108 protein-coding genes, 2 tRNA genes and 2 pseudogenes (2 of these 112 running past the window's edge) are annotated in these 113,297 nt (G+C 58.4%); 42 read left to right on the forward strand and 70 right to left on the reverse strand.

The window, feature by feature from the left end; genetic code table 11:
- On the reverse strand, nt 1-837 hold the 5' portion of the coding sequence (phoR, locus tag ACTJK5_RS11110; RefSeq protein ID WP_440612431.1) for a phosphate regulon sensor histidine kinase PhoR. It extends 405 nt beyond the left edge of the window; the window shows 837 of its 1,242 coding nt (coding positions 1-837); its start codon is at nt 835-837; the stop codon falls past the left edge of the window.
- 243 nt (nt 838-1,080) lie between these two features.
- Here phoR and ppk2 point away from each other — a divergent pair, with 243 nt between their 5' ends.
- Entirely contained in the window at nt 1,081-1,962 is an 882-nt protein-coding gene (gene ppk2 / locus ACTJK5_RS11115; RefSeq protein ID WP_312806448.1) for a polyphosphate kinase 2, read from the forward strand.
- Nucleotides 1,963-2,065: 103 nt separating this feature from the next.
- Here the strand turns inward: ppk2 and ACTJK5_RS11120 are convergent, their stop codons facing one another.
- Nucleotides 2,066-3,280 carry a hypothetical protein gene (locus ACTJK5_RS11120; protein ID WP_440612432.1) on the reverse strand — a complete coding sequence of 405 codons (1,215 nt, stop codon included), beginning with the start codon at nt 3,278-3,280 and terminating at the stop codon, nt 2,066-2,068.
- Between the two features lie 308 nt (nt 3,281-3,588).
- Here ACTJK5_RS11120 and ACTJK5_RS11125 point away from each other — a divergent pair, with 308 nt between their 5' ends.
- From ACTJK5_RS11125 to ACTJK5_RS11135, 3 genes are all read left to right on the forward strand, one after another.
- The gene (locus ACTJK5_RS11125) at nt 3,589-4,548 is read left to right on the forward strand and encodes an NAD(P)H-dependent flavin oxidoreductase (protein ID WP_440612433.1); all 960 of its coding nucleotides are present in this window, start codon (nt 3,589-3,591) and stop codon (nt 4,546-4,548) included.
- Between the two features lie 123 nt (nt 4,549-4,671).
- Nucleotides 4,672-4,747, forward strand: a tRNA-Thr gene (locus ACTJK5_RS11130).
- A 148-nt stretch (nt 4,748-4,895) separates the two neighbouring features.
- On the forward strand, nt 4,896-5,897 hold the full coding sequence (locus ACTJK5_RS11135; RefSeq protein ID WP_440612434.1) for a hypothetical protein: 1,002 nt from the start codon (nt 4,896-4,898) through the stop codon (nt 5,895-5,897).
- Nucleotides 5,898-6,010: 113 nt separating this feature from the next.
- Here the strand turns inward: ACTJK5_RS11135 and ACTJK5_RS11140 are convergent, their stop codons facing one another.
- On the reverse strand, nt 6,011-6,490 hold the full coding sequence (locus ACTJK5_RS11140; RefSeq protein WP_440612435.1) for a hypothetical protein: 480 nt from the start codon (nt 6,488-6,490) through the stop codon (nt 6,011-6,013).
- A complete protein-coding gene (locus ACTJK5_RS11145) occupies nt 6,490-7,401 on the reverse strand; it encodes a hypothetical protein (protein WP_440612436.1) in 912 nt (303 codons plus the stop codon). Before ACTJK5_RS11145 ends, ACTJK5_RS11140 begins: the two co-directional genes overlap by 1 nt.
- 472 nt (nt 7,402-7,873) lie before the next feature.
- Here ACTJK5_RS11145 and ACTJK5_RS11150 point away from each other — a divergent pair, with 472 nt between their 5' ends.
- Entirely contained in the window at nt 7,874-8,182 is a 309-nt protein-coding gene (locus ACTJK5_RS11150) for a hypothetical protein (protein ID WP_440612437.1), read from the forward strand.
- Nucleotides 8,183-8,275: 93 nt separating this feature from the next.
- Here ACTJK5_RS11150 and ACTJK5_RS11155 read toward each other — a convergent pair whose 3' ends face one another.
- Nucleotides 8,276-8,458, reverse strand: coding sequence for a hypothetical protein (locus ACTJK5_RS11155; RefSeq protein WP_440612438.1), 183 nt, complete (start codon nt 8,456-8,458; stop codon nt 8,276-8,278).
- A 275-nt stretch (nt 8,459-8,733) separates the two neighbouring features.
- On the opposite strand from ACTJK5_RS11155, the gene ACTJK5_RS11160 reads away from it, so the two are divergent.
- Entirely contained in the window at nt 8,734-8,892 is a 159-nt protein-coding gene (locus ACTJK5_RS11160) for a YqaE/Pmp3 family membrane protein (protein ID WP_082447281.1), read from the forward strand.
- A gap of 50 nt (nt 8,893-8,942) precedes the next feature.
- Here ACTJK5_RS11160 and ACTJK5_RS11165 read toward each other — a convergent pair whose 3' ends face one another.
- Genes ACTJK5_RS11165 through ACTJK5_RS11175 form a run of 3 tightly spaced genes read right to left on the reverse strand, consistent with a single transcriptional unit; the run spans nt 8,943 to nt 10,598 of the window.
- Nucleotides 8,943-9,341 (reverse strand): DUF2177 family protein, encoded by a 399-nt coding sequence (locus tag ACTJK5_RS11165; RefSeq protein WP_062427052.1) that lies wholly within the window; start codon nt 9,339-9,341, stop codon nt 8,943-8,945.
- Between the two features lie 28 nt (nt 9,342-9,369).
- Nucleotides 9,370-10,032, reverse strand: a complete 663-nt coding sequence (locus ACTJK5_RS11170; RefSeq protein WP_440612439.1) for a ChrR family anti-sigma-E factor — start codon at nt 10,030-10,032, stop codon at nt 9,370-9,372.
- A complete protein-coding gene (locus tag ACTJK5_RS11175) occupies nt 10,029-10,598 on the reverse strand; it encodes a sigma-70 family RNA polymerase sigma factor (protein ID WP_062427054.1) in 570 nt (189 codons plus the stop codon). Before ACTJK5_RS11175 ends, ACTJK5_RS11170 begins: the two co-directional genes overlap by 4 nt.
- A 224-nt stretch (nt 10,599-10,822) precedes the next feature.
- On the opposite strand from ACTJK5_RS11175, the gene ACTJK5_RS11180 reads away from it, so the two are divergent.
- The 4 genes from ACTJK5_RS11180 to ACTJK5_RS11195 all read left to right on the forward strand — a co-directional run bounded on the left by ACTJK5_RS11180 (nt 10,823) and on the right by ACTJK5_RS11195 (nt 14,773).
- A complete protein-coding gene (locus ACTJK5_RS11180) occupies nt 10,823-12,196 on the forward strand; it encodes an NAD(P)/FAD-dependent oxidoreductase (protein WP_440612602.1) in 1,374 nt (457 codons plus the stop codon).
- Nucleotides 12,196-13,005 carry a DUF1365 domain-containing protein gene (locus ACTJK5_RS11185; protein WP_335322927.1) on the forward strand — a complete coding sequence of 270 codons (810 nt, stop codon included), beginning with the start codon at nt 12,196-12,198 and terminating at the stop codon, nt 13,003-13,005. The genes ACTJK5_RS11180 and ACTJK5_RS11185 overlap by 1 nt, the downstream gene beginning before the upstream one ends.
- Nucleotides 13,006-13,095: 90 nt before the next feature.
- On the forward strand, nt 13,096-14,223 hold the full coding sequence (locus ACTJK5_RS11190) for a class I SAM-dependent methyltransferase (RefSeq protein WP_440612440.1): 1,128 nt from the start codon (nt 13,096-13,098) through the stop codon (nt 14,221-14,223).
- Between the two features lie 304 nt (nt 14,224-14,527).
- A complete protein-coding gene (locus ACTJK5_RS11195) occupies nt 14,528-14,773 on the forward strand; it encodes a DUF982 domain-containing protein (RefSeq protein ID WP_335322929.1) in 246 nt (81 codons plus the stop codon).
- A gap of 223 nt (nt 14,774-14,996) precedes the next feature.
- Here the strand turns inward: ACTJK5_RS11195 and ACTJK5_RS11200 are convergent, their stop codons facing one another.
- The 4 genes from ACTJK5_RS11200 to ACTJK5_RS11215 form a co-directional block, all read right to left on the reverse strand.
- Complete coding sequence (locus ACTJK5_RS11200) at nt 14,997-15,389, reverse strand: PRC-barrel domain-containing protein (RefSeq protein WP_062445660.1); 393 nt, start codon at nt 15,387-15,389, stop codon at nt 14,997-14,999.
- Nucleotides 15,390-15,494: 105 nt separating this feature from the next.
- The gene (locus ACTJK5_RS11205; protein ID WP_440612441.1) at nt 15,495-17,186 is read right to left on the reverse strand and encodes an ABC transporter permease; all 1,692 of its coding nucleotides are present in this window, start codon (nt 17,184-17,186) and stop codon (nt 15,495-15,497) included.
- 118 nt (nt 17,187-17,304) lie between these two features.
- A complete protein-coding gene (locus tag ACTJK5_RS11210) occupies nt 17,305-18,330 on the reverse strand; it encodes a Fe(3+) ABC transporter substrate-binding protein (RefSeq protein WP_113259868.1) in 1,026 nt (341 codons plus the stop codon).
- Nucleotides 18,331-18,473: 143 nt separating this feature from the next.
- Complete coding sequence (locus ACTJK5_RS11215) at nt 18,474-19,532, reverse strand: ABC transporter ATP-binding protein (RefSeq protein ID WP_440612442.1); 1,059 nt, start codon at nt 19,530-19,532, stop codon at nt 18,474-18,476.
- Nucleotides 19,533-19,794: 262 nt separating this feature from the next.
- Here ACTJK5_RS11215 and ACTJK5_RS11220 point away from each other — a divergent pair, with 262 nt between their 5' ends.
- Together ACTJK5_RS11220 and pgi are read left to right on the forward strand one after the other, a co-directional pair.
- Nucleotides 19,795-21,507 carry a long-chain fatty acid--CoA ligase gene (locus ACTJK5_RS11220; RefSeq protein WP_440612443.1) on the forward strand — a complete coding sequence of 571 codons (1,713 nt, stop codon included), beginning with the start codon at nt 19,795-19,797 and terminating at the stop codon, nt 21,505-21,507.
- 98 nt (nt 21,508-21,605) lie between these two features.
- The gene (gene pgi / locus ACTJK5_RS11225) at nt 21,606-23,234 is read left to right on the forward strand and encodes a glucose-6-phosphate isomerase (protein WP_440612444.1); all 1,629 of its coding nucleotides are present in this window, start codon (nt 21,606-21,608) and stop codon (nt 23,232-23,234) included.
- A 73-nt stretch (nt 23,235-23,307) separates the two neighbouring features.
- Here pgi and ACTJK5_RS11230 read toward each other — a convergent pair whose 3' ends face one another.
- Complete coding sequence (locus tag ACTJK5_RS11230) at nt 23,308-24,693, reverse strand: MFS transporter (RefSeq protein ID WP_113225638.1); 1,386 nt, start codon at nt 24,691-24,693, stop codon at nt 23,308-23,310.
- A 170-nt stretch (nt 24,694-24,863) separates the two neighbouring features.
- On the reverse strand, nt 24,864-25,811 hold the full coding sequence (locus ACTJK5_RS11235) for a dihydrodipicolinate synthase family protein (protein ID WP_194286755.1): 948 nt from the start codon (nt 25,809-25,811) through the stop codon (nt 24,864-24,866).
- Between the two features lie 164 nt (nt 25,812-25,975).
- On the opposite strand from ACTJK5_RS11235, the gene ACTJK5_RS11240 reads away from it, so the two are divergent.
- Nucleotides 25,976-27,019, forward strand: coding sequence for a LacI family DNA-binding transcriptional regulator (locus tag ACTJK5_RS11240; protein WP_440612445.1), 1,044 nt, complete (start codon nt 25,976-25,978; stop codon nt 27,017-27,019).
- A gap of 133 nt (nt 27,020-27,152) precedes the next feature.
- Here the strand turns inward: ACTJK5_RS11240 and ACTJK5_RS11245 are convergent, their stop codons facing one another.
- Nucleotides 27,153-28,355: an MFS transporter gene (locus tag ACTJK5_RS11245; RefSeq protein ID WP_113178680.1), complete on the reverse strand. Its 1,203-nt coding sequence runs from the start codon at nt 28,353-28,355 to the stop codon at nt 27,153-27,155.
- Between the two features lie 77 nt (nt 28,356-28,432).
- Between ACTJK5_RS11245 and ACTJK5_RS11250 the strand changes: the two are divergent.
- Nucleotides 28,433-29,402, forward strand: a pseudogene (locus tag ACTJK5_RS11250) (cupin domain-containing protein).
- 66 nt (nt 29,403-29,468) lie between these two features.
- On the opposite strand, the gene ACTJK5_RS11255 reads toward ACTJK5_RS11250, so the two are convergent.
- Both ACTJK5_RS11255 and ACTJK5_RS11260 read right to left on the reverse strand, forming a co-directional pair.
- Nucleotides 29,469-30,824 (reverse strand): dicarboxylate/amino acid:cation symporter, encoded by a 1,356-nt coding sequence (locus ACTJK5_RS11255; RefSeq protein ID WP_062427067.1) that lies wholly within the window; start codon nt 30,822-30,824, stop codon nt 29,469-29,471.
- 115 nt (nt 30,825-30,939) lie between these two features.
- Nucleotides 30,940-31,926, reverse strand: a complete 987-nt coding sequence (locus ACTJK5_RS11260) for a nucleoside recognition domain-containing protein (RefSeq protein ID WP_440612446.1) — start codon at nt 31,924-31,926, stop codon at nt 30,940-30,942.
- A gap of 116 nt (nt 31,927-32,042) precedes the next feature.
- Between ACTJK5_RS11260 and ACTJK5_RS11265 the strand changes: the two genes are divergently transcribed.
- Nucleotides 32,043-32,495, forward strand: a complete 453-nt coding sequence (locus ACTJK5_RS11265; RefSeq protein ID WP_440612447.1) for an Lrp/AsnC family transcriptional regulator — start codon at nt 32,043-32,045, stop codon at nt 32,493-32,495.
- Nucleotides 32,496-32,519: 24 nt separating this feature from the next.
- On the opposite strand, the gene ACTJK5_RS11270 is transcribed toward ACTJK5_RS11265, so the two are convergent.
- From ACTJK5_RS11270 to ACTJK5_RS11320, 11 genes are all read right to left on the reverse strand, one after another.
- On the reverse strand, nt 32,520-32,936 hold the full coding sequence (locus ACTJK5_RS11270) for a GNAT family N-acetyltransferase (RefSeq protein ID WP_440612448.1): 417 nt from the start codon (nt 32,934-32,936) through the stop codon (nt 32,520-32,522).
- Nucleotides 32,937-33,002: 66 nt separating this feature from the next.
- A complete protein-coding gene (locus ACTJK5_RS11275) occupies nt 33,003-33,929 on the reverse strand; it encodes a carbohydrate kinase family protein (protein WP_440612449.1) in 927 nt (308 codons plus the stop codon).
- 85 nt (nt 33,930-34,014) lie between these two features.
- Nucleotides 34,015-34,713 carry an orotate phosphoribosyltransferase gene (locus tag ACTJK5_RS11280; protein WP_440612450.1) on the reverse strand — a complete coding sequence of 233 codons (699 nt, stop codon included), beginning with the start codon at nt 34,711-34,713 and terminating at the stop codon, nt 34,015-34,017.
- Between the two features lie 65 nt (nt 34,714-34,778).
- Nucleotides 34,779-35,819 (reverse strand): dihydroorotase, encoded by a 1,041-nt coding sequence (gene pyrC, locus ACTJK5_RS11285; protein WP_440612451.1) that lies wholly within the window; start codon nt 35,817-35,819, stop codon nt 34,779-34,781.
- Nucleotides 35,820-35,954: 135 nt separating this feature from the next.
- Entirely contained in the window at nt 35,955-37,007 is a 1,053-nt protein-coding gene (locus ACTJK5_RS11290; protein WP_062445696.1) for a 4-hydroxyproline epimerase, read from the reverse strand.
- Between the two features lie 67 nt (nt 37,008-37,074).
- On the reverse strand, nt 37,075-38,406 hold the full coding sequence (locus ACTJK5_RS11295) for an alpha/beta hydrolase (protein ID WP_062599230.1): 1,332 nt from the start codon (nt 38,404-38,406) through the stop codon (nt 37,075-37,077).
- 256 nt (nt 38,407-38,662) lie between these two features.
- Nucleotides 38,663-39,442: a class I SAM-dependent methyltransferase gene (locus ACTJK5_RS11300; RefSeq protein WP_112955557.1), complete on the reverse strand. Its 780-nt coding sequence runs from the start codon at nt 39,440-39,442 to the stop codon at nt 38,663-38,665.
- Between the two features lie 41 nt (nt 39,443-39,483).
- Nucleotides 39,484-41,025, reverse strand: coding sequence for a hypothetical protein (locus ACTJK5_RS11305; RefSeq protein ID WP_440612452.1), 1,542 nt, complete (start codon nt 41,023-41,025; stop codon nt 39,484-39,486).
- A 493-nt stretch (nt 41,026-41,518) separates the two neighbouring features.
- A tRNA-Arg gene (locus tag ACTJK5_RS11310) sits at nt 41,519-41,595 on the reverse strand.
- A gap of 217 nt (nt 41,596-41,812) precedes the next feature.
- The gene (locus ACTJK5_RS11315) at nt 41,813-43,234 is read right to left on the reverse strand and encodes a sensor histidine kinase (RefSeq protein ID WP_130977357.1); all 1,422 of its coding nucleotides are present in this window, start codon (nt 43,232-43,234) and stop codon (nt 41,813-41,815) included.
- A 273-nt stretch (nt 43,235-43,507) separates the two neighbouring features.
- Complete coding sequence (locus ACTJK5_RS11320) at nt 43,508-45,517, reverse strand: methyl-accepting chemotaxis protein (RefSeq protein ID WP_440612453.1); 2,010 nt, start codon at nt 45,515-45,517, stop codon at nt 43,508-43,510.
- 365 nt (nt 45,518-45,882) lie between these two features.
- Here ACTJK5_RS11320 and rpmH point away from each other — a divergent pair, with 365 nt between their 5' ends.
- From rpmH to yihA, 4 genes are read left to right on the forward strand one after another with little or no spacing between them, the layout of a single operon-like run.
- On the forward strand, nt 45,883-46,020 hold the full coding sequence (gene rpmH, locus ACTJK5_RS11325) for a 50S ribosomal protein L34 (RefSeq protein ID WP_010972613.1): 138 nt from the start codon (nt 45,883-45,885) through the stop codon (nt 46,018-46,020).
- A gap of 31 nt (nt 46,021-46,051) precedes the next feature.
- The gene (gene rnpA, locus ACTJK5_RS11330; RefSeq protein WP_113226073.1) at nt 46,052-46,435 is read left to right on the forward strand and encodes a ribonuclease P protein component; all 384 of its coding nucleotides are present in this window, start codon (nt 46,052-46,054) and stop codon (nt 46,433-46,435) included.
- Complete coding sequence (yidC, locus tag ACTJK5_RS11335) at nt 46,435-48,249, forward strand: membrane protein insertase YidC (RefSeq protein ID WP_112519996.1); 1,815 nt, start codon at nt 46,435-46,437, stop codon at nt 48,247-48,249. Before rnpA ends, yidC begins: the two co-directional genes overlap by 1 nt.
- Entirely contained in the window at nt 48,246-48,893 is a 648-nt protein-coding gene (gene yihA, locus ACTJK5_RS11340; protein WP_062427081.1) for a ribosome biogenesis GTP-binding protein YihA/YsxC, read from the forward strand. The genes yidC and yihA overlap by 4 nt, the downstream gene beginning before the upstream one ends.
- A 19-nt stretch (nt 48,894-48,912) precedes the next feature.
- Here the strand turns inward: yihA and ACTJK5_RS11345 are convergent, their stop codons facing one another.
- Entirely contained in the window at nt 48,913-49,290 is a 378-nt protein-coding gene (locus ACTJK5_RS11345; protein WP_113178703.1) for a hypothetical protein, read from the reverse strand.
- A 240-nt stretch (nt 49,291-49,530) separates the two neighbouring features.
- Here ACTJK5_RS11345 and argB point away from each other — a divergent pair, with 240 nt between their 5' ends.
- A complete protein-coding gene (argB, locus tag ACTJK5_RS11350; RefSeq protein WP_062427083.1) occupies nt 49,531-50,415 on the forward strand; it encodes an acetylglutamate kinase in 885 nt (294 codons plus the stop codon).
- Nucleotides 50,416-50,436: 21 nt separating this feature from the next.
- Here argB and ACTJK5_RS11355 read toward each other — a convergent pair whose 3' ends face one another.
- Entirely contained in the window at nt 50,437-51,354 is a 918-nt protein-coding gene (locus ACTJK5_RS11355) for a DMT family transporter (RefSeq protein WP_062427301.1), read from the reverse strand.
- 103 nt (nt 51,355-51,457) lie between these two features.
- Between ACTJK5_RS11355 and ACTJK5_RS11360 the strand changes: the two genes are divergently transcribed.
- A complete protein-coding gene (locus ACTJK5_RS11360; RefSeq protein WP_440612454.1) occupies nt 51,458-52,177 on the forward strand; it encodes a pyrimidine 5'-nucleotidase in 720 nt (239 codons plus the stop codon).
- A 109-nt stretch (nt 52,178-52,286) separates the two neighbouring features.
- Nucleotides 52,287-52,880, forward strand: coding sequence for an EF-hand domain-containing protein (locus tag ACTJK5_RS11365; RefSeq protein WP_112955547.1), 594 nt, complete (start codon nt 52,287-52,289; stop codon nt 52,878-52,880).
- A 193-nt stretch (nt 52,881-53,073) separates the two neighbouring features.
- Here ACTJK5_RS11365 and ACTJK5_RS11370 read toward each other — a convergent pair whose 3' ends face one another.
- Nucleotides 53,074-53,331 carry a DUF1150 family protein gene (locus ACTJK5_RS11370; RefSeq protein ID WP_062445714.1) on the reverse strand — a complete coding sequence of 86 codons (258 nt, stop codon included), beginning with the start codon at nt 53,329-53,331 and terminating at the stop codon, nt 53,074-53,076.
- Nucleotides 53,332-53,498: 167 nt separating this feature from the next.
- The gene (locus ACTJK5_RS11375; protein WP_062427087.1) at nt 53,499-53,924 is read right to left on the reverse strand and encodes an Hsp20 family protein; all 426 of its coding nucleotides are present in this window, start codon (nt 53,922-53,924) and stop codon (nt 53,499-53,501) included.
- A gap of 311 nt (nt 53,925-54,235) precedes the next feature.
- Here ACTJK5_RS11375 and ACTJK5_RS11380 point away from each other — a divergent pair, with 311 nt between their 5' ends.
- On the forward strand, nt 54,236-55,180 hold the full coding sequence (locus ACTJK5_RS11380) for a nucleoside hydrolase (protein WP_062427303.1): 945 nt from the start codon (nt 54,236-54,238) through the stop codon (nt 55,178-55,180).
- Nucleotides 55,181-55,269: 89 nt separating this feature from the next.
- Here the strand turns inward: ACTJK5_RS11380 and ACTJK5_RS11385 are convergent, their stop codons facing one another.
- A complete protein-coding gene (locus ACTJK5_RS11385; protein WP_440612455.1) occupies nt 55,270-56,130 on the reverse strand; it encodes an LOG family protein in 861 nt (286 codons plus the stop codon).
- Nucleotides 56,131-56,276: 146 nt separating this feature from the next.
- Between ACTJK5_RS11385 and dapD the strand changes: the two genes are divergently transcribed.
- From dapD to ACTJK5_RS11400, 3 genes are all read left to right on the forward strand, one after another.
- Nucleotides 56,277-57,131 (forward strand): 2,3,4,5-tetrahydropyridine-2,6-dicarboxylate N-succinyltransferase, encoded by an 855-nt coding sequence (gene dapD / locus ACTJK5_RS11390; RefSeq protein WP_440612456.1) that lies wholly within the window; start codon nt 56,277-56,279, stop codon nt 57,129-57,131.
- A 151-nt stretch (nt 57,132-57,282) separates the two neighbouring features.
- A complete protein-coding gene (gene dapE, locus ACTJK5_RS11395) occupies nt 57,283-58,479 on the forward strand; it encodes a succinyl-diaminopimelate desuccinylase (RefSeq protein ID WP_440612457.1) in 1,197 nt (398 codons plus the stop codon).
- Complete coding sequence (locus ACTJK5_RS11400) at nt 58,463-59,059, forward strand: hypothetical protein (protein ID WP_440612458.1); 597 nt, start codon at nt 58,463-58,465, stop codon at nt 59,057-59,059. Before dapE ends, ACTJK5_RS11400 begins: the two co-directional genes overlap by 17 nt.
- Before the next feature lie 17 nt (nt 59,060-59,076).
- Here ACTJK5_RS11400 and truA read toward each other — a convergent pair whose 3' ends face one another.
- Genes truA through def form a run of 3 tightly spaced genes read right to left on the reverse strand, consistent with a single transcriptional unit; the run spans nt 59,077 to nt 61,377 of the window.
- Nucleotides 59,077-59,877, reverse strand: a complete 801-nt coding sequence (truA, locus tag ACTJK5_RS11405; protein ID WP_440612459.1) for a tRNA pseudouridine(38-40) synthase TruA — start codon at nt 59,875-59,877, stop codon at nt 59,077-59,079.
- Between the two features lie 3 nt (nt 59,878-59,880).
- The gene (fmt, locus tag ACTJK5_RS11410) at nt 59,881-60,813 is read right to left on the reverse strand and encodes a methionyl-tRNA formyltransferase (protein WP_440612460.1); all 933 of its coding nucleotides are present in this window, start codon (nt 60,811-60,813) and stop codon (nt 59,881-59,883) included.
- A 51-nt stretch (nt 60,814-60,864) separates the two neighbouring features.
- Nucleotides 60,865-61,377 carry a peptide deformylase gene (gene def, locus ACTJK5_RS11415; protein WP_440612461.1) on the reverse strand — a complete coding sequence of 171 codons (513 nt, stop codon included), beginning with the start codon at nt 61,375-61,377 and terminating at the stop codon, nt 60,865-60,867.
- Nucleotides 61,378-61,517: 140 nt separating this feature from the next.
- Here def and ACTJK5_RS11420 point away from each other — a divergent pair, with 140 nt between their 5' ends.
- Together ACTJK5_RS11420 and ACTJK5_RS11425 are read left to right on the forward strand one after the other, a co-directional pair.
- Nucleotides 61,518-62,714, forward strand: coding sequence for a DNA recombination protein RmuC (locus ACTJK5_RS11420; RefSeq protein ID WP_440612462.1), 1,197 nt, complete (start codon nt 61,518-61,520; stop codon nt 62,712-62,714).
- A 220-nt stretch (nt 62,715-62,934) separates the two neighbouring features.
- Nucleotides 62,935-63,834, forward strand: coding sequence for a ribokinase (locus ACTJK5_RS11425; RefSeq protein ID WP_440612463.1), 900 nt, complete (start codon nt 62,935-62,937; stop codon nt 63,832-63,834).
- 32 nt (nt 63,835-63,866) lie between these two features.
- Here ACTJK5_RS11425 and ACTJK5_RS11430 read toward each other — a convergent pair whose 3' ends face one another.
- Complete coding sequence (locus ACTJK5_RS11430) at nt 63,867-64,454, reverse strand: NUDIX domain-containing protein (protein WP_440612464.1); 588 nt, start codon at nt 64,452-64,454, stop codon at nt 63,867-63,869.
- Nucleotides 64,455-64,553: 99 nt separating this feature from the next.
- Between ACTJK5_RS11430 and ACTJK5_RS11435 the strand changes: the two genes are divergently transcribed.
- A complete protein-coding gene (locus ACTJK5_RS11435) occupies nt 64,554-65,309 on the forward strand; it encodes a DeoR/GlpR family DNA-binding transcription regulator (RefSeq protein ID WP_335322951.1) in 756 nt (251 codons plus the stop codon).
- A gap of 2 nt (nt 65,310-65,311) precedes the next feature.
- Here the strand turns inward: ACTJK5_RS11435 and trmB are convergent, their stop codons facing one another.
- From trmB to sppA, 26 genes and pseudogenes are all read right to left on the reverse strand, one after another.
- Nucleotides 65,312-66,010 carry a tRNA (guanosine(46)-N7)-methyltransferase TrmB gene (gene trmB, locus ACTJK5_RS11440; protein ID WP_335322952.1) on the reverse strand — a complete coding sequence of 233 codons (699 nt, stop codon included), beginning with the start codon at nt 66,008-66,010 and terminating at the stop codon, nt 65,312-65,314.
- 149 nt (nt 66,011-66,159) lie between these two features.
- Nucleotides 66,160-67,425 carry a methionine adenosyltransferase gene (gene metK, locus ACTJK5_RS11445; RefSeq protein ID WP_062427099.1) on the reverse strand — a complete coding sequence of 422 codons (1,266 nt, stop codon included), beginning with the start codon at nt 67,423-67,425 and terminating at the stop codon, nt 66,160-66,162.
- A 173-nt stretch (nt 67,426-67,598) separates the two neighbouring features.
- The gene (locus tag ACTJK5_RS11450) at nt 67,599-68,018 is read right to left on the reverse strand and encodes a helix-turn-helix domain-containing protein (protein ID WP_062427100.1); all 420 of its coding nucleotides are present in this window, start codon (nt 68,016-68,018) and stop codon (nt 67,599-67,601) included.
- A gap of 140 nt (nt 68,019-68,158) precedes the next feature.
- Nucleotides 68,159-69,751: an apolipoprotein N-acyltransferase gene (gene lnt, locus ACTJK5_RS11455; RefSeq protein WP_113259837.1), complete on the reverse strand. Its 1,593-nt coding sequence runs from the start codon at nt 69,749-69,751 to the stop codon at nt 68,159-68,161.
- A gap of 289 nt (nt 69,752-70,040) precedes the next feature.
- Nucleotides 70,041-71,177, reverse strand: a complete 1,137-nt coding sequence (locus ACTJK5_RS11460) for a hemolysin family protein (RefSeq protein ID WP_440612465.1) — start codon at nt 71,175-71,177, stop codon at nt 70,041-70,043.
- Between the two features lie 17 nt (nt 71,178-71,194).
- The gene (gene ybeY, locus ACTJK5_RS11465; protein WP_062442992.1) at nt 71,195-71,701 is read right to left on the reverse strand and encodes an rRNA maturation RNase YbeY; all 507 of its coding nucleotides are present in this window, start codon (nt 71,699-71,701) and stop codon (nt 71,195-71,197) included.
- Nucleotides 71,702-71,711: 10 nt separating this feature from the next.
- Nucleotides 71,712-72,770, reverse strand: a complete 1,059-nt coding sequence (locus tag ACTJK5_RS11470) for a PhoH family protein (protein ID WP_153312130.1) — start codon at nt 72,768-72,770, stop codon at nt 71,712-71,714.
- Between the two features lie 47 nt (nt 72,771-72,817).
- Nucleotides 72,818-74,215, reverse strand: coding sequence for a tRNA (N6-isopentenyl adenosine(37)-C2)-methylthiotransferase MiaB (gene miaB / locus ACTJK5_RS11475; protein WP_440612466.1), 1,398 nt, complete (start codon nt 74,213-74,215; stop codon nt 72,818-72,820).
- 57 nt (nt 74,216-74,272) lie between these two features.
- Nucleotides 74,273-75,073 carry a lysophospholipid acyltransferase family protein gene (locus ACTJK5_RS11480; protein ID WP_440612467.1) on the reverse strand — a complete coding sequence of 267 codons (801 nt, stop codon included), beginning with the start codon at nt 75,071-75,073 and terminating at the stop codon, nt 74,273-74,275.
- A gap of 34 nt (nt 75,074-75,107) precedes the next feature.
- The gene (locus ACTJK5_RS11485) at nt 75,108-75,536 is read right to left on the reverse strand and encodes a Fur family transcriptional regulator (protein ID WP_062443002.1); all 429 of its coding nucleotides are present in this window, start codon (nt 75,534-75,536) and stop codon (nt 75,108-75,110) included.
- Nucleotides 75,537-75,604: 68 nt separating this feature from the next.
- Nucleotides 75,605-76,099 (reverse strand): GNAT family N-acetyltransferase, encoded by a 495-nt coding sequence (locus ACTJK5_RS11490; protein WP_440612468.1) that lies wholly within the window; start codon nt 76,097-76,099, stop codon nt 75,605-75,607.
- Between the two features lie 89 nt (nt 76,100-76,188).
- Nucleotides 76,189-76,857: a tRNA (adenosine(37)-N6)-threonylcarbamoyltransferase complex dimerization subunit type 1 TsaB gene (tsaB, locus tag ACTJK5_RS11495; RefSeq protein ID WP_440612469.1), complete on the reverse strand. Its 669-nt coding sequence runs from the start codon at nt 76,855-76,857 to the stop codon at nt 76,189-76,191.
- A gap of 136 nt (nt 76,858-76,993) precedes the next feature.
- Nucleotides 76,994-77,557, reverse strand: a complete 564-nt coding sequence (locus ACTJK5_RS11500; RefSeq protein WP_440612470.1) for a NifU family protein — start codon at nt 77,555-77,557, stop codon at nt 76,994-76,996.
- 200 nt (nt 77,558-77,757) lie between these two features.
- Entirely contained in the window at nt 77,758-78,249 is a 492-nt protein-coding gene (locus ACTJK5_RS11505; RefSeq protein ID WP_062427110.1) for a universal stress protein, read from the reverse strand.
- Between the two features lie 172 nt (nt 78,250-78,421).
- A complete protein-coding gene (gene trpS / locus ACTJK5_RS11510) occupies nt 78,422-79,486 on the reverse strand; it encodes a tryptophan--tRNA ligase (RefSeq protein ID WP_062427111.1) in 1,065 nt (354 codons plus the stop codon).
- A gap of 81 nt (nt 79,487-79,567) precedes the next feature.
- Complete coding sequence (locus ACTJK5_RS11515; RefSeq protein ID WP_440612471.1) at nt 79,568-79,987, reverse strand: VOC family protein; 420 nt, start codon at nt 79,985-79,987, stop codon at nt 79,568-79,570.
- On the reverse strand, nt 79,984-81,576 hold the full coding sequence (gene murJ, locus ACTJK5_RS11520) for a murein biosynthesis integral membrane protein MurJ (protein ID WP_062443016.1): 1,593 nt from the start codon (nt 81,574-81,576) through the stop codon (nt 79,984-79,986). The genes ACTJK5_RS11515 and murJ overlap by 4 nt, the downstream gene beginning before the upstream one ends.
- A gap of 7 nt (nt 81,577-81,583) precedes the next feature.
- Nucleotides 81,584-84,412, reverse strand: coding sequence for a [protein-PII] uridylyltransferase (locus ACTJK5_RS11525; RefSeq protein ID WP_062427307.1), 2,829 nt, complete (start codon nt 84,410-84,412; stop codon nt 81,584-81,586).
- An 85-nt stretch (nt 84,413-84,497) separates the two neighbouring features.
- Nucleotides 84,498-87,149: a DNA mismatch repair protein MutS gene (mutS, locus tag ACTJK5_RS11530; RefSeq protein ID WP_440612603.1), complete on the reverse strand. Its 2,652-nt coding sequence runs from the start codon at nt 87,147-87,149 to the stop codon at nt 84,498-84,500.
- 181 nt (nt 87,150-87,330) lie between these two features.
- A pseudogene (locus ACTJK5_RS11535) lies at nt 87,331-88,128 on the reverse strand (GNAT family N-acetyltransferase); the annotation flags it as partial.
- A 214-nt stretch (nt 88,129-88,342) separates the two neighbouring features.
- The gene (lspA, locus tag ACTJK5_RS11540) at nt 88,343-88,837 is read right to left on the reverse strand and encodes a signal peptidase II (protein WP_062427114.1); all 495 of its coding nucleotides are present in this window, start codon (nt 88,835-88,837) and stop codon (nt 88,343-88,345) included.
- Nucleotides 88,837-89,694, reverse strand: a complete 858-nt coding sequence (locus ACTJK5_RS11545) for a TrmH family RNA methyltransferase (protein WP_062599199.1) — start codon at nt 89,692-89,694, stop codon at nt 88,837-88,839. Before ACTJK5_RS11545 ends, lspA begins: the two co-directional genes overlap by 1 nt.
- Entirely contained in the window at nt 89,691-90,824 is a 1,134-nt protein-coding gene (locus ACTJK5_RS11550; RefSeq protein WP_440612472.1) for a class I SAM-dependent methyltransferase, read from the reverse strand. The genes ACTJK5_RS11545 and ACTJK5_RS11550 overlap by 4 nt, the downstream gene beginning before the upstream one ends.
- Nucleotides 90,825-91,016: 192 nt before the next feature.
- On the reverse strand, nt 91,017-91,358 hold the full coding sequence (locus ACTJK5_RS11555; RefSeq protein ID WP_062443025.1) for a LapA family protein: 342 nt from the start codon (nt 91,356-91,358) through the stop codon (nt 91,017-91,019).
- A gap of 84 nt (nt 91,359-91,442) precedes the next feature.
- Nucleotides 91,443-91,748, reverse strand: a complete 306-nt coding sequence (locus tag ACTJK5_RS11560; protein WP_062427118.1) for an integration host factor subunit beta — start codon at nt 91,746-91,748, stop codon at nt 91,443-91,445.
- Between the two features lie 26 nt (nt 91,749-91,774).
- Nucleotides 91,775-92,731, reverse strand: coding sequence for a signal peptide peptidase SppA (gene sppA / locus ACTJK5_RS11565; protein ID WP_112358686.1), 957 nt, complete (start codon nt 92,729-92,731; stop codon nt 91,775-91,777).
- A 245-nt stretch (nt 92,732-92,976) separates the two neighbouring features.
- Here sppA and lptC point away from each other — a divergent pair, with 245 nt between their 5' ends.
- From lptC to ptsN, 6 genes are all read left to right on the forward strand, one after another.
- Nucleotides 92,977-93,642 (forward strand): LPS export ABC transporter periplasmic protein LptC, encoded by a 666-nt coding sequence (gene lptC, locus ACTJK5_RS11570; protein WP_062599197.1) that lies wholly within the window; start codon nt 92,977-92,979, stop codon nt 93,640-93,642.
- A gap of 12 nt (nt 93,643-93,654) precedes the next feature.
- On the forward strand, nt 93,655-94,227 hold the full coding sequence (locus ACTJK5_RS11575; protein ID WP_062599196.1) for an LptA/OstA family protein: 573 nt from the start codon (nt 93,655-93,657) through the stop codon (nt 94,225-94,227).
- A 16-nt stretch (nt 94,228-94,243) separates the two neighbouring features.
- Complete coding sequence (lptB, locus tag ACTJK5_RS11580) at nt 94,244-95,050, forward strand: LPS export ABC transporter ATP-binding protein (protein ID WP_062443030.1); 807 nt, start codon at nt 94,244-94,246, stop codon at nt 95,048-95,050.
- A gap of 211 nt (nt 95,051-95,261) precedes the next feature.
- Nucleotides 95,262-96,803, forward strand: coding sequence for an RNA polymerase factor sigma-54 (rpoN, locus tag ACTJK5_RS11585; protein ID WP_440612473.1), 1,542 nt, complete (start codon nt 95,262-95,264; stop codon nt 96,801-96,803).
- 224 nt (nt 96,804-97,027) lie between these two features.
- The gene (gene hpf / locus ACTJK5_RS11590) at nt 97,028-97,603 is read left to right on the forward strand and encodes a ribosome hibernation-promoting factor, HPF/YfiA family (RefSeq protein WP_062427124.1); all 576 of its coding nucleotides are present in this window, start codon (nt 97,028-97,030) and stop codon (nt 97,601-97,603) included.
- Nucleotides 97,604-97,671: 68 nt separating this feature from the next.
- On the forward strand, nt 97,672-98,133 hold the full coding sequence (gene ptsN, locus ACTJK5_RS11595) for a PTS IIA-like nitrogen regulatory protein PtsN (protein ID WP_062427309.1): 462 nt from the start codon (nt 97,672-97,674) through the stop codon (nt 98,131-98,133).
- Between the two features lie 211 nt (nt 98,134-98,344).
- Here the strand turns inward: ptsN and grpE are convergent, their stop codons facing one another.
- Nucleotides 98,345-98,977, reverse strand: coding sequence for a nucleotide exchange factor GrpE (gene grpE, locus ACTJK5_RS11600; protein WP_062599194.1), 633 nt, complete (start codon nt 98,975-98,977; stop codon nt 98,345-98,347).
- 166 nt (nt 98,978-99,143) lie between these two features.
- The gene (gene hrcA / locus ACTJK5_RS11605) at nt 99,144-100,235 is read right to left on the reverse strand and encodes a heat-inducible transcriptional repressor HrcA (RefSeq protein ID WP_062443036.1); all 1,092 of its coding nucleotides are present in this window, start codon (nt 100,233-100,235) and stop codon (nt 99,144-99,146) included.
- 166 nt (nt 100,236-100,401) lie between these two features.
- On the opposite strand from hrcA, the gene rph reads away from it, so the two are divergent.
- Genes rph through hemW form a run of 3 tightly spaced genes read left to right on the forward strand, consistent with a single transcriptional unit; the run spans nt 100,402 to nt 102,999 of the window.
- On the forward strand, nt 100,402-101,118 hold the full coding sequence (gene rph / locus ACTJK5_RS11610) for a ribonuclease PH (protein ID WP_112520010.1): 717 nt from the start codon (nt 100,402-100,404) through the stop codon (nt 101,116-101,118).
- A gap of 13 nt (nt 101,119-101,131) precedes the next feature.
- A complete protein-coding gene (gene rdgB / locus ACTJK5_RS11615; RefSeq protein ID WP_440612474.1) occupies nt 101,132-101,776 on the forward strand; it encodes an RdgB/HAM1 family non-canonical purine NTP pyrophosphatase in 645 nt (214 codons plus the stop codon).
- A gap of 8 nt (nt 101,777-101,784) precedes the next feature.
- Entirely contained in the window at nt 101,785-102,999 is a 1,215-nt protein-coding gene (gene hemW / locus ACTJK5_RS11620; RefSeq protein ID WP_440612604.1) for a radical SAM family heme chaperone HemW, read from the forward strand.
- Between the two features lie 45 nt (nt 103,000-103,044).
- Here hemW and ubiB read toward each other — a convergent pair whose 3' ends face one another.
- Nucleotides 103,045-104,619, reverse strand: coding sequence for a 2-polyprenylphenol 6-hydroxylase (gene ubiB / locus ACTJK5_RS11625; RefSeq protein ID WP_440612475.1), 1,575 nt, complete (start codon nt 104,617-104,619; stop codon nt 103,045-103,047).
- Between the two features lie 35 nt (nt 104,620-104,654).
- The gene (gene ubiE, locus ACTJK5_RS11630) at nt 104,655-105,431 is read right to left on the reverse strand and encodes a bifunctional demethylmenaquinone methyltransferase/2-methoxy-6-polyprenyl-1,4-benzoquinol methylase UbiE (protein WP_062427130.1); all 777 of its coding nucleotides are present in this window, start codon (nt 105,429-105,431) and stop codon (nt 104,655-104,657) included.
- Nucleotides 105,432-105,632: 201 nt separating this feature from the next.
- Here ubiE and mutM point away from each other — a divergent pair, with 201 nt between their 5' ends.
- The 4 genes from mutM (at nt 105,633) to dnaA (ending at nt 110,167) form a co-directional block, all read left to right on the forward strand.
- Nucleotides 105,633-106,547 carry a bifunctional DNA-formamidopyrimidine glycosylase/DNA-(apurinic or apyrimidinic site) lyase gene (gene mutM / locus ACTJK5_RS11635; protein ID WP_440612476.1) on the forward strand — a complete coding sequence of 305 codons (915 nt, stop codon included), beginning with the start codon at nt 105,633-105,635 and terminating at the stop codon, nt 106,545-106,547.
- A 17-nt stretch (nt 106,548-106,564) separates the two neighbouring features.
- The gene (locus ACTJK5_RS11640) at nt 106,565-107,338 is read left to right on the forward strand and encodes an enoyl-CoA hydratase (RefSeq protein ID WP_440612477.1); all 774 of its coding nucleotides are present in this window, start codon (nt 106,565-106,567) and stop codon (nt 107,336-107,338) included.
- A gap of 221 nt (nt 107,339-107,559) precedes the next feature.
- Nucleotides 107,560-107,826 (forward strand): 30S ribosomal protein S20, encoded by a 267-nt coding sequence (gene rpsT / locus ACTJK5_RS11645; RefSeq protein WP_062427133.1) that lies wholly within the window; start codon nt 107,560-107,562, stop codon nt 107,824-107,826.
- Nucleotides 107,827-108,598: 772 nt separating this feature from the next.
- Nucleotides 108,599-110,167: a chromosomal replication initiator protein DnaA gene (gene dnaA, locus ACTJK5_RS11650; RefSeq protein ID WP_113226881.1), complete on the forward strand. Its 1,569-nt coding sequence runs from the start codon at nt 108,599-108,601 to the stop codon at nt 110,165-110,167.
- A gap of 283 nt (nt 110,168-110,450) precedes the next feature.
- Here dnaA and upp read toward each other — a convergent pair whose 3' ends face one another.
- From upp to ACTJK5_RS11665, 3 genes are all read right to left on the reverse strand, one after another.
- Entirely contained in the window at nt 110,451-111,080 is a 630-nt protein-coding gene (gene upp, locus ACTJK5_RS11655) for a uracil phosphoribosyltransferase (RefSeq protein ID WP_062427135.1), read from the reverse strand.
- 103 nt (nt 111,081-111,183) lie between these two features.
- Nucleotides 111,184-112,176, reverse strand: coding sequence for an adenosine deaminase (locus ACTJK5_RS11660; protein WP_440612478.1), 993 nt, complete (start codon nt 112,174-112,176; stop codon nt 111,184-111,186).
- Nucleotides 112,173-113,297 carry the 3' portion of a phosphopentomutase gene (locus ACTJK5_RS11665; protein WP_440612479.1) on the reverse strand. Its footprint extends 96 nt past the window's final position, so only the last 1,125 of its 1,221 coding nucleotides appear in the window; the start codon falls outside the window, past its right edge; it ends in the stop codon at nt 112,173-112,175. Before ACTJK5_RS11665 ends, ACTJK5_RS11660 begins: the two co-directional genes overlap by 4 nt.

The raw sequence follows: 113,297 nt of genomic DNA on the forward strand, positions 1-113,297 counted from the left end.
TGAATCCCGCACATGGCCAAGAAGCGGCACGAGATCGACTGTCTGATCCGGCGCGATATTGGCGCGAAGCTCAAGCCTCGACAGCGACATCAGGTCATCGACCAGGCGGCTCATGCGGGTTGCCTGATCAAGCATGATGCCGAGAAAGCGCTCTTGCGCCTTCGGGTCGTTGCGTGCCGGTCCCTGCATGGTTTCGATGAAGCCGCGCAGGGAAGCGAGCGGCGTTCTCAGCTCGTGGCTGGCGTTGGCGACGAAATCGCTGCGCATACGGTCGATCCGACGCAGATCGGAGATGTCTCTAAAGGAGAGGATATAGAAGGGCGCACCCGACGTCCGTGGCATGTCTGCAGGCGCGATGCGGACAATGAACACGCGTTCGGATGGCAATCGCTCGGAATGCTCCACCTGGTTCGGCTGACCGGTGGCGATGGTTTCGCGAATAACGTCGAGCAGGCCCGGCGAGCGCAGCCTTCCGGAAATATGCGAACCAACCGGGAGAGTACCGAAGGCGCGTTCGGCGGCTGCGTTTTCGAAGAGCACGCCGGCGTCTTGGTCAAGGATGAAAACGGGCGTATCGAGAGCGGCAATGCCGGCTCGCACGCCTGCGATCAACCCTTGATCAACCGCGCCCTGAGGCTGCGCTTCCACCTTGGGTTTCTTCTCGTCCTTTTTGATGACGTTGGATGGCGCAACGAAGAGGATGGCAAGGACGGCGGCAAGCCACAATGCAACGACGACGTAAGGTGAACGCCATTCGACAAGCGCCAAGGCTGCCAGCATCGTGACGACGAAAAGCGCAAGCCAGTTTCTCCGCATGCGGCGCATCTGTTTAAACAACGCACCCTCCCCGTCCATCGCTGCCATTGCCATCGCGAATCTTGTCCATTCGTCTCGCTCCCGATCCGACCGTCATAATCGCCTTTCATGACAGAGATTCTTCGCCCTGTCCTTTTACAAGCCTTAGCCGGCAAAATTTATGTGGATGGGGCTTCGATGCCGGAATCTCTTTGCTCTTGAATTCGTTGAGTGTCAGGCTGACCTTAAGAACACAAAATGCCAAAGGCTGAAAAGGGAGTGAGCATGAGCGAAACCGTCAAGGACAGATCCGTGACATTGACGATCGATGGCAAGGAGCGGGTCTTCAATATCGACGCTTCGGTGCTGCCCGACTGGGTCGAGGACAAGAAGCTGACATCCGGGGATTTTCCCTATGACAAGAAGCTCGGCCGGGAAGAATACGAGGCGGAGATTGAAGCGCTCCAGATCGAACTGGTGAAGGTGCAGTTCTGGCAGCAGGCCACGGGCCAACGCATCATGGCGCTGTTCGAGGGCCGCGACGCTGCCGGAAAGGGCGGCTCTATTGCCGCCGTTCGCGAATATCTCAACCCGCGCTATGCACGCGTGGTGGCGCTGACGAAGCCGACAGAAACCGAACGCGGCCAATGGTATTTCCAGCGCTACATCGCCCATTTCCCGACAGCGGGAGAGTTCGTGCTGTTCGACCGCTCATGGTATAACCGCGCCGGTGTCGAACCGGTCATGGGCTTCTGCACGCCGGAAGAGCACAAACGCTTCCTGAAAGAAGTACCGCGTTTGGAAAAAATGCTGGTGCATGAGGGCGTGAACCTTTTCAAGTTCTATCTGGATATCGGACGCGAGACCCAGCTCGAGCGCTTCCATGACCGGCGCCACAGCCCGCTGAAATCCTGGAAGCTTTCCGACATGGATATCGCCGCCCTGACCAAGTGGGACGACTATACCGCAGCGCGCGACGAGATGCTGGACAAGACCCACATAGACGACGCGCCGTGGACGGTGATCCGCGCCAATGACAAGCGCAGGCTGAGGCTCAACCTGATCCGCCATATTCTCACGTCGCTCAATTATGACGGCAAGGATGAGAAGGCGATCGGCAAGATCGATGAGAAGATCTTAGGAAGCGGACCGAAGTTTTTAAAATAGCTTGAGCGACGATCTTGATCGCTCCGGCTTCAGGCCGAGGTGATTAGCACATCCAAGGAGAGGAGGCAGACCCACAGCGGCCTGCCTCTTTTCATTTCTGGTTTCACTGACCAGGCAGGATACGAACCGAATAGAGGTTGATCGGGCGGGCGGTGCCATCGATATCGCTGTTGATGAAGATACGGCCAGGCGCATTCGGCGCCATGGTTCGATCGAAACTCACATTGATCAGCATATCCGCCCGCTCCTGCGTGGCAGTGAAACGGTGGCGCGAGCAATCGCCAAGCGTGCCAAAGTCGCAGGATACCGACACCTGACTCTGACCATTGCTACCAGATTGCAGTGTGATGGAAATCGTCGAGGACTTGCCCGCCATCTCGCGCAGCACTTCGGCCGGAACGGTGATGGCGATGTTACCTGCGGCATCCGCCGTCTGCGATGTGACGCGAACGGCCTTTCCGCCGCCGGTTGCCACGTTTTCCACCTTGGAGAGCGAACCGGGCTGGAGCCCCGCATTTCCGCGATCCGCGTTGAAAACCTCCTGCCAGGCGTCGGAGAAACCGCGGCCGGCGGCAAGCGTCGGTTCCTGGGGGCTCTGCTGACCGTCGAAATCTTCCGATTCCACCGAAGGCGGCGGGTTTGGCACGCTGGTGTCCCGCTGGGCCGGGCTCAGCAGCAAGCCGGAACTGTAGACCCACCAGCCACCAAGGCCGATGAAGGTTAAAAGCGTAAACCAGATGAAAAGGCGTGTGATGATGCCCTTCTTGCGACGGCCCTTGGCCGCACGCTCCGGCTTGAAGGCAAGCGAAGAGGCCTCGAAGGACGGACCGGCCGCAGAGGTCATGCGGCCCAAGTCCTCGTCGGAGCGCTCGGCGCGAAAATCGCTCATCTCCGGCGGCTCAGATGCGGGCTCGCTGCGCGGCTCAGCGCGCACCGGCGCCTCGACAGGCATTGCGGCACCCTCATCCTCGTCTTCATGCCGCCGCGCGGGCGCAACGGACGGTGCCGCGACAGCGGAAGCAGACTGCGCGACGGCAGGAGGCTCGACAACAGGCGGCGCGGCACGTTGCGTTTCCCGACGCACATGATCCTCGACCACATCCAGCAGGCGGTTGCGCTCTTCCGTCTCGATGGCGTGAATGAGATTTTCCAGACGCTGACGTTGCTGCGCCACGACAGTCTGGTCATCTATGCCCTGCTTACGCAGACCGGCCTCCAAGGCCTGGCGCGACGATTGGTAGATGCGCGCGCGCACTTCGGCATTCGACCGATCCGATTTTTCCAGGGCATTTCTGATTGCCGTTTCCAGTCCGCTCACTCTCGGTCCTTCTTCCTCGCCATACGCGAAAGATCAACGCTTCGGCACCACGTTTACGATTCGGTAACGACTCGCGTCCCCAACCGCAAGCCACCTCACCCGCAAAGCGGAGATTGGCTTGGGGAAAACGTCGCCACTATGGCAGTCGGGCCATAAGGTTACCGGCAAGCGCCCATCACAATCCTCACCGCACGTCCTCAACGCCTTACTGTCTGCCTGCGCTTTTCGCTTTTCAACGGTGCTCACCTCGGCTAAATCTTACGTGCGCGTAAACGTAAATCGCCAAGTATCATTCCGTGGGAGGAACTATGCTACCGTCCATTCTCAAGGACAATCTCCGACTGCCGGTGATTGCCTCACCACTTTTCATCATTTCTCATCCGGAATTGACGCTGGCACAATGCAAAGCAGGCGTCGTGGGGGCATTTCCCGCTTTGAACGCCCGCCCGGAGAGCCAGTTGGATGAGTGGCTGGCGATGATGACGGAAGAGCTTGCTGCGCACAATTCCGCCAACCCGGACCGGCCGGCCGCGCCTTTTGCGGTGAACCAGATCGTGCATATGTCCAACAAACGGCTGGAACATGATCTTGGGCTTTGCGTGAAATACAAGGTGCCGATCGTGATCTCGTCCTTGGGAGCTGTCCCGGAGGTCAACGCCGCGATCCACTCCTATGGCGGGATCGTGCTGCATGACGTGATCAACAACCGCCACGCCAACTCGGCGATCCGAAAGGGTGCGGATGGCCTGATTGCAGTTGCCACTGGTGCCGGTGGCCATGCGGGTACCCTGTCCCCCTTCGCGCTTGTTCAGGAAATCCGCGAATGGTTCGATGGCCCTCTGCTTCTGGCTGGCGCCATCGCCAATGGCGGCTCCATTCTGGCGGCCCAGGCCATGGGGGCGGATATGGCCTATATCGGCTCGCCCTTTATCGCCACCCGCGAAGCGCGCGCAACGGAAGCCTACAAGCAGGCGATCGTCGAGGCGCATGCCAATGACATCGTCTATTCCAACTACTTCACCGGCGTGCATGGCAACTATCTGAAAGCTTCGATCGTCGCGTCTGGTCTCGATCCCGACAATCTGCCCGTCGCCGATCCCTCGAAAATGGATTTCGCCGCCGCCTCCACAGGCGCCAAAGCCTGGAAGGACATCTGGGGCGCGGGGCAAGGTGTGGGTGCGGTGAAAGCCATCGAACCCGTCTCCGCACTCGTCGACCGGCTCGCGCAGGAGTACGCTGCGGCGAAGCAGCGCGTCTGCGCGTCATAGGCGAACAAGCTCGTCGCCAGCGGGAAATTTTCAACAAGCTGACATTCAGCGCTTGAAATCCTGCCCCAATGGCTGTATCAGCCCGCCATACGCCGCGCCGAGAGATCTTCGGCGTTTGCGCAGGCCGCTTTAGCTCAGTCGGTAGAGCACGTCATTCGTAATGACGGGGTCACGTGTTCGAGTCACGTAAGCGGCACCATTTTTCCCTAGTATAATCAGTCTTTTACCTTGCATTCGCACCCGATGTCTTTGCTGCGATACTCGCCTAAGACTGCACGTGCGACCATATTGCTACCAGAAGAATGTTTGTTTAATTCCCAATGTAGGTCTGCAATTGGAACGCGCCTATGCCCGACTCTCAAGCACGTGATACAGACAAGGCCAATTGGCCTAAGTTAACAGAGAAGGACTGGTACGTTTTCGCCATTTGCCTCGCAATCGGCGCGATCATCGCCGCGTTCTTTGCTGCGTGGTGGGTCTTTGGGGGAACTTCAGTCCTTGAAATGAAGCAACGCATCGACGTTGTCACACCATTCGGCGCGATTTACTTAGCCCTAATGACTTTCTGTACCGTAGCATGGCGCGGCATGGTAACGTCTCGCCAAGCGGACCAGCAGAAGCGCCAAAACGATGCAAATGATGAGGCCAATTATTCTAAGTTGCTGCAAGAGGCCGCAAAACTGATCGCGGAAAAGGAAAAAATTCCTCAAGTTGTAGCTGGCATCTCAACGCTAGAAATTCTCTTAACCGAACCGCAGAAGAGATTTGCAGTTGAAGCGATGGATCTTCTAGCCGATCTCCTTATTGATACCTACGAAAAGCCCGGCTTCGATAATGTAAATCGCGCTACGTTACGAGCGCTCGTTACTGGTGAAGAAAAAGGTGCCCGATCCAGGACATCGGCTAAGTTTCAAAAGCCTGTCAGTTCAAGTTCTTTTGACAAGCATTGGCCTCGAATCGCGGGGATCAGACCACTGCATCTCGTCGGAGGGGCGCTTTGGCCGACGATCTACGACTCTATGGAAGACAGCTTGGGTCGTCTTGAAAAAGTGCGCCTACACGAGTGCCGTATCACCAAGTCCCAATCATTCCGCGAATGTGTTTTCTCGGACTGCCGGATCGAAGTCATTGACGATTTTGACCTTAGTCGGAATACATTCAAGGATTGCGATTTTAGCGACTGCGCCATAAAGGTGTATGGCATTCTAGATGCCCACTCAATCAAGGAAGGGCGGAATTATTACAAGCCGGATAACCCGCCACGCGACCATCTCGGCAATGTCGTGACCGATGTATTCATCTCGTACGAGGAGTACCAAAAATTAACTGAAGACGACATTCCGTTTTGAGGAAAGCAACAATTTGCCATCAAGGTAAGTCAGAAACTTCTCATATCATAATAGCCCAAAGGCAACATAACGCCAAGCCGGACGTGGATCCGGCAGTACATATGAGACATGTCTCAGTCACCTGAATTACTACCCCGTGCCCGGCGCGCCTTGATCTCTTCTTTCATTCTCTCCTTTTGCAGCGCCATTAGACTGTACGGGAGAGGTATCGATAGAAGTACTCCGAAGGTCGAAAAAAAAGTCATCAAGGCGAATACACTCTCTACATTTTCGGCCTTGGCATCCTTCAACACCATCCCGACCACAAGCAGAAGCAACGACATGATGTAGACGAAAAAGAGGTGCGAGAAATTCGCTATCCTATTTTGCATGTCTTCGGCGTGAACGTATGCGACCCTCCAGTTCCCCGGCAGAAGCATAGAGGGATCGCCCACAATTGAAATCACGGCAACAAGAACACCTGCTAGAATCGCAAAGACATCGATCAGAGCGCTCATGGCATCGTCGCTATTCTTTAGGTATCCTCCCCAAAAATAGGCGACCGCCACAGAAGCCGTAAAGGCTATGATGATATAGATGCCCCGCGCTCCCATTATTCTTCCATCACCCCGTTTCGTCCCCAGTCTGCCAGACAATCACGCAGAGCAGAAAAAGCGCTTGCGTTTTCAAGTGAAATTTCGTCACCGTCGACATTGACCTCACGCTTTATCACAAGCTTGTCTCGCGTAATGATATTACCATCCTGAGTGACAATTTTGAACTCGTCCGGCCCGTCGGTGATCTGTAGAGCAAGAGTGCTTAAAACCTGGGGGACTAGTTGGCTCGCACTTCTCCCATCAAATCCGAGATGAAGGGTTGCTTCAATATCTGCGGCGGCCTCGACCTCCTGTGGCGATCTTCCTCTGCCAAATATTCCCCTTGCAGCCCTGAACAGCGTCCGACCGAAGCCGGAATCATGGGCTGTGCCGGTCTCGTCTGCCAGTTCTTGGGCTGCCACCAAGAAGGAAGACACGCCCAAGTCGACGGATTTCACACCTACTCGCAGAAGGCGTTCCAATTCCCTCCTGTTTGACCTAGGAAGGTAAACAAACTGCGCGTCTGCCCCCTCGATTCCCTTCGAAGCAAGAAACTGCGCTAAAAGTCTGGTTATCTGCCCATCATTCGTCTGGCCGTTGGCAACATAGGCAAGATGGTTTCCCTCCATGACCATGTGAACGCCAGTCTTTAAGAACTCTGTTCCCGGAGGTGCGCCGGTTCTACCCACTCGCGCGCCGCCATTCTCTACGGTTCCCGTTTCGCCACCTTCTGCGAAGAGCGTGAAATACAGTCCTGTACTTCCCTGTTGTAAATCACGTGCGGTTACTTGCGCCGAAACATCACCGTTGTAGCGAAACTTGGTATCACTAACAGCCGGGGCATTAAGAAGCGCTCTCCTTATTAGTTGTTCGACTGACCGCCCCTCGGTTGGCCACATAGCGCGACGATAGTGTGAAACTTTTTGCATAATCCACCCAATATTTGACCCTTAATAAAAAGGATCATCGATAGATTAGATTTGCAACGCTATCCGCACCCCAACCGAAAATTTAATTAGATTATTCACAGACAATCAGGGTTTGCATTCTAACAACCCGATCCCCGGCCCGCTCTCATCGCTGTGAATGTGCAAGGTACTTCGAAGCACCGGACGACATATCGCGGCCAGCCGCTTTACGCGGGAGCCTGATAACCACTGTAGATGCGGACAAGGGCTTTAATTTTGGATGCGAGCGCGTATAGGCGTCGGTTGTTAAATTAACGCCGGCATATTCCTGTTGATCGAGGCAGTTGCAATGACTGAGGCACGAAAGAGCGCTTGAACCTCTCCACCGCATCCCTTTCAACACAATCTCACGTTTTCGCGATGTGGATTTTCTGCCTCTCGTGCTTCTTCATCGCCTCGCCTATCTTAGTCTCTCAACACAAGAGGAGATTGAATGATCGACGAATTTGGCCCTTACGCACAAATGGCGACGCTTGGGGAGCAGATGGCCAATCGGTATCAGATGGATGAGAACCTGGAGTTGGAGCCTCACCTCTCCCATTACATGGAAGAGGTTGAGGTCAACATCGCAGCCGACAGCTTCAACCATGTGGGGTTCATGAACAAAATTCTCGGGCGATTGAAATCCGCACCGGCAGCAGACGACGAGCTGCGGCGCCATGAATTTCTACAGGCAGTCACCGTGGCGCTGCAGGAGCGTATTGATCACGCCTCTCGCGACGTTGCGCTCAGCGGAATTTGATCTTCGTCGATGCAGACCCATGGCCACAAGGAGGCTTTGCGTCCAGTCACGCTCTCACGCGAGCCAAGCGGTCAGATTGGTTTCTGACCGAGCTTAATTGGTCTGTTGATGTGGTGCTGTGTGGGGAATCAGAGACCCATCCTGGCCCTGTGGAGCGATACCCTGCGGGGCAATGTGGACGTTGCCGCGAAAAAGGGCGATGCTGAGGACAAGACCGATCAGGACGCAGAGGAGAGCGACGAAGATCAGTCCGGCTTTGTCTATCGGCTTTTTCATGGATCCTACCATAGGCGCTAATGTGGATATGGTGAGGCGATGAACACCCTTTCTTACCGTCAGACATATTTGGTTATCAAACCGTAAAGAAACAACATCATAGCCGTTTTATTGCAAAACTATTTTAGGGCGTGACCCTGTGGAAGTGCACTGTGGCGGCAAGCGCGTCCGTAACGAATGGACGGACTGTATGCGCTCGGTGGAAACTGGCGTTGAACCAATTGGTGTCAAATCACGTTACTGGCCAGATAACAATGGACATGGGATTTTAGATCGTGGACGTCATTCGCATTTTGCTCGCCATCATCCTGCCGCCCGTCGGCGTTTTCCTGCAGGTAGGTCTCGGCCTTCAGTTCTGGCTGAACATCCTGCTCACGCTGTGCGGCTATCTACCCGGCATCATCCATGCGATCTGGGTCATCCTGCGTAAGTGATCAATATCCACTTGCGGTAGGCGGCGCTGGCGCTGTTCATATAGACGAACTCACGCGAAAGCCTGCGTTGCCCAAGCTCCCGCTGCGGCAGCGAGGCCGGTGAGCAGTGTTCCCCAGATGATATCCACTACACATAGACGCCATGTCCAACCCTTGAGGGTGGACAGGTTCGTCATGTCATAGGTGCCATAGGCCAGGAAGCCGAAGATGGCACCGGAGAGTAGCGCTTCACCGATCGAGCCACCTGTGAAGGACGGCGCGACGGCGAAGTAGACGATGCCTGCGATGTAGAAGAGATAGAAGACGCCTGCTGCTACAAAATTGGGCTTGGGCAGCATCAGCTGCCCGATTTCCCGCTTATAAAAACCGACGGCGAGCTTTGAGAGCCAGACGAAATCCAGCCCGAAGAAGACGATGGCCGTTGCGACATAGGCGATGATCAGTTGCATACGGCGAGCTTCCTTTTATGAGCGGGTGTCAAATTCCCAAAACCGGCTGAACCAGCCTGACGATCCAGCTTTTGAACTTCAGCGGCGCATCGGTGACGGCGAGGCAAATACAATCCTCACCCTCGCCGGCTATCGGCTGGTGGGTAAGATCCTCATCCGCCTCTTCGAAATCGCCGCGATGGAAAACGTCGTCGCCATCGCGAAAGCATCCGGCGAGAACGACGGTCAACTCACGCCCGCCATGGGTGTGTTCGGGAACAGGCTTTCCAGCCGGGATCCTCAGCAAGCGGACCTGGGCTTCACCATCACGCGTGGGAATGGGGAAATGATAGGCGCCAGGGCCAAGCGGCTTCCACTTCAACCTGTCGATATCTCCACCGGCGTAGGAGCGCAAAGGCTCTGGCAAGACCGACGCCTTGGTCGCGGCTGACGCTGTTGCAGAAGGTCGCTTTGCAGGCGCTTCAGCGCGCAGGCGGGCCTTCATGGCGCTCCATTGACCTTCGGAAATTCCCTGGGCAGGCTCCACGTCACGCAAGAGCGCACCCGCGGTCATTTCCATGGCGCGCAACCGCTTGCGGCATTCGGGACACAGCGCAAGATGAGTAGCGACCGCCATACTCCAGCTTTCCGCCAGACTGCCCGACGCATAATCCAGAAGCAATTCATCGCTGATGTGGTGCCGAACACTCATGTGCGCGACTCCAGTGCTGTTCTCAGTTTGGCAAAGGCAAGCCGGATGCGCGACTTGACGGTTCCGATCGGCAGGCCAAGCTGTTGGGCAATGACGCTATGCGACATTTCCTCGAAGAAGGAACGCTTCAGAAGATCACGCTGCTCCTGCGGCAGGTCGGCCAGCGCCCGATGCAGACGCTCTGCATCCTGCAACTCTTCCATCTGGGTATCGGCCGCCGGCGCATCATCGGCGACGAAGGCCGGATCGTTCAAATCGAATTCGGGGCGGCGATCGCGGCGGTGCGCATCTATTCTGAGATTACGGGCAATTCTGAATATCCAGGCGGAGACGTTGCCTCTCGCCGGATCGAAGAGGGCGGCCTTGTTCCAGACCGTCATCATTGTTTCCTGCATCAGTTCCTCGGCGGCCTGCGCGTCACGCACCTGCCGTAACATATAGATCCGCACGCGTGGCCCGAAATACCGGAATACGGCTTCGAAGGCCTCCACACTGCGTTCCGATGCAATCGCTCTCAGCAGTCCGGGAAGCTCGTCCTCGATATTGTTCTGGACCGTTTCACCCATGCGAATAGGCTTTACCTCGCTCCCACGCGTTTTCTGAGCAACAGGCCTCTTCCTATTGTTGCTCATATAGTGGCACGGCGCCGACGCTATGGAAACATTTATCGTCATGATGGCGACTACGGCACGTCTATTTCAGTGGATCACTCAAGGTAAGGCTGAAGACAAAATTTAACGTTTCGGAAATCCATTGCGCATCGGCATGCGTAACGTTCGACATGAAGAAGATGGACCTGGAAGTCATGAATATATCGTCGCGGGCAAGAGACGGACGGGCACAGCGTAAGGTTGCCGTTATCGGTTCCGGTATCTCTGGCCTCTCGGCTGCGTGGCTCCTGGACAAGTCCTGCGACGTCACGCTCTATGAGAGCAACCATCGACCTGGCGGCCATGCCAATACGGTCGATGTCGAACCTGCGGGCAAGGCTCCCATTGCCGTCGATACGGGATTTATCGTCTATAACGAGAAGAACTACCCCAATCTTGTGGCTCTGTTTGCGCATCTCGGCGTGCAGACAGCTGCCTCCGACATGTCCTTTGCAGCATCGCTTGGCGGCGGGGCGCTTGAATATTCAGGCTCCGACCTTGCAGGGCTGATTGGCCAGAAGTCCAATCTCTTTCGCCCGCGCTTCTGGAAAATGGTGCGTGATATCATGCGCTTCTACAAGGTCGCGCCGGATCTTCTGAAAGACGAGAGCCTGCGCGGCGTCAGTCTCGGCGCCTATCTAGATCGAAACAACTATTCAGCGGGCTTCATCGACGATCATCTGCTGCCGATGGGGGCTGCGATCTGGTCGATGACCGCCAACGACATGCGCGATTATCCGCTGCACGCCTTCATTCGCTTTTTCGTCAATCATGGCCTCGTCCAGCTTTCCGGCCGCCCGCAATGGCGGACGGTCAAAGGCGGAAGCCGGGAATATGTGTCGCGCGTGCTTGCCGAGTTTCGCGGAACGGTGCGCCTTTCAAGCCCGGTTGCCGCCATCCGTCGCACGCCCGAAGGCGTGACCGTCCTCGACCGCGCAGGCGATGTCTCGGTTTTCGATGATGTGGTGATCGCCACGCATGCGGATGATGCCTTGTCGCTTCTCGCCGACGCTGACGATCATGAGCATGCCCTCCTTGGCGCGTTCGAATATACAAACAACACGGCCGTGCTTCACAGCGATGAGCGCCTGATGCCGAAGCGCAAGGCGGTCTGGTCCAGCTGGAACTATCTCAGCGAGCCGGGATCGCGCGGAACGGAGGCGCTTTGCGTCACCTATTGGATGAACAAGCTCCAGCCTATCGATCCTGCAACGCCGCTCTTCGTCACGCTCAACCCCTCCCGCGCCGTCGATCCGGCCAAGGTGATCCAGAGCTTCGATTACACCCATCCGCTTTTCGATACCAAGGCGATGGCAGCACAGAAGAGCCTGTGGTCGCTGCAGGGCCGCCGCAACACCTGGTTCTGCGGCGCGCATTTCGGCAGCGGCTTCCATGAGGATGGCATTCAGTCCGGCCTTGCGGTCGCAGAAGCGTTGGGCGGTGTCAAACGACCTTGGACGGTCGAAAACGAATCCGGTCGCATCTTCATGTCGCCCGTCGAGGAGCGCGTCTGATGACGTTGCGCTCCGCGATCTACGCTGGCAACGTTGTGCATGCGCGCCATCGTCCGCGCCCGCACAAGCTGCGTTACCGCGTTTTTTCGCTTCTTCTCGACCTGGACGAATTGCCGCTGGTCGATCAGACGACGCGGCTCTTTGCCCATAATCGCTTTTCGATTTTCAGCTTTCACGACAAGGACCACGGCATCGGTGAAGAACGCGCGCTGAAGGACTGGTGCCGGACGAGGCTTGGCGAGGCTGATATCGATGTGCCGCTTGAAGAGCTGCGTGTCGAAATGCTCTGCTACCCGCGCATCTTCGGCTATGTGTTTAATCCGCTGACGGTCTATTTCTGCCGTGACCGGCGTGAGAACGACCGGCTGGTCGCCATTCTCTATGAGGTCTGCAACACCTTCCACGAGCGCCACACCTATATCATTCCCACTCCGCAAGGCGCTGACGGCACCGTCCGGCATGGCTGCGACAAGGAAATGTATGTGTCGCCCTTCGTGCCGATGGAGTGCACCTACGATTTCCGCATCGATCCGCCACAGGAGATGGTGCGTGTTGCCATCAACGAGCGCGATGCCGAGGGCGAGTTGCTGTTCGCCTCCTTTACTGGCAAGCGCCGTCCTTTGACGGATGGCGCGCTTGCCAGATGTTTTCTGTCCCATCCGCTGATGACGCTCAAGATCATGGGCGCCATCCACTGGGAAGCCCTTCTCCTCTGGGCCAAGGGCAATCCACTTTATCGTCACAAGGCCGCTGAGCGCCGCATTGCGAGCTCCGTCCCCGCCAAAACGCCGCAATCATGGGAGGCATGAAAAATGAGCCACGCTGAACAGGAAACGCGCCCGTTTCTCCCTCACACCGCTCCACTATGGCAAAGGATGATCTGCCGGAGACTGAGCGGTTTGACGCATGGACGTCTGACGCTCGTTTTTCCCGGCGGGCAGGAATATGTGTTGCAAGGCAAGGAGTCCGGACCGCATGGGGTCATTTGCCTGAACCGAGGTCGGTTGGTTCGTCGCCTGGTGACTGGTGGCGATATGGGTTTTGCACGGGCCTACATGGATGGTGACTGGGACAGCCCGGATATTTCCTCACTGCTGGAACTCGCTGTTGCCAACGAAAAAAGCTGGCTGTCGCTTTCGCAGCCGTCACGTCTGACGGCAACCATCGACTACCTGCGCCATCGTCTGCGCCGCAACTCCAAGTCTGGAAGCCGCCGCAACATCGCGTTCCACTACGATCTTGGCAATCGCTTCTACGGCGCATGGCTCGATGAGACCATGACCTATTCTTCCGCGCTCTTTACACAACCCGGCCAGACGCTGGCTGAAGCGCAGAACGCCAAATACGACCGCATCGTTGAAGAACTGAAGATCGGACCCGACGACCACGTGCTGGAGATCGGCTGCGGTTGGGGCGGCTTTGCCGAATATGCCATTGCAAAGACAGGCTGCCGTGTCACCGGGCTGACGCTGTCTCAAGAGCAGGCTGCCTATGCGCGTAACCGGCTTGCCAAGGCAGGCTTGTCAGAGCGCAGCGACATCCGGCTGGAGGATTACCGCGATTGCCAAGGCACCTACTCCAAGATCGTCTCCATCGAGATGTTCGAAGCCGTCGGCGAGGAGAACTGGCCGGTGTACTTCAAGCGGGTGCGGGAACTGCTGGCGCCTGGTGGCAAGGCCGTCGTGCAGGTCATCACCATCGACGAGCCATTCTTCGACCAGTACCGCCGCAACGCCGATTTCATCCAGACCTATATCTTCCCCGGTGGTATGCTCCCCTCCATCACCGCATTCCGCCAGGCGGCAGCACGCGAAGGCGTTTCAGTCACCGATGAGCTGCGCTTCGGCCAGGACTACGACCGGACGCTGATGCTTTGGGATCGTGCCTTCATCGCCAATTGGGAACGAATCCAGCCAATGGGCTTTGACGAGCGCTTCCGTCGCATGTGGCAATATTATCTTCATTATTGCGCGGCGGGCTTCAGAGGCGGCCGGATCGACGTCGTTCAGTTCACGCTGGAGACGTAAAACAACGCACGCGATTTGCTCGCCCACAACCGAAAATACGCCTTCCTCGGGAACTTGCGGCCTCTCTTCACGTTATGGTGACAGATTTGAAGCGCCGGCACAGCCGGCTCCCAGCGGAGGCAACCCATGAATCAGATCATCTATATCGTCGGCCTGGTCGTTATCGTTCTTGCGATCCTGTCTTTCTTCGGCTTTCGTTGATGCTAAGCTCCCGGTTGTAAAATCGGGCGCATCGGAATACTCTCCCTAACGGGAACCGAGCCAATGCATGACGCGTTAGCTTGGGTTGTTAGGGAGGTGTTCAATGAAGCAGACCATATGGACAGAGCCTGTCGAAGTCATCTTTGACAAGAATAGCCGGAACGTGATCTCCGGCCCCCTCGATGCGCTGACGCTACTTACCGAAAACTGGCCGCACGCACGTGGGCTGAATTTTGTCCGAGCACGTAGCGCATGCCGCGCAGCACTGGACGGACGTAAGACGCCTGAAGAAGCACGCCGCTGCTTTGAAGACGCAGTGTCTGAAGCAACCACACGAAGGCCGCACTGAGCGGCCTTTATGCTGTCGGAGATCCCGTCATCCTCCTTCTGCCGTCCCCGGGCGCCGCCCGAGGACAATGTGTATCACGGCTAAGACTCAGGGCTCAAGGACGTCCTTTTCTGGAAATAGGGACTTCGGTGATCCTACCGGAACCCTTCGACAGCACTGCCTCTTTACGCTTAGCCCGCACAGAAAAACGGCCCCTTTCGGAGCCGTTTAACGTGTGATGTTCTTACATCCAATATGGCGGAACGCCGTAGTAATCGTAGACCTTGCGGTCCTCGCGTCCATACCAGCTGTCGTCTTCGCGTTCGGCGAAGCGCGGCGCATTTTCAATCTGTTCCTTGGTCAGATCGACACGGTAGCCATCAAGCTCTTCATCATAGTGGAGCTTTTCCCAAGGCAGCGGATAGTACTCGTCGCCGATGCCGAGGAAGCCACCGAAGCTCAAGACGGCGTAAGCAACGCGGCCGCCGCGCTTTTCGAGAATGATGCGTTCGATCGAGCCGATCTTCTTGCCGTCGGCGCCATAGACGTTCGTACCTTCAACCTTATCGCTGGCGATGAAGCTTGGGGTATCCTTGACATATGGGTCCTGACCGGCACGGGGTTCATGGTGAAGCATGATAAATCTCCTCTCGAGTGCGTTATGACAAATTAACCCAACCGTGGAAAAATCGTTCCCACAGCGCATCGGGTCGCCCAATCGCATTTGCGTGAGTTGGTGATGTCAGATCACGCCTGAGGCCGTGTTCGGCTTGCCGACGCGGGCCAGCAGGATCACCGGGAGAATACCGATCAGCACGATGGCGAGGGCAGCTATCGAAGCTTCCTCATAGGTCCCCCTCGCCGCCTCGCCATAAAGCTGCGTCGAGAAAGTCTCGAAGTTCAAAGGTCGTAGAAGCAGCGTTGCCGGTAGCTCCTTGACGCAATCGACGAAGACCAGCAGGCCGGCTGCGGCAATCGCAGCCTTGGATAGCGGCAGATGCACATGGCGGAAGGTTGCGCCGGGCGCACGCCCCAAGGTGCGCGATGCGTGATCGAAGGAGAGAGGAATGCGGCTCAAGCCGGCGTCGATCCCGCCTGCGGCGATCGTCAGGAACCGCGCTGTATAGGCAAAGATCAAGGCAGCCCCGCTGCCGATCAGCAGAAGCCCGGTGGAGATGCCGAACCAGCTCTGCATGGTTTGATCGACAAACCTGTCAAAGCCGCCAAGAGCGATCAGCACGCCGATGGCGATCACGGTTCCGGGTGCCGCGTAGCCGACCGTTGCCAGCCGGAAAGACCATAGGGACGCCCTGCCCGGCACGATGCGCATGGCATAAGCGACCACGAGTCCGAGAAACAATGTGACAAGGGTGGCAAGTCCGGCAAAGACGATCGTGTTCACGGCCTCGGACTGGAAGCGCGTGGAGACACCGCTGAACTGATAGCGCGTCCATGCCTGCCTGATGAGATAGAGTGCGGGTCCGGCAAAGCCGATCAGGATCGGCAGGCTGCCGAGCGCAAAAGCAAGCCAACCCCAGGCGCCTTCGATCCGCAGCGGTTCGAGCGTCCTGCTTTTCTGGGCGGAGAGCGCGTAGCGCTGCCTGCGCCGCGCCCAGCGCTCCAACGCCACAAGGCCCACGACCAGCACCAGCATGCAAAGGGCAATCTGCGCTGCTCCCGGCAGATCCGACTTCGTCACCCAGGTGGTATAGATCGACACCGTCAGGGTGCGAACGCCAAGAAATTCCGATGCGCCGATATCGTTCAGCGCTTCCATCAAGGTCAGGCTGATGCCCACAGCGATTGCCGGACGCGCCAAGGGGACGGCCACCCGCAGGAAGAGCGATCTGCGAGACGTACCCAAAAGCCGCGCAGCCTCGAGCAGATTGCCGGCCTGGGTCAGGAACATGGCTCGCACGGGAATATAGACATACGGATAGAGTACGAAGCCGAGCAGCAGGATGCATCCCGTCATGGATCGGATATCGGGAAGGCGAAACTCGCGCGGGCTGGAATAGCCAAGCAGCCAGCGCACTGCCCCCTGGACGGGGCCTAGCGGGTGGAGAATATCGAGATAGGCGTAAGCCATGATGTAGGTGGGCATGGCGAGCGGCAGGAGCAGCGCCCATTCGAGAACGCCGCGCCCTGGAAAATCATGCGCTGCCACGAGCCAGGCCGACGCCGTACCCAGAATACCTGCAAGAATCCCGACGCCGAGAAGCAAAATCAGCGTATCCGGCAAGGCAGTCGCCAGCACCGTATCGCGAAGATGTGCCCACAGCCCCGTCGAGCCCTGCATGGCTTCCGTCACCAATGCCGCCACTGGCAGAAGGGCAAGCCCTGCAATCATCGCCGATGCTACCAGCCACCAGACATTCGCATGGAGTCTTGGCCTGGCCTTCATCGTCGTGGGACTGGCGCTGTCTGAAACCATGCGGGTACTCAAGCCTTATCGTGCATGAAATATCGATATACTGAAAAAGGTGAAGGCGCCCGCGTGATACGGGCGCCTTGTCATGCATATGCCGGATCGCTGATCCGAGGTCGAAGCCTTAGTTGTCGAAGCCGACCTTGTCAGCCAGTTCGCTCGCCTGCTTGCGGTGGGAGACGATTTCCGTCAACGGCTTCGGATCGATCTTCAGCGTGCCGAAGGATGCAACGACCTCATTCAGTGCTGCGCCTGGCTTCACCGGATATTCGAAGTTGGCTTCAGCGTAGATCTTCTGCGCTTCGTCGGAGACGAGGTATTCGAGAAGCTTCACGGCATCGGCCTTGTTCGGCGCGTTCTTGGCAACTGCCGCACCGGAGATGTTCACCTGGGTGCCACCGTCCTTGAAGGTCGGGAGAATGACCTTGATCGCTTCGCCCCACTTGACCTGCTCTTCGCCGCCCTTACCGGAGCGCATCAGGCCGACATAGTAGGAGTTTGCCAGACCGATATCGCAAATGCCGCCGAGGATGTCCTTGGCAACGTCACGGTCGCCACCGCCGGCCTTGCGGGCGAGGTTGTCCTTGACGCCTTTCAGCCAGGCTTCGGTCTTTTCAGCGCCGTAATGGGCGATATAATCGGCAAAGAGTGCGGTGTTGTAGGGGTGCTGGCCCGAGCGAATGCAAACCTTGCCCTTCCACTTCGGATCGGCCAGATCTTCATAGTTGAAGGCCGTCAGGTCGAGATCCTTGGCAGCATAAAGAACGCGGGCACGCATGGAGAGCGCGAACCAGTTGCCCTTTGCGTCCCGCAGTTCTGCTGGAACGGACTCGGTCAGAACCTTGGACTCGACCGGCTGGGTAACACCCTTTTCGACGAGGTCGACGAGATTGCCGGCATCCACCGTCATGAGAATATCAGCTGGGGAGCTCGCGCCTTCGCTCAGCACGCGCTCGGCAAGACCATCCTTCATGAAGACGGTGTTGACCTTGACGCCGCTTTCCTTGCTGAAGGCGTCCAGCAATGGCTGAACGAGAGCCGGTTCACGCGTGGTGTAGATGTTGACTTCCGCAGCATTGGCCGCGCCTGCAAAAACCGCTCCGGTGACGCCTGCTAGAAGTGCAATATTTTTGGTATTGAAAAAACCCATCTCTCTCCCCTTCGGACTTGAATGATGTCGAAGGCACTGACCATACATGATAATGTAAATCAAGTTTAATCTGGTAGGCGATCAGCCGAAATGTTCACTTTGAGTTGAAAATGATCGGAATTTTCGAAGCGATTTTTTGGATTTCAATCCTGGGTAAATATCAGCACATGCTGAGGGTCGACTGCAAAACGAACGTCCGTAGCATCGATTGGTGTGCGCTTCATGCTGCGCACGCGCAGATCCCGCTGCAAACCCGGAACGCTGATCGACAGTTGCTCGATCTCGCCCATGAACATCCGGCCCGACACCTGTCCTAAGAGAAGATTGGCGTGAGGCGTGCTGTCGCCCTGCACCTCGATCTCAGCGGGACGGATATAGACCAGAGCAGGCGCCCCTTCCTTCAAGTCGCCGCCATGGGAGAACCGGCCGATGGGCGTTTCCACATGTCCGTTTCTGACCGTCCCTTCCACCTTGTTGAAGGCACAGAAGAAATCGGCTGCATAGCGGCTGACGGGGCGGTCGTGCAGGTCATAGCCTGTTCCCGACTGGACGATATGGCCGGACTGCATGAGAACGACGCGGTCGCCAGCTGAAAGCGCTTCTTCCGGATCGTGCGTCACCATGATCGCGGTCGTCTGAAGCGCGCGCAGCAGGCCTATCGTTTCTTCCCGCACGCTGTCACGCAGGCCGCGATCAAGGTTGGAGAATGGCTCATCCATCAGCAGAATTTCCGGCTTCGGGGCCAAGGCGCGGGCAAGCGCCACGCGCTGCTGCTCGCCGCCGGAAAGCGTGTGCGGATATCGTTTGGCAAGGTCCGACAGGCGAACATGCTCCAGCATCTCTGCGGTGCGCGCGCGCGCCTCTCTTCGTGGCATTCCCTTCAGCCCGAAGGCAACATTCTGCTCGACGGTCAGATGGGGAAACAGCGCATAATCCTGAAAGACGAAGCCGATGCGGCGCTTTTCCGGTTCGACGAACCGAGAAGGGCCAGCAATCTCGATGCCATTCATACGCACGCTGCCCGCGTCCGGCGTCTCGACACCGGCAATGATGCGCAGCAGCGTGGACTTGCCGCAGCCTGAGCGGCCGACCAGGCAAATGATCTCACCCTTCGATACTGAAAGATCGATATCTTTCAAAACGGGCAAGCCGGCAAAGACCTTGCCGATTCCATTCAGTTGTAGCGCTGCAACCTCTGTCATCAAAAACATCCATTATCGACGTCAGTTTGTTGATTGCGCAATTCAGGATTAAAGTCAAAACGCAAATTTCCGAGAGCACGCGGCTGGTGACGCGGAAGAGTTGACGTTTACGTTAGAGTTAATTACGCTGAAGTGAGTGGATGACTTCGGGAGCATCATCTACCCTCGTGGCCGAGGACGGCAGACAATCTGATGGATGAGGACCCTTCAGATGGATAAGGATGCCGAGGACGGTTGCGAGGAGCAGCGTGGGAGGAAAGCAATGAGCGATACAAGTGCGATTCGTCAGGAGCCTCGTGCCGTGCAGCGGCCATGGCTTGCATCTTATCCGCAAGGCATACCGGTGGAATTGCCCGATCTCGGCTACACATCGCTTGCCGAACTCCTGGAACGAAGCTGCAAGCAGTTTGCCGATCGCAAGGCTTTTTCCAGCATGGGAAAGTCCATCACCTACCGCGAGCTTGAAGAACAGACGCGCGCCATTGGCGGCTGGCTGCAGAGCATCGATCTGCAGAAGGGTGACCGCGTCGCGGTGATGATGCCAAATATTCTGCAGAACCCGGTTGCAACCTACGCGATCCTGCGCGCCGGTCTGACGGTCGTGAATGTCAATCCTCTCTACACCCCGCGTGAACTCGAACACCAACTGAAGGATTCCGGTGCGAAAGCGCTGTTCGTTCTGGAAAACTTCGCCCATGTGGTGCAACAGGCGCTGCCAAAAACCGATGTGAAGCATGTGATCGTCGCGACCATGGGCGATCTCCTGGGCTTCAAGGGTCACATCGTCAATCTCGTGGTGCGCAAGGTCAAGAAGCTCGTTCCTCCTTATGCGCTTCCGCAGGCGATCAGCTACAAGAGCGTGCTGAAACAGGCGCGCAACACGACGCTGAAACCCGTCAATCTGACCCGCAACGATGTCGCTTTTCTGCAATATACCGGCGGTACGACCGGCATTTCCAAGGGCGCGGTTCTTACCCATGCCAATCTTCTGGCCAACAAGGCGCAGATCGCGCTGTGGATGGAGCCGGTCTTTGCCCGAAAGAACCGGCCCGAGGTACTGAATTTCGTTTGCGCTCTGCCGCTCTATCATATCTTCGCGCTGACGGTGAATTCGCTGATGGGCATCGCGCTTGGCGGGCACAACCTGCTGATTGCCAATCCGCGCGATATTCCCGGCTTCGTCAAGGAATTGTCGGGCTACAAAGCGCATGTCTTCCCAGGGATCAACACGCTGTTCAACGCGCTGATGAACAATGAGGATTTCCGCAAGCTCGACTTTTCCTCACTGGTGCTGGTGCTGGGCGGCGGCATGGCCGTGCAGCGCCCGGTGGCCGAACGCTGGTTCTCGATCACTGGTACAGCGATCAGCGAAGGCTACGGCCTTTCGGAGACCTCGCCGGTCGCCACGGTGAACTGCCTCGATCAAAACGGTTTTAGCGGCACGATTGGTCTTCCCGTTCCGTCCACCGATATCGATATTCGCGACGATGACGGCAACAGCCTGCCGATTGGTGACGTGGGTGAAATCTGCATTCGCGGTCCGCAGGTGATGGCGGGTTACTGGCAGCGTCCGGACGAAACCGCCAAGGTGATGACACCGGACGGTTTCTTCCGCTCAGGCGACATGGGCGTGATGGATGAACGCGGCTTCACCAAGATCGTCGATCGCAAGAAGGACATGATCCTCGTCTCCGGCTTCAACGTCTATCCGAATGAGATCGAAGAAGTGGCGGCGGCCCATCCGGGTGTGCAGGAATGTGCCGCTGTCGGCGTGCCGGACGAGCATTCTGGCGAAGCGGTGAAGCTCTATGTGGTCAAGAAAGACCAGTCTTTGACTGCGGCGGAATTGAAAGCCTTCTGCGCCGAGGGCCTGACCAACTACAAGCGACCCAAGCATATCGAGTTCATCGCCGAAATGCCGAAGACCAATGTCGGCAAGATCCTGCGCCGTGAACTGAGAAAGCTGGCTAACTGATTGGCGTCGTTTGGAATAATTCAGCCGAACACGCCTTGATTTGGCCCGATGAAAGAGAATAGTTTCCTCATCCTTCCACGGAGCATGAGGAGCTTTCCATGCAGGCCATCGTCGAGACCCTGAAATCCACAGCCACCAGCACCAATGCGACGGACATTCGAGCCGCGTTTGCCGCAGATGGTCAGCGCTTCGAACGGTTCAGCGCGCGCTTCGACAACCTTTTGATGGATTACTCCAAATGCGCCGTGAATGACGACATTCTGGCGCTGCTCGAAAAGCTCGCAGCCGAAGGCGGCGTGGCGCAAAAGCGCGAAGAGATGTTCTCCGGCAAGGAGATCAATTTCACCGAAGGCCGCGCTGTTCTCCATACCGCTCTTCGCAACCGTTCGAACACGCCCGTACTCGTCGACGGCAAGGACGTGATGCCGGATGTGAACGGCGTTCTTTCCGCCATGGGCAAGTTTGCCGATGCGATCCGCTCCGGCTCGCTCGAGGGCGCGACCGGCAAGAAGATCACCGACGTCATCAATATTGGCATTGGTGGCTCGGATCTTGGCCCGGTCATGGCGACGCTTGCTCTTGCGCCTTTCCATGACGGTCCCCGCTCGCATTTCGTCTCCAATATCGATGGCGCTCACATTGCCGACACGCTGAAGCTGATCAACCCGGAAACGTCGCTCTTCATCGTCGCCTCCAAGACCTTCACCACCATCGAAACGATGACGAACGCGGCGACTGCCCGCAAGTTCATCGCCGATGCGCTGGGTGAAGAGGCCGTCAAGCATCACTTCTGCGCGGTGTCCACCGCACTCGACAAGGTCGCCGCCTTCGGGATCGACAGCGACCGCATTTTCGGTTTCTGGGACTGGGTCGGCGGACGTTACTCCATCTGGTCTGCCATCGGCCTGCCGCTGATGATCGCTATCGGTCCGGAAAAGTTCGGCGAGTTCCTCGACGGCGCGCATGCGATGGACAAGCATTTCCGCGAGGCGCCGTTCCGCCAGAACCTGCCGATGCTGCTTGGCCTGATCGGCTTTTATCATCGCAACGTGTTGAACTACCCGACGCGCGCCATCCTGCCTTATGACCAGCGGCTGTCGCGCTTCCCGGCCTATCTGCAGCAGCTCGACATGGAATCAAATGGCAAGGGTGTGACCATCGATGGCACACCGGTAGACGGCCAATCCGGCCCGGTGGTCTGGGGCGAACCCGGCACCAATGGCCAGCACGCCTTCTACCAGCTGATCCACCAGGGCACGAGCATCATTCCCGCCGAGTTCATGATCGCCGCCAATGGGTTCGAGAAGGAACTGCGCCATCAGCATCAGCTGCTGATCGCCAATTGCCTTGCCCAATCCGAAGCCCTGATGAAGGGCCGTACGCTGGCGGAAGCCAAGGCACAGCTGACATCCAAGGGCATGGACGACAAGAAGGCCGATTTCATCGCGCCGCACCGCGTCTTCACGGGCAATCGCCCGTCGATCACCTTCGTTTACGACAAGCTGACACCCTTCGCACTCGGACGCCTGATTGCGCTCTACGAGCACCGCGTCTTCGTCGAAGGCGTGCTCTTCCGCATCAACTCCTTCGACCAGTGGGGCGTGGAGCTCGGCAAGGAACTGGCAACCGGCCTGCTGCCAGTGGTGGAAGGCAAGGAAAGTGCGGCTGGTCACGACAGCTCGACCCAAGGCTTGGTCAAGGCGCTGGCGGGGCTGGCGTCCGCTTAAAGAACCTGATCGCTCACGAAAAAGCCGGGACGCCGATCCCGGCTTTTTTGCGTCGTCAGGCTGAGGAACCGTTTTACGGCGACAGTTCCTCAAGAACCTTGCCCTTGGTTTCCACCGCAAACAGCATCGTCACGATGGCACCGATAATCAGGATGACGGCGAAGGTGGCGAACACATATTGGATACCAAAGGATGACATGACGAAGCCGACAAGCATCGGGCCAGCGGAAGAGCCGAGACGCAGCCAAGCGCTACCCGTGCCGGTACCGATTGCACGCATACGGGTCGGGTAGATTTCCGCCGAATAGAGGTAGAGCGAGAAAGTGACCGTCTGCACGATGGCGTAAGCAAGTCCGGCCAGGATCAGCACCTGCACTGGCGAGGTCGCGCCAAGCCATGCGAGAATGACGAGCGGTATCGGAGCAAGAAGCAAGGCGCCAGCATACCAGCGTTTCCGGCCGACCTTATCGATCAGCAGGGCGCATATGACAGCTGCGACGACGCCAGCAGCAGAGGTCATAAAGCCATAGAGGATGCTGGTTTCGAGAGGCAGGTTGAAGGTCTGGCGATAGAGCGTCGGCAGCCAGGTGATTGTTCCATTTGCCACCATGTAGGCGCAGAACCACATCGCCCAGATCGAGAGCGTCCGCTTCAGATAGATGCCCTGGAACAGTTCCTTCCAGTCGGATTCGCGTCTCACAGGCGTTGCCACGATGCGCGGCTCTGGAAGCTCTTTGCCGGATGCGCGTGCACTTTCCTCCATGCAAGAGACGATAGCGTCGGCCTCATCATAGCGGCCATTCGCGGCAAGCCAGCGGGGCGATTCCTTCAAGAACCAACGCAGCGGGATCATCAGGATGGCAGGAACCAGACCGACGACGAACATGGCTTTCCAACCATAGACCGGCACCATGAAGTAACCGATCAGACCGGCGCCCACGAGGCCGAGCAGAAACATCACTTCGTAGAGCAGAAAGAAACGGCCACGTCCTTTCGAGCCAATCAACTCGTTGATGTAGGCGCTGGCAACCGGCACTTCGCCGCCGGTTCCAATCCCCTGCACGAAGCGGAAGGCCATCATCATTCCGGCACCAGCGGCAAAGAGGCAGGCCACGTCCATGCTGACAAAGAGAAGGATGGTGAAGAGCAGCACTTTCAGGCGCCCGACCTTTTCAGCAAGCCAGCCAAACAAGATCGCGCCGATCAGCTGACCGAGATATCCCATCGACAGGATCATGCCCGTCTGGGCAGGGGTAAGCCCCCATTCGCGCACGAGAACGGGCATTGCATAGGCGATTGCGATAACCGTGTAGCCGTCGAAAAACGTTGCCGCTCCGACGATGTTGCGCGCCCAGAAGACTTCTCTGGTAATCGGAAGACGTTCCAACCTGGCGCTGATATCGGCCTGCGGATCCGCAAGGGCCTTCGTGTTGCCCTTTACGGGCTGCATGATGTTCATGAGTTCCTCCTCACCCTCGCCGCTCTCTCCCGACGGCGACCTTGTTTCTGCTCTTCTGCTTCTTTCTAAGACGTTGCTGTCAGACATCAATTAGGGGAGCCGAATCGGCTGGACTGCCGATCCGGCTCCAAGTGTTTGCCGTCCCAACCAATGCCGAGACGGCGTGACGATCATTCGGCAGCAAGAAGCTGCTCGACGCGACCAATACCAGCGGCTTCAAAAGCGGCGAAAATCTCCTGCTCGGCCTTCTCACCAAGGTTCTTCAGCGGCTCGCGGATCGTCGCGTGATCCAGAATGCCGCGATGCACGAGACCGAGCTTCAAGGCGACTGTACCTTCCATATGAGAACCGCGATGGTAGACGGCGCGCGTTACCGGTAGCAGCCGCTCGAAAATCTGGCGGGCCTTCGGATAATCCTGTGCTTTACCAGCCTTGATCAGATCGACCAGGAGTTCCGGCGCTATGTTGCCATAACCGACGAGAAGACCGTCGACATCGAACATGGTCGGAAGCAGCCATTCGTCATGGCAGCTCAAAACCTGCAGGTTCGGGTTGGCCTTCTTGAGTTCAGGAATTTCGACATACCAGCGCTTCATATTGCGCACGCCGTTCTTCGTGGCGACAACGCCCGGCTGGGTGGCAATGGCCAGCTGCGTATCGAGATCGTAAGAGGCTTTCGTCACATCTGGATATTGGAAGAGGATTTCCTGAAGACCGGATTCCTCCCAGATCGCCTTGTAGCGATCCTGCGGAGCACCCTTCTGGAAACCAAACCGCAGCCAACCGTGATTAGGATAGACGAGTGCGCCGGTAGCACCGGCAGCCTTGCACTTTTTGGCTTCTGCTGCGGCAACACGTGTGCCCTCACCGGTGATGCCGGCGATGATCGGGATTTCCCCACCGACAGCGTCGACATAGACACGGATGAGTTCGAGACGTTCGTCTTCCGTCAGGAAAGTGCCCTCGCCGGCATGACCAAGAATGACGAGGCTCTTTACGCCTTCCATCGAGGCCAACCACTTGGCGATTTTTGCATTGGCTGAGTAGTCCACCTCACCATCACGGGTGAAAGCGGTGACGGGTGCTGGGCTCAGGCCACGAAGATCCATGGGTTGCATCTGATTTCTCCTCCTTATCAGCTGCTGTCCTCTATCGATCAGCAGGTGGGATCGTTAATGGGAACGTTCCCGTTATCGATCTTTATTGTTCTGGAGTCAACGGCGTTTTTCGTGCAAAGTGATGTTCGAGTGCTCAGCACCAGAGCTGGAATGGAAAAACACACATGGAATCAAGAGAGCGTTCGCGTCAGCCGCGAGTAACGGTTCACAGCGTGGCGGCTGCTGCAGGCGTATCGAAATCGACCGTATCGCGCATTCTGGACGAACGGCTTCCGCGGTCCGACAGCGAGACGGCACGGCGCGTACGGAAAATTGCCGCGGACCTGGGCTACGTGAGGGATGTTTCCGCAGCCAGTCTGCGGCGCGGCAATACGATGACGATCGGCGTCATCGTACCTCGGCTCACGGATACGGTGATGGCGATGCTTTATGAGGCAATCGTCAAAGCCTGTGCCCGCACCGGTCGTTTCGCCATCGTGGCGACGACGGAAGATAATCCGGAGGCGGATCGCGTGGCTGCGGAATCGCTGCTCAACCGCGGTGTCGACGGGCTTATTCTTTCAACGGCACGGAACGACGATACCTTTCCGGATGAACTGAACGAGCGTGGCGTACCTTATGTGCTGGCGCTGCGAACGGATCATCATAGCCTCTCCGCTGTTGGCGATGATCGACTGGGTGGGTATCTGGCGACACGCCATTTGCTTGATCTCGGACATCAACGGATCGGCGTGATTGCCGGACCGGATTATGCCTCCAGTGCCACCGGACGTGTCGAAGGATATAAACAGGCGCTTGACGAGGCATCGCTTTCAGTCGATCCCGCACTCATCGTCCCATCGACATTCGGCATCCAGTCGGGTGCCGAAGCGGTGCAGACGCTGATGGCGCTCGACTGTCGGCCTACGGCGATTTTTGCCGTCAATGACAATACGGCGATTGGCGCGCTGTCTGCGCTGAACAAGATGGGCCTGTCCGTCCCCGAAGACATTTCGCTTATCGGCTACAACGACATCCCCGTCGTCAGCCATCTTTCGACGCCTCTGACGACGTTGCGCGTTCCCTTCGACCAAATTGCGTCGCACGCTTTGGAATTGCTCACTCAAACCACTGCCCCGCGCGAAAACCGGATTTTGGTATCCGCCCCGACCCTTATCCCGCGAAAATCCACTGCGAGATTTTTGGGAGCATCCGACATAACGCGATGATCTCGGTTCTCCAGTGAGCTTCAAGCGCCATCGAGTTCGGGCGGTAGTCCGGCATGACTATAGTGAACATGCTGGCCAATGGCACGGGCCGGGGAAGATTCCCCCCGGCTTGCGATGTCAGTTTTGGCTTGCCTTATGCCATGCTGGCTTCAGGCCGCGACCTCACGCCGACCATGATGCCGATGGCAGCAAGGGCGAGAATGAGTCCGCTGGTGCCGAAGACGCTGATTGCGCCGCTGAGATCGAAGATGATGCCGCCAACTGCCGCACCCATGGCAATGGCGAACTGGATGGAGGCGACGAGGAGGCCACCGGCGCTTTCCGCTTCATCCGGAATGGTGCGCGCGAGCCAGGTGGACCAGGCGACCGGTACGGCGCCGAAGAGGAAGCCCCAGAAGGCGACGAGGACTGCGGCAAGCGGCAGAGGCGGTGCCGTCGTCACCAGGAGCACTGCAATGAACGCCATGAAAAGGGGAAGCGCTGCTAGCGACATTTTAAGGCTGCGGCTGATGAACGACCCGGCAACGAGGGTGCCGACGAAGTTGGCCAATCCGAAGCCCAGCAGCAGGGCGGAAACCATGCCGATGCCCGCACCGATATCCGCTTCCAGGTAGGGACGCAGATAGGTGAAGAAGGCAAAATGGCCGCCGAAAACCAGCGTTGCCGCAACAAGACCGAGCGCAATACCAGGTCTCTTCAGCACAGTGCCAAGCGTCTTGATGCTGCTGGTGCCTGTCGGCGCAAGCTTCGGCAGGGTGAAAAACTGCGCGAACAAAGCGGCCACACCGAGCAGTGCCGTCAGGACGAAGACGAAGCGCCAGCCAGCTAGTTCACCGACATAGCTGCCAACGGGTGCCGCGACGATGGTTGCGCCGGACACGCCGCTAAAGATCATCGAAAGCGCGCGGGGCACGCTGGCCGCAGGGACCAGCCGGATCACGATTGCGGTGGACATGGCCCAGAAACCACCGAGCGCCACGCCAAGCAGCAAGCGTCCGATCAGGAGTACGCTCAGGCCGGGAGCCGCGGCGACCATCAGGTTCGAGATAACGAGGAGACCTGAGAAGATCATCATCAGGTGGCGGCGATCGATGTTGCGCGCGAGCGAGGTAATCAACAGGCTTGCCACCATGCCGACAACGGCGGTGACAGTGACCGCCTGACCGGCAGCACCTTCGGTGATGCCGAGGTCTGCGGCAATGGGTGTGAGGAGGCTTGCTGGCAGAAACTCTGCGGTGACCAGCCCGAAGACGCCAAGCGCCATGGATATGACGGCGCCCCAGGCGGGCGCCTCTGGGCCATCCGCGGCGGGAAGGGAGTTAGGTGTCGGGTTCATCTGTATGTCCTTTGGGAGGAGAGGATGGCAGAAGCATAGACTCGACTTTCCGGACGATCCATGCCACAAAATCCGCCATGCTTGATCATACGTCCGGAAATCAACCCTTACCCGATCTCATCAGCGAGTTGTTGATGGGCATGCGGCTTGTGGGCCTCGATTATCGCCGCATCGAAGCCTCCGCGCCCTTTGGCTTCTCCTTTGGAGAGGTGGAAGGTCGCGCGCAGTTTCATTTTGTGGCTTGCGGACCAGTCTATCTTCGCACCTCATCCGGTACGCTTCACAAGATGAATGCGGGCGATGCGGTTTTGTTGCCGCGGGGTGGGCCCCATGCGCTGCTTTCCGATCCCGACATTGCCTGTCAGAACATCCGCTCGCTGGATGCCGCGCCGCTCTGCAACTCCGTCAGCGCCATCAAGACCTGTGAACCCGATGTGCCCAGCGAAGAGCGCGTGCTGGTATTCAGCGGCTGCATGGAGTTCGATCTCGGAGCCATGCACCCGATTACCGGACTGATGCCCGAAGTGATGTTCGTCAACACGCTCACCTCGCGCTATCCGGAACTCCTTCCCATGCTAGAAGCGATGGAGCGGGAAACGCGCCAGGCCCGTGCCGGCTTTGCTGGCATCCTCGCACGGCTTGCCGATGTGGTCGCCGCCTTCATTGTGCGCGCCTGGGTGGAATGCGGCTGCGGCGATTCCTCCGGCTGGGTCGCCGCGCTTCGTGACCCTCGTTTGGGGCGCGTGATCCTCGCCATTCACAACAATCCCGGTCACGACTGGACGCTGGCGGAACTGGCCGGCGTGATGGGCGCATCGCGCTCCGTCTTTGCCGAACGTTTTCTGGAGGTGACCGGCATGACGCCGGTGCGCTATCTCACCGAGTTGCGTATGCGCCATGCAATGGATCGGCAAGGAGAGAATGCCGATCGAAACTGCGGCGGTGAAGCTTGGCTATGGCTCCCAGGCCGCCTTCAGCCGCGCCTTCAAGCGCATCGTCGGCCATCCGCCGAGCGCCCTTTCATCGTCGATCAGTCACCACGCGTAAGCGTCTAGAAAGAAAGCCCGCCGACTGCGGTGCAGGGCGGGCTTTTTCTCAAGCTTGCGAGCAGACCTATTCCGCGGGCGTCGCTGCCGGATCGAGTGCGTCGATGCCTTCATGGCGATCATAAGCAGCTTGGTCGAGGATGCCTTGACGCTTGGCAACAATCGTAGGGATCAGAGCCTGACCTGCCACATTGACCGCGGTCCGGCCCATATCGAGGATCGGATCGACCGCCAGCAGCAGGCCAACACCCTGTAGCGGCAGGCCGAGCGTGGAGAGGGTGAGCGTTAGCATGACAGTCGCCCCGGTCAGACCCGCCGTTGCGGCCGAGCCGAGCACGGAAACGAAGACGATCAGCACATATTCCTGGATGCCGAGGGGAAGGCCATAGAACTGGGCGACGAAGATGGCGGAGATCGCCGGATAGATCGCAGCACAGCCATCCATCTTCGTCGTGGCGCCAAGCGGAACGGCGAAAGCGGAATACTCCCGCGGCACACCGAGATTGCGCTCTGTGACCTGTTCCGTCACCGGCAACGTGCCGATGGACGAGCGGGAGACGAAGGCGAGCTGGATCGCTGGCCATGCGCCTGCGAAGAAGCGCACCGGGTTCAGACCGTTTGCTGCCAGGATCACCGGGTAGACGACGAAGAGAACAATCGCGAGGCCGATATAGATTGCGGCGGAGAACCAGCCGAGCGAAGCCAGCGCTTCCCAGCCGTAGACGGCGACCGCATTGCCGAGCAGACCGATCGTCCCGATCGGAGTCAGGCGAATGACCCACCAGAGCATCTTGCGAGTAATGGCGAGCAGCGACCGATTGAAGGAAAGGAAGGCTTCTGCCTTCTCACCCACCTGAAGTGCTGCAATGCCAACCGCAATCGAGACGACCAAGATCTGCAGAACGTTGAAGTTCAGCGCCGTGGTAGCACCCGTCTGGGTGACCTTGGTTGAAGCCTGTAGGCCGAGAACGTTGGAAGGGATGAGACCTTTGAGGAAATCAAGCCACGAGCCGGTGGTGGACGGTGCCGCAGCGGCAGCGGCCTCCACGCCGGTGTTGAGACCGGGCTGGATCAGAAGGCCAAGCGTGATGCCGATCAGCACCGCGATCAGCGCCGTGATGGCGAACCAGAGCAACGTCTGCCAGACCAGCCGCGCTGCATTGTTCAACTCCCGCAGATTGGCGATGCTCGCCACAATGGCGGTGAAGATCAGGAGGGGAACAAGGGCGCGCAGAAGCTGCACGAAGATGGAGCCAACCGTGGAAAGCGCCTGGACCAGCCAGTTGGGGCCGGCCTCGGTCGGACCCATTTCCCGGGCGATGTAGCCGAGGACGAGACCCACCACCATGGCGGCGAAAACCTGGAAACCGAAGGACGCATAGAACGGCTTCTGCGCCCGTGGTGAGGAAGATGAAGCAGACATGTTTTGAATTCCGTGAAAGCGAGAATGCTAGAGCATCTAACGCGCGAAGGAAAGGATTGCTCCTATATTCAGCACGATGCACAGAATTTCAACGAATTGGATTTTCTGTGGTCGCTTATATGGGGAATTTTGTTTCGTCTCCTTGAGGCTGGCTTCTGAAGAGCCGGGAGAAGAAAGCTCGATCCGATATGGATGCCAGCACAAGTGCCAGCGCTGCTGTCGCGCCAATCGCGAAAACGACACGCCCAATCAAGGTGCTGTAGATATCCGCTCCGAGTGATACCATCAAAAGCGTGTCCTCGATGATGCTGTGAGCGAAGCCCATGAAAACGCAGGAGAGGAATATCTGACGTGGAGCGATGACGCCGGATCGTGCTTCTCGGATCAAAAGCCCCGCACCATAGGAAATGCCCAAGAAAAGGCCGATGGCTGTCAAATGACCTGCCTCGCCTTTGATACCCGCCAGTCGCAGCACAGGTTCTATGCCCTTCATCATGAGGCCAAGGATCCCCGTGATCTTCAACACCTCAAGGCTCCATGACAGGAGAAGCAGGACGACCAGCATCATCAGCATGGTTTCGGCCAGTCCCCAGACATAGACGGACCAGTCTGGTGTGACGGCGCCCGGCACCCATGCCGGAGCGACGGGCGCTGAAAGCCAACCGGTGGCCTGGAAGAGGTGATGGAGAATAAGCGCGTAAACGAAACCGCCGAGGATACGAAGCGTCGTGGTTGCCACCATGCCTGGACCGGCCTTCTGGATGATCTTCTGTTCCAGAGGCAGGCCATGGGCGAAGAGAACGAGAGCGGAGAACACCGTGACATCCGCCGTGGTGAGTTCCGAGACAGGAACAAGCGTGAAGATCAAGGGCACCGCACCCCATATGCCGACGAGCATAGCCGTCAGCCACGCAAGCCCCAGTTCTGGAGGGAGGCCAACCGCGTGCATGGCCGGCCCGAAGGCGGGAGCGATGGCTTCGACAAGGCCCAATCGAGACAGGACCTCGGTCAGCACCGAGATCGGGACCGTGATCTTGACCAGCAGCCAATAGATCTCAAGCGTCTCGCGGGATTTTAGCAGTAGGGATTGAAAGAGCGGCATTGGTGTCTCCTTGGGCACCACCATCCTATAGCCCGCGGCCCGCGGCGTTTTTGGTCAAAGATTGCATGTTTCTGCAATTTTATTGCATACCGTTCCCGCATGCTTATGATCGTCTTATGGACAAGATCGACCGCACTATCCTCAACCTCCTGCAACGCAACGCGTCGCTCACCAATGTGGAGATGGCGGACAAGGTCGGCCTGTCTCCATCCAGTTGCCTGCGACGCGTTCAGCGTCTCACCAAATCCGGGATCATCGACCGCATCGTTGCCATTCTCAATCCGGCAAAGGCCGGACGCGGCATCAAGGCGCTGGTATCGGTGGAACTGAAGCTGCATGGCGAACAGCACATGCGTCGCTTTCTCGAAGTCGTTAAAGCGGAGGAAGCGATAACGCATGCCTATGCCATTACCGGCGATATGGACGTGATGCTGATGCTGCGTCTCACCGACATGGAGGAGTTCGATGCGTTGTGCGACAGGCTGTTTCGCGACCAGACGAATGTCGCGCGTTTCGTGACGATGGTGGTGATCAAGACAGCGAAAGAGGAAACGGCGATCCGGGTTTGACCATGGGCCTTGGTAGCACCTTATTCAGCTGTCGTCCCTCGCCGCAAGTTGCCGCTTTTGAAAACCGGTTTTAGACGGTTCGAACCCTGCGCTTCGATAAAATGCATGAATTTCCGGCCTTGTGGAACCTGTCATCAGCAGGGCCTTGTAGCAGCCAGCCTGCCAAGCACGAGCCGTTGCAAAGTCCAGAACTCGCCTCCCGATCCCTTGCCTTCTAAAATCGCCATGCGTCACGACATTTTCGATCAGCGCATAGGGCCGGCCACCCCGTGTGAGGTTTGGTATCACCACCAAGACGCACGAGCCAACGAGGACGCTGCCCATCTCACACAGCACGATAACGCTGCCGGGGTAGGCAAGAAACTGATCGAATATCGCCTCGGCATCGGGCAAGTTCGGAGCTAGGTCGCCCGGCGAAAGATGCTGGTAAAGGTCGAGCAACGCTCGAAGATCGCTCTTTTTTTTGCGCAGCTCGGACCTGTGTCTCTTTCGTTCTGGCCAAAAGCCTTACAGCGCGATCTCATTCGCCCAAGGTGGATTTGCGCCCGCGCGCGATACCGTCACGGCAGCCGCCTTTGCGCCGAGGGCAAGGGCCTTGGCAATCTGGTCTTCGGTGAGCGAGGCGACCTGGGGTTTAGTGAGGAGACCCTGGAGCTTCAGGGACGCCAGAATGCCGGCATCGAAGGTGTCGCCGGCGCCGACCGTGTCGACCACCTCGACGCGCTCGCTCGGCACTTCGACGCGAAGCTGCTTGGTGTAGCCGACAGCGCCTTCCGCGCCGCGGGTGACGACGACGAGCTTTGCGCCGTGGTGCAGCCAGTGGCGGGCGAGCGTGTCTTCATCGCCCTTCAGACCGAACCAGGCCAGATCCTCATCCGAGAATTTGACGATATCCGACATCGCCGCCATGCGGTTGATGCGGTCCATGTGCTTCTGCTTGTCCTGGATGAAGCCTGGACGGATATTGGGATCGAGCGAGATGACCCGCTTTTCATGCTCGCGCACCAGGAGCGCTTCATAGGTGCTGCCGCATGGTTCGGGGATCAGGCTGATCGCACCGAAATGCATGGCTTCGCACTCGCCACCAATATGCGGCAAATCCTTTTCCGACAGCATGCGGCCTGCCGTACCTTCATCATAGAAGGCGTAGGTCGCGTGGCCATCGACGAGCTTGACGAAGGCGATGGTGGACGGGCGGTTAGAGAAGGCGCAGAGGCTGTAATCCACGTTGCTGGCGCGCAACGTCTCTTTGAGGATTTCGCCCATCATATCATCGGCAATGCCGGAGAAGAAGGCGGATGGAACGCCAAGACGTCCGAGCGCGATGGCGGTGTTGAAGACCGCGCCGCCCGCATAAGGGGCGAAAGCCGCCTCGCCTTTGGTCGATTCACGCGGCAGCATGTCGATCAGGGCTTCGCCACAACACAGGATCATCCGATTTCCTCCAAATCTAAATCGATTAGATGCTTAACGGCAGCATCTTGTCCCGGTCAATATGCTGGGCAAGGTTCAGCCAAAATTACGATTGCGGCAATTCGCTGACACCGCCGTGACGCGCCGACCAGGGCAGCGGGTTGTCGAGGAAGGCTTCCACTTCGGACAGCGTCTTGTCGTCGAACAGCTTTTCGGAACGGGCCGCCTCCAGCACATTGCGCCATGTGCTCAGATAATGCAGCTTCACATTGCCGTTGGCAAAGCGCGCCTCGGCTTCGGAAAAGATGCCGTAATAGAAAAGCGCAATACCGTGATCGACGATGCCGCCAACGGCACGGATCGCATCGATGAAGGTGAACATGGACCCGCCTGCGGTGGTCAGGTCCTCGATAACCAGAACGCGCGCGCCCTCCGGCATATTGCCCTCGATCTGCGCATTGCGACCGTGACCCTTCGGCTTCTTGCGGCAGTAGATCATCGGCAGGCCAAGGCGTTCGGCCAGGAAAGCGGCAAAAGGAATGCCTGCTGTCTCGCCACCGGCAACGCAGTCGAACTTCTCGAAACCGGCATCGGCAACGATCTTGGCGGCGGCGAAATCCATGACGGCCGAGCGGATGCGCGGATAGGAGATCAGCTTGCGCATATCGATATAGACCGGGCTCTTCATGCCCGATGCGAAAGTGTACGGCGCTTCGGAGTTGAAATGGACGGCCTTGATTTCCCACAGCATCTTCGCAACGAGTTCGGCGACCACCGTGCGATCAGTGAAATTGAATTGGGCCATCGGCATCTTCCTCTTTTTGTCAGCTATCGATAAAAAAACTGCCGGATAAACCGGCAGCTTGAACGTTAGTTTTCAACATCCCAATGAAGCGGGAACATCGGATCAAAGACGGTGACGGGTCCAGCACCCGTCTCGATCTTCGCCGGAAATGCCACTGGCTCGCCGCGCTTTACCAGGGTGATCGTCTCTTCATTGGGAGCAAGACCATACCAGGCCGGGCCATTCAGCGAGGCGAAGGCTTCGAGCTTGGCGAGCGCGTTGTCCTGTTCGAATACATGGGCAAGGCAGCTCATGGTGTTGATCGAGGTATAGACACCGGCGCAGCCGCAGGCGCATTCCTTCAGCGGATCGACATGCGGGGCGGAATCCGTGCCGAGGAAGAAGCGGGCATCGCCGGAGGTCGCGGCCGCGCGCAGCGCCAGACGATGCTCCTCGCGCTTTGCCACCGGCAGGCAGTAATAATGGGGCTTGACGCCGCCGACCAGAATGGCATTGCGATTGATGATAAGGTGATGCGTGGTGATGGAGCCGGCGAGGTTTTTCTCCGACTCGCGGATATAGTCCACGCCGTCCCGCGTCGTCACATGCTCCATCGTCACCTTCAGTTCCGGCAGGCGTTTGCGCAGTGGTGCAAGGACCGTATCGATGAAGACCTTCTCGCGGTCGAAGATATCGACGTCCGGCGTCGTTACTTCGCCATGGACGCAAAGCGGCAGGCCGATCTTTGCCATGCGCTCCAGCACCGACATGGCCTTGTCCATATCGCGCACGCCGCCGTGGGAATTGGTGGTGGCACCGGCCGGATAGAGCTTCACGGCCGTAATGAGGCCGCTCTTCTTACCCTCTTCCACATCGTCCGGGCTGGTATGCTCTGTGAGATAGAGCGTCATCAGCGGCTCGAAGCGATCGCCCGCGGGAATGGCCTTGACGATACGCTCGCGATAGGCGCGCGCATCCGCCGTGGTGACGACGGGCGGCACCAGATTGGGCATGATGATGGCGCGGGCGAAATGGCGGCTGGTGTCGCCGATCACGCCTTCCAACATTGCGCCATCGCGCAGGTGCAGGTGCCAGTCATCCGGGCGGCGAAGGGTGATCGTCTGCATTGTCAGCCTCTCAAGCAGGTCCGTGCAAGGTGGCTCGCAGTTTGCGCGTGAAGACCTTGCGAAGAACAATGTATGGGGTGCGGCCCGCTTAGCATCTTTCCATTGAAGAAAACAGCGCCTTGGCGTGACTTCGGGCTACTTTTTCGCCTCGCCGATCGAGCCCGCCTGCGGGCCCCAGACATCGGTCATGGCAAAGCCATCCGCCAGCGGATCGAAGGGATCGAGCGCGATCTGGTGGAGACCGAAGGTGAAACCGCGACCGGTAATGGTGGGAATGACCGCTTGCTTCCCCGCTACCTGGGAGAGTGCGGAAAGACCAACCTCGAACTCCGTCCCGATGATCGAGCGAGACTTATAGGTGTCCCCCACCTTCACCTTGCCGCGCGCATGGAGCGTCGCCAGATTGGCGGAGTTGCCAGTGCCACAGGGCGAACGATCTGCTCTACCCGGCCACATGGTGGTGCAGGTGCGGATGGTGCCATCCTCTTCCGTATCGCGGAACATGACATACGCCACGCCGGATATGGCGGGGATTTCCGGATGCACGACAGGGATATCGCGGTTGACGATATCTTTCAGCACCATGCCGGCGGCCACGAGCTTGGCGGCGTTGGCCTTGTCGATGGTGAGCCCGATCTGACGCACATCCACCAGCGCATAAAAAATGCCGCCATAGGAGATATCCATGCGGATGCGGCCCCAGTCGGGCGTATCGATCTCGACATCCAGCTCATGCACGAAGGACGGCACCATGGTGAGCTTGACCTTTTCGCAGCGGCCGTCCTTGCAGGTGGCGGTGGCCTTGACGAGGCCGGCTGCGGTTTCCAGCATCACGATCGTCTCGGGCTCCTTCATCTCCACCATGCCGCTTTCCAGAAGAGCAGTCGTGGCGCAGATGGAATTGGAGCCGGAGCTTGCATGCGCCTGGTCCGGCTGGAGAATGACGAAGGCAGCATCCGCATCCGGGTGCTTGGGTGGCAGCAGCAGATTGACGGAGCCGATCGGCGTTCCGCGCGGCTCAAGCGTCAGGAAGCGGCGAAGCTCCTCACCCTTCGGATCGGTGTTCAGCCAGTTCAGTTGCTCGGCAACCGTGGCGCCCGGAATTTTCGGCACGCCACCGGTGGCGACACGACCAATCTCGCCTTCGCAATGGACATCGAGAAGCTGAAGGGTGCGTTTCCAGCGCATGGCGCGTTACTCCGGTGGGGGATTTTCCCCGTCATAGCCGATTAAATACTGTTTGTATATTGGCAGATCAGCGACTACGGCAGGCCGCGCTGTTGCGATTGGCGCGCAGCGAGCAGTCCGTCTGGCTGCGATTTCCGCTATCGAGGAGTTGCGGATCGACAACGCTGGTCGCCGTATCGCCCACCGAGCCAACGGTGTTTTCGACCGAACGACCAAGACGCTCCACCTGCCGCCCGTAGTTCTCGCGGGTGCGCGGATCGAAGACGGCAATTGGCGCACTGATCGCAACGCTTGCCGCCGTGCCGACCGTCTGTGCCGCACCGATGCCGACTGCGCCGATCGCTTCGCCGAGACCGACATCGGAGTCGGTCACCGTCTGGCCGGCAATCAACCGGTCGCCGATCAGCTTCACGACCTCGGGGCTTTCTGCAAATTTGCCGTGGTTGAGGCGGTCGCCCGATTGCAGCTTGGTGAGATCGAGGACCGTAATGCCGGCCTTTTCCAATTCGCTGCGATAGGGTTCTGCCGCAGGATCGATCTGACCGAGGCGGTCGACATTGCCGGAAATGCGCCGCGATAGGCTGAGTGCCCGGTCGTCCTGCGAAACGAAGAGGGTGAATTTCGGCTTGTCCTTGCCAAGGCTCGCATATTGACGGCCAAAGACATCCACGTCGAGATCGGGTGCCGCCAGGATCACGTTGTTGATCTTCGGCAAAACATGGCCGTTGCGGATTGCCATCTGGCGCAGTGCTTCCACTGCAAGCCATGTGCCCATGGAGTGGGCCATGACGGTGATGTCACTGACCGAGCTATCCTTGGCAAGCCGCGTCAGCATCTCCTCCAGCGCATCGCGCGAGTAGTTGGTGCTTTCCTTGTCGTAGTTGTAATCGAAGATGCTGGCGCGCGAGGGCCAGGTGAAGACGACCGGAACGACGTCCGTTCCGGAGTCATGGACGATCTGGGCGAAACGGTAGACCGATTCTTCGTAGCGATTGTTGAAGCCATGGACGAAGACCAGAACACGCCGGTCCTTCGGGCTGTGGCGCTTGATCCAGCTGCGCGTATCAGCCGCCGAGGTGACGGGCTCCACCGAAATCGTGGTGAAGTCCTTCAACGGATCCGGCGGAAGCTTTTTCGGCCACTGCACCTGGCCGACCTTGCGGTTGGCAGCCGGCGGAATGGAAACCGTGACGGCATCCACCTTCAGACCCGTGCCGCGCTCGCCACCGAACAACACCGCCTTGTCCTCAGCCGGCGCACGTGTGGTTGCCACCAGCAGGCTGACCGGTGTCGTGCCCTGCACCACCTGCCCCGTTGGCGTCATCACCCCGACCGGACGCCCGCCGCAACCGGCGAGGAAGGCCAACAAGGTGACCAAAGCAACAAGCCTTGCGGCCATTCCGATACTCCAGGATAGGGCGAGGCTATTTTCCCAAAAGATGTGAGATGCGCCCCGGCGATCAACCCAAGCGGTTATTACAGAAGGACTGTCGATAGACCAGTCATACTGATGTTATCAGAGCTTGCTTTTAGGAGTTGGTGTGGCCCTCACGCCTCTAACGATAGAGTACGTCAAAAGCCGTCGAGAAATCAACGCCTCCACGGCTCTTGTCGCAAGCGCCTGCATTTCATCTCGAGCGCTTGCGCGGCGGAACTCAAAGATGCAGCGTCAATGGCGGAATTTGTGGCGCCTTCTCGACCAGAAGCAATCCTCGCCCGAATTTGATCGACGCAATCGACTTTGCCAGCGCGATGACCTCATATTGAGTTCTGGACCCTGGAATTTGGACCGAAAAGTCATTGTAGGTGTAGTCTTCGAAAATGCTGTTCTGGATATCGATCAACATCTTGAAGAATTCCACAGTCGTGACGGACGCATCCCTGAAGGCATCTGTGTGCCCCCAATACATGCACTCCAGATCTTCAACGAAATAAATGCCTGTGTCCTTCAGACCCTTGTCGAACAGACCATTAAACGAGGCGATCTGGTGAGATGCAACATGGCTGCCATCATCGATGATGATGTCGAATGGGCCATATTTATCAACAACAGATTGCAGGAAAACCGGATCGCTCTGATCCCCGATTTCCACGTGGATATCGTGTTCAGGGGCATTAAAAGCAGTGCAGCTTTCATCGATGTCGATACCGACGATGGTTGCTCCGTCGCCAAAGAAGCGGCGCCAGAGTTGAAGCGAGGCTCCGCGATAGACGCCGATTTCCAGAACGCGCGGGCTCTTGCCGTGATAGCGTCCGAACTCGCGGTCATACGTCTGAAAGTAACCCAGCCATTTGTGCCCACCGGGAATGGTTGCCCAAACCTGGCCTGACACGGTGTTATCGATGCTGGGAAACGGCGGGACTTTGTTGCTCTCCCACGACACCTTCTCGCGCATCGCTTCCGGCAAAAGATTGTAGATCGTCTTGAATGGCATGTATGATCCTACATGTTCGAACAGTGAACGGAAAACGGGCGCTAACGCGCGGCGTAAGCTGCTTTAAAGGCGTTGCCCTGCATCAGATTGGTCTTCTGCTCCGCTGCCAGAGCAGCAAGTTTCGGGCTCCAGCCGGGTAGCAGATCCACGATCGCCTCGCCGGCCTGCCGCAAGACCTCGAGCGACGGCACATTCTGAGGCGGATTGATCCGATCAAGATTGTGCATGAAATGCTGGAAGGTATTCCTCATCTCGACGATCATCGTTTTGACGACGTCGCTGAACTCGTTTTCCTGCAACAGGATCGTCAGACGATAATTGTCTGAGATCGTGAAAACGGTGGATCCATCGAGCGACGCATTCAACGCCTCGAAGAACACACGATGGCTGCCGAAGTCCCGAAGGATGAACGTCTCAGGCAGGGTCTCGACGATTTCGGCGCTGCGCGGTTCGCCCAGAAGGATGCAAGGCGTTATGGTGGCCCTGCGATCCATACGGTCGATGATCGTTCCCAGCGATCTTCCCGTGCCGACGAAATCGACGAGAAGGTTGCGAAGACCCAGCTTGTTTTGCAGATAGGCCTCGTATTCGGGAGACTCCGTGTAGCATACTGCTCGGGAGATGCGGATGTATTCCGAGGGCGGCATATTCGCGCGGGCAAAATGGCGAGACGCGAGCATCTCCTGCCACAGATTACAGTCGCGCGCCGCCATCAATATCTTGTCGACACCCCGTTCTTCGGCGCAGGCCTTGATCCAGAAGGAGGCGAGGATCATCAACGGGATGTTGATCGAGGCCTGGGCTCTCTGTGCATGGCGAATATTGATGTTTCTGTGGAAGGAGCGAAGACGCGTCTCACGGACAGCGTGCGCATAGTCACCGAGCCCGATGGCGTGCAGAATTTGCTCGCTCGGGTCCCATTTCGAGATGTTGACGAGCATAACGTCTATGCCGAAGGACGATGGGCTGATGATATCGGCCTGGATATTGTCGCCGAAATGGGTGCGCAGATTGTGCTCTCCGAGGATTTCCGGCCAGATCAAGCGATGATGTTTGCCGTAGTTGCTCAGATAGAGCTTGTTCTCCAAACCGCATTTTTCACGCAGCACACGCTCGATAAAGGGCCGTGGCAGGTACATGTCGGAGATGACGATGTCGTTCTCAGCAACGCGGGCTACAACGTCGCCGATGGGGAAGAGATGCTCCCACTCCTCCTCTAGCTCCATCCACTTCAGGACGGCCGCCTGCTTTTCGCTGATGAACCCTTCAGAGATCATGATCAGGTAGATATCGTCGATGCCATAGGTCCGACGTCCGAAGATGCTCATCTCCGTCCTGTGCCGCATGTCGGCAAAGCCGGCAACGGCAGACTTGCGCTCGACGATGCGGAAAATCTCGAGCGGATCGGAACAGCGCCTGGCGACAAGCGTGTCGAAAAGATCGAAGCTCTGGATTTTGGTATGACTATCGGAAGAGTTCTCTTCCAGTACGTGGAAATTGGCCGTCTCTACATATCCCAGCGCTGGGTTATGGAAGTACCCGCCAAGACGTAACGCTTCACCCGGCCCCGACAGAAGAGACATCTGGCACGTGATCCGGCCGTCCTGGTCGAACAGGTTGAGGAAACTCCCGTCTATCTCCCAATGCGCCTCATTGGCATGACTGTAACCAATCAGAAATCCGTTTTTATGAAATACAAAATCGTCACTGATGATGCCATTTTGGGGCTCGACTTTGAACGTGAACGTTCGCGATAGCAATTGATCAGCATCAATGGAAATGGGAGCTATTTTCTCTGATACGTTAAGCATTCGATGTCCCATCATTAGACTATCGAATGGTCGTAGTGCCAAAAGCTTGCCTCAGACTAACCATGCTGATGCTGGGAAGAGAGAGGATGTCTTTTTCAAGGAAATGAGGAAGCGTTGCGGTCTATTGTGGCTTGAACCGGGCCGCGAAGATAGAGGCATCTTGGGCAGTCGCCAGGTTCGTCACCATCGAGACGAAATGCCAAAAGAAACGCGGATGGGACGCGCTAGCTTCAGCTTCTACGGACTATATTTTGGGAAGAAGAAATGGCGCACCCGAAGAGATTCGAACTCCTGACCCCCAGATTCGTAGTCTGGTGCTCTATCCAGCTGAGCTACGGGTGCGTGCCGCAGAAGCTGTTCTGCTGGCGTGGCGATCCTCTAAAACGTCCTACCTTCGAATGCAAGCGATTTTGTTTTTAAATCGTCATTTTCCTGCAATGAATTTTACAAGCCATTGAAAATAGAGGTTTTTTTGACAAGAGCGATTTCTACGTCAAATTGGCGATGAAAAAGGGATGGCGTCTTGGCGCCTTCGAGAGGAACCGCGAACGGCAAAAAACTATGTCGTGGCGGCGGTCGATCCAGGCTGTGGGCGGTCGGGTATCTCGATGCGGAATTGCGTGCCACGATCGGCCTTTTCGACAAGGGCAATCGTTCCGCGGTGGGACAGGACAAGCTCGCGGGCGATGGCGAGGCCGAGGCCGGTTCCGCCGGAGCGTGCGGAGCCACGGAAGGCGGAGAACAGGTTTTCGCGTGCCTTCTGCGGCATGCCGGGGCCGTTATCGTCGATGACGATGCTGACGATATCGTCGTTGCGCTGGGCGGCGATGGTCAGGCGCTTCGTGGGATAATCGGAACCGCTTGCCTGCTGCAGCGCCTGCACGCTGTTTTTACAGAGATTGTAGAGAACCCGGAACAGTTGCTCGCTATCGGCATCGATCGTCAGGCTATCCGGGATGCTATCGACGAATTCGATCCCGATCTCCGGTTCGATGGCGAGGATGTCCTTTACATCCTGGACCACTTCGCCAAGCTCGATCATGCGGCGTCTTGGCGCGCCTTCGGTGGCCTGGCCATAGGCAAGCACTTCGCTCGTGTAACCGACGGCGCGATCAATGGTTCTCAGAAGCTTTGGCGCGAAGCTACGCACCATCGGATCTTCGACATCGACCAGCCTGTCCGACATGAGCTGGGCCGACGCCAGGATGTTGCGCATGTCATGGTTGATCTTTGAGACGGCCAGCCCCAGATCGGCGAGGTTCTTCTGCTGTCGCAGCGTCTTTTGCAATTGCACCTGCATATCGGCAAGATGGCGTCCGGCAACCGCCAGCTCATCGGTCCCCTCTTCCGGCTTGAACAGGCTTGCAGGATCGTCCGGTCGCTCCGAGAAGGTCTGCATGCCAACAGTCAGGCGTCGGATCGGGCGGATCAGGATGCGGTTGATGGAGACGAAGATCAGGCTTGCGGTGATCAGCGACAGCGCCACCGAAATCATCAACACGTTGCCGGCATAGGCGATCATCGCGGCGCGCAGCTTGTTCTCGCTCATCACGATTTCGATGATCATGTTGCTGTCGCCGATCACGTCGAAGACGCGGATGACGCGGTTCTGGCCGAAGAGCAGGACCGAGAAGGCATCGCGCACCGCCTGCAGTTGCGAGACGTCCGACAGATCATATTGATCGTCGACACTCGGCGGTACCTCGGTGGCAGCGAGAAGCGTGGACGTCCCATCCTTCTTGAGTGCAATGAGCTTTGCGCCGGTCGCGAGCAGCGTGTCGTTCTGCACGCTTCGGGGAAGTTCCGTCTGAAGACCGTCGATTACCACGCCTGCGGCAGCGGCCGTGTTCAACCTGTCGCGCAGCCAGGCAAGGCGCATATTGGCGACGGAGGGCACGAAGATCAGAATTTCGGCGATCATGACGAAAATGATCGTCAACAGAAGCAGGCGTCCGGACAGCCCTTGGGTCAGGCCAGGCATCTCGCGCAGGGGGCGGCTCGTGGCCTCATCCTCCCGCTCGCCATTCATCCGGTTTCTGAGTGCTGAAAACACCAGGGCTTTTCCTGTTGGTCTGCCAGCCAGCGGTCAGAAGCCTTGGCGGCGTCCAATTCGGCAAACAGCGTCATTTCGAGATATCATAAGGATTCGAAGCGAAATTTCAAACAGATGCAAGGCGGATACACAATTCGATGGGCAGAACGGAAAACGCCGCCCTGAAGGCGGCGCTCGGCTTAGGCATAAACGAACCGGTGATCAGAACTCCTGCCACTCGTCCCTGTTCTGCGCAACCGCAACGGAGCCACTGAAGGCGCGGGCCACGGTGCCCATCATTTTGCGCGCCGGAGAGGCGACGGGTGCTGAGGACGGTCGGGCTGGAGCGGCAAATCTTTGGGTCTGCAACGCTTCGTTTCCAAGGCGGAAGCGACCGACCAGCGAGACCAGGGTTGCCGCCTCGCCGCTCAGCTTATGGGTCGCAGCGGAGGTTTCCTCCACCATGGCGGCATTTCGCTGAGTCACCTGATCCATCTGGTTGATGGCGGTGTTGACCTCCTGCAGACCTGTCGCCTGCTCCTGCGCCGCTGTGGCGATGGAATGGATGTGGTCGTTGATGCTCAAGATGCGCGTCTCGATGTCTTCGAGTGCTGTACCCGTCTGGCGAACAAGCGTCACGCCACTGCCGACCTCTTCTCCAGACTTGGTGATGAGCGCCTTGATATCCTTCGCGGCGTTGGCGGAGCGCTGCGCGAGTTCACGCACTTCCTGCGCAACGACTGCGAAGCCCTTGCCTGCCTCACCTGCGCGGGCGGCTTCGACACCGGCGTTCAGAGCCAGGAGGTTCGTCTGGAATGCAATCTCATCGATGACGTTGATGATCTGGCTGATTTCGCGCGATGCCTGCTCGATCCTGCCCATAGCGGTGACCGCGTCGCGAACCACTTTGGCGGAATGGGCGGTCTTTTCCTTGGTCTCCGACACCATGGCGCTTGCTTCCTGGGCACGCGCGGTGGAGTTCTTCACAACGGCGGTGATCTCATCAAGGGCCGCTGAGGTTTCTTCCAGGGCTGCAGCCTGCTGCTCGGTGCGCTTGGACAGATCGTCAGCCGCGGAGCGCAACTCATTGGCATTGCCATTGATGCCTTCTGTGCTTTCTTGCACTTCCGCCATTGTCACTTTCAGCTTGGCCATCGTGTCGTTGATATTGGCCTGAAGCTCGGCGAAGACGCCTTGGAAGTTGCCGTTCATGGCGCGCGTCAGATCACCCTGCGCGAGGTCGGCCATGACGCGACCCGCCTCGGAGACACCGCTATCGACGCTGCCGAGAAGATCGTTGATGGTCTTTGCAAAACGGTTGAGGTTGTCGTCACCATAATCCTTGGTGATACGGCGGCTGAAGTCACCTTGTGCGGCTGCACCCACCACATCCGCCATACCCGCCTGTAGATCGTCGCTTTTGGTACGCATTGCGGCTTCCTGCGCATTCATACGCCGCACCTCCAGGCCATTACGCTTGAAGATTTCGACTGCGGCCGCCATCTCGCCGATCTCATCCTTACGGTCGAGATAGGGGATTGTGGCCTCAAGGTTGCCTTCGGCGACGGACTTCATTACTGCTGAGACGTTTAGGATCGGCGCACTCAATTGCTTGGAGCCGACATAAAGGCCGATGATGGCTCCGGCTCCGACACCGGTGACAGTGACAAGCGCGACGACCAGGAAGATAAACTGGCCGAAGGCGTCGATCTCCGACTTGATCGCATCGAGATCTTTAAGATCGCCCTTCACAACTGCGTCGATTTCGCCTTGATAGGCCTTGCGGTTTTCTCGGTTGGCTTCGTTGTTGCCCTGGACGCTTGCTTCCTGAGGGCCAACTTCGCGGCCAAGGCGGGCGGTCTCGGTGCGGAAGGCGCGAAACTCAGCAAAGCGCTTTTCGATGTTATCGAAGGCAGCGGCCTGATGGGCCGGAACCCGCGGCTTCCATTCCTTAAGAAGTGCGGACATGGCATCGAGGTTGGTGATGATGCCCTCGGCGAACTTTCCCGCCGCCGCCATGTCCTTTGCCGCGTACACGCCACGGGCTTCCATAACGACAGCGGTCACCAGCCTGTTGAGAGTTTCGCCGTAACGAGCACGATCTGCAACGGCATCGAGAGCGACGGTGTGTGCCTGATATTTGTTGATGGCGTAGATTGAAAGGCCACCAATACTACAGGCCACAAGGCTCAAAAAGCCAACGAGTAGATTGATCTTGCTTCGAATTTTCACTGCGAACTCCCCCGTATTCCAGATCCCCCACGACCGGAGAGCGAGGCTCCCAGCCGTCTGGTCACGACAACGTTATTGAAGGTCAATTAAGAAACAATTTCAGATTTTACTTATGTTCCAAAATCTTTTGAAAAAGCCGTCATGGAAACCTGAGAGAGATACCTCCAGGAAAAGCTGGGCTTTGAGGGGTTAGCGCGCGTCGAGTGCGTGATGCGGTTCTGCAATTGACTTTGCGGGCCATAAGCCCTTATAAGCCCGCACGTCCGGGCATTTTGCAGTCTATGATGGCTTTCCGGGCATTAGTCGAAACGCTCTTGCCCTTAAGGGCAAAGTCAAGAAGGGCCGCACCCCGCGGTATTAAATAAATGTCGAAGCGTACTTTCCAACCGTCCAAGCTTGTTCGCAAGCGCCGTCATGGTTTCCGTGCCCGCATGGCCACAGCTGGCGGCCGCAAGGTTCTTGCAGCTCGCCGCGCTCGCGGTCGCGCACGTCTGTCCGCTTAATCAAGTGGTTGCCCGATGAAAGTCGCGGCAGATGACAGATAAGAAGAAAATGCCCGGTCGGTTGAAAAACCGGCCGGATTTCCTTGCCGTTCAGGCGGGCGAGAAAAGGCGCGGAAGCACTTTTCTTCTGGAGGTCCTGGATCGACAGGCTCCTGAAACCGAACCCAGGGTCGGTTTTACCGTCACGAAACGCCAGGGAAACGCGGTGGAGCGCAACCGTATGCGTCGCCGCCTCAGGGAAGCCGTGAGGCTTTCTGCCCGGTTTGCAATGAAACCCGGGCATGACTATGTGATTGTCGCCCGAAGGGACGCATTGAATACCGACTTCGCCGTACTGGAAAACTTGCTCATAGAGCGGATCGAGGGACGCGCGAAAAACGGACGCTCCCGGGAGACCCGCTCCAGGAAAGAATGATGGAAAAAAACCGCAATTACTTTATCGCGATCGCCCTTTCGGTTGTCATCGTACTTGCCTGGCAGTTTCTCTACATGAACCCGCGTATCGAGCAGCAGCGCCGCGCCGAAGAGGCACGCCAGGCGCAGCAGGCGACGCAACAGACGCAGACCACGACGGCACCCGCCGACGGCTCGTCCGCACCGGCCACGACGCCGAACGCGACGACGCCCGCCACCGGCAGCCAGCAGGCAGGGACCTTGTCTCGCGCCGAGGCGCTGGCGAAGACCCAGCGTGTCGAAATCGACACGAATGCCATTGCCGGCTCCATCAACCTGACGGGCGCGCGTCTCGATGACGTTCGTCTGAAGGACTATCATGAGACGGTGGATGACTCGAGCCCGATCATCACGCTCCTCTCGCCTGCCGAGACGCATGACGGTTACTTCACCGAACTCGGCTATATCGGCAACGAGGGCGTTGGCTCCGTGCCTGGCCCGACCACGGTCTGGACCGCACCGGCCGGCGCAAAGCTGACCGAGACGACGCCGGTCACGCTTTCCTATACCAACGACAAGGGCGTGGTCTTCAACCGCACCATCTCGATCGACGATCACTATATGGTCACCGTCACCGACAAAATCGAGAACCCCGGTCAGGACGCGATCACGCTTTCGGCCTATGGCCGCATCACGCGTAACAACAAGCCTATAACGCCGCCCGTCTTCGTTATCCACGAAGGCTTCCTGGGCGTTGCCGGTGCTGATGGCAGCCTGACGGAAGAGACCTACAAGAAAGTCGAGGAACAGCCCTATATCCTGCCGAAGGCAACCGGCGGCTGGCTCGGCATCACCGACAAGTACTGGGCAGCAGCGATCGTTCCGCCACAGGACAAGGCCGTCGAAACCCGCTACTCGCACTTTACCGATGGTCAGCCACGTTATCAGGCCGATTATCGAAGCGATGCGGTGACCATTGCGCCCGGCGCCTCTACCGAGCTGAAGAACATGATCTTCGCCGGTGCGAAAGAAGTGCCGCTGGTCGATCGGTACGAGAAGCAATATTCCATTCCGAAGTTCGATCTCCTGATCGACTGGGGCTGGTTCTACTTCATCACCAAGCCGATGTTCAAACTGATGGATTTCTTCTTCCGTTACTTTGGCAATTTCGGCGTGGCAATCCTGCTCACCACCATCGTCGTCAAGCTCCTGTTCTTCCCGCTTGCGAGCAAGCAATATGCCTCCATGGCGAATATGAAGCGCATGCAGCCCAAGATCGAGGAGCTGAAGGCCAAGTTCGGCGATGATCGCATGGGCATGCAGCAGGCGATGATGCAGCTCTACAAGGAAGAGAAGATCAATCCGATTGCCGGCTGCTGGCCGATGCTTCTGCAGATTCCGGTCTTCTTCGCGCTCTACAAGGTCATCTACGTCACCATCGAAATGCGTCACGCGCCTTTCTTCGGCTGGATTCACGACCTGTCTGCGCCAGATCCGACCTCGCTTTTCAATCTGTTCGGTCTTCTGCCCTATGACGTGCCGCACTTCCTGATGATCGGCGTCTGGCCTATCATCATGGGCATCACCATGTTCCTGCAGATGCGCATGAACCCGACGCCGCCCGATCCGACCCAGGCGATGATCTTTACCTGGATGCCGCTGATCTTCACCTTCATGCTGGCGTCTTTCCCCGCCGGTCTGGTGATCTACTGGGCATGGAACAACACCCTGTCGATCTCGCAGCAGGCTGTGATCATGAAGCGCCACGGTGCCAAGATCGAGCTCTTTGACAACCTCAAAGGGGTGTTCAAGCGAAAGCCGGTGCAATCCAAATGACGGCTGACAAGCCCCTCTTCGGAAGGCCGTGGATTTTCATCCGCGGCGTTCCGGCCATGAAGTTCCTTCCCCCCGAAGGCCCGGCAGAAATCGCTTTCGCCGGGCGTTCGAATGTCGGCAAGTCTTCGTTGATCAATGCGCTCGTCGGCCACAAGGGATTGGCGCGCACCTCGAATACCCCGGGCCGCACGCAGGAACTCAACTATTTCGTACCGGAAGGCTATTCCGGCGCCGGAGACGATCTGCCGCCGATGGCGCTGGTCGATATGCCGGGCTATGGCTACGCACAGGCGCCCAAGGACCAGGTCGACAACTGGACGAAGCTCGTCTTCGACTATCTGCGTGGCCGGGCAACGTTGAAGCGCGTCTATGTGCTGATCGATTCCCGTCACGGCATCAAAAAGAATGACGAAGACGTCTTGAGCCTTCTCGACAAGGCGGCCGTCTCCTACCAGATCGTTCTGACGAAGACGGACAAGATCAAGGAACCCGCCGTTCCGCGCCTCATCAGCGAGACGCTGGAGAAGATCAAAAAGCGCCCTGCGGCCTATCCGGAAGTTCTGGCAACGTCATCGGAAAAATCAGCCGGTCTCGATGAACTGCGCGCCGAGATCCTGAAAACGGTTGGTTATCCGCAGCCCTGACGGTTGACGGTCGAAATGCTCAAACGGCGGTGAAGAGCAGCACTGCGGCCCAAAGAAAGGCCGCAAGTGTCGTCATCCGCCAGAAGCGCGTGGAGTTCCACAGAGCTGTGAGGATGGCGAAGCGGCCATAGATGCTGCGATGCAGCTTGTCGTCCGAACGGCGAAGCGCGTGATCCATGGAGGCATCCACATAGGATGCGAAGGTGCGTTGTTCGCGCACTTCCGTTTCGGCAAGATTGTCTTCCCAGCGCCGCACGATGGTGGCGAATTGCTGGTCTTTGCGAACCCTTTCGGCAAGCTCTGCTTTCACGTCTTCCGGCAGCGCGCCGAGCACATATTTGCCCGCAAGCACCTGATCCTTCAAACCGCCGCGCATATCCTTATCCGGCAAGGCCATTCTTCTTCAAACTCCGCTGCTTCGCGCCACTGTCATCATGACAGCCTGCCGATTCGAACCTCGAACGGCCGGACGCAGACTCCCCGAACAAGGCTGGTCCGAATGCGCCCGCGTGTCAATCCGATTAGGCAGCGCATGGGCCATCCTCTGCGAATTAATGTTTCTCGCCGACCCCATCCCGTGTTTCATCCGTCAAAAACTTGCGTTACAAGCGGCGCGTTCCAGCAAGAGGTTTTTCTCATGGCGAGTATCGAAAGCGAAATGCAGGCCCGGCTTCTGGCCCAGGCCCTTCCCTTCATGCAGAAGTATGAAAACAAGACAATCGTCGTAAAATATGGCGGTCACGCCATGGGCGACATGGCTCTTGGAAAAGCTTTCGCCGAAGACATCGCGCTTCTCAAGCAATCCGGCATCAACCCCATCGTCGTTCATGGCGGGGGCCCGCAGATCGGCGCGATGCTGACGAAGATGGGAATCGAATCGAAATTCGAAGGCGGTCTGCGCGTCACAGACGCGAAGACGGTCGAGATCGTCGAAATGGTTCTGGCAGGCTCGATCAACAAGGAGATCGTCGCCCTCATCAATCAGACGGGTGAGTGGGCCATCGGCCTTTGCGGCAAGGATGGCAACATGGTCTTTGCCGAAAAGGCGCGCAAGACCGTGACCGACCCGGACAGCCATATCGAGCGGGTCCTCGATCTCGGCTTCGTCGGCGAAGTCGTCGAAGTCGATCGCACGTTGCTCGATCTATTGGCAAAATCCGAGATGATCCCCGTCATCGCCCCTGTGGCACCCGGTCGTGATGGTGCGACCTACAACATCAATGCCGATACCTTCGCTGGCGCAATTGCTGGCGCGCTACACGCCACCCGCCTGCTGTTCCTCACCGATGTCGAGGGCGTTCTCGACAAGAACAAGGAGCTGATCAAGGAACTGACCGTCTCCCAGGCCAAGGCGCTGATCAAGGACGGCACGATCTCCGGCGGGATGATCCCGAAGGTGGAAACCTGCATCGAGGCGATCAAGGCTGGTGTGCAGGGCGTGGTGATCCTCAACGGCAAGACTGCCCATTCGGTCCTCCTGGAAATCTTTACGGAAGGTGCTGGCACGCTGATCGTGCCCTGAGTCATCGGATTTTGGCTTGGGTCAGCCCCAGGCCAGAAGTGACAGCACGCCGAGGACGATCAACAGGCAGCCGATCAGTTCGAGCTTGTTGATCTTTTCCTTGAAGAAAAAGACAGTCGAGGCGAAGGCAAAGAGCATCTCTACCTGCGCCAGCGCCTTGACGACTGCGGCTTGTTGCAGAGTCATCGCCGTGAACCAGCCGAATGAGGCCGTGGCACCGACGAAGCCGACAGCAATTGCCGGTTTCCATGCCCTGGCGATACGCGCCAGTTCTTCCCGCTCCCGCAGAATAATCCAGATGAGCATCGTTACCGTTTGCGTCACGATGACCACCACGAGCGTGAAGCTCGCCTGCATGATGGCGTCGGGCGCCGGCAGGCTTGCGGCAATCGAGAGCGATGCGGAACGATAAGCGACGGAGGAGAGACCGAAGAGTGCGCCAGATGCCAGGCCAATCCCCGCCGTTTTGCTGAAGATGGAGGTGATGATGGAGACGGGAGAGAGCGTCGTTCTCGCCACCGAAATCAGCATGACACCGGAGACCGAAATGGCAATGGCCAGCAGCGTTCCGGCGCTGACGCTTTCGCCGACGAAGACGAGGGCGAAGAGCGCCGCCTGGGCAGGTTCCGTGCGCGAGTAAGCCGTCCCGACAGCGAAGTTGCGGAACGAGAAAAGATGCACCAGCAGGAAGGTGGCACCGATCTGCGCCATCGATCCGACCGCGGCCCATAACGCGAAAGTTCCGTTGATCGATGGCAATGGCCTTGCCAGTCCAAAATGCAGGATGGCGAGATAGGTCAGCGCGAAGGGCATGCCGAAACCGAAGCGCACGAAGGTGGCGCCTGTGGTCCCCATGCTCTTCTTCAGATGCTTTTGAAAGGTCGAGCGCAGATTCTGCAAGAAGGCGCTGACCAGGGTGATGCCGATCCACAATTCCATGCCTTGGATTAGCATTGGCGCAGGTTTGCCGCCAAGGACGGTTTTCGTCACGGGCGGCGCGTTTTCGATTTTATTTGACCAGCGAAACGGGCATAAGCGTTGCATGAACACAAAGCCCAAGAACACCGCAGAGCCAGCCGATTTCGCCCATGTGACGGAGTGGGTCTTCGATCTCGACAACACGCTCTACCCGCATCACATCAATCTCTTCTCGCAGATCGACCGCAACATGACCGCCTATGTGGCGGAGCTGTTGCAGCTGGATCCGGAAGAGGCGCGCGTTCTTCAGAAGCGCTACTACCACGAGCATGGAACGACGCTTCAAGGACTGATGATCCACTATGGTATCGATCCGAACGACTTCCTGGAGAAGGCACATGCGATCGACTACTCCGCCTTGCTTCCAGATCAGGAGTTGGGAGAGGCCATCAAGGCGCTGCCTGGCCGCAAATTCATTCTGACCAATGGCAGCGTCAAGCATGCTCAGGCCGCCGCCGGTGCCCTGGGCATCCTTGATCACTTCGAAGATATCTTCGACATCGTCGCTGCGGGCTACCTGCCGAAGCCCGCGGGCCAGACCTACGAAAAATTTGCCGCGCTGAAACAGCTCGATACCAAAAGGGCTGCGATGTTCGAGGACCTGCCGCGCAATCTCGTGGCACCCCGAGCGATGGGCATGAAGACGGTGCTTCTCGTTCCGCGCAATCTCGAAGGTATCGTGATGGAGCGCTGGGAAATCCCGGCCGAGACGGATGATCACATCGATTACATTACCGATAACCTGTGCGAATTTCTGACAGGACTCCAAGACGGCCGAGCTTAGAGCAATCCATATATTACCGATGTTTCATATGCATTACGGATGTTTAACTGGTGGGAACGAAGCGTCGCCTATAGCATCTTACGAGGGACACCAACGGAAAGGTTTTGATATGCTAAAACGGAAGATCGCCATCACCGCGCTTGGCGCTGCCCTGATGCTCAGCACCACTGCGTCCATGACGATGGCGGCCCCACGTGGCGGCGCCGACCGTGAAGGTCCGCGCATGCGCCCTGAGCCGATGTTCGTTCACCTGTTGAAGGTGGCCGATACCAACAAGGACGGCAAGATCACCAAGGACGAGTTCAACGCCCGCCAGGAGGCACTTTTCACCGAGATCGACGCCGACAAGGATGGCTCCATCACGCCGAAGGAAATGCGAGACTATCGCCGGGCGAAAATGGAAGCCTGGCGGGAAGCCAATCCGCGTCCGGAAAAAGCCGCAGCCGAGGGTGACCAGAAGAAGGCCGAGGGCGACAAGAAGGATGGTGAGCGCGAAAAGCGTCGTGAAGCTCGCGAAGAACGCAAGGGCAAGGATCGTAAAGGCAAGATGGGCGGCATGTTCGCCTCAGCCGATACGGACGGCAACGGTCAGCTCAGCAAGCCTGAGTTCATGGCCGCCGGCGAAAAGATCTTCACGCGTCTAGACCGCAACAATGACGGCGTCATCAGCGTGGACGACATGCCGGATCGCCCCTGGCTCTGAGGCCATTTCGATGACTGGAGGCCCGCCCTGTTTCAGGGTGGGCTTTTTTTGTCGGCCAATCGCTCCATGACCCGACCGGCCCATCAAGAGCAAGTGTTAAAGCATGTCGCGCAAAGGTGGTCACCGGTTTTGCGATACCGACATGCGACAAGACCTAAGCGCCGGACGCAAATCTTAAAGATCGCAACGCGCTTTAGTGCAGGCTGATGGTCCGCAACTCGTCTTCGGCAGCCTTGAAGAAGGTGCTGGATCGGTTGTCGGTCAGAAGGATGGGTGTGCCGTCGGCGCCGAAAAGAGCCCAAAGATCAAGACCGGGATCGATCTCGGGCGCCTCGGGAAAGCACTTCATCACCTGTTCAGCTCGCATCTTGCGGATGTAGCCCACTTCGCCGGCACCAAGATGGGCCAGCTGGGATTTGGTCAGGCGCGCATGCGCTTCTTTTAAAAGCATGTTTCAGCCTCCATCGAGCGCCGTTGTTGCGTCCTTTGAAGACGTATCCGGTCGCTCAGAATTTCAAGTCGACGCGCAGTCCGTTGCTAAGATCCTCCGGATCCTTGCGCCGATACGTTGGTCTTTGACCAGGAGACTGAACGGAATCAGTCCACGGGGCCAGAGTCTTACTGTGAGACGGAAATGTTAATTTTCTTCACCACGTTGGAGATTTCCGGACGGGTGAGTTCGATGGAGAGCAGACCGTTCTTCAGGCGCGCATTGTGCACCTGCATACCGTCAGCCAGCACGAAAACGCGCTGGAACTGCCGCGCGGCGATACCGCGATAGAGGTAGTCGCGCTTTTCCTGATCCTGCTGGCGCCCACGGATCACCAGCTGATTGTCCGCTGTCGTGACATCAAGATCGTCTTCGGAAAATCCGGCAACCGCGATGGTGATGCGCAGTCGCTCAGGGCTTGAGTCTTCCGCCGCCAGCCGCTCGATATTGTAGGGCGGATAGCCGTCATTCGATTTCGCCATACGCTCCAGCGTTTTTTCCATGGCATCGAATCCCAGCATCAAGGGGTTCGTGAAGGGTGTCATGCGGCTCATAGTCCCGTGTCCTTGCATCCAAGCGACGATCTTGTGGCGCACGTGGTGATGCGGCGCCCAGCCCCGTTTCGGCAGCTCATAGCCATATGGTAACATGGTGCCCGAAACGCAAGAACGCCGCATCGGCAAAACCACCGGTCTTCGGCAGCCCATTGACAAGCCGGTCAAAGCAGCCTGAAAAGACATGACTTACAGCATCGGTCGAAAATCGGACTCGATTTTGGGAAAAGCACGATGCGTGGATTGAAAGAGTGAGAGCGACCTTTCTGCGTCCAAAAGAACGCGGGGCGCTCTGGACAGACAGGATGACCATGGCCGAGCGCAGAAAAATCATTATCGACACCGATCCCGGGCAGGATGACGCAGCCGCGATCATGCTCGCTCTCGCAAGCCCTGACGAGATCGAGATTCTCGGGCTCTGCGCCGTGGCAGGCAATGTGCCGCTGAAGCTGACAAGCCGCAACATCCGCATCATTCTGGAACTGTGCAACCGCCCTGAGGTGCCGGTCTACGAGGGTTGCGAACGTCCGCTGGTGCGTGCACCGATCACGGCCGAGCATGTGCATGGCAGCACTGGCCTCGACGGCCCGACGCTGCCGGAACCCACACTGGCTGCACAGTCCCAGCATGCGGTGGATTTCATCATCGACACGCTTCGTCGCGAGCCGGAAGGCACGGTGACGCTCTGCACGCTCGGCGCGCTCACCAATGTCGCGACCGCTCTGCAAAAAGCACCGGATATCGCGCCGCGGGTCAAAGAACTGGTGCTGATGGGCGGCGGCTTCTTCGAGGGTGGCAACATCACGCCAGCGGCCGAGTTCAACATCTATGTCGATCCGCATGCGGCCGAGATCGTCTTCCGCTCTGGCATTCCGCTCGTCATGATGCCGCTCGATGTGACGCACAAGCTGTTGACGACCAAGGCGCGCGTCGCCCGCATCCGTGACATCGGCACGCATCCGGCAATCGCCATGGCGGAAATGCTGGAGTTCTTCGAGCGATTCGACGTGGAGAAATACGGCTCCGATGGCGGGCCGCTGCATGATCCGACCGTGATTGCCTACCTGATCAAGCCTGAGCTTTTCGCTGGACGCGATTGCAATGTGGAAATCGAGACGTCGTCTGACCTGACAATGGGCATGACCGTGGTCGATTGGTGGAAGGTGACCGACCGTCCCGTCAATGCCAAGGTTTTCCGCGATGTGGATGCCGATGGCTTCTTCGCGCTGCTCACCGAGCGCTTCGCAAGGCTCTGATCGCTACTTCTCACAATCATGCCCGGGCTCAGAGATGATCGAGCCCGGGCATTTTTGTGCGAAGTTATCCCGCTGAGAAACGGGAGCCCTTATAGCTCATAGAAATCGGCAACGATCTTCCAGGCTTCCTCGGCGGTCTCGGCGAAATGAAACAGATCTATATCGTCCGGCGCGACGGTGCCGAAATCAGCCAGTGCCTTGAAATTGATGATAGAGTGCCAGAAATCCCTGCCGAAGAGAATGAGCGGGATCGGTGCCATGCGCTTGGTCTGGATCAGCGTCACGGTTTCGAACAGTTCGTCCATGGTGCCGAAGCCGCCGGGGAAGACGACCACGGCCTTGGCCCGCATGAGGAAGTGCATCTTGCGGATGGCGAAATAGTGGAAGTTGAAGCTGAGCTCCGGCGTCACATAGGGGTTCGGCGCCTGCTCATGCGGCAAAAGGATGTTGAGGCCGATCGAGGGAGCACCTGCTTCTGATGCTCCCCTGTTGCCCGCTTCCATCACGCCCGGGCCGCCGCCGGTCATGACGACATATTCGCGGTGATCGAATTTCTCCGCTTCGACAGCACAGAGCTGCGCGAATTTGCGTGCCTCGTCATAATAGACCGAGGCTGCTTCGAGGTTCTGTTTCTGGGTCTCGTTGCGCGCCGCCCACGCGGCAGCACCGGGCTCTGGGATGCGCGCACCGCCGAACATCACCACCGTCGATTTGATGCCGCGTTCGGAGAGGATCATCTCAGGCTTCAACAGTTCGAGTTGAAGGCGGATCGGGCGCAATTCTTCCCGGCATAGGAAGTCGGTATCGGTATAGGCAAGGCGATAGGAGGGCGAGGCGCTTTGCGGTGTCTTAGGGATGACTTCGGCCTGGTGCTTGTCGTCCGAACTGTTTTTCAGCGGGTCCCAAACCTCGTCTTTGCGCCGCAGCTTGCCGTTTTTCAGTTTCGCCATTTCCATGCCTTTCCGATGCTTGCGTCAAATCGCCCAAATCGCATTGACGCACTTGAAACACTCGCTTAGAGCAATTGACCGTGTCCGGCCAGCGGTGCGGATGTTTCCCTGAAATGACGATAGTCAGCGAAGTTTAAGGAATTCTCATGAGCAGCTCGGATCTCGGCACCCTCGAAAGCATCATCGAAACCGCATTCGAAAACCGCGACGGCGTGAACACCTCCACGAACGGTGAAATTCGCGATGCGGTCGAGACCTCGCTCAATCTTCTCGACGCTGGCGAGGCCCGCGTGGCCGAGCGTGAGGCCAATGGCAACTGGAAGGTGAACCAGTGGCTGAAGAAAGCCGTCCTGCTCTCCTTCCGCCTCAACGACATGGAAATCGTAACCGGTGGCCCAGGCGAATCCACCTGGTGGGACAAGGTGCCCTCCAAGTTCGAAAACTGGGGTGAAAACCAGTTTCGCGCTGCCGGCTTCCGCGCTGTGCCGAATGCCGTGGTTCGTCGCTCCGCCTATGTGGCGAAGAACGTCGTGCTGATGCCGTCCTTCGTCAATCTCGGCGCCTATGTCGATGAAGGCACCATGGTCGATACGTGGGCAACCGTCGGCTCCTGCGCGCAGATCGGCAAGCACGTCCATCTTTCCGGTGGCGTCGGCATTGGCGGCGTGCTCGAGCCGCTGCAGGCTGGTCCCACCATCATCGAAGACAATTGCTTCATCGGCGCCCGTTCGGAAGTCGTCGAAGGCTGCATCATCCGTGAGGGCTCGGTGCTGGGCATGGGTGTCTATATCGGCAAGTCCACCAAGATCGTGAACCGCGCGACCGGCAAAATCTTCTACGGCGAAGTCCCGCCCTACTCCGTCGTGGTGGCCGGCACCATGCCTGGCAAGCCCTTCCCGAATGGCGAGCCTGGCCCTGGCCTCTACTGCGCCGTCATCGTCAAGACTGTCGACGAAAAGACGCGCTCAAAGACCGGTATCAACGAACTGCTGCGCGATTGAAGTAAGAAGACCGGCTAAAGCATGTCGCGCAAAAGTGTGCAGCGGTTTTGCGGTAACGACATGCGACAAAACAAGGACTTAAAGCGTAGGGAGCGAATCTGAAAGATCGCGACACGCTTTAAGAGTAGAAGCGGCAGAGAGTAGACAGCCCATGAACGCCACCGATCCCGTCTCCAATCTTGCCGCCCTCATCCGCTGCCCTTCGGTCACGCCTGCAGAAGGCGGGGCGCTCAGCCTGCTCGATAACCTGCTCTCGCCGCTCGGCTTTGCGGTGGACCGGATGGTCGCGACTGAAGATGGCACGCCGGACGTGGAAAATCTCTACGCGCGCCTTGGCACCGATGGACCGCATCTGATGTTTGCGGGGCATACCGATGTCGTACCGGTGGGCGATGAAGCTTCCTGGAGCCATCCGCCCTTTGCCGCGGAAATTGCTGGCGGCGAGATGTATGGCCGCGGCGCTGTCGACATGAAGGGTGGCATAGCCTGCTTCGTCGCAGCGATTGCCCGTCATATCGAAAAGCATGGCAAGCCGCAGGGCTCGGTATCCTTCCTGATTACCGGCGATGAGGAAGGTCCGTCGATCAACGGCACCTCGAAGCTTCTGGAATGGGCCGCCGCCAAGGGAGAGCGCTGGGATGCCTGCGTTGTCGGCGAGCCGACCAATCCGGACCAGCTCGGCGACATGATCAAGATCGGCCGCCGGGGTTCGCTCTCCGGCCGCATCACCGTCCATGGCGTCCAAGGCCATGCTGCCTATCCGCATCTTGCCGACAATCCCATTCGCGGCATGCTGCAATTGACGCAAGCGCTGATGGACCCGCCTTTCGACAACGGCACCGACAATTTCCAGCCTTCCAATCTGGAAGTAACGACGATTGATACGGGTAACGCCGCAACCAACGTCATTCCGGCCAGAGCGACGGCGTCCTTCAATATCCGTTTCAACGACACCTGGACTGCGGACACGCTGCGGGCCGAGATCATCCGTCGTCTGGATGCGGCTGCCGCTGACGGCGCGCTTCGTCCGGATCGGACACCCGTCAATTACGAGATCGTCTGGGCTGATCGGCCGAGCCATGTCTTCCTGACCCGCAACAACGCGCTGATCTCCTCGCTTTCGGGCGCGGTGGCCGATGTCACGGGTCTGGAGCCGAAGCTTTCGACCACCGGCGGCACCTCCGATGCGCGCTTCATCAAAGACTATTGCCCCGTAGTGGAGTTTGGTCTCGTCGGGCAAACGATGCATATGGTCGATGAGCGTGTCGCGGTTGCGGACCTCGAAACGCTGACACGCATCTATGAAACCTTCATCGGACGCTGGTTCGGCCATGCCGCCACTCAGTGAAGTTGCCATCTATCTGCGCGGATTGTGGTTGCTGTTTCTCGGCAACACGGAAGGCTTGCGGCTTCTCGATATCAGCGATCGCGGCTTGCTTCGCTCCTTCTACGCGGCGCTCTGGTGCCTGCCCTCCATGGCGCTTTCATGGTACTGGTGGCATGAAGCCTATCTATCCGGACTGCCGGAAGGCGTTCATACGGGCGCGATCTTCTTCATCCGTCTCGCCATCGTCGAAGCGATCTGCTGGATGGTGCCGCTGATCCTGATCGGGGTGCTGCTTTATGCCTTTGGAGCGAGAGGCAAGTTTCAAGCGATTATCGTGGTAGCAAACTGGTTGTCGGTGCCATTCTCCTACGCCTATTCGTTGCTGATCCTGATCGCGCTGCTCCTGCCCTCCTTGCACGGGCTTGTCGCAATCCTCTGGTTTGCGCTGCTGCTGACGCTCGTCTTCACCTTCTCGAGGATCGTGCGGTTTTTCGTGCGCGACCAGCCGCTCCTGGTAACGGCATTGGTTATGACCCTGCTTGTACCCGGGATGATCCTGTCGGAACTGCTGCAGCGCTTTCTTGGCGTCTACCCGACCTGATCATCGGAGGCTTAAAGTCAGACTTCGCCGCCCTCTGCCGCACCTGTCCGCGGCTGTCGCGGCGGTATGACGTGGGGATAATCCACCTGCATGAAGTAGAGGCCTTCCGGCGGCGCGACCGGGCCGCAGGCCTTGCGGTCCCGCGCCTCGAGTGCAGCACGGACATCATCGGGCGTCATGGCGCCCTCGCCTGCCATCTTCAGCGTACCGGCGAAGGAGCGAATCTGGTTATGCAGGAAGCTCTGCGCCGTTGCGCGGATCTCAATCAGGTCGCCAGTGCGTGTCACATCGAGCCTGTCCAGCGTGCGCACGGGACTGTTGGCCTGGCAATGCACTGAGCGGAAAGTGGTGAAGTCATGCCGCCCAACCAGCATCTGCGCGGCCGCATGCATTCTCTCATGGTCGAGGTCTTTCGACACCCACCAGGCGCGCTTGTACTCCAGCGCCAGGCGCGATTTACGCGAGATGATGCGGTAGAGATAGTGGCGGCGGATCGCAGAAAAGCGGGCGTCGAAATCCTCCGTCACCGCTGCCACGTCGAGCACAGAGACGGAGTCGCCTGCCATTGCCAGATGAGCATTCAGCGCATTGCGAAGCTTGTAGGGCTGCCAATCGCGCGCAAGATCCACATGGGTGACCTGACCCACCGCATGCACGCCGGAGTCGGTTCTGCCCGCGCCGCGAATGCCGACCTTCTCGCCCGTCAGCGACAGGACGGCCGCTTCGAGTGCGCCCTGAACCGACCTGCCATTGTCCTGCCTCTGCCAGCCAACATAGGGCGTGCCGTCATATTCGACGCTCATGCGAAAACGCGGCATCGGCTACAGCCTCGTTACGATGGCAACGGGCGTTCCGCGCAGGAAGTCCGCAGCCAGCATCGGCTTACCGCCCGCCTTCTGCAACTTTAGGAGACGCACTGCACCGCTGGCGCAGGCAATCGTCAATTGGTCGTCAAGAACGGAGCCTGCCTCGCCCATTCCTTCGACCCGCTCGCTTGCCAAGACCTTGACGCGTTCCGGCTTGCCGCCGATCTCCAGTTCGAACCACGCACCGGGAAAGGGTGCCAGCCCACGAATGTGGTTGTGGACGTCCTGCGATTGGCGGGAGAAATCGATCCGTGTTTCCGCCTTGTCGATCTTGGCGGCGTAGAGAACGCCCTCCTCGGCCTGCACCGTCAGCGGCAGATCGTCATTCTCGAGCTTTGCCATGGCGTCACGCATCAACCGGGCGCCTTTCAGCATCAGCGCGTCATGCAACTCGCCGGCCGTCATGTTCTCATCGATGGGAACGCGGGCTGTCAGCGCCACGGGGCCGGTGTCCAGCCCCTTTTCCATCTTCATCACCATCATGCCTGTTTCGGCATCGCCCGCCATGATGGCGCGCTGGATGGGGGCCGCACCGCGCCAGCGGGGCAGAAGGGATGCGTGGCCGTTGTAGCAGCCAAGGCGTGTGCCATTCAAAATGGCCTCAGGCAGTAGAAGACCATAGGCAACGACCACCGCGACATCGGCATCGAACGCGGCAAATTGCTGTCGATCTTCGTCCGCCTTGAAATTCAACGGGGTCAGAACCGGAATCCCCAAAAGCTCTGCAGCCTGATGCACGGGGGATTTTTGCAGGTCCAGTCCACGGCGACCGCCTGGGCGCGGCGGCTGCGTATAGACCGCCACCACTTGATGGCCCGCCTCTTTCAGAGCGCGCAGCGTGGGGACCGAAAACTCCGGCGTTCCCATGAATATAATGCGAAGAGCCATTGTTGCCCCCTGCCCTGCTGCTGGTACCGGGCGGCCTATCGGCCAGCCGGATCAGACCTTGGCGCGGGCCAGCTTGGTGAATTTCTTGATGACCATGTCACGCTTCAGTCGCGAGATGTGGTCGATGAAGAGCACGCCGTTCAGATGGTCGATTTCGTGCTGCAGGCAGGTAGCAAGAAGACCATCGGCCTCGATCGTCTGCCGCTTGCCGTCGCGATCCACATATCCAACCGTCAAAGAGGCCGGACGTTCGACTTCGGCGTAGTAATCGGGGATGGAGAGGCAGCCCTCTTCATAGGTCGAGACATCGTCCGATACTTTGAGGATCTCCGGATTGATGAAAACCTGCGGCTTGTTTTCCTCATCGTCGCGCGAGAGGTCGATCACCAGCATCCGGCGCGCAACGCCAATCTGGATCGCGGCCAGACCGATGCCCGGCGCGTCATACATGGTCTCCAGCATGTCGTCTGCCAGGCGCTGGATTTCCGAATCCACCGTCTCGACAGGCTTGGATTGCTGGCGCAGCAGCGGATCGGGCAAAATGATAAGAGGCTTGATCGTCATGGCTTCCCATAACCCATCTCATCAGCCGAGGAAATGAAAAAATACGGTCGATTCAACGCTGATACTGGATAGCCGACTCATTTTTGCCGCGGACATGTTCTTGTTTTGTACGAATCAGAATAACTCTGTTAGATTGCGTTATGAACATCGATCTCAGCGGCCTCGGTCAAACGGCTTTCAGCGTCGGAGCGCTCAACATTTCGGTCGGCACGCTCCTCTTCTTTCTGGGCTTTGCCGGGCTGCTGGCCGTCCTCTTTCTTTTGCGCAAACCGGCAGCGCCGGATCAGCCACGGGAAGAACTGACCGAACTTCTGAAGACCCAGACCGAGCTGCAAGGTCGTATCGCCGCCATGGCGGATGCCTTTTCCGCGCGCCAGAACGAAATGAGCCAGACGCTGAATGAGCGATTGGATGGCATGTCGCAGCGCCTCGGAACGACGCTGACGGAACAGACCCGCTCGACCCATGAGAACCTCAGCAAGCTGCAGGAGCGCCTTGCCGTCATCGATGCTGCGCAAGGCAATATTCAGGATCTTGCCAAGGATGTGATCGGGCTGCAGGCGATCCTTTCCAACAAGCAGACCCGTGGCGCCTTCGGCCAGGCGCGCATGGAAGCGCTGATTGCCGATGCGCTGCCTTCTGGCACCTACCAGCTTCAACCCACACTTTCGAACGGCTTTCGGCCAGACTGCACGATCAAGATGCCGAACAATGCGCCGGTGCTGGTGATCGACGCCAAGTTTCCGCTGGAAGCCTGGAATGCCCTGAAGGCGGATGAATCTCCGGAAGCCAAGCGCGCTGCGACCCAGCAGTTCCGCCGGGACATGGAAGTGCATATTCGCGATGTGTCGGAGAAGTATCTCATTCCTGGCGAGACGCAGGATACCGCCTTCATCTTCGTGCCGTCGGAATCGATCTTCGCCGATATTCACCAGCATTTCGAATTTCTGGTGCAGCGTGCTCACCGCTCCCGGGTGGTGATTGTTTCACCATCGCTATTGATGCTTTCGATCCAGGTTATCCAGTCAGTCCTGAAGGACCAACGAATGCGGGAGCAGGCCCATCTGATCCAGGGTGAAGTGGCGCTGTTGATGGACGATGTGCGGCGCCTGGATGAGCGCACCCGTAAGCTCCAAACGCATTTCGGCCAAGCGCAGCGCGATGTCGAGATGATGCTGACCTCGTCGGAAAAGGTTCTGGCGCGTGGCGACAAGATCGAGAGCCTCGATTTTTCCACTACCACCAAGGAGATCCCGCATTCGGAGGTGGAGCATATGCGCCGCATTGCCGATGCGCGCGCAGGTGCTGCCAAGCTGCGCGTGGTGGATGACGAGTAGGCGGCGCTGAAATCAAACGAACGTCGCCGCCATTGCAAAATCGATTTCCGATTTCGATCCCGATGCGCTAGAGCGCGGTGCGTCTTTTTAGACGCACAAAGGACGCTCTATCTTCTTTCAATCTACGCATCGTGCTTTCCAAAAATCGATTCCGATTTTCGGGCCGATGCTGTAGCACTATCGGCATTGTTAACGTCTTTGCCTTTTGGATCAGCCTCGCATGATTACTGTTTTCGGCTCCATCAACATGGATCTCGTCGCCACCTCCGACCGTCTTCCGAAGCCAGGCGAGACGGTGACCGGCAAAAGCTTTTCCACGGCCGCTGGTGGCAAGGGCGCCAATCAGGCGCTGGCCGCACGACGCGCCGGAGCGGACGTCAAGATGGCGGGTGCTATTGGTGACGACACCTTTGCAGCCCCCGCACTCACGCTGCTGCGTGACGCCCGGACCGATCTCTCGCTGCTGAAGACAGTGGCCGAACCCACTGGAACGGCCGTGATCCTGATTGGCGAGGGTGGCGAGAACATGATCTCGGTTATTCCCGCGGCCAATGGTACGGTCTCGCCGCAGGATGCAGAGCGCGCCGTCTCGGAGATGGCCGAGGGCGACACGCTGATGCTGCAATTTGAAATTCCGGCCGATGCGATCGAGACCTCGCTGAAGGCCGCCAAAGCGAAGCGCGTGACGACGATCATCAACACGGCTCCTTTGACAGCCGATGCCGCCCGTCTTTCCAAGCTTGCCAATATCGTTATCGCCAATGAGACCGAGTTCGAGTTGTTGATCGGCAAGAACGGGCTGTCCTCTTCCAATCGGGAGAAGGAGTTGAGCGCGCTTCACGCGGAAACGGGCCAGACGCTGATCGTCACGCTCGGTGCGGACGGCGTGATCGCTATTCGCAATGGCAAGCTCTTCAAAGCCATGGGCCTGAAGATCGAGCCGGTCGATACGGTGGGCGCTGGCGACACCTTCTGCGGCTATCTCGCCGCAAGCCTCGATGCCGGAATGGACTTCGAAAAGGCGCTGCGCCGTGCCGCTGTCGCCGGTTCGCTGGCCTGCACCCGTGAGGGCGCCCAGCCGTCTATCCCCACCGCTGCTGATGTGGATGCAAAGCTCTGAGACTATAAAGTCTCTTCCTATCCTCAACCCGATCAAGCATCCTTGAACAGGTTGAGGGCGGCGTATTGCAAAAGCATGATCGTCTTGCCGTCGCGAATGGCCCCTGAGGCGATCATGCTCATCGCTTCATCGATCCCGATTTCCATGACGGCAATATCCTCGCCCTCGTCTTCATTTCCGCCGCCGGCCGATGTTCGGTCGCCGGGCTGATACTCGCCGACGAAGAAGTGTAGCCTCTCGGTGACGGAACCAGGGCTCATGAACGCATCGAAAACCTGGCGCACATCGCGTACCTTGAAGCCGGTTTCCTCCTCCGTCTCCGTCCGGATGCGCGCTTCCGGTTCGGCATTGTCCAGAAGACCCGCTGGCGTTTCGATCAGAAGGTCGTCATGGCCGTTGACGAAGGCGGGATAGCGGAACTGTCTCGTCAGGATCACCGTTCGGCGCTCCTTGTCATAAAGCAGGATCGTCGCGCCATTGCCGCGATCATAGGTTTCGCGCGATTGCTTTTGCCAGGTGCCATCCTCCCGGAGAAAGGAAAAGGTGGTCTTCTTCAGAAGGTACCAGTCGTTTGAGAGAACCTTGACGTCCTCGACGTTGATGCGATGCGCGATGCTCATGAAACTTCCCTGTGGCTGGAGTTGACCGGTTGTGGACATACGCGCAATTTCGTGCAATTTCATGCAGAGTCAAGAAAATTCGTGCAGAGGATTGGGTGGATGCTGACATCGGAACGAAAGACGCTCATTCAGCAAGTCCTACAGCGGGACGGCAGAATCGTTGCGAAGAGCTTCGCCGAAGAACTTGGTGTCTCCGAAGACACGATACGCCGCGATCTGCGTGAACTTGCCAAGGACGGTCTGTTACAGAGGGTCCATGGTGGCGCGCTGCCATCCTCACCTGCGGTTGCCGAATATCGTGTGCGCGAACAGATGGCTTCCTCGGCGAAGGAGAAGCTTGCCCGGGCAGCAGCCGCGTTGATCAAGCCGGGACAAATCGTCTTCCTCGACGGCGGCACCACCAATCTCCAGCTTGCCCGCCATCTGCCGCAGACCCTACAGGCGACCATCATCACCCATAGTCCAAGCATCGCCGTGGAACTGGCGCATCATCCGGTCGTCGAGGTGGAGTTGATCGGCGGGCGGCTTTTCAAGCACTCGATCGTTTCGATGGGTGCTGTGAGCGCCGAGGCCATTTCGGGCATCCACGCCGACCTGTTCTTCCTTGGCGCGACGGGCGTCCATCCAGAGACCGGCGCGACCACTGGGAACCGCGAAGAAGCAGCAATCAAAAGGTTGATCGCCCGACAATGCGCAGAGACTATCCTGGTTGCGACGGAGGACAAGATCGGCGCTGCTTCGCCCTATATCATCCTGCCCCTTGGCAAGCTTGACACTCTGGTTGTGGATGCCGACCTGCCGGACAAGCTGCTGAAGCCCTACAGGACAGCAGGACCGGCGATCGTGAAGGTCTGACGTCAGACTTTGAGGAAGGTGAGGTAGGCGGAGCTCCGCCCCTCGCGCTTGGCCTTGTTCTCGTAGCGGGTACCCGGCCAATTGTCGTAAGGCGTCAACCAGTCGGCAGACGTCTTGGCCGTCCACTCAAAGCCGCCATGGCGGGCGCAGTGCTGCAGAGTCCAGTTGATGTAGGTATCAATGTCGGAAGCAAAGCAGAACTTGCCGCCCGGCTTCAGCACGCGGTGAAAGCGGTCAAGATTGACGTTCGACACAAAGCGGCGCTTCCAGTGCTTCTTCTTCGGCCAGGGGTCCGGATAAAGCAGATCGATGTGATCGATGCATTCATCGGGAAGCCAGTCCAGCAATTGCGTCGCGTCGTCGTCATAGAGGCGAATATTCATCAACTCGCGCTCTTTGACGGCACCAAGGAGCTTCGCCATGGAATTGACGAAGGGCTCCACGCCGATGAAGCCTGTCGATGGATTTTCAGCTGCACGATGAACCAGATGTTCGCCACCGCCAAAACCGATTTCCAGGCGGATGGATTTGACGTCGGCCGGGAAGAGTGCGGCGAGTGGCTTCGGCGCCGGTGTTTCAAGATCGACTTTCAACAGCGGCAAAAGGCTCTCGATGCTTTCCACCTGCTGGTTGCGCAAAGGCTTGCCCTTGCGCCTGCCATAGAACGCTTCCGTCGATCGTGAACGCCGCTCTTCCGTCATCGTGAACTCTCTCAAGCAAAATAGATGAACCCGCACCTTACCGTTTCATCGGTATTGCGCGGGTTTCAAGTTTTCAGACCCTATCCCCCAAACGGTCGCCCATGGCAAGACCGGAGTGGAGGAGAGGGCTATGTTTCGAGGCAATGACCTCAAGCGGCCTTCAGCGCATCCTTGAGCGGCTTGACCAGATCGATCTTCTCCCAGGAGAAGGATCCGTCGCGGCCAGCCTTGCGACCGAAATGGCCGTAGGATGCGGTCTTGGCATAGATCGGCTTGTTGAGGTCGAGGTGACGGCGGATGCCCGATGGCGAGAGGTCCATGACCTTGCGGATCGCGGCTTCCACTTCGTCTTCGCTGACCTTGCCGGTCTGATGCAGATCTACATAGACCGAGAGCGGCTGTGCGACGCCGATGGCGTAGGAAAGCTGGATGGTGCAGCGGTCGGCAAGACCTGCGGCAACCACGTTCTTTGCCAGATAGCGAGCGGCGTAAGCTGCGGAACGGTCCACCTTCGTGGTGTCCTTACCGGAGAATGCGCCACCGCCGTGCGGAGCTGCACCACCATAGGTGTCAACGATGATCTTGCGGCCGGTCAGGCCGGCATCGCCATCAGGACCGCCGATCACGAACTTGCCGGTCGGGTTGATGTACCACTTGCAATCATCGGCAATCTTCAGGTCGCCAAGCGCTTCGCGGATGTAAGGTTCGACGACTGCGCGAACCTTCTTGGAATCCCAGCTTGCGTCCAGATGCTGCGTGGAAAGAACGATAGAAACTGCCTCAGACGCCTTGCCATCGACATAGCGAACGGTCACCTGGCTCTTGGCATCGGGGCCGAGCTTGGCGGCTTCGCCTTCGCCGCTCTTGCGAGCATTGGCAAGCAGCTGAAGAATGCGATGAGAATAGTAGATCGGCGCCGGCATCAGGTCCGGTGTTTCCTTGCAGGCGTAACCAAACATGATGCCCTGGTCGCCTGCCCCTTCGTCGCCCTGCTTGTCAGAGGCGTTATCGACGCCCTGCGCGATATCGGCAGACTGCGGGTGCAAGAGCACGTCGATCTTGGCGGTCTTCCAGTGGAAGCCGTCCTGCTCGTAGCCGATGTCGCGGATGGCCTTGCGCGCCGCGGACTTGAACTTGGACGGATTGATCACCGGATGGCCAGCGGCGTCCTTAAGGACATTGCCGTCCTTGTCCTTTTTCAGCAGCGTATCGGGAACGCGCACTTCACCAGCGATGATCACGCGGTTGGTGGTGGCAAGCGTTTCGCAAGCGATGCGAACGGTCCATGGGTCGACGCCGGTCTTGGACGCTTCACGATAAATCAGATCGACGATTTCATCGGAAATTCGGTCGCAAACCTTGTCAGGATGACCTTCAGCAACGGATTCGCTGGTGAACAGGTAGTTGGCGCGCATGCGGGATTCCCCTCAAAGAACAGGTCTGTGCGTTTGTTATTCATTTCATCGGAAAAAACAAGGACAGAACGACATAAATATATCTTTATATCGGAATTTCATTTCTGCAAGCACACAACAAAAAACGGCCCCGAAAGGCCGTTCAAGTGGGTATTCGACCGATTTTCGGTCGCTTACTCGGCGTCGCCTTCCGCAGCCAGCGCCTTTACCAGATCAACGATACGGCGGCGGACCTTCGGATCGTTAATCTTGACGAAGGCGCGGTTGAGCTGCAGTCCCTCGGACGAGGAGAGAAAATCCACGACGTAATTGGAGCTCGACGCTTCGGCGGAACCGGAAGCGGAGGCTGGCTCGGCGCCCGGCGCATCTTCGAAGAAGAAGGAGACCGGAACGTTCAGAATGGCGGAGATGTTCTGAAGACGGCTGGCGCCAACGCGGTTGGTGCCCTTTTCATATTTCTGGATCTGCTGGAAGGTAATTCCAAGGCTCTCACCCAGCTTTTCCTGGCTCATGCCCAGCATGGTGCGGCGCAGCCGGATGCGGCTTCCGACATGAATGTCGATTGGGTTCGGCTTCTTCTTATTTTCGGTCATATGTTAGTCCTGACATCCTGTTGTCGGTGATTGTTACACATTAACGCAAAACCGTAGAGGTCGGATCAGTGCAACAGTCCTTCATATCACTTGCGTTGTACAACCCTACAATCTCACTATGCAATTTCAGGGGTTTTCGGTCAATTCTTGCGGCTGACTAAACCATACCTAGAAAACAGCGCCACGATCAACATTGTTATAAACAACAACCAAAAGTTCGTTTTACGGGCATCGCTGCTCAGGACGTCGCCTGCCTTACTACTTAGAGTAGCGTCGATTATACCCTTTTGACCATAGTCAAGACCAGCCTCAATGCCACCTAACGGATCAATGATGGCGGAAATGCCAGTGTTGGCTGCTCGAATCACTGGCAAGCCAGTTTCCACAGCGCGCACACGCGCCTGCTGGAAGTGCTGATAGGGGCCGGGTGTGTCGCCGAACCAGCCATCATTGGTGACATTCAGGATCGCCTCCGACGAGGCGATATCGGCCGGCACTTCATCGGGGAAGATGATCTCATAGCAGATGAAGGAGTAGATCTTCTTGCCGGATGGAAGAATGATGGGTGTCCGGCTTGCCGCCGGTGAGAAACCGCCCGGCAGGCTGACGATATTCTCGATGTCGAAACGCCGCAGCACGTCTTCGAAAGGCACATACTCGCCGAAGGGCACGAGATGCACCTTGTCGGTCGCCCCAATAATCTGGCCCTGGCCATCCACGGCGTAGACGGAGTTGTAGTAGCGCGGCGGATGCCCAGCCCCCGCATCCTCCATGCGAACCGCCCCCGTCAGCAAGATCTGACCATCCTCCAGCGTCTTGGCGATTTCTTCCAGCGCATCCGGGTTCTGGGTTAGAATGAAGGGAACGGAAGTCTCCGGCCAGACGATGATATCGGGCCGTTTCTTGCCTGGCGTCGGCGGAAGGGCCGATAGGCGAAGATGCTCCTGGAATATCTCGGCACGATCGGCATTCAGCATCTTGCGCGACTGATCGATGCCGGGCTGCACGATGCGCACCGTGATTGCATCCGCCACTGGCTCCGGCAATGGCCGATGCTGACGATAAAACCCGTATCCCACATGGCCTGCCAGCAGCAGAACAGCAAGCGTCAGGCCCGGCACCATGCCACGGCGGGTTCCAAAAAGCGCGGGGCTGGAGCAAACGAAGACCGCCAGCATCGATATGCCGAAGATGCCGATCAGGTTGGAGCTCTGCATCATCAACGGAACCGGCATCATCCCATAACCGATGGCGTTCCAGGGAAATCCGGTGGCAACGAAGCTGCGCAACCATTCCACCACTCCAAAGGCTGCGGAGAGGGCTGCAAGCCTGCCCCAGCCATCCGACCAGAGGCTGTTGGCCAGCATCACGGCAAGACCGTAAAAAAGCGCGAGAAAAGCGGGCAGGCCCAGAATTGCAAGCGGCAGAGCCCAGGCAAACTCATCAGCCTCCAGCAGCAGCGCATTTCCGAGCCACCAGAGGCCCGCGACGAAATAGCCAAAGCCGAAAATCCAGCCGAGCAGAAACGCTCTGAAGGCGCGAGACACGACGCCACCATCGGGGCTTCCCGTGGTGCCATCGATCAACCAGACCAGGAGGGTGAAGGAAACGAAGAGGCTGGCGAAGAACCCGATCGGCGGCAGGGCGAGCGCACCGATAGCGCCGGCCAGAAATGCGATGAGAACGCGGCTGAAGCCACCGCTCAACATGATCGTGCCCGCGAGCCGCTCCATACAGTATCTATCTCCTTGAGGGCACCGTTCAGCAACGCAAAACCGGAACGCGGATACCAGAACCTGACTTGCCATCGAAACGCGCGCAGTCGGAGAGACCACCGATCGTGTTTCGGCTGCCGAACGCCGAATAGTTATGCGGCATGCCCTTCCGACTTACTGTAAAAAAAAACGAACGTCCACAGGACAGCGATGGCGTGTCTGTGCAATCCGCCAATTGCAGTGGCCTCATCTACCGGTTGTTGGAACAGAAGAAATCCCGGACCCTTTCGCCCGGGACTTAAGCCTATCAAACGGCAGCTTTGTCTGTGCTGTCGGATGGGGCGGGAAGCGCGATCATCTCACTGGTGACCACGGGTGCCGGCGCCTGGTCATCCTCGCCCGTGGAGGACTCGTCGCGAAGGATGCGGACGCGCTTGATGCGGCGATTGTCGGCATCCAGAATCTGGAATTCAAATCCTGGTACCGCACGGACCACCTCACCCTTTGACGGGATGCGGCCAAGCGCAAAGAAGACGAGACCACCCAGCGTATCGATCTCCTCGGCATGCTCTCGAACATCGAAATCCGGACCGATCGCCTGGGCAAGTTCCGCCAGTTCGATGCGCGCATCCGCGATCAGGACGTCGGACGACACGCGGACGAACATCGCCTCGTCCTTGTCATGCTCATCGTCGATGTCGCCAATGACCATCTCCACGATGTCCTCGTGGGACACAAGTCCGTCGGTGCCGCCATATTCGTCGATGATCACCGCAAGCTGGGTGCGCTGCGCCTGCATGGTCTTCAGGAGATCGGATGCGAGCATGGAGGGTGGCGCAAACAGGATCTTGCGGATGATTCCGGCTTCGGCCAGCGTCGTTTCGAGATCGACGCGGGCGAGATCGAAATTCGAGCGCGGTGTGCGCGGCGACTTCGCTTCGCCATCGGCTGGCGCACGCGTACCGCTTCTGCGCTTGTTGCGCGCCTGCTTGCCCACATAGGACAACAGGTCTCGTATATGGATCATCCCCTTCGGGTCGTCGAGCGTCTCGTCATAGACCGGCATGCGCGAGCGCCCGGTCGCCTCGAAGCGGATCATCGCTTCACCGATCGTCGTCTCCTGATCGAGCCCGTCAATATCGACGCGCGGGATCATGATGTCCTCGACCGTGACTTCTCTGAAGCGGAGAATATTGTTGAGCATCGCCCGCTCGTCGGGCGTGAAGGCGGCGCCGATATCCGTATCGGTCATCAGCGCGTCGGTCAGATCTTCACGAAGGCGCTCGCCCTGCGATGGCTTCAAGATCCGGGAAATTCTCGACCAGATGGTCGAGCGGGGCTTTGCTTGATAGTCCTGTCGTAACGGACTACTGCCCTCCTCCGATGAGGATTGTTCCCCGGCGTCCTTGCCCTCTTGGGGCGGTCTTGCAGAATGTTCGTTCATTGTCCCAAACAGTTCGATCAAAGCGGGTCCTGACCCGCATAGGGATCAGATAGGCCAAGAGTCGCCAAAATGCGAGTCTCAAGCCCCTCCATTTCTTCCGCCTCTTCGGTTTCCATATGGTCATAACCGAAAAGATGCAGACATCCATGCACCAGCAGATGGGTCAAATGATCCTCGAAACTCTTCTCGAGATCAAGAGCTTCGCGCATGACAGTTTCATGCGCAATGACAATATCGCCGAGCATGGGCCCCGGCATGCCGCCCGGCTCCAGCGGAAAGGCCGGAAAAGACAGGACATTCGTCGCTTTGTCCTTATTGCGCCATTCCGCATTTATTTCCTTGATGGCAGCGTCATCGGTGAAGACCAGCGACAGTTCCACCGGCATGGCGGGGAACGGCTGCTGCTCTTCGTCTTTCAGATAGGAAACAGTGGCCTCCAGCACTTTCGTGCTGAAGGCCAAAAGCTCTTCCTCCGAGGACCAGTCATCGGCCTCGACAGAGATTTGAATATCCAGAACCGTCATCGTCTCGGCTTCAGTAACCTTGTCTTGGAAGGCTCTCATCCGGCACAGCCGTGTGGGATTCGTAGGCCTTGACGATACGCGCCACCATCGGGTGACGCACGACGTCGACGTCCTTGAAGCGAACCACGGAAACGCCTTCAACGTCGCCCAGGATCTGCAAGGCCTCGACCAGACCGGATTTCACCCCACGCGGAAGGTCGACCTGGCTTGGGTCGCCCGTCACGATCATGCGGCCATTCTCGCCCAAGCGGGTCAGGAACATCTTCATCTGCATGGCAGTGGTGTTCTGCGCCTCGTCGAGAATGACGGCAGCGTTTGCAAGTGTGCGGCCACGCATGAAGGCGAGCGGCGCAATCTCGATAACGCCTGCCTGGATGGCACGCTCCACCTTGTCGCCGGGCATCATGTCGTAAAGCGCGTCATAGAGCGGACGAAGATAGGGATCGACCTTCTCTTTCATGTCGCCCGGAAGGAAGCCCAGACGCTCGCCCGCTTCCACGGCGGGACGCGAAAGAACGATGCGATCCACCGCACCGCGCTCCAGAAGCTGGGCGGCATGAGCGACGGCCAGATAGGTCTTGCCGGTACCCGCTGGCCCAACACCGAAGACGAGCTCCGACTGTTCCAGCGCCCGCATATAGACATCCTGTGTCGGTGTGCGGGCGGCAATGGTCTTCTTGCGGGTAGAAATCTGGGCCATCGACACCTTGGCTTTGCGCTCCATTGTCGGCAGGGTCAGTTGGTCGTCCGCCGCGACCGCCATGCGGATTGCGCCTTCGACGTCGGAAAGTTCGGCTGTGCCACCCTTCAGCAGGCGCTGATAGAGGAAATCCAGAGCGCGGCGGGCCTGGTTGGTCGCAACCATGTCGCCGGTGATAGCCACCGAATTGCCGCGTGGGCGGGCATCGATGTTGAGCTTCTGCTCCAGTAATTTCAGGTTTTGATCGAACTGACCGAATAGCTCTCCGGCTATTCTGTTATTCTCGAACGTGAGGACGAAGTGATTGGCGTCGGTCGCGGGTGAACGTGGCTGGCGCGATGATGGTGAGACCAATTCGTGTGCGTTCAAGCGGTCAGGCTCCTGTCCGAGGTCAGTTCCGGTTCCCAACTCTAACTCTATGCCACCTCGGCAAACAAGCTGTTTGGACCGGTCGCGGTGATTCGTACATGAATAATGTCACCGATTTTCATGTTCTTTGCATCAAGATTCACAGACTGCAGCCAGGGAGAACGACCGATCAGCTGTCCGGGCATGCGACCGGGCTTTTCCAGCAACACATCCATGGTCTTTCCAACGAGCGACTGGGCAAAATCGTTCTGCTGTTTCAACAGCAGCCCCTGCAATCTCTCCAGCCGTTCGGCCTTTACATCTTCCGGCACCTGATCGGTCAAATCCGCGCCAGGCGTCCCTGGACGCGTAGAATATTTGAACGAAAAGGCCTGTGCGTATTTCACCGCTTCCACGATTGCGAGCGTGTCTTCGAAGTCCTGATCCGTCTCGCCGGGGAAGCCGACAATAAAATCCCCGGACATGGCAATATCAGGGCGGGCGGTGCGGATTCGTTCGATCAGCCTCAAATATTCCTCGCCCGTATGGCGGCGGTTCATGGCTTTCAAAATGCGGTCGGAGCCGGCTTGGACCGGCAGATGCAGATAGGGCATCAGCGCGCGCAGCTCGCGATGCGCCTCGATCAGGCGATCATCCATGTCGCGCGGATGGCTTGTCGTATAGCGTAGACGGGCGAGCCCCGGAATTTCGGCCAGGCGATAGAGAAGCTCCGCGAGCCCCCATTCTTCGCCCTTCGGACCCGTCGAGCGCCAGGCATTGACATTCTGACCAAGCAGCGTGATCTCGCGCACGCCGGCATCGACGAGCTTCATCGCCTCGTCGAGGATCTGGCTGACGGGCCGGGAAACTTCGGATCCGCGCGTGTAGGGCACGACGCAAAAGGTGCAAAACTTGTCACAGCCTTCCTGAACAGTAAGAAAGGCCGTCACGCCACGCGAGCGCAGCTTTGCCTTTTCGGCTACCGGCAGATGCTCGAACTTGTCTTCGACCGCATAATCGGTCTCGATCACCCGCTCACCATCGCGAACGCGGGCCAGCGCCTGCGGCAAGCGATGATAGGTCTGCGGGCCGATGACGACATCGACGGCGGGCGCACGGCGCAGTATCTCTTCGCCTTCGGCCTGGGCCACACAACCGGCGACGCCAATGACGAATTCGCGGCCCTCTTCCTCGCGCAGCTTCTTCATGTCGCGCAGACGACCGAGCGCAGAATAGACCTTTTCCGCCGCCTTTTCACGGATGTGACAGGTATTGAGCAGAACGAGATCCGCCTCGCCCATATCCTCCGTCTGAACATAACCATCCTTTGCCAGAGCATCGCTCATGCGCAAGGAATCGTAGACATTCATCTGACAGCCATAGGTCTTGATGAAGACCTTGCGGCTGTTGGCTCCATGAGCCATAGCGGTCGGGGTGGCGTCGAGGCCAAGCGTGTCCTGGGTCATGGCGCGTATCTAATGATTTTCGGCCACCAGTTAAATAGAAAAATGCGGAAATAGAGGCTATCGAGACTTTCGCCAGCCTCCACGCAGGCTGAAATTCAACATGGTGCGAAGTGCAGTGGTCGCTTCGATGCTCAGCGCCTTGCGATTGTCACCCTTGCGGAAGGGGATCGCTTCCCCAAAGGTGACGTCAACCTCGATTGCGCCGGCCTTCACCAGACCCACCAATGACGGCAGCAAGCCGATGCTTCCAGGCCAGGCGGCAACCGGTCTATGGTAACGCCCCATCGCCATTCCCTGAATGCCGGTATAGGCGATCGCGACGGGCTGGACATGGACGAGCTGGCTCGGAACCTGATCGGCGGCACTTGAGGCTGCTCCGAACAGCGAGGACTTGATCGGTAGAAGCCGATTGCCATCCGAGGTCGTGCCCTCGGGGAAGAGCACGATGATCTCGCCGCCTGCAAGCCTATCGGCAATCTCGTTGACCTGCGCGCCTGTCGTGCGTTTCTGTTCACGGGTGACGAAGACGGTTTTCTGCAAACGCGCCAGCTTGCCGAAGATCGGCCAGTCGCGCACTTCAGTCTTGGCAATGAAGGCGACATCCGCAACACTGCCCAGCACCAATATGTCCTTCCAGGACACGTGATTGGCAATCAGCAGCAGAGGCCGTTCGGTCTCCAGCCCGCCGTGGACATGAACCCTGATACCGATCGATCGACAGGCTACCCGGTGCCACAGGCGCGGCACCCTGCGGCGGATCGGCAAATCGAGCCAGAGGCCGATGAGCTGCACGGGCAACAGCACAAGGGTAACGATGGAGAGAATGAAAACCGCATAGGCAATCCGAAGCCACGTCATCGCCGCACTTGCTCCGTGGCCATGGAAAATTGCCTCAACGCTCTTCTGGTTTCAGCGGAACGCCGTAAAGTTCAAGCCGATGATCGACGAGCCTGAAGCCGTGCTCGCGGGCAATCTTTTCCTGCAGCGCTTCGATCTCAGCGGAACGAAATTCGATGACGACACCAGTCTTCAGGTCGATCAGATGATCGTGGTGCTCTTCCGGTACGGTCTCATAGCGCGAGCGGCCATCGCGAAAATCATGGCGCTCGATAATGCCCGCGTCTTCAAACAGCTTAACGGTGCGATAGACGGTGGAGATCGAAATCTTTGGATCGACCGCGGATGAGCGACGATAGAGCTCCTCCACGTCTGGATGGTCTTCCGATTCCTGAAGAACGCGGGCGATGACACGCCGCTGGTCGGTCATGCGCATTCCGCGCTCCGCACATATTTCTTCAAGGGTTTTCGAAAGGTCTACCACGATAATCAGGCCTTCAGATGCTGCGTTGGTCCACCATATTGGTGGCAGAGTGTCTCACCGTCACGGAACTATCGAAGATCGCGGCGCATGACAAGCGCTGTGGATTTCGTCCCATCCTTGGCCGTGTAATAGGCCCTGCGCTCTGCGACCGTCTTGAAGCCAAGCTTGCGATAGAGATGCACCGCCGGACCGTTGGAACCGTCCACTTCCAGAAACATGGTTTCGGCACCGCGCATCAGCGCTTCGCGCATGGCAGCCTGCATGAGGCGCCAGCCAAGCCCGGCACCGGCAAATTTGTCGCTGACGGCAACGGTCAAAATTTCAGCTTCTCCACCCGCTTCGCGCGACAAGACGAAGCCGCCGAGCGGCTGGCTGAAGAAGGCGTTGGTTTGACGCGCGACGGCGCCGAAGACAGTATTCTGTGACAGAAGGCTCGAAAACTCGCCCTCACTCCACGCCTGGGTAAAGCGGGAGGTGTGAAGCTCAGAGACATCGGCGCAGTCAGCATGCGCCATCGGCACGATTTCGAAAAAGGGTTTCCAGCTCAGATAGTCGTCGAACATTGCAGGGAATCATCCACCTTGAATGCAAGAGGGCTACAGCATTGTCCGGCAAATCGGAATCAATTTCGACCGGGCGAAAGGGCGCGCTTTCAGGCGGGCGATAGGCGCTCCAGCGCAAATCCCGACTGCGGGCGGGCGTCCGGGCCACGCAGATAAAGTGGCGCGGGCTTTGGCTGATGCGCGGGTTTCGTCGCCGCGACACGTGCGACGGTATCGATAGGAAAATGATCCGGCCCCGAACCCGTCTCCTCACCAGCAAAGAGCGGCGCGGCGGAGCCTATGATCGCGCCGTCAAAGCCGACAAGCGATTGTCTGGCGTCGTCGAGAGACACCAGCGCGGCCTCGGTCAGAGGCGCGCCATCGGCTGCGAAAATCTGGAGATAGCATTCGCCACGCTTGGCATCGAGACCGACCGCGACGGGCTGGCCGGGCTGCTGCCGCTGGTGATGAGCGGCAAGCGTCTCAAGGGTCGTGATGCCGACAGCCTCCACATCGAGCGAAAGCGCGAAGCCGCGTGCGGCGGCCACACCCACGCGAATGCCGGTGAAAGAACCGGGGCCGATCGTGACGGCGAGACGCTCGACGGCATTGAGCGTCAGACCAGCCTTGGAAAGCGCACCATCGATAATGCCCATCAGCAATTCGGCATGACCCTTGCCAATGTTTTCCGTCACTTCGCCGAGGACAGTATCGTTTTCACTGTCATAGACACAGGCAGAGCAATCCACGCCGGATGTATCGATGGAGAGAATGATCATCTGAAAAGCTGAACCTTATGCCTGTCCAAAGCGCAAGCCACGAGCGAGACGAACGAGGCTCGTGGCAACGCCGCTTATGAGTAGAGGCGCAGTCACGCGCCTCGCCTCAGTATCGATCGATTGGCTCAGCCGTTTATCAAACAGCCTCGACCTCTTGCACTTCCGGCACGAAGTGGCGGAGCAGGTTCTGCACGCCATGCTTCAAAGTTGCCGTGGAAGATGGGCAGCCGGAGCATGCGCCCTTCATGTTGAGGAACACCGTGCCATCGCGAAAACCACGGAAGGTGATGTCGCCGCCATCCTGAGCCACTGCTGGACGGACGCGGGTTTCGAGAAGTTCCTTGATGGTCGCAACGATCGTCTCGTCACCCTCTTCGAAGAACTCTTCTTCCTCGTCGGAAATCTCGGCATGGACCGCCGTGCCCATCAGCGGGCGGCCGGACATGAAGTGCTCCATGATCGAACCGAGGATCGCGGGCTTCAGGTGCTGCCATTCGGCGCCGTCCTTGGTAACGGTGATGAAATCGAAGCCGTAATAGACGCCGGTGACGCCCGGAATTTCAAACAGCGTTGCTGCGAGCGGCGAAGATTGCGCCTGCTCAGCGCTTAGGAATTCCGCCGTGCCGCTTTCCAGAACCACCCTGCCCGGCAGGAACTTAAGGGTCGTCGGGTTTGGCGTGGATTCCGTTTGAATGAACATTTCGATCTCCTTCGAGGCAGCGCCCCGGTCAGGGCATGCTTGCCCCGTAATTTAGAATGCTTCCAAAATATGCCGGACGAAGAGCGACTTCAAGCCCTGACATGACAATCCCGTTCAAGAAATCTTCCGCCCTGTTCTACACCCGTTTTCGCCAAAGCCGAACAGGATTCTTCGTGGCGAAAGCGCTTGATGGACAGCGGTCAGCAGAGGGCGTCGATTTCCTCGTCCGTCAGCGTATCCGGCAAGACCGTGACGGGAATGGGGAAGGCAGCGCCGCGTCCTGCAATGGAGGAGACGAGCGGACCTGGGCCGTCCTTGGTAGAGCCTGCAGCCAATACAAGGATGGCGATGTCGCGATCTTCTTCGATCAGACCGTGGATCTGCTCGGCGGCATTGCCTTCGCGGATCACCGCCTCCGGCTCGATGCCGACGGTCTCACGCACGCGTTGTGCGACCTTCGCCAGCGAGGCCTCAGCCTCTTCGCGGGCTTCGGCCCGCATGATCTGCTCGACGCCCAGCCACTGCTGGAAATCCCCCTCTGGGATGACGAAGAGCAGAACGAGGGCGCCATTGGAGTTCTTGGCGCGGCGGCCGGCATAATGCACGGCTCTTTCGCATTCCGGTGTGCCGTCGATGACCACCAGAAATTTTCGCCGGTGTCCTTCCAGGCGCGACAGCCGTTTTGAAACCATTCAGCACTCCCTGTTTCCGCCGTGGCATGAAGCGCCGCCCGCCGGTTTGGGCGGAGCTTATCGTATCACAATGGAAAGCGGAATCGATTTTCCTAAAAGGCGAATGTGCAGATACGACGCCTCCGCACCCAGAAAAACGCCTCTCGCCGAAAGGCGGGAGGCGCAGACAAAATCACCGCAGGAAGCCGATGATGTCGCGGACTTCGTCCATCGTCTTTTGTGCGATGGCTCCAGCACGCTCGCCGCCATCCTTCAGGATCGCGTCGATATGGCTGACATCATCCAGAAGGCGGCGCATCTCGTTGTTGATCGGTGCAAGCACGTTGACCGCCAGATCAACAAGCGCCGGCTTGAAGGCGGAAAACTGCTGCCCACCGAATTCGGCAAGCACATCCGCCTTGGTCTTGTCGGACAGCGCCGCATAGATTCCGACGAGGTTTTCCGCCTCGGCACGACCTTTAAGGCCTTCGACTTCGCTCGGCAACGCGTCCGGGTCGGTCTTGGCCTTCTTGATTTTCTTGGAGATCGCGTCGACATCATCCATCAGGTTGATGCGCGACAGATCCGACGGATCGGATTTCGACATCTTCTTGGTGCCGTCCTTCAAGGACATGACACGCGGCGCCGGACCACCGATCAGCGGTTCGACCATCGGGAAATAGGCGTGAACGGGTTCGTCGCCGACGGTGATATCGAGGCCGAGCCCAGCCTTGCGGATATGATCGCCGAAATCGATGTTGAACTTCTGGGCGATGTCGCGTGCCAGTTCCAGATGCTGCTTCTGGTCGTCACCGACCGGAACATGGGTCGCGCGATACACCAGAATGTCTGCTGCCATCAGGCTCGGATAGGCCAGCAGTCCAAGCGAAACCTGCTCGGCATTCTTGCCGGACTTGTCCTTGAACTGGGTCATGCGCTCCATCCAGCCGATGCGCGCGACGCAGTTGAACACCCAGGCAAGCTCGGCATGCTGCGGCACGGCCGACTGGTTGAAGACGATATGCTTCACCGGATCGATGCCCGACGCAATGAAGGCGGCAGCAATCGAACGCGTCTGTGCTTTCAGGTCCGAATGGACCAACTGTGCGGTGATGGCGTGCATGTCGACGACGCAATAGATGCAGTCATTGTCTTCCTGCAATGCAACGAACTTGCGGATGGCGCCGAGATAGTTGCCAAGGTGGAGATTGCCGGTGGGCTGAACCCCGGAGAAAACCAGCGGCTTGAATGCGTTCATGATCGTCCTCGAAAAGGCTTGTGGAGGGCCTTGCCCCGCGCATTGATGTGGCCGCGCTTATGCACCCGGAACCCGTTGCAATCAAGGGGTTTCAGCGGCTGGCTGGAGCAGGTCCCATTTGTTGCCAAAGAGGTCTTCGAAAACGGCAACCGTGCCGTAAACCTCGCGACGCGGCTCCTCCAGAAAGCGAATCCCCTTGGCTTTCATGCGGTGAAAATCTGCATCGAAATCATCCGTATACAGGAAGAAACCAACCCGACCGCCGGTCTGGTTGCCAACCGCGGCAGCCTGCGCTTCTCCATCCGCCTGCGCCAGCAGAAGCCCGCTTGCCCCCTCACCTTTCGGTTTTACGACAAGCCAGCGCTTGCCGTCCGGCATCGGCTGGTCTGAAAGGCATTCGAAGCCAAGGCTGTCGCAATAGAACGCCTTGGCGCGATCGTAATCGTCCACCACCAGAGAGACGAGCGCAATGTGGCGCATGGAGGTGTAGCCGGAAGTCATGGCTCGATCTCGCTTTGGACATCCGTCTTGCGCTTGCGCTTCATGCCGCGCCTGACCATCCCAAGGTTTGCCCCACCGGAGGCGAAGGCAACGCCGAAATAGATGACCATGGCGCCGACGACCAGAGCAAGCAGTGTGCCTGCCCGGACCGCAAGGTTTGATGCCGATGACAGTTCGTAGGAAAAATACGACAGCGCGTAGTGAATGGCGAACGCCATGAGACCTGCCGCGATCAGCAGCCGCGGGATGCGCAGCAGAAGCGGCAGATCGAGCTTCCAGTGGCCGCGCCACATCAGCATACCAAAGAGCAAAGCAGCATTCACCCAACCGGCGGTGATTTCCGCCGTCGCAATCCCCGGACCGCCGTAAGAGGGGAAAAGGGTGAGCGCGAGCGAGACGTTCACCACCACGGAAATCGCCGCGAAGATCATCGGTGTGCGGGTATCCTCGCGGGCGAAGAAGCCGGGAATGAAGGCCTTGATCAGAACGAAGGCCGGCAGGCCGAGGCCATAGATGCCGAGGATTTCCGCAACAGTGACCGTTGCAGACGGCGAGAAGTTGCCGCGCTCATAGAGAAAGCGAACGATGGGCTCGGCCATGACCAGCAGCGCCGCAGCGGCCGGCAGCGTCAGGAAGAGTACGAACTCGACGGAGCGGTTCTGCAAATTGGCCGCCTCCACCGCATGGCCGCCGCGAAGCGCGCGCGCCAGTTCCGGCAGAAGAACGGTCGCCACCGCAATGCCGACGACACCGAGCGGCAACTGATAGATGCGGTCGGCATAGGCGAGCGAGGAGATCACGCCGTCTCCGCCAGACGCGATATTGGTGTTGATCAGCAAGTTGATCTGGGTGATGCCGCCGGTGATTGCGGCCGGCAGCGCTAGAACCAGCAAGCGCTTGACGTTACCCGTCAGTTTCGGGCGGCGAAAGCCGATCTTGATACCGGCATGACGCACGGCAACCCAGACGATGGCAAGCTGGACGAAACCTGCGGCCATGACACCCCAGGAGAGTGCATAGCCGACCTGCAGAGGATCGTAGTGCTTCCACCAGGCGAGCGCCAAGACGCCAATGAGGATGACATTGAGAAAGACCGGCGCGATGGCCGCAGCGAAATAGCGATGCAGCGAATTCAGCATCCCGCCCATCATGGCCGCCAGCGACATGCAGGCGAGATAGGGAAACATGATGGTGGCGAGGCGCACCGTGTTTTCGAATTTCGTCGGGTCATCGACAAAGCCCGGTGCAATCACCGTTCTGACGAGAAACGGCATGGACAGTTCCATGACGATCGTCAGCGCCATCAGCACCGTGAAGAGGACGCCGAAAACCTCCTCGGAGAAGCGGCGCGCGCCCTCCATGCCATTGGCCTCGATCTCCTTGGCGAAAAGCGGCACGAAGGCGGAGTTGAACGCGCCCTCGGCAAACAGGCGGCGGAAGGTGTTGGGAAAGCGAAAGGCCGCGTTGAAAGCATCCGCCACCGGTCCGGTACCCACGGCTGCCGCCATCAGCATTTCACGGATGAAGCCGAACAGGCGGCTTCCAAGCGTCGCGCCGCCGACGGTGGCGAATTTGCCGATCAAACTCATTTTTTGTTCAAGCCTTTGCGGTGCGCGCAGCAGGAAGGGCTGCTACATCCGGATGCGCGATGATGCCGGAGGGCATACGATCACGCAATTCATCTTCCTGCTCCGCCATAACGGCCTTCAACCGCATTGCGATATTGGATTGACGGTTTTCCGTCATCACCTTCTGGCCGAAGAGATCGGTGACATAGAAGGTATCGATGACCTTTTCGCCGAAGGTGGTGATCCGCGCGGAGGTGATATCCAGCGACAGATCGGCCAGCACCGCCGTCATGTCCGCCAGAAGGCCGGGACGGTCAAGGCATTCGACCTCGATGACGGTGAATTTGTTGGAAAGCCCGTTGGAAATCGTCACCGACGGCGGAATGTTGAAGGTCTTGCTCTTCTTGCGGCTCTTGGTCCGCGTCGCGATGATCTCGGGAAGCCGCTTCTTGCCAGCCAGAACCTCTTCGATCAGCTTGCCGATATTGGTGGCGCGCCTGGTCTCATCCTCATCAATCGGGAATTCGCGGTTGATCAGGATCGTATCGAGGGCGCGGCCGTCCGATGTCGTGAAGATCTGAGCATCGGCGATGTTGGCGCCGGCAGCTGAGCAGGCGCCGGTGATGATCGACAGCAGGCGCGGATGGTCTGGCGCCAAAACCGTGATCTCGGTGATGGCGTGAAAGGAATGGGTGCGGGCCATGGTTGCCAGCGCCTTTTCCTGCTTGTCCGCCTCACGCAGAAAGCGGGTGTGGCGGACCTGGTCTTCCAAGGCGACAGACAGAAGATAGGCATCATAATGCAGCTTGCTGTACTTGCGGCGCGCCTTCTGGCCCCAGTCATCCAGCGCATCGTAAAGGCGCTGACGGGCGATCTTGGCGCGCTCCTTGCGCGAGCTTTCCGAAAAGCCGCCGGAGAGAAGAAGCTCGGTTTCATAATAGAGCGTGCGCAGCAACTGCCCCTTCCAGCCGTTCCAGACGTCCGGGCCAACGGCGCGGATGTCGCAGACGGTGAGGATCAACAGCATCTTCAGCCGCTCCATCGACTGAACCTTGTCGGCAAAGTCGGTGATCGTCTTGCGGTCATGCAGATCGCGGGTCTGGGCCACCATCGACATCAGGAGATGCTGCTCGATCAGCCACATCACCGTCTCGGTCTGCTTGGTGGAGAGACGGAAGCGCTGGCAGAGCTTGCGGGCCACGCGTGCACCGGCAATGGAGTGATCCTCCTGCCTGCCCTTTGCCACATCGTGAAGGAGAACGGCGACATAGAGAGCGTCGCGGTCTTCGATGGCCGGCATCAACTGGTTGACCAACGGATGGGTATCGACCGCCTGCCCCTTGTCGATCTCGGCGAGGATTGCGACCGAGCGGATCAAGTGCTCATCGACCGTATAGTGATGATACATGTTGAACTGCATCATCGCGACGATCTTGCCGAATTCGGGGATGAATTTGCCGAGAACACCCGCCTCGTTCATGCGCCGTAGCGTGAGCGCCGGATCGCGCCTCGAGGTCAGGATGGCGAGGAACAGCCGGTTGGCTTCCTCATTCTCGCGAAGCTCATGATTGATGAGGCCGAGTGAGCGGGTCACGACGCGAAGGGCATCCGGGTGCAGTTCGAGATTGTTGATATCGGCCACATGGAAAAGCCGGATGAGGCTGACCGGATCGTTACGGAAGACATCGGCATTGGCGAGCGCAATGCGACCGCGGTCTTCGACGAATTCACTGGAGCCCGGGATCTTGCGAAGTCGATGGGCAAAGCGGCTGAGAACGCCGGAAAGCCCCGGCACATCCTTCGCCTGGCGGTCCTCAAGAGCGGCGCAGAGAATGCGCGTCAGGTCGCCCACATCCTTGGCCACGAGGAAATAGTGCTTCATGAAGCGCTCGACCGCCGAAAGGCCGGGGCGAGGCTGGTAATGAAGGGCGGCGGCAATCTCGCGCTGGATATCGAAGGAAAGCCGCTCCTCGGCCTTCCCGGTGATGAAGTGCATCTGGCAGCGCACCGCCCAGAGAAAGTCATCGGCCTTTTCGAAGAGCTTTAGTTCGCTTCTGGAAAGAACGCCGAGCTTCACCAGCTCTGCCGTGTCGCGCACGTGGTAATAATATTTGGCGATCCAGAAGAGCGTGTGGAGATCGCGCAGACCTCCCTTGCCTTCCTTCACATTGGGCTCGACCAGATAGCGGGTGTCGCCTGCTTTGCGGTGGCGCTGGTCGCGCTCGGCCAACTTGGCGGCGATGAATTCCGGGCCGCTATTGGTGACGACTTCGGTTTCGAATCGGCGCTCCAGCTCGTCGGCGAGCGACTTCTTCCCACATATCGGGCGCATTTCGAGAATGGCGGTGCGGATCGTCATATCCGCCTTGGACAGCTTGATGCATTCATCCACGGTGCGGGTGGCGTGGCCGACCTTGAAGCCGACATCCCAAAGAATGTAGAGAATGAACTCGATCGCCTTGTGCATGTCCGGCGTGTTCTTGAGCGGCAGCAGGAACAGAAGATCGATGTCCGATCCGGGTGCCAGCGTGCCGCGCCCATAGCCACCGACAGCGGTGATGGCTATGCCTGGCGCATCCTTCGGATAGACATATTGGCAGGCGAGATCGTAGAGCACCTCGATCAGACGATCCTGCAGCCAGGAAATACGCCGTGCGCAGTCAATGCCGCCGCCTTCGGAATCGAGAAGATCGCGCGCCATTTGCCGTCCGTCGCTGCTTGCCTTCTTGAAGATTGGCAAAAGGTCGGAGCGCACATCCGAAACGCGCTTTCCATCGCCTTGAAAGACGAGGTCGCATTGATGCTTCAGTGCTGCGACATCCAGTATCGCGGAGAAATCCAGGTCCTTAGAGGCCATTGAGCCGATATCCATTCCATGCGTCTTGCGCTGATGGCACAGCGCTATAGCGATTTTGAGGCCGAATGGACAGGCACTCTACGCATCAAGCGTTGCCAAGTTGTTTCTTGAGCGCATAGAGCGCATCCAGTGCCTCGCGCGGCGTCATTTCATCCGGGTTCAGCACCTTCAACGCCTCATCCACCTTCGAGTTGCCCTTGGCGCTTGTCGCTTCGCGCCGGACCACGACCTGAAACAGCGGCAGATCATCGATCAACTGGCTTGCCGGGTTCTTGCGATCGGCATCTTCGAGTTGGTTGAGAACCTCTCTTGCGCGCTCCACCACGGCGGCGGGAAGGCCGGCAAGGCGGGCCACCTGAATGCCATAGGAGCGATCCGCAGCACCGGGACCAACCTCGTGCAGGAAGATGACATCGCCTTCCCATTCCCGCACCTTCATGGTGACGTTGGAGAGGCGGCCGAGCTTCTCAGACAGCACCGTCAGCTCATGGAAATGGGTGGCGAAAAGACCGCGGCAGCGGTTCACCTCATGTAGGTGTTCCACCGTCGCCCAGGCGATGGACAGGCCGTCGAAGGTTGCCGTGCCGCGCCCGATCTCATCGAGGATGACGAGCGAACGTTCGGTCGCCTGATTGAGGATTGCCGCCGTCTCGACCATTTCGACCATGAAGGTCGAGCGGCCACGGGCGAGATCGTCCGAAGCACCAACACGCGAGAACAGCCGGTCGACAATGCCGATATGAGCGGCTTCTGCCGGAACGAAGGACCCGATCTGGGCGAGGATGGCAATCAACGCATTCTGACGCAGGAAGGTCGACTTACCGCCCATGTTCGGACCGGTCAGCATCCAGATCGCGCCGTTGCGATTGCCGTTCACCGCCGAAAGATCGCAATTGTTGGCGATGAAAGGACCGCTCGACTGACGGCGCAAGGCATGCTCCACGACCGGGTGACGCCCGCCGCGGATCGCAAACGTCATGGAGCCATCGACCACCGGCCGGCAATAGGCGTGTTCGGATGCAAGATGTGCGAGGCTTGTCGCCACGTCGATGGCAGCAAGTGCCAGAGAGCCCGCCTTGATGGCTTCGGCTTCGGCCACCACCGCCTGCACCATCCGGTCGAAGGCTCGCAACTCCATGGTAAGGGCCTGGGCGGCGGCGTTGGCGATGCGGCTTTCCAGATCGGCAAGCTCGGTGGTGGTAAAGCGCATGGCGCCCGCCATCGTCTGGCGGTGAATGAAGCGCGCCTTGGCTTCGTCGCTTCCCGTCATCACATCGGCATTGCCAGCCGTCACCTCGATGAAGTAGCCGAGCACATTGTTGTGCTTGATCTTCAGCGACTTGATGCCGGTCTCTTCCGCATATTGCAATTGCAAGCCGGCGATCACCCGACGCGACTGGTCGCGCAGCGCCCGAACCTCATCAAGTTCCGGGTTTGAGCCTTCACGAATGAAGCCGCCATCGCGCTTCAGGAGCGGAAGATCCTCTGCCAGCATGTCGGACAACATGGTTTCCAAAGCAGAAGGCAACGCCTTCAGGTCGGAGAGCGCTGCCGCCAGTTCGTCGGGTAACAGCCCCTGATCAAGCAACTGACCGACGATCGCGGCAGCGGCAAGTCCCTGGCGAATGGCACCGAGATCGCGCGGGCCGCCGCGATCGAGCGCCAGGCGCGACAGCGCGCGCGGCATGTCTGCCACCTGCTTCAAAGCCTCGCGCAGACCATCGCTCAAGGACACATCGTCGATCAGATAGGCCACCGCATCGAGACGGGCGTTGATCCGTTCCGGATGGGTCAGCGGCGACATCAGCCGTTCCGCCAGAAGCCGCGCACCGCCGCCAGTCACCGTGCGGTTGATTGCCTGCAAGAGCGATCCGTCGCGTTCTCCGGCAAGCGTCTTGGTCAATTCCAGATTGGCGCGGGTCGCGGGATCGATGAACAGCGTCGAGGCAGAGCTTTCGCGCTCCGGCGCGCCGAGAGGCGGGCGCTCGGCGATCTGAGTCTTCTCGACATAGGCGACGGCTGCAGCGGCGGCTGCCAGTTCCACACGGGAGAAAGCTCCGAAGCCATCCAGCGTCGAGACGTTGAAGTAGCGCGCGATGCGGCCTTCGGCGGTCGCGCTATCAAACAGGACGGCAGGTTGAGGGACGGCGACGCGACCCAGCACATCGAAGGTCGGTCGCAGTTCTTCGTCGTGAAACAGGCTGTCGGCCACAATCAACTCGCGCGGATCGATGCGCCAGATGTCGGCCAGCAGCCGCGTCAAAGTCGTCTCCGCCAGTCTGAAGACGCCGGTGGAGATATCGATCCAGGCGAGTGCAAACTGCGCCTCCGAACTGCCGCGAATGCGCGCAAGCGCCATGAGGTAGTTGGATTCTGTCGGCGAGAGCAGCTTCTCTTCGGTCAGCGTGCCGGGCGTGACAAGACGCACGACGTCACGCTTGACCACCGATTTCGAGCCACGCTTCTTGGCTTCCGCCGGGTCTTCCACCTGTTCGCACACAGCAACGCGATAGCCGCGCATGATCAGCTTTTGCAGATAGTCATCCGCCGCGTGGACCGGAACGCCGCACATGGGAATGTCCTGACCCAGATGCTGGCCGCGCTTGGTAAGGGTGATGCCGAGCGCGCGCGAGGCTTCCGCCGCATCGTCGAAGAACAGTTCGTAGAAATCGCCCATGCGATAGAAAAGCAGCGAACCGGGATTGTTCGCCTTGATCTCGATATACTGCTCCATCATCGGCGTTGCCGATGCGCGGCTCTCTTCGGAAATGAGCGAGGCGGTGGAATGAACGTCCGTCAATGGCGTGATCGTATCTGCTTGGGGCTTTGAGAAAACAAAGCCGGAGACTACCGGCGCGGCTCTCCAAGAACAACACGCAGAACGACGAACCCACAGGAAGCTTGATGCCGGAACGGTATCAGCCGTTGAAGCGCTCGGCGTCACCGCCATAGTAATTGATGTAGCGGCCGGCAATCGATGAGACTGGCAGGATCACCAGCACGTCGGTGGTGTTGAAGGCGTGGTCGACCACGGCACCGGCACCGAACATGGCGCCAAGACGCATGTAACCCTTGATCAGCGGCGGCATGGCGTTGAGCGCCCGACGCGGATTGATCGCTTCAAGCGGCATCATATCCATTTCGCGGTAGAGCTCCGGCAGTGCCTCGGTCCGCCATTCAGCCTTGGAGCCGCAGCTATGATGCAGGAAGGACAGCGCCAGCGCGTGAGCTTCCGGCTGAATGCCCGGGAAGGAGGCACAGCCGATCATCGCATCCATACGGTGACGGACGGCATAGGCCCAGTTGCCTTGCCAGAGAAGTTCGAGGGTGCGCTTGGTGCGATACTCCGGCAGCACGCAGGAGCGTCCAAGTTCCATGAAGCGCTTATCCGGGTGGCGCGCGATCAGGCTCTCGATTTCGAATTCGCTTGCCGAGTAAAAACCCTTATTCGCCAACGCCGTTTCCTGCCTGAGCAGGCGATAGGTGCCGACGATCTGATCTTCGGGATCGCCTTCAATGGCGTTGTCGAGAACCAGGAGATGGTCGCAGACGGCGTCGAAGGCATCGATGTCGCGACCGCGACGCATCGCGTCCGCCGGAAGCCGCGCACCCATCTCTTCGACGAAGACGCGGAAGCGGACCTGCTGGGCTGCGTCGATTTCGCGCTCATTTCTGGCGAGACGTGTTTCGAGGGAGCCGATACGACCAAAGACGTCGGCTTCCCGCTTTTCGGCAGCTGACAAAACAGCGCCGCCCAAGCCCGTGCCAACAATGCTGCGTTCCAGAACTTCCGAGACCATGGAGAATCGCCCCGCCACCGTTTGATCTTGGCGTCATAAATCACTTCTTGACGACAAAACAGTGACAGTTAGCCGCGTAAGTGACGTTGCGTAAACTAAATTTCGCGATCCGGTCTTGCGTAGCAGTCGTTCAGGTTTTCTTTCGTGCCGCCTTGGCCTGCAACAACTCATCCAGAATGACGCAACCAGCACCGATCGTTATGAAGGAATCGGCCAGGTTGAAGACGGCGAAGGACCAGGTCTCCGTGTGGAAGAGGATGTAGTCCACGACGTGCCCGTACAGAAACCGGTCGAAGATGTTTCCCGCAGCACCGGCGATGATCAGCGCAAAGCCGAGATGGGCAAAGGTGCGATCTGCGTCCGTCTTTCGCCACAGCCAGATGACGAAGGCGACGATGAGAAGCCGCATGGTGACGATCGCCCAGCCCTCCATGCCCGACAGCATGGAGAAGGCCACGCCAAGATTGTAGGTGCGGTAGAGCGCCAGGAACGGAATGACAGGCACCATCTCCTGCAGAGGCAGATATTTTTCCACCAGCACCTTGATGATCTGATCGGCAAGCAGCGCCAGAAGAATGAGGGCGATGGCGGGAGCGGGTCTGGAGAAGAGAGCGGGCTTGGCCATTACTTTACCATCGCAAGTTCGAGAAGATGTCGGCGCGCTTCAAACAGCATGACTGCGCTTGCGATCGCGAGATTGAGAGAGTCGGCCCGACCCTGTTGCGGGATGCGAGCAAGCTGGTCCGCCTGCGAGGCAAGCTCCGGCGGAAGACCGGACTGCTCGTTGCCCATCAAAAGCACGACCGGCCTCTTCTTGTAGTCGATGGTGCGGTAATCCACCGAGCCGGCGAGATGGGTTGCCACGACGCTGACGCCAGCACTCTTTCTCCAGCTCAAGAACTCATCCACCGATGCGCGTGCAACAGGCATTGCAAATACCGAGCCCATGGTGGCCCGCACGGTTTCGAGCGAGAAAGGATCTGTGCAATCGCCGACGAGAATGACTCCGGAGGCACCGGCTGCATCTGCCGTGCGGATGATCGTGCCGAGATTGCCAGGGTCGCGCACCCGGTCGAGCGCGACATAAGTCTCACCCGCAGCAGGCCGGATATCTCTGAGCGGCTTCCATTTCTGATCGAAGATGCCGACGACCATCTGTGGGTTGTCGCGGCGGGTGATGGATGAGATCACCTTTTCGCTGACTTCCAGCACGAGACCACCGGACGCCACCGTCTTCACCGCAGCCTGCTCGACCAGCGGCTTGCCCTTGGCGGCCTTGGCATAGACCAGCGTGCGGATCGTCCAGCCGAGTTCCAGCGCATCGATGACAAGCTTCAGTCCCTCCGCCATGAAGGTGCCGCTCTCTTCGCGGCCCTTCTTCTGGGTGAGGTTCTTGATGTCCTTGATGATCGGATTGGCGAGGCTGGTAACTTCCTTGACCTGCCCTACCCTGCGTGGGCCGTTTTCATGACGATCATTCATTTCGGCACCCAGCGGCTGAAGAGAGAGGTTGAAAGCACACGGCCCGGCGTCTTGCCATCTAGACCCGCTTCGCGGATGACGAGTTCGCCGGAGGTAACCTCGCCACCTGCACCGCGCATGGTTTCGCGCATCAACTCGTGCATCGAGTAGAAGCTGGCGCGGATGGAATAGGCGGTCAGCACGTATCCCAGCGCCTTAGGCGACAGGATTTCGCGGCAGACATCCAGCATCAGCGGCAGATGATCGTAGAGATCCCAGACCTCGCCATGGGTACCGCGGCCGAATTTCGGCGGATCGGTGAGGATGATGTCGTAGCTGTTGCCGCGACGTTCCTCGCGCAGGATGAACTTCATGGCGTCTTCGCAGATCCAGCGGATCGGCGCATTCTCAAGACCGGCAAGCGCCTGGTTTTCTCGCGCCCAGCCGATCGCCTTTTTCGAGGCGTCCACATGGGTGACTTCCGCTCCGGCGGACGCCGCGACAAGCGACGCGACACCGGTGTAACCGAAGAGGTTCAACACTTTCAGCGGTCGATCGGCCTTTTCGATTGTTTGCTTCAACCACTCCCAATGGACGATCTGTTCGGGGAAAACACCCACATGGCGAAACGCGGTAAAGCGGCCGAGGAAATCGACGCCGAGCAGAGACAGCGGCCATGTCTCGCCAAGAGCTTGCTTTGGAAAACGCCAGCGTCCGCTGCCTTCTTCATCCGTATCCCCGGTGAAGATCGCATCGGCATTGTCCCAGACCCGTTCGGCAAGGTTCGGCCGCCACAGCGCCTGTGCCTCGGGACGAACGATGCGGTACTCGCCATATTGCTCGAGCTTCAGGCCATTGCCGCTGTCGATCAGGTGAAAGTCACCAGCACCGAGCGATTCAAGGATGACCGGCACCTGCTCGGTCGGAAGCGCGCCGGAGCGCTCCTTCAACGGGCGCGGAGGTGCGGCTTCGACGGCGGGAGCAGAGGCCTGCACCTTTTCCTTGGGAGCGGAAGCAGCGGGGCGAACGTAATCTGGAGCGCGTGCGCGCGCAGCATCCTTCGGGCGAGGCAGCTTGCTGCCGGGCTTGCCTGAGCGATTGTCCTGTCCGGCGCGCGGTTTTGCGCCCTGGCGGTTGTCTTTCTTCTTCAACGACGGTCTTTCCACGTCTCGACGCGAGAGGTACGGAGAATGGCCGTACCACTTGCGCTTTCCTGTCTGCATCCCGGGCCAACGGCGGCCCGGATGCGGTTGGAAAGCGCATATCACTAGAATGGGGGATTATCAAAGGGCGTGGCAAAATGATGCGCCGTGCTGACGGATCAAAGAACCGAGAGCCGCCGACTATTTTGCGGCAAGCTGTCTTGAAACGGGTGATGCCGTTTGCGTGTTGGCGGCTGCCTTGGTGGCCTCATCGTGCCAGCGAATGGCTTCTCGCGCCTCGAGACGAGCGCGCTTGCGGTGCTTTCCCTGCGAAATCCAGGTTGCGGCAGAGCCGAGCAGAATGCCGAACAGAACCGACAGAAAAATGAAAACGAAGAAGGGTGCCGTGAAGGAGAGAACGCTGTCACTGGGTTGGAACGGATTGAGCGCCAGTGTCACACTCTCGCGGTTTGCTACGCACAGGATGATCAGAATGATGGCCAGTGGCAGAAGGATCAACAGGTTGACGATCTTCTTCGACATTCAAGGTACTCCGTCTTTGGGGGCCTTCATGCAATCTGGACGAACGTCACGCCGGACTTAAGGATTGTCGAGCGTCGATTACGCTCAATCCTCGTCTTCGACGTCGCCCATGCCCGGGTTGAGCCTTTCGCGAAGCTCTTTGCCGGTCTTGAAGAAGGGAACCCATTTTTCCTCGACAAAAACGGACTCACCCGTGCGCGGGTTCCGTCCAGAACGAGAGGGCCGGTTCTTTACCGAGAATGCGCCAAATCCACGAAGTTCGACACGATTGCCGGCAGCAAGCGCATCGGTGATTTCATCAAGAACCGCATTGACGATATTTTCGACATCGCGGTGATACAGGTGCGGGTTACGCGCAGCAACGATCTGCACCAGTTCAGACTTAATCACAGTTGCCCCCTGAAAGGATTAGGTTTTTATCGGCCATCAACCTGCCAAACCGAAACAAGACCGTCAAGAAACAACTTGTCGGTGCCGAGTTGGCGAGACGCTGCAATCGGGAAAAATTCATCCAAGCCCAGCATTTTTGCAAGACCTGCGACGCTGAAGATGGAAAAGGGCGAACGCTTCGATGGTGCCGTCCATTCGATGATGGGCAAATCCTTGTCCACACCGCGGCTTTCGAAATAGGACTTGATCTCGGTTTCACCGCCGAGCGTATCGATAAGCTTGACGGCAACCGCCTGACGTCCGGTGAAGATCGACCCATCGGCAAGCTTCAACACCTCGTCGCGCGGCAGCTTGCGCCGGTCGGCCACCAGATCGACAAACCAGTTGTAGCTGTCCATGACCATGTTGCGGATCATGACCTTCGATTCTTCCGGCGGCTCGTGGAAGGGCGAAGGCTCCGCCTTCATCGGCGAGGATTTGATTTCCTGCAGCGACACGCCAAGCTTGTCGAGGAGCGGTCCGACCTGCGGATACTGGAAGATCACACCGATGGAGCCGGTGATCGAGGTGTCGCCCGCGACGATCGTGTCGCCGGCGGTTGCAATCATATAGCCGGCGGAGGCTGCAAGCGTGCGGACGTCGGACACGACCGGCTTCTTCTTGTCCGCTACGGCGCGGATCGCCTTGAAGATGCGCTCGCCGCCGTAAGTTGTGCCACCGGGCGAAGAGATGGAAACGATCAGGCCCTTGGCGCTGGTGCTGTCTGCAATTTTTTGAAGCCGCTCCAGGAGTTCGGTGTCGTCCTGGATCAGGCCGCTGATCTCGATCTTGGCGATATGCGGCCTTGCGCTCGATTCCGGCTCCGCGACAGCGAAGCGATAGACAACAAAGAGGGCCGCTATCAGCAAGAGAACTGCAGCAACCCGCCAGAATGTCAGCTTGCGGCGCAGTTGCCTGCGGTCTGCGATTGCCATCTGGTCCATCAAATCACCTTCGCTTCACGGCAGTTAAGCTTCAACTTCGCCTCGGGCATATGAACCTTGTAACGACCTCTTGCAAGCGCGTGAACTTGCAATGTGCGGTTTTTATAAAAAACACCCGGCTCTTGCGCTCTTTCTGATAAAAACCATATTGGCAGCGCAAGGCCATCGTGCCAAACACGTTAGATGAATATGTAAAGGTCTGTGTGCGACTTTAAGCTGTACTTGTGGACCTCCGGATTTGACGAATGCTCGAAAGACTTAATCAACCGGCACCGGGATTTTCGGTGGCTGACAATCTGCCCGATGCGTATGCTCTGGCGAAGCGTCACTCCGCGCGCGTAAAAAAGTTGAAGATCGGGCTTCCGATCGCAGCAGCGATCGTTTCGCTTGCTTTCATCGGCGTCTCGCTTGCCCGCACATGGCTTCCTGCCGAAGTGTCGCTGCAAAGCGCCTCGATCGAGGACGGCAAGATCGTCATGGAAAAGCCGGCTCTGGCTGGGCGGAACAACAAGGGTTTCGACTACTCTATGAATGCCGAGCGCGCGCTTCAGGACGTGACGACGCCGAACCTGATGACGCTTGAGAAAGTGCTGGCAGCCGTGCCGATGAATGACATCGTGGCACAGGTGGTGGCGCAGGAAGGCATCTTCGACCGCACGACAAATAAGTTGAAAATGACGGCGCCCTTTGACATCAATCTGAGCAATGGCCTAAAAGCCAAATTTCAGTCTGCCAATGTCGACCTGAAAGCGGGAACGATGGAGAGCGACCAGCCGGTCGACATCACCACGAAGGAAGGCTCGATTGTTGCGGAAAGCCTACGCATAGCCGATAATGGCAGAACGATTGTATTTTCGGGGCAGGTACGAGCTCGTATTGCTGCATCCACCATTCAGAACGCAGGCAAGTGAGAGCCCGACCAGATGATGCAGATTTCCCGCAACGCCCCCTTCAAGAGAACCGCCGGAATTTCGGCTGCCATTGTTCTGGCATGTCTTTCCACACCGGCCTTTGCTCAGAACACGACCAGCAAGATGGACGGAATGAAGCTTTCCAGCGACCAGCCGATTGCGATTGAAAGCGATCAGCTCGAGGTGCGCGACCAGGAGCACAAGGCCTACTTCACCGGCAACGTGAAGGTTGTTCAGGGAACGACCACGCTGCAGGCTGGCAAGATGACGGTTCTCTACAAGAACAAGGGCGACGGGCAAACGACATCGGTGACCGGCGGTGATGCCGATATCGACAAGATTTTCGTCGACAATTCCGTTTACCTGACATCTGGTACACAGAAGGCCACGGCCGATCATGGCGAGTTCGACATGGCCTCGCAGACCTTTACGCTTTCCGGCAAGCAGGTTGTCCTATCGCAGGACACCAACGTCTTCACCGGCTGCAAGCTGACGGTGCTGATGAATACTGGTGAAGCCAAGCTAGAGAGCTGCGGCGGTCCCGTCCGCATCATGCTCGATCCCAAGTCGCAGAAAAAGCAGTAAGCCGCTCATCGTGAAAATGCCCTTGATTTCAAAGCTTCTTGGCAGAGATTCCGCACGTCCGTCGACAGCCGACGCGAATGCGGGCGATAAATCTCGCTATGAAGGCACCTTGATCGCCCATGGCCTGACCAAGACCTACAATACGCGTCGCGTTGTCAACGGCGTGTCGCTTGTCGTGCGTCGCGGAGAGGCTGTCGGACTGCTGGGGCCGAACGGTGCGGGCAAGACCACCTGCTTCTACATGATCACCGGCCTCGTTCCCGTGGATGATGGCAAGATCGCCATCAACGGCAATGACGTGACGGGCATGCCGATGTATCGCCGCGCGCGCCTTGGCGTCGGCTATCTTCCGCAGGAAGCGTCGATCTTTCGCGGCCTGACGGTCGAGGACAATATTCGCGCTGTTCTGGAAGTGCATGAGAAGGACGAGAAGAAGAGAAACCGAAAGCTCGACGAGCTGCTGGAGGAGTTTCACATCTCCCAGCTTCGTAAGTCTCCTGCGGTCGCTCTTTCGGGCGGCGAACGCCGTCGTCTTGAGATCGCCCGTGCTCTCGCGACCGATCCGACCTTCATGCTGCTCGATGAACCCTTTGCGGGCGTCGATCCGATTTCCGTCAGCGACATTCAGAATCTCGTGCGCCACTTGACGGCACGCGGGATCGGCGTTTTGATCACCGACCATAATGTGCGCGAAACGCTGGGTCTTATCGACCGCGCCTACATTATTCATGCGGGCGAAGTGCTGACGCACGGTCGGGCCGACGAGATCGTCAACAATGCCGATGTTCGTCGCCTCTATCTCGGAAACAACTTCAGCCTCTGAGGGCCGCATTTTCAGGCCTGAAAGCGCGGCAGTCTTAACGGGAAGGTGATGATGTCACAGCGTTCCCGTCAAAGAATCTTGCTCTGCACCTCACTCTTGACCTTGACCAAACCCAAATAAAAAGCAATTTTTGGGCCAAGTTCTCCTTGTTTTGCTGAACAACAAAAATTTTCTGCAAAACAGGGGCGTGTTTGGGAGTCGAGTGTCCGCCATGGCCTTGTCAGCCAGCCTGTTGCTGCGTCAAAATCAGTCACTTGTGATGACTCCGCAGCTGATGCAGTCGATCCAGCTGCTTCAGATGACGCATATCGAGTTGGTCAGTTTTATCGCCCAGGAAGTCGAAAAGAACCCTCTGCTTGAAATTGCGGCAAATGACAGCGATCCTGGCGAAACATTCGGCAGCGACGAAGCTACGAGTTCGCAAGCTTCAGATAGTATTGAATCATCCCATACGAGCGAGACGGCGGAATGGTACGGCGATGACGCCCCTGTTCTCAACGAGGCGCTGGACACCAATTTCGCCAATGTGTTTCCGGATGATGAGAGCGGACGCAAGGCAGACGCGCCGGAGCTTCTCGGCCAATGGAAATCCATGCCCGGCGCCGAGGCTGGCGACGACTACGATCTCGATGATTTCGTTGCGCGCAAGCCGAGCTTGCGCGACCACATTGCACAGCAGGTGCCATTCTCGATCACCGGTCTCACCGACAGCATGACAGCCGACGCTCTGCTCGATCATCTCGACGAGACCGGCTATGTCTCCGCTGACGCGGTCAGCGATGTGTCAGAGCGGCTGGGACGGCCGGAAAAGGACGTCGAGGCGATCTTGCGCATCCTGCAGAGCTTCGATCCGCCTGGTGTCTTCTCTCGCTCACTCAGCGAATGCCTGTCGATCCAGCTGCAACAGAGAGATCGGCTGGACCCGGCGATGCATGCTTTCGTCGGCAACCTCGATCTTCTGGCCAAGCGCGATTTTGCCACACTGAAAAAGCTTTGCGGCGTCGATGAGGATGACCTTCTCGACATGCTGAGCGAGATCCGTGGTCTTAATCCGCGTCCCGGTGCTGGCTTCGAGACGGGCTCGTGCGAGACCATCATACCGGACATTATCGTCCATCCCTCCACCGATGGAAGCTGGCTGATCGACCTCAACCCGGAGACTCTGCCGCGCGTCCTGGTCAATCACAGCTATTTCACGGAAGTGTCCAAGGTGAAACCGCGCGCAGGGGAAGACGGCGAATTCCTCTCCACCTGCATGCAGACGGCCAACTGGCTGACGCGCAGCCTCGATCAGCGGGCAAGGACGATCATGAAGGTGGCGAGCGAAATCGTCCGGCAGCAGGATGCGTTTCTGCTGCATGGCGTGGATCACTTACGCCCCCTCAATCTGAAGCAGGTCGCCGATGCCATCAAGATGCATGAATCGACGGTCAGCCGCGTCACATCGCGCAAATACATGCTGACGCCGCGTGGCGTCTTTGAACTCAAATATTTCTTCAGCGTCTCTATCGGCTCGTCGGAGGGTGGCGACAATCACTCGGCAGAGGCGGTTCGTCATCGCATCCGCACGATGATCGCGCAGGAAGCGCCAAGCTCGGTTCTGTCCGACGACGATATCGTCGATCAGCTGAAAAAAAGTGGCATCGATCTGGCGCGACGGACTGTCGCAAAATATCGTGAAGCGATGAACATCCCCTCCTCCGTGCAGCGCCGTCGGGAGAAAAAGGCGATGGCCCGCATGGCCTCGGCTTGAGCCCTTTTATTATAGTTTACAAACACTTAACATTGACAATTGACTTGCCCAGCCGACAAGGCTAGAAGCTCGCCGCAGACAAGGCGGGGGTCTGAAGAGGGAATTGCATTCAAGGGGCAGCGGCATTCGTCTGCAAAGGCACGAAAGAGGTCGCGAAACGCTTGGATGAGCGCTCAGCTTGACGTAAGCTGGTATACGCAAATCACTGAAAAAGGAAAAATTCCATGAGTGTGCGTGTATCTGGTAAACATATGGATGTGGGCGAGTCTTTCCGTCAAAAGATCGAGGACAATATAAGCCAAGCCGTTACCAAATACTTCGATGGGGGGTATTCCGGCCAGGTGACGGTCGCGAAGTCCGGCCAGCTTTTTGCTGCGGATTGCAAGATCCACCTCGATACTGGGGTCGTTCTGCACGCGGCAGGACAGGCCAACGATCCGCAAGCCAGCTTCGACGCGGCGGCAGAGCGCATTGAAAAGCGCCTGCGTCGTTACAAGCGCAGGCTCAAGGATCACCATAACGGTTCAGCGTCCAAGGGGATCGATGAGGAAGTCGCCTACCGGGTGATGGATGCAGTCCCGGATGAGGATGAGGAAATCGCGGAAGATTTCGCGCCAACAATCGTGGCCGAGACTTCCAAACAGATCAAAACCATGACGGTTGCAAGCGCAGTCATGGCTCTCGATATGACCGATGAGCCAGTTCTGCTGTTCCGCAGCCCGTCGAAAGAACTCAACATCGTCTACCGTCGCAACGATGGAAACATCGGCTGGGTCGACGCGGCGATGATCAAGAGCTGAAGTCTAAGGACCCGGAAGGCGCCCTCAAGCGTCTTCCGGTTCGTCTCGATGGCATGAAGGAAAAAGAAATGGCATTGGCAGATTTGCTGCACCAAGATGCGATTATTCCCGCGCTAAAGGTCAATTCCAAGAAGCAACTCCTTCAGGAACTGGCAGCAAAGGCATCCCGTATCACCGGGGTTTCCGAGCGGGACGTATTCGACGTCATCTTGCAGCGTGAGCGGCTCGGCTCCACCGGCGTCGGTCATGGCATTGCCATTCCCCATGGAAAGCTCAGCAGCATTTCCTCCATTACCGGCGTCTTCGCGCGCCTGGAAACACCCGTCGACTTCGAAGCACTCGACGACCAGCCGGTCGATCTCGTATTTCTTCTGCTCGCGCCGGAGGGTGCCGGCGCCGACCACCTGAAAGCCCTGTCGCGGATTGCCCGCGTTCTGCGCGACCCGGAACTGGTGGCGAAACTGCGTGCGACTGATTCCGATACGGCGATCTACACCTTTCTTAACCAGGAGCAGGTGAACGCGGCCTGAACGCCAAGCTTGGGTTCACGCGAACATAGCCTCGACGTTTAAAGCGCCGTGCGTCCTATTGGACGCACGGCGCTTTACCATTTTGAATCGACGCATCGTGCTTTCCGAAAATCGAGACCGATTTTCGGGCCGATGCTGTAAAACAAAGGCCCGGGTATCGATCAGATATCCGGGCCTTTTGCTATTGATCAGATGAAGACGAAGAAGGCGCTCAGGCGTCTTTCTCGTTGAGACCGCTTGTGCCGGGCTCAGCACCTGCCGGCGCTTCAACCTTCGGGCCACCCTTGGCCACGCCGACCATGGCTGGACGCAGAACGCGCTCGCCGATGGTGAAGCCAGCCTGCACCACTTGGACGACAGTGTTGTTCGGCACGGTGGTGTTCGGGATTTCGAACATGGCCTGGTGGAAGTTCGGATCGAACTTCTCACCCTCGGCATCGATCTTCTTCACGCCGTGACGCTCAAGTGCGGAGAGCATGGAGCGTTCCGTCATATCGACGCCTTCGATGAGACCCTTGATATTGGCTTCGGCACTTTGCTTCAGTTCTTCTGGAATGGTGTCGAGCGCCCGGCGAAGATTGTCGGAGACGGCCAGCATGTCGCGCGCGAAGCCGGCCACGGAATAGGCCTTTGCATCCTTGACCTCGCGTTCGGTACGACGGCGAAGATTGTCCATCTCAGCGGCCAGACGCAGGAATTTGTCGCGAAGATCGGCGTTTTCCGCCTTCAGCACATCGATCGGATCGGGTTCTGCCTGCTCCGGCACCGCATTCTCCGCCGTGGTCGCTTCCACTGCTTCGTCGGCAGCGCCTGCGTCAGGTCCGGTCTTGTTGGTGTCAGTCATGACGTTCTCCAAATTACATGTGTATTGTGGCTTGCAATGAGATTGAGCCCGATATCGAGCTTTGCCATGCAAAAATCAAGGCTTACGGGAAAAAGGAGCGGTTTTTCAAGCGACCTGCGCGGTTAGACCGTTTCCTTTTCAGATGGAAACGTCAAATGGAAACGCTCTAACGTCGCTTGGTTGAAAGCCGCGCCATGATCTGGGCGGTGTAATCCACCATCGGCACGATGCGGGAATAATTCAGCCGCGTCGGGCCGATAACCCCGACAGCGCCGACGACCCGGTTCTCGTCGTCCTTGTAGGGTGCGACGATCAGCGATGAGCCCGACAGGGAAAACAACTTGTTTTCCGAGCCGATGAAAATCCTGACCCCGGAGCCGGTCTCTGCCAGATTGAGGATCTCGATCAGGTTTTCCTTGCGCTCCAGATCGTCGAAGAGAAGACGAACGCGGTCGATATCTTCTTCGCCTGCCAGACCCTCGAGAAGATTGGAGCGGCCGCGCACGATCAGTCGCCCAAGCTTGCCTTCCTCATTGTCGCCGGACCAGACGGCAAGCCCCCGCTCCACCAGATCCTGGGCCAGCGTGCTCAGCGCGCTTTGAAGCTCGTTCTTCTGTCGGGCTATCTGGCTGCGCAGTTCCGGCAAGGTCTGGCCGCCGAGATGCGCGTTGATGAAGTTGGCGGCCTCGGTCAATTGCGACGAAGTGATGCCGGCCGGCAGTTCGATGATGCGGTTTTCGACCTGGTTATGGTCGCCGACCAGAACGGCGAGCGCCTTGGTCGGCTCCAGCCGGATGAACTCCACATGTTTGAGGACGGCATCGTTCTTTGCGGTCAGCACCAGCCCTGCCCCGCGCGACATGCCGGAGAGCATGCTGCTTGCCTCATACAGCAGGCCTTCGAGAGACTGTTCGCGCCCGGAGATCGGGCCGATATGCCGGTCGATATTGGCGCGCTCGGCCTCGGGCAGTTCGCCCACCTGCATGAAGGCATCGACGAAGAAGCGAAGCCCGGTCTGGGTCGGCAGGCGTCCGGCACTGACATGCGGCGAATAGATGAGACCGAGCTCCTCCAGATCGCTCATGACGTTACGCACAGACGCTGGCGACAGTGACATAGGAAGCAGGCGAGAGAGACTGCGCGAACCGAGCGGTTCGCCCGTTTCCAGATAGCCTTCCACAATGCGCCTGAAGATCTCGCGTGAGCGATCGTCCAGAAGCGCACCTGGCTCTTTGCCAATGGGAGGAGTTATGCCCATGCCGCTCGTTCTTCCCCAAGCTGTTTTTGACTGTCTTGAATATAGTCACTCGGTCTTCCAAGTGAAAACGGAAATTCGGCTCTAAGCCTTGCTCTTCCGCTTTTCCTTTGCAAAAGCGTCGCCCTGACCTTAGAAGGCGGGAAGTTAAGAGACGGAGAGAAACGATATGCGGCCCTCAGGCAGAAAAACCGACCAGATGCGTAAGGTATCCTTCGAGCGCAACTTCTCCAAGCACGCCGAAGGCTCCTGTCTCGTCAAGTTCGGCGATACGCATGTTCTGGTCACCGCCAGCCTCGAGGAAAAGACGCCGCCATGGCTGCGCAACAGTGGCAAGGGCTGGGTTACAGCTGAATATGGCATGCTTCCCCGCTCCACCAACGAGCGCATGAAGCGCGAAGCAGCGTCCGGCAAGCAAGGCGGCAGAACGCAGGAAATCCAGCGCCTGATCGGCCGTTCGCTGCGCGCAGTCGTTGATCTGCAAGCGCTTGGCGAACGCCAGATCAGCATCGACTGCGACGTCATCCAGGCCGATGGTGGTACGCGTACCGCCTCCATCACCGGTGCCTGGATTGCACTTCACGACTGTCTGAAGTGGATGGAAAGCCGCAACATGTTGAAGGTCGAAAAGGTTCTGAAGGACCATATCGCCGCCATCTCCTGCGGCATCTTCGCCAATCAGCCGGTGATCGATCTCGATTACCTGGAAGATTCCTCTGCGGAGACCGACGCCAACTTCGTCATCACCGGCTCTGGCGGCATCGTCGAAATTCAGGGCACCGCCGAGGGCAAGCCATTCTCGGAAGAGGAATTCCTGACCCTGCTAGGCCTTGCCAAGGCGGGTTGTGCGGAACTCGTCGAGATGCAGAAGCAGGCAATTGCCTGAACGGGACAAGACCATGCGCAAGCTTGATACCAGAACCATCGTCGTTGCCAGCCACAACAAGGGCAAGATCGCAGAGATCGCCGACCTGATCGGCCCTCTCGGCTTTTCGGCAAAATCGGCCGCCGAGCTGAATTTCGAAGAGCCGGCTGAAACCGGCACGACCTTCGAAGAGAATGCGGCGATCAAGGCGCTCGCTTCGGCCAAGGCATCCGGCATGGCGGCGCTCTCCGACGATTCGGGTCTGGTGATCGACGCGTTGGACGGCGCGCCGGGCGTCTACACTGCGGACTGGGCAGAGACCGGCAACGGCACACGCGATTTCGCCATGGCGATGCAAAAGGTCGAAGACGCGCTTCAGGAGCGTGGCGCGACGACACCGGAGCAGCGCACCGGCCGCTTCGTCAGCGTTCTTTGCCTGGCCTGGCCGGACGGCCATACCGAGTTTTTCCGCGGTGAAGTGGAAGGCACGATCGTCTGGCCGCCCCGCGGCACGAGCGGTTTCGGCTACGATCCGATCTTCCAGCCGGAAGGCTACACAACCAGCTTTGGCGAGATGACTTCCGACGAAAAGCATGGCTGGCGCCAGGGCGATGCGACAGCCCTGTCGCACCGCGCACGCGCTTTCAAGACCTTCGTCGAAACCTGCCTGGAGGCATGAGCATCACAATGACCGGGAGCGGCCTTTCTTCTGCGCCCGGCGCCCATCCGTCCGGACATGCGGACCTTCTGCCGGATACGGGCGAACCCGGCTTCGGCATCTATGTTCACTGGCCCTTCTGCGCGGCCAAGTGTCCCTATTGCGATTTCAACAGCCATGTCCGCCATCAGCCGGTGGATCAGGAGCGGTTCGTTGCCGCCTTCCTGCGCGAAATGGAAACGATGCGGCAGTTGAGCGGCCCGAAGGTCGTCACCAGCATTTTCATGGGCGGCGGCACGCCGTCGCTGATGGACCCGCAGACGGTCGGCGCCATTCTGGATGGTATCGCCCGTTATTGGCGCGTGCCGGACGGCATCGAGATCACCATGGAGGCCAATCCATCCAGCGTGGAAGCGGAACGCTTTCGTGGCTACAGGGCCGCCGGCGTCAATCGCGTCTCCATGGGCGTACAAGCGCTGAATGACCGGGATCTGAAGTTCCTCGGACGCCTGCATGATGTGGCCGATGCGCTGAAGGCTATCCGGCTGGCGCGCGAAATCTTCCCACGCATGTCCTTCGATCTCATCTATGCCCGCCCCAATCAGACAGTTGAGGAATGGGAAAAGGAGCTCGCAGAGGCCATCTCCTATGCGGTCGATCACCTGTCGCTCTACCAGTTGACGATCGAGGAAGGCACGGCCTTCTACGGTCTCCATAAGGCGGGCAAGCTGATCGTTCCCGATGGCGAACAGTCGGCTGTGCTTTACGAGGCGACGCAGGAAATCACCGCGCGTCACGGTCTTCCGGCCTATGAAGTTTCCAATCACGCGCGTCCCGGTGCTGAAAGCCGCCATAACCTCACTTATTGGCGCTACGGCGACTATGCCGGTATCGGCCCCGGCGCCCATGGACGCCTGACCAAGGGCGGCGCCAAACTCGCAACCGCGACCGAGCGCCACCCCGAGACATGGCTGCAAGCCGTGGAGCGCGATGGGCACGGCATGGTGGATCAGGAAATGCTGGGGCGTGACGAACAGGCCGACGAGTTGCTGTTGATGGGACTGCGGCTTCGCGAAGGCGTCGATCTCGCCCGCTGGAGCGAGTTCTCAGGTCGCGATCTGGACCCGGATCGCGAAGCGGTTTTACTGGAACACGGCTTTATCGAGCGGCTTGGAAATTCGCGCGTCCGCTGCACGCCGTCGGGCATGCTGATCCTGGATTCAGTGGTTGCCGATCTCGCTTAAGGGGCGCTCTCTAAATGCCCGGAGAGCGCACCGGTTGCCATCGGATCAACTGATCCTGACAGCGATATAGATCAGCGTCACCGCAATCACCCAAAGCGCCAGGCGACCCCAACGGGTGTGACGGGCTTCTGACCTCCCAATGGCTTCGGCCGTGCGTTCGTCGAAGCGCAAGCCGTTTTCGCTCATATACATCAGTTCGGAATGCAGCTTTTCGGTCTTGGCAGCGATCTCGGGTGCCGCTTCCGCCAGCTTGATCGCTGCCTTCACGCCGTCCTTCAGATCGGTGACGATACGCTTCGGCCCGAGATTGTCGCGGATCCAGCCGCTGACGACGGGGTCTGCGGCCTTCCACATGTTGAAGCGCGGATTGAGGATACGTGAGACGCCTTCGACGACGACCATGGTCTTTTGCAGCATGACCAGTTCGGGACGCGTTTCCATGTCGAAGAGTTCGGTGACTTCGAAAAGCAGCGTCAGGAGCTTGCCCATGGAAATGGTTTCGGCGGGCTGGCCGTGGATCGGCTCGCCGATGGCGCGGATCGCTTGGGCGAAGCTTGCCATGTCATGCTGGGCCGGTACATAGCCCGCTTCGAAATGCACTTCAGCTACGCGCATGTAGTCGCGCGTGATGAAGCCATAGAGGATTTCCGCCAGGAAGCGACGCTCCTTTTTGCCCAAACGTCCGGCAATTCCCATGTCGACTGCGACGATGATGCCCGTCGGATCAACGAAAAGGTTTCCGGGATGCATGTCCGCATGGAAGAAGCCGTCGCGCAGCGTGTGGCGCAGGAAGGACTGGATGAGCGTATCGGCGAGCGCATTGAGGTCGTGACCGGCCGCCTTCAGCGCATCCGTATCCGACATCTTGATGCCGTCGATCCATTCCATGGTGACGACGTCGCGACCGGTGCGTTCCCAATCCACTTCCGGCACACGAAAGCCAGGGTCACCCTTGGTGTTTTCGGCAAGCTCGGAAAGAGCCGCCGCCTCGAGGCGAAGGTCCATCTCGATCTTGGTGGTCTGCTCCAGCGTCTTGGTGACTTCGACCGGTCGCAGACGCCGGGCGGAGCGGACGAAACGCTGCTGCAGATCGGCCACCAGATACATGGCTTCCAGATCGTCCTGGAAGCGCTGTCGCACGCCAGGGCGGATAACCTTGACCGCCACCTTCTTGCGCCCAGACGGCGTATCGATGACGGCGGGGTGAACCTGGGCGATGGAGGCCGCGGCTATCGGATCACCGAATTCCACGTAAAGCTCAGAGATCGGACGACCGAGCGAGCCTTCGATATTGGCCTTGGCGGCAGCAACGGGAAAGAAAGCCATGCGGTCCTGCAGACCGGCCAGATCTTCGGCAAAGTCTGCGCCAACCACATCCGGCCGGGTCGCCAGGAACTGACCCATCTTGACATAGGACGGGCCAAGACGGCTGACCGCCTTCGAGAGTCGATCGCTGCGCTCACTTCTCAACGCCTTATTGCGCGCCAGCGGCTCCAGCAAACCCTTGACGAATTTCGCAGAGGCGGGCAGCCCTTCGTCGGGCAGCGCCAGGACCACACCCTCGCGGACGAGAACCCAGCCAACCTTGGCGAGTCGAAAATATGCGCCAAGCGTGCTCATGCGAATGCCCTGCTATGTCCTGGAAATGCCATCGATCAGAGCTTCCAGCCGGAATGCAGCGCGGCAATTCCGCCGGTATAGTTGGTGTAGCTGACGCGTGAGAAGCCCGCGGTTCGGATCATGGCGGCAAAATCATCCTGCCGTGGAAATTTGCGGATCGACTCGACCAGATACTGGTAGGGCTCGGCGTCACCGGTGATCATCTTGCCAAATTGCGGAATGGCGTTGAAGGACCAGGCGTCATAAACCTTGTCGAGGAGCGGCATTTCCACTTCGGAAAATTCCAGCACCAGAAGACGTCCCCCTCGCTTCAGCACACGATAGGCTTCCGAAAGTGCCACGTCGATGCGCGGGACATTGCGGATGCCGAAGGCGACCGTATAGGCATCGAAGCTGTTGGCCTCGAAGGGCAATTCTTCCGCATTGGCCTCGACGAAGGTCAGATTTTCCGTCAGGCCTTTTTTGGCCGCCCGCTCCTCGCCGACGCCGAGCATCGAGCCGTTGATATCGAGAACGGTGGCATGCGCCAGACGATTGGAGGCTTCGACGATGCGGAAGGCAATATCGCCGGTACCGCCCGCCACATCGAGAACTTTGTAGGAAGGGTCCTTGCGGGGCGAAAGTGAGGCGACCATGGCGTCTTTCCAAACGCGGTGCAGGCCGGCCGACATCACGTCATTCATGATGTCATAGCGCTTGGCAACCTTATGGAAGACGTCATTGACCATCCCCTGCTTCTGGCCTTCATTGACCTGACGGAAGCCATAGGAGGTTTCCATACCGCCTTCGGCTGTCGTGCGGGCTTCGGTCATGATCAGTCTCCATTCCTCAATGACAACTAGAGTACCGTGCGTCCTTTAAGACGCACAAAGGACTCTAACTCTTTAAACCAACACATAGCGGAAACGGCTCTGCAACGCTATCTGTTGCACCATAGATATGGCCCGCGACATGTATGTGTGCCGTCTATAGACCACAAGGTCGCCGCGATAAACAGACGTGAAGAGAGTGCCATGCCCGAATTGCCTGAAGTGGAAACCGTTCGACGCGGCTTAGCGCCCGTTATGGAAGGCGCGCGGATCGAAAGACTGCTCCTCACGCGCCCGGACTTACGTTTTCCCTTTCCGGAAGGCTTCGCCGAACTCGTGGAAGGTCGCGATATCCTGTCGCTCGGGCGTCGGGCAAAGTATCTGCTGATCGAACTCGACAATGGCCTGACCATCGTCTCGCATCTTGGTATGTCCGGTTCGTTCCGCATCGAAAGCGGAAATGAGGCCCAAACAACCGGTGAGACATCTGGTGAGACGCCCGGCGAGTTTCACCACCCGCGCTCCAAGGATGGCAAGCACGACCATGTGATCTTTCATCTGACGCGCGGGGTGGACAAGACACGCGTCATCTATAATGACCCGCGCCGTTTCGGCTTCATGCATCTGGTGCGCCGTGCCGATATCGACCTTTATCCGGCCTTCGCCGGTCTCGGTCCCGAGCCGACCGGAAATGCTCTGAGCGCCGACTACCTTGCCAGCCGCTTTGAGGGAAAGACGCAGCCGCTCAAAGGCGCCCTGCTCGACCAGAAACTCATTGCGGGGCTTGGCAATATCTATGTGTGCGAAGCGCTCTGGCGCTCCCATCTCTCCCCGCTTCGTGCGGCATCGACCCTTGTTACCAAAAAGGGCAAGCCGAAGCCTGCTCTGGAAGAGTTGACGCGGCACATACGCGACGTCATCGCTGATGCGATTGCAGCCGGTGGCTCGTCGCTGCGCGATCATATCCAGACCGACGGCTCGCTTGGATATTTCCAACATTCCTTTTCGGTCTATGATCGAGAAGGCCACGCTTGCCGCTTCCCCGATTGCCGGGGTACGGTCGAGAGGATTACGCAGAGCGGACGCTCTACATTCTATTGCGCGGCCTGCCAGAAATAAGGGAGAGGAAGAAAGCCATGGATTACGAGACGATCATTGTCGAGAAGCGCGATGCCGTCGGCGTCGTTACGCTCAACCGCCCGAAAGCGCTCAACGCGCTGAACTCCACGCTGCTGAAAGAGCTACGCCATATTCTCTCGGCCTTCTCATCAGATGACTCCATTGGCGCCATCGTCATCACCGGATCGGAGAAGGCGTTTGCCGCCGGTGCCGATATCAAGGAGATGAGTACGCTCAATTTTGTCGATGCTTATCTTGGCGACTTTCTGGGAGGATGGGATGATGTGGCGGCAAGCCGCAAGCCGGTGATTGCCGCTGTCTCTGGCTTCGCACTCGGCGGAGGATGCGAACTTGCCATGATGTGCGATTTCATCATCGCCTCCGATACGGCGAAGTTCGGCCAGCCGGAAATCACGCTGGGCATCATTCCCGGCATGGGCGGTTCGCAAAGGCTGACCCGCGCGGTCGGCAAAGCGAAAGCCATGGACCTCGTGCTGACAGGTCGCAAGATGGATGCCGCTGAAGCCGAGCGTGCCGGTCTCGTCTCGCGCATCGTCACTTCTGAAAGGCTGCTGGACGAGGCTGTCGAGGCCGCAAGCGTGATTGCAGCCCTGTCACGGGCCTCAGTGCTGATGGCGAAGGAGAGCGTCAACCGCTCCTTCGAGGTTTCGCTGTCGGAGGGCTTGCGCTTCGAGCGGCGCTTGTTCCAGTCGCTTTTTGCCACGGACGATCAGAAAGAAGGTATGGAGGCATTCATCGAAAAGAGAAAGCCGCTGTTCCATAACAAATAGGCGGCGGCACCCGCCAAGCCGGTGTCTGTCGGGAGTCGGAATCTCGGTGTTTTTACGCAAAACGCGTTGACGGGCAGCGGCTTTAGGGTTATATGCCCGCCCACGGTTAGGGAAAGTCATCCGGCTTGTCCCAGTTACTCCCGCAATTTTGGAACATGAGGTCTTCGAACGACCCTATCCTGTGGTTGCGGATTTTGGTTTGAATTCGAAGAGAGGCATACATGGCCAATACAACTTCGGCGAAAAAGGCGACTCGCAAGATCGCTCGCCGTACCGCAGTCAACAAGGCTCGCCGTTCGCGCGTCCGCGGTTTCATTCGCAAGGTCGAAGAGGCCCTGGCAACTGGCGATCTCGCTGTTGCGACTGAAGCGCTGAAGGCTGCACAGCCAGAAATCCAGCGCGCCGCTACGAAGGGCGTCATGCATTTCAACACCGCATCGCGCAAGGTTTCTCGTCTGGCGCAGCGCGTGAAGGCCCTTTCGGCCTAATCCGGCTAAGACAATATTGTGATTGAAAAAGCCTGGCCCTTCGGCCGGGCTTTTTCCGATTCTAACGACCTGTTAACGGTTTCGCAATGAGCATGACATTTATGCTTCAAATGCGTGACGTAGAAAGCTGTTTAATTTCAGTCACTTACGGAAGGTCTTTCAAGAGGCACTATCTTTCCGCTGCGGAAGGCAGCCACAATCTTGAGTCAAGGATTTTTTTATTTTTCTGTCAAAACCGGCCTCAAAAATAGCTCGAAAATGAATCTCATTGATTCATAAGCGATTCTCCAAACAAGCCCGTCGGCCATGCAAAAGGCCCTCCACGAGTCAATGGCAGATCGGCTCAGCCACAGAAAAAACGCCATTGATCTCCGTATGCGATCCTGCCTAAATGCATCTCGACAAGGGGCGCGGATATCTATCCACAAGCTATCTCGAAACAAAGTTCGAAGGCGTAAGCTCCTTGCGGACGGGTTCTGTTCGGACCCGTTTTTTCAAGTCACTGGATGTGTTTGGCTACAACCTTACAGGTTGTAGAAAGATAGACGTGTGTCTTGGTGACGGGTGTCCGAGTTGTGATGTGAGAGTATGCATTGAGAGTAGCATGCCTCTTCATGATGGAGAGGTTAGCGGGATAGCCGGCTCGCGGTTGAAGCCTTGCGCTTCAGGATGGTTTTAGAGGGGCCATCCTTACGGGGACAGTAGGTGGGGTATCTCTGGCGAAGCTTGACGCTCTGCCAGGCTATGATTGGCAATTTGAAAGGCGGCAGGAATGCAATTGAATTTGGCAATGGGTGCGGTGGCAAACGGGGACCGCGCACAGAACGCTTGTGATGCAGTTTGCAATGATGCGGCGGGGAATATATCGAATATGAAGAACGATGCGCTGTTCGAGCGCTTTAGCGCGCGACTGAAGGCGCAGGTCGGTCCTGAAGTCTATGCAAGCTGGTTCGCGCGGCTGAAGCTGCACTCGGTGTCCAAGAGCGTTGTTCGCTTCACCGTTCCGACGACATTTTTGAAGTCCTGGATCAACAACCGCTATATCGATCTGATAACCACTCTGGTGCAGGCGGAAGACGCCAACGTCCTGAAGGTCGAGATCCTGGTGCGTTCGGCCAGCCGTCCAGCTCGCGCTGTCGCGACCGATGACAGAGCGCAGCCAGTCCAGGATGCCACGCCTTCCGCCCAGCGTGCCAAGCCCTTCATCCCACCGCAGATGACCAGCGCTGCAAGCCATCCGGGCTCGTCTGCACCCAGCATGGCTCCGCGCTCTTCTGGCTCCGGTCCGCTCTTCGGCTCCCCGCTCGACACGCGCTTTACCTTCGACACCTTTGTGGAAGGATCGTCCAACCGCGTTGCGCTTGCTGCCGCAAAGACGATTGCTGAAGCCGGCGCGGGCGCGGTACGCTTCAATCCGCTCTTTATTCATGCCGGCGTTGGCCTTGGAAAGACCCATCTTCTCCAGGCGATCGCCAATGCCGCAGTCGATAGCCCGCGCAATCCGCGCGTCGTCTATCTGACGGCAGAATACTTCATGTGGCGCTTTGCCACCGCCATCCGCGACAATGACGCGCTGACGCTGAAAGACACGCTGCGCAACATCGATCTTCTCATCATCGACGACATGCAGTTCCTGCAGGGCAAGATGATCCAGCACGAGTTCTGCCATTTGCTAAACATGCTGCTCGATAGCGCCAAGCAGGTTGTGGTTGCCGCAGACCGTGCGCCGTGGGAACTGGAGTCGCTTGATCCACGCGTTCGTTCGCGCCTTCAGGGCGGTATGGCGATCGAGATCGAAGGCCCGGATTACGACATGCGCTACGAGATGCTGAAGCAGCGTATCGCAACGGCACGCCAGGAAGATCCAAGCTTCGACATCGGCGAAGACATCGTCTCCCACGTGGCCCGCAGCGTCACCGCCAGCGGCCGTGAACTGGAAGGTGCCTTCAACCAGTTGATCTTCCGCCGTTCGTTTGAGCCCAACCTGTCGGTTGAGCGCGTGGACGAACTGCTCGCCCATCTGGTTGGCGCTGGTGAAGCCAAGCGCGTGCGCATCGAAGATATTCAGCGGATTGTTGCCCGCCACTATAATGTCTCGCGCCAGGAGCTGGTCTCCAACCGCCGCACCCGCGTCATCGTCAAGCCGCGCCAGGTGGCCATGTATCTCGCCAAGATGCTGACCCCCCGCTCCTTCCCGGAGATCGGTCGCCGTTTCGGCGGACGCGACCACACGACGGTGCTTCATGCGGTTCGCAAGATCGAGGAATTGATCTCGGGCGACAGCAAGCTTGGCCATGAGGTCGAGCTTCTGAAGCGACTGATCAACGAAAACAATGCCTGATAAGAATGGCGCGGCAGGAAACCCTGACCGCGCCTTTTCATTGCATGACTTGAGCCGCTGATGTTTGATGCGGTAGAGGCAGGCCTCCCGATCATCACAGCATCGCCGTCGAAAAAAGCCCGCCTGTCGTTTCCGACGGCGGGCTTTTCCAGTTTCTGAACTCAAGCATGGTCCACGCAAAAGTGGGCAGCGGTCTTGCGATCACGACAAGCGATAGAACAAAGAGCGAAAGCGTGGGAAACGAACCTGAAAGATCGCGTCACGCTTTACGCTGTGACGCTGCTTACTTCGTTCCGTACATGCGGTCGCCCGCGTCGCCGAGACCTGGGACGATATAGCCCTTCTCGTTCAGCTTGCGATCGATCGCCGCGGTATAGATCGGCACATCGGGGTGGGCTTCGCGGAAGTTCTTGATGCCTTCCGGCGCTGCGAGCAGGCAGAGGAAGCGCATGTTCTTCGCGCCGCGCTCTTTCAGCTTTTCAACGGCAGCAATCGAGGAGTTGCCGGTTGCGAGCATGGGATCGACGACGATGATAAGGCGCGCATCCAAGCTTTCCGGTGCCTTGAAGTAATATTCGACGGCTTCCAGCGTATCGTGATCGCGGTAGACACCGATATGCGAGACACGCGCTGAAGGTACGAGCTCCAGCATGCCTTCGAGAAGGCCATTGCCCGCGCGCAGGATCGAGGCGAATACCAGCTTCTTGCCTTCCAGCACCGGTGCCTCGATCGTTTCCATGGGCGTCTCGATGGTCTCCATCGTGAGGTCGAGATCGCGCGTCACTTCATAGCAGAGCAGTGTGGAAATCTCGCGCAGCAGCCGCCTGAAGCCGGCCGTGGAGGTTTCTTTCTTGCGCATGAAGGTGAGCTTGTGCTGCACAAGCGGGTGATCGATGACTGTTACGCCGTCCATGGAAACTGGCCTTTCCTTTTGCTTTTATCTTTGTTCTCTTCGACCAAATGCGGGCATTTCGCAAGACCGGAAGTGAGAGGTTTCCCGCGCCGGCAGCCTTTGGTCAGGCCGCGGCACCGGTCGAGGCATCGAAGCGTGCGAGAAGGCTGCTCCGCGTCTCTTCATCGACGAAGGCAGCCTCAAGCGCCGTTCGCGTCAGCGCGTTGATCTCTGCATCCGACAAGCCGAAAGCGTGACGGGCAATCTCATATTCCTGCGCCAAGGAGGTGGCGAAGAACGGTGGATCGTCCGAACTGATGCAGACGCGAACGCCAGCATCGCGAAGTCGCTTCAAGGGGTGGCTTGCAAAATCCGGATAGACGCTGAGCGCGATGTTGGAGCCCGGGCAAACCTCAAGCACGGTACCAAGTTCCACCAGACGCTCGACGAGTTCCGCATCCTCGATGGCGCGAACCCCATGGCCGATCCGCTGCGGCTTGACGAGATCAAGTGCGTCGGCAACGCTGAAGGCGCCGCAGACTTCGCCGGCATGGATGGTGAGGCCAAGTCCGGCATCTCGGGCGATGTCAAAGGCACGGGCATAATCGGCCACTCGCCCCATGCGTTCCTCACCCGCCATATTGAAGCCGGTGATCAGAGGATGACGCACACGCGCGGCGTATTCGGCCGCAGCAATGACGCTTTCCGGGCCGAAATGGCGCTCACCGGTGACGATGATACGCGCCTCTATTCCGGTCTTCTCCTTGGCCCGACGCATTCCTTCGGCAATGCCGGAGAGATACGCATCCGCACCAAGGCCGATACGATCGCCGTGATCGGGAGAGATGATCAACTCGCTATAGATAGTGTTTTCGCCCGCAAGCTCGAGGAGATAGGCCTCCGCGAGAGCGGCGTAGTCTTCTTCCGTCTTGAAAACCTGCGCCACGTCGTCATAGCAGCGGATGAACTCGGCAAAATCATTCCAGACATAGGCGCCGTCACGCAGGAAGGCGCTGGTGTCGACATTGTATTTGCGCGCCTGTTCCAGCACGAGTGCGGGAGGGGCCGCACCTTCCAGATGGCAATGGATTTCTGCTTTTAATAATTGATGGGTCACATAAAACTCCTGCCGTGCCGTCCGGACGGTATGCTGAGGTGAGCCGCGATGCTCTCGCCGATATCCGCATAGCTTGAGCGGATACCAATATTTCTTTCGCGAAAACCGGGACCGAAGGCCATGATCGGCACGCGTTCGCGCGTGTGATCCGTCCCGCGCCAGGTCGGATCGCAGCCATGATCGGCCGTCAGGATTGTGACATCGCCCGGCTGCATCTTGCGGTGAATTTCCGGCAGACGCTGATCGAACGCCTCCAGCGCGGCCGCATAGCCTGCAAAATCGCGGCGGTGGCCGTAATTCATATCGAAATCCACGAAGTTGGTGAAGACGAGATCGCCGTTCAGAGCCTCATCCATGGCTTCGAGCGTCGCGTCCATCAAGGCATCGTTACCATTGGCCTTGATCACCCGCGACACGCCCTGATGCGCATAGATATCGCCGATCTTGCCGATTGCCAGGACCTTGCGGTCCCGCTCGACAAGGCGGTCGAGCAGCGTCGGCTCCGGCGGTAAAACCGAAAAGTCGCGCCGGTTGCCCGTTCGAGCAAATGTCGCCGCACTCTCCCCGACAAAGGGACGTGCGATGACGCGGCCGATATTCAGTGGATCGAGGATCTTGCGGACGATCTCGCACAGCGCAATCAGTCGCTCCAGCCCGAAATGCATCTCATGCGCCGCAATCTGGAAGACCGAGTCCGACGACGTGTAGCAGATCGGCTTGTGCGTACGAATATGTTCTTCGCCAAGACGGGCGATGATGTCCGTGCCGGACGCATGACAATTACCAAGGATGCCCGGGAGGTTGCCCTTCTCGCAGATCGAATCGATAAGCTCAGGCGAGAAGGCATCGCCCTCGGTCGGGAAGTAACCCCACTCGAAGCGCACCGGCGTTCCGGCAATTTCCCAATGGCCGGAGGGCGTATCCTTGCCCTTCGAGACTTCGTTGGCGCAGCCATGCAGACCGAAAATGTGTTCCGGGGGCGGCATGCCAGCCGGGCAGGTTCCGCTGGCGAGTGTGGCGATCTCCAAAAGGCCAAGCGCCGACATGTTGGGAAGTTTCAATGGTCCGGATCTCAGGCCTGCTCTGTCCGCCGCACCTGCGGCACAGAACTCGGCGATGTG

Source organism: Agrobacterium sp. 22094 (assembly GCF_052046015.1).
GTDB lineage: Bacteria > Pseudomonadota > Alphaproteobacteria > Rhizobiales > Rhizobiaceae > Agrobacterium > Agrobacterium cavarae.

Coding starts and splice junctions, on each gene's coding strand:
- mutS (WP_440612603.1), bottom strand. CDS start 87,149: ATGATGGAGCAGTATATCGAGATCAAGGCGAACAATCCCGGTTCGCTG.
- trmB (WP_335322952.1), bottom strand. CDS start 66,010: ATGACGGAAGAGCGGCGTTCACGATCGACGGAAGCGTTCTATGGCAGG.
- ACTJK5_RS11195 (WP_335322929.1), top strand. CDS start 14,528: ATGAAGCAGACCATATGGACAGAGCCTGTCGAAGTCATCTTTGACAAG.
- miaB (WP_440612466.1), bottom strand. CDS start 74,215: ATGACCCAGGACACGCTTGGCCTCGACGCCACCCCGACCGCTATGGCT.
- ACTJK5_RS11505 (WP_062427110.1), bottom strand. CDS start 78,249: ATGGTTTCAAAACGGCTGTCGCGCCTGGAAGGACACCGGCGAAAATTT.
- ACTJK5_RS11200 (WP_062445660.1), bottom strand. CDS start 15,389: ATGCTTCACCATGAACCCCGTGCCGGTCAGGACCCATATGTCAAGGAT.
- ACTJK5_RS11640 (WP_440612477.1), top strand. CDS start 106,565: ATGGATTACGAGACGATCATTGTCGAGAAGCGCGATGCCGTCGGCGTC.
- pyrC (WP_440612451.1), bottom strand. CDS start 35,819: ATGCAGACGATCACCCTTCGCCGCCCGGATGACTGGCACCTGCACCTG.
- ACTJK5_RS11365 (WP_112955547.1), top strand. CDS start 52,287: ATGCTAAAACGGAAGATCGCCATCACCGCGCTTGGCGCTGCCCTGATG.
- trpS (WP_062427111.1), bottom strand. CDS start 79,486: ATGAACGCATTCAAGCCGCTGGTTTTCTCCGGGGTTCAGCCCACCGGC.
- ACTJK5_RS11245 (WP_113178680.1), bottom strand. CDS start 28,355: ATGAACCCGACACCTAACTCCCTTCCCGCCGCGGATGGCCCAGAGGCG.
- ACTJK5_RS11125 (WP_440612433.1), top strand. CDS start 3,589: ATGCTACCGTCCATTCTCAAGGACAATCTCCGACTGCCGGTGATTGCC.
- ACTJK5_RS11385 (WP_440612455.1), bottom strand. CDS start 56,130: ATGGCGAAACTGAAAAACGGCAAGCTGCGGCGCAAAGACGAGGTTTGG.
- ACTJK5_RS11345 (WP_113178703.1), bottom strand. CDS start 49,290: ATGGCCTTGCCGGATAAGGATATGCGCGGCGGTTTGAAGGATCAGGTG.
- ACTJK5_RS11290 (WP_062445696.1), bottom strand. CDS start 37,007: ATGCGCTGGAAACGCACCCTTCAGCTTCTCGATGTCCATTGCGAAGGC.
- ACTJK5_RS11205 (WP_440612441.1), bottom strand. CDS start 17,186: ATGGTTTCAGACAGCGCCAGTCCCACGACGATGAAGGCCAGGCCAAGA.
- ACTJK5_RS11500 (WP_440612470.1), bottom strand. CDS start 77,557: ATGTTCATTCAAACGGAATCCACGCCAAACCCGACGACCCTTAAGTTC.
- ACTJK5_RS11420 (WP_440612462.1), top strand. CDS start 61,518: ATGAACATCGATCTCAGCGGCCTCGGTCAAACGGCTTTCAGCGTCGGA.
- ACTJK5_RS11170 (WP_440612439.1), bottom strand. CDS start 10,032: ATGAGTGTTCGGCACCACATCAGCGATGAATTGCTTCTGGATTATGCG.
- tsaB (WP_440612469.1), bottom strand. CDS start 76,857: ATGATCATTCTCTCCATCGATACATCCGGCGTGGATTGCTCTGCCTGT.
- rnpA (WP_113226073.1), top strand. CDS start 46,052: ATGACAGATAAGAAGAAAATGCCCGGTCGGTTGAAAAACCGGCCGGAT.
- lnt (WP_113259837.1), bottom strand. CDS start 69,751: ATGGAGCGGCTCGCGGGCACGATCATGTTGAGCGGTGGCTTCAGCCGC.
- truA (WP_440612459.1), bottom strand. CDS start 59,877: ATGCCGCGTTTTCGCATGAGCGTCGAATATGACGGCACGCCCTATGTT.
- pgi (WP_440612444.1), top strand. CDS start 21,606: ATGCAGGCCATCGTCGAGACCCTGAAATCCACAGCCACCAGCACCAAT.
- ACTJK5_RS11375 (WP_062427087.1), bottom strand. CDS start 53,924: ATGAGCCGCATGACACCCTTCACGAACCCCTTGATGCTGGGATTCGAT.
- ACTJK5_RS11295 (WP_062599230.1), bottom strand. CDS start 38,406: ATGGCCGCAAGGCTTGTTGCTTTGGTCACCTTGTTGGCCTTCCTCGCC.
- ACTJK5_RS11240 (WP_440612445.1), top strand. CDS start 25,976: ATGGAATCAAGAGAGCGTTCGCGTCAGCCGCGAGTAACGGTTCACAGC.
- ptsN (WP_062427309.1), top strand. CDS start 97,672: ATGGCATTGGCAGATTTGCTGCACCAAGATGCGATTATTCCCGCGCTA.
- ACTJK5_RS11315 (WP_130977357.1), bottom strand. CDS start 43,234: ATGCCTGGCCTGACCCAAGGGCTGTCCGGACGCCTGCTTCTGTTGACG.
- ACTJK5_RS11555 (WP_062443025.1), bottom strand. CDS start 91,358: ATGTCGAAGAAGATCGTCAACCTGTTGATCCTTCTGCCACTGGCCATC.
- ACTJK5_RS11450 (WP_062427100.1), bottom strand. CDS start 68,018: ATGACCGAAAATAAGAAGAAGCCGAACCCAATCGACATTCATGTCGGA.
- fmt (WP_440612460.1), bottom strand. CDS start 60,813: ATGGCTCTTCGCATTATATTCATGGGAACGCCGGAGTTTTCGGTCCCC.
- ACTJK5_RS11135 (WP_440612434.1), top strand. CDS start 4,896: ATGCCCGACTCTCAAGCACGTGATACAGACAAGGCCAATTGGCCTAAG.
- rpoN (WP_440612473.1), top strand. CDS start 95,262: ATGGCCTTGTCAGCCAGCCTGTTGCTGCGTCAAAATCAGTCACTTGTG.
- rpmH (WP_010972613.1), top strand. CDS start 45,883: ATGTCGAAGCGTACTTTCCAACCGTCCAAGCTTGTTCGCAAGCGCCGT.
- rdgB (WP_440612474.1), top strand. CDS start 101,132: ATGCGCAAGCTTGATACCAGAACCATCGTCGTTGCCAGCCACAACAAG.
- ACTJK5_RS11175 (WP_062427054.1), bottom strand. CDS start 10,598: ATGGGTGAAACGGTCCAGAACAATATCGAGGACGAGCTTCCCGGACTG.
- ACTJK5_RS11480 (WP_440612467.1), bottom strand. CDS start 75,073: ATGACGTGGCTTCGGATTGCCTATGCGGTTTTCATTCTCTCCATCGTT.
- ACTJK5_RS11265 (WP_440612447.1), top strand. CDS start 32,043: ATGGACAAGATCGACCGCACTATCCTCAACCTCCTGCAACGCAACGCG.
- upp (WP_062427135.1), bottom strand. CDS start 111,080: ATGGACGGCGTAACAGTCATCGATCACCCGCTTGTGCAGCACAAGCTC.
- ACTJK5_RS11370 (WP_062445714.1), bottom strand. CDS start 53,331: ATGCTTTTAAAAGAAGCGCATGCGCGCCTGACCAAATCCCAGCTGGCC.
- ACTJK5_RS11210 (WP_113259868.1), bottom strand. CDS start 18,330: ATGGGTTTTTTCAATACCAAAAATATTGCACTTCTAGCAGGCGTCACC.
- ACTJK5_RS11140 (WP_440612435.1), bottom strand. CDS start 6,490: ATGGGAGCGCGGGGCATCTATATCATCATAGCCTTTACGGCTTCTGTG.
- ACTJK5_RS11230 (WP_113225638.1), bottom strand. CDS start 24,693: ATGAACATCATGCAGCCCGTAAAGGGCAACACGAAGGCCCTTGCGGAT.
- rpsT (WP_062427133.1), top strand. CDS start 107,560: ATGGCCAATACAACTTCGGCGAAAAAGGCGACTCGCAAGATCGCTCGC.
- hemW (WP_440612604.1), top strand. CDS start 101,785: ATGACCGGGAGCGGCCTTTCTTCTGCGCCCGGCGCCCATCCGTCCGGA.
- ACTJK5_RS11490 (WP_440612468.1), bottom strand. CDS start 76,099: ATGTTCGACGACTATCTGAGCTGGAAACCCTTTTTCGAAATCGTGCCG.
- ACTJK5_RS11430 (WP_440612464.1), bottom strand. CDS start 64,454: ATGAGCATCGCGCATCGCATCAACGTCGAGGACGTCAAGGTTCTCTCA.
- lspA (WP_062427114.1), bottom strand. CDS start 88,837: ATGGCCAAGCCCGCTCTCTTCTCCAGACCCGCTCCCGCCATCGCCCTC.
- dnaA (WP_113226881.1), top strand. CDS start 108,599: ATGCAATTGAATTTGGCAATGGGTGCGGTGGCAAACGGGGACCGCGCA.
- ybeY (WP_062442992.1), bottom strand. CDS start 71,701: ATGACGGTTCTGGATATTCAAATCTCTGTCGAGGCCGATGACTGGTCC.
- ACTJK5_RS11155 (WP_440612438.1), bottom strand. CDS start 8,458: ATGAAAAAGCCGATAGACAAAGCCGGACTGATCTTCGTCGCTCTCCTC.
- ACTJK5_RS11460 (WP_440612465.1), bottom strand. CDS start 71,177: ATGAACGAACATTCTGCAAGACCGCCCCAAGAGGGCAAGGACGCCGGG.
- ACTJK5_RS11185 (WP_335322927.1), top strand. CDS start 12,196: ATGACGTTGCGCTCCGCGATCTACGCTGGCAACGTTGTGCATGCGCGC.
- ACTJK5_RS11355 (WP_062427301.1), bottom strand. CDS start 51,354: ATGGAATTGTGGATCGGCATCACCCTGGTCAGCGCCTTCTTGCAGAAT.
- ACTJK5_RS11145 (WP_440612436.1), bottom strand. CDS start 7,401: ATGCAAAAAGTTTCACACTATCGTCGCGCTATGTGGCCAACCGAGGGG.
- ACTJK5_RS11360 (WP_440612454.1), top strand. CDS start 51,458: ATGAACACAAAGCCCAAGAACACCGCAGAGCCAGCCGATTTCGCCCAT.
- sppA (WP_112358686.1), bottom strand. CDS start 92,731: ATGGACCAGATGGCAATCGCAGACCGCAGGCAACTGCGCCGCAAGCTG.
- lptB (WP_062443030.1), top strand. CDS start 94,244: ATGCCCTTGATTTCAAAGCTTCTTGGCAGAGATTCCGCACGTCCGTCG.
- ubiB (WP_440612475.1), bottom strand. CDS start 104,619: ATGAGCACGCTTGGCGCATATTTTCGACTCGCCAAGGTTGGCTGGGTT.
- def (WP_440612461.1), bottom strand. CDS start 61,377: ATGACGATCAAGCCTCTTATCATTTTGCCCGATCCGCTGCTGCGCCAG.
- yihA (WP_062427081.1), top strand. CDS start 48,246: ATGACGGCTGACAAGCCCCTCTTCGGAAGGCCGTGGATTTTCATCCGC.
- hpf (WP_062427124.1), top strand. CDS start 97,028: ATGAGTGTGCGTGTATCTGGTAAACATATGGATGTGGGCGAGTCTTTC.
- rph (WP_112520010.1), top strand. CDS start 100,402: ATGCGGCCCTCAGGCAGAAAAACCGACCAGATGCGTAAGGTATCCTTC.
- ppk2 (WP_312806448.1), top strand. CDS start 1,081: ATGAGCGAAACCGTCAAGGACAGATCCGTGACATTGACGATCGATGGC.
- ACTJK5_RS11300 (WP_112955557.1), bottom strand. CDS start 39,442: ATGCCATTCAAGACGATCTACAATCTTTTGCCGGAAGCGATGCGCGAG.
- ACTJK5_RS11425 (WP_440612463.1), top strand. CDS start 62,935: ATGATTACTGTTTTCGGCTCCATCAACATGGATCTCGTCGCCACCTCC.
- ACTJK5_RS11165 (WP_062427052.1), bottom strand. CDS start 9,341: ATGCAACTGATCATCGCCTATGTCGCAACGGCCATCGTCTTCTTCGGG.
- ACTJK5_RS11575 (WP_062599196.1), top strand. CDS start 93,655: ATGATGCAGATTTCCCGCAACGCCCCCTTCAAGAGAACCGCCGGAATT.
- hrcA (WP_062443036.1), bottom strand. CDS start 100,235: ATGGGCATAACTCCTCCCATTGGCAAAGAGCCAGGTGCGCTTCTGGAC.
- dapE (WP_440612457.1), top strand. CDS start 57,283: ATGAACGCCACCGATCCCGTCTCCAATCTTGCCGCCCTCATCCGCTGC.
- ACTJK5_RS11180 (WP_440612602.1), top strand. CDS start 10,823: ATGGACCTGGAAGTCATGAATATATCGTCGCGGGCAAGAGACGGACGG.
- ACTJK5_RS11435 (WP_335322951.1), top strand. CDS start 64,554: ATGCTGACATCGGAACGAAAGACGCTCATTCAGCAAGTCCTACAGCGG.
- ACTJK5_RS11525 (WP_062427307.1), bottom strand. CDS start 84,412: ATGGCCTCTAAGGACCTGGATTTCTCCGCGATACTGGATGTCGCAGCA.
- mutM (WP_440612476.1), top strand. CDS start 105,633: ATGCCCGAATTGCCTGAAGTGGAAACCGTTCGACGCGGCTTAGCGCCC.
- ubiE (WP_062427130.1), bottom strand. CDS start 105,431: ATGACCGAAGCCCGCACGACAGCCGAAGGCGGTATGGAAACCTCCTAT.
- ACTJK5_RS11255 (WP_062427067.1), bottom strand. CDS start 30,824: ATGTCTGCTTCATCTTCCTCACCACGGGCGCAGAAGCCGTTCTATGCG.
- ACTJK5_RS11235 (WP_194286755.1), bottom strand. CDS start 25,811: ATGCAACCCATGGATCTTCGTGGCCTGAGCCCAGCACCCGTCACCGCT.
- murJ (WP_062443016.1), bottom strand. CDS start 81,576: ATGAGTTTGATCGGCAAATTCGCCACCGTCGGCGGCGCGACGCTTGGA.
- ACTJK5_RS11305 (WP_440612452.1), bottom strand. CDS start 41,025: ATGTCTCTTCTGTCGGGGCCGGGTGAAGCGTTACGTCTTGGCGGGTAC.
- grpE (WP_062599194.1), bottom strand. CDS start 98,977: ATGACTGACACCAACAAGACCGGACCTGACGCAGGCGCTGCCGACGAA.
- ACTJK5_RS11515 (WP_440612471.1), bottom strand. CDS start 79,987: ATGACTTCCGGCTACACCTCCATGCGCCACATTGCGCTCGTCTCTCTG.
- lptC (WP_062599197.1), top strand. CDS start 92,977: ATGCTCGAAAGACTTAATCAACCGGCACCGGGATTTTCGGTGGCTGAC.
- metK (WP_062427099.1), bottom strand. CDS start 67,425: ATGCGCGCCAACTACCTGTTCACCAGCGAATCCGTTGCTGAAGGTCAT.
- ACTJK5_RS11400 (WP_440612458.1), top strand. CDS start 58,463: ATGCCGCCACTCAGTGAAGTTGCCATCTATCTGCGCGGATTGTGGTTG.
- ACTJK5_RS11545 (WP_062599199.1), bottom strand. CDS start 89,694: ATGAATGATCGTCATGAAAACGGCCCACGCAGGGTAGGGCAGGTCAAG.
- ACTJK5_RS11275 (WP_440612449.1), bottom strand. CDS start 33,929: ATGATCCTGTGTTGTGGCGAAGCCCTGATCGACATGCTGCCGCGTGAA.
- ACTJK5_RS11260 (WP_440612446.1), bottom strand. CDS start 31,926: ATGCCGCTCTTTCAATCCCTACTGCTAAAATCCCGCGAGACGCTTGAG.
- ACTJK5_RS11280 (WP_440612450.1), bottom strand. CDS start 34,713: ATGGCCCAATTCAATTTCACTGATCGCACGGTGGTCGCCGAACTCGTT.
- ACTJK5_RS11220 (WP_440612443.1), top strand. CDS start 19,795: ATGAGCGATACAAGTGCGATTCGTCAGGAGCCTCGTGCCGTGCAGCGG.
- ACTJK5_RS11215 (WP_440612442.1), bottom strand. CDS start 19,532: ATGACAGAGGTTGCAGCGCTACAACTGAATGGAATCGGCAAGGTCTTT.
- ACTJK5_RS11150 (WP_440612437.1), top strand. CDS start 7,874: ATGATCGACGAATTTGGCCCTTACGCACAAATGGCGACGCTTGGGGAG.
- ACTJK5_RS11380 (WP_062427303.1), top strand. CDS start 54,236: ATGGCCGAGCGCAGAAAAATCATTATCGACACCGATCCCGGGCAGGAT.
- yidC (WP_112519996.1), top strand. CDS start 46,435: ATGGAAAAAAACCGCAATTACTTTATCGCGATCGCCCTTTCGGTTGTC.
- dapD (WP_440612456.1), top strand. CDS start 56,277: ATGAGCAGCTCGGATCTCGGCACCCTCGAAAGCATCATCGAAACCGCA.
- argB (WP_062427083.1), top strand. CDS start 49,531: ATGGCGAGTATCGAAAGCGAAATGCAGGCCCGGCTTCTGGCCCAGGCC.